Origin of the sequence: Flagellimonas taeanensis (genome assembly GCF_003584105.1) — a bacterium.
Lineage (GTDB): Bacteria > Bacteroidota > Bacteroidia > Flavobacteriales > Flavobacteriaceae > Flagellimonas > Flagellimonas taeanensis.
In genome coordinates this window covers 1-115,343 of sequence record NZ_QXFO01000005.1, presented here as the reverse complement: position 1 = coordinate 115,343, position 115,343 = coordinate 1, and the positions used below count along the sequence as shown (strand labels likewise).

General features: G+C 46.3%; 121 protein-coding genes and 1 tRNA gene (1 of these 122 running past the window's edge). 65 read left to right on the top strand and 57 right to left on the bottom strand.

The features are described from left to right. Nucleotides 1-929 carry the 5' portion of an aspartyl protease family protein gene (locus tag D2V93_RS00620; protein WP_119617968.1) on the bottom strand. Its footprint begins 412 nt before the window's first position, so 929 of the gene's 1,341 nt are visible here — the first part of the coding sequence; the start codon lies at nt 927-929; its stop codon lies off the left edge, out of view. Nucleotides 930-1,076: 147 nt separating this feature from the next. On the opposite strand from D2V93_RS00620, the gene D2V93_RS00615 reads away from it, so the two are divergent. The 9 genes from D2V93_RS00615 to D2V93_RS00575 all read left to right on the top strand — a co-directional run bounded on the left by D2V93_RS00615 (nt 1,077) and on the right by D2V93_RS00575 (nt 9,871). Next, a complete protein-coding gene (locus D2V93_RS00615; protein WP_119617967.1) occupies nt 1,077-2,270 on the top strand; it encodes a pyridoxal phosphate-dependent aminotransferase in 1,194 nt (397 codons plus the stop codon). Continuing rightward, nucleotides 2,267-3,283, top strand: a complete 1,017-nt coding sequence (murB, locus tag D2V93_RS00610; protein ID WP_119617966.1) for a UDP-N-acetylmuramate dehydrogenase — start codon at nt 2,267-2,269, stop codon at nt 3,281-3,283. Before D2V93_RS00615 ends, murB begins: the two co-directional genes overlap by 4 nt. A 201-nt stretch (nt 3,284-3,484) precedes the next feature. Then, nucleotides 3,485-4,051 carry an RNA polymerase sigma factor gene (locus D2V93_RS00605; protein WP_072879524.1) on the top strand — a complete coding sequence of 189 codons (567 nt, stop codon included), beginning with the start codon at nt 3,485-3,487 and terminating at the stop codon, nt 4,049-4,051. Further along, nucleotides 4,048-4,806 carry an anti-sigma factor gene (locus D2V93_RS00600; protein ID WP_072879522.1) on the top strand — a complete coding sequence of 253 codons (759 nt, stop codon included), beginning with the start codon at nt 4,048-4,050 and terminating at the stop codon, nt 4,804-4,806. The genes D2V93_RS00605 and D2V93_RS00600 overlap by 4 nt, the downstream gene beginning before the upstream one ends. A gap of 57 nt (nt 4,807-4,863) precedes the next feature. Then, the gene (locus tag D2V93_RS00595) at nt 4,864-5,073 is read left to right on the top strand and encodes a membrane or secreted protein (RefSeq protein WP_119617965.1); all 210 of its coding nucleotides are present in this window, start codon (nt 4,864-4,866) and stop codon (nt 5,071-5,073) included. Nucleotides 5,074-5,109: 36 nt separating this feature from the next. After that, nucleotides 5,110-5,670 (top strand): RNA polymerase sigma factor, encoded by a 561-nt coding sequence (locus D2V93_RS00590; protein ID WP_072879518.1) that lies wholly within the window; start codon nt 5,110-5,112, stop codon nt 5,668-5,670. 62 nt (nt 5,671-5,732) lie between these two features. After that, complete coding sequence (gene lipA, locus D2V93_RS00585) at nt 5,733-6,608, top strand: lipoyl synthase (protein ID WP_072879516.1); 876 nt, start codon at nt 5,733-5,735, stop codon at nt 6,606-6,608. 24 nt (nt 6,609-6,632) lie between these two features. Then, nucleotides 6,633-7,643, top strand: coding sequence for a type I glyceraldehyde-3-phosphate dehydrogenase (gap, locus tag D2V93_RS00580; RefSeq protein WP_119617964.1), 1,011 nt, complete (start codon nt 6,633-6,635; stop codon nt 7,641-7,643). Nucleotides 7,644-7,699: 56 nt separating this feature from the next. Beyond that, on the top strand, nt 7,700-9,871 hold the full coding sequence (locus D2V93_RS00575) for a hybrid sensor histidine kinase/response regulator (RefSeq protein WP_245978023.1): 2,172 nt from the start codon (nt 7,700-7,702) through the stop codon (nt 9,869-9,871). Here the strand turns inward: D2V93_RS00575 and lpxK are convergent. After that, nucleotides 9,868-10,866, bottom strand: coding sequence for a tetraacyldisaccharide 4'-kinase (gene lpxK, locus D2V93_RS00570; RefSeq protein WP_119617962.1), 999 nt, complete (start codon nt 10,864-10,866; stop codon nt 9,868-9,870). The two genes, D2V93_RS00575 and lpxK, sit on opposite strands and share 4 nt — an antisense overlap. Before the next feature lie 47 nt (nt 10,867-10,913). Here lpxK and D2V93_RS00565 point away from each other — a divergent pair, with 47 nt between their 5' ends. Then, entirely contained in the window at nt 10,914-12,008 is a 1,095-nt protein-coding gene (locus D2V93_RS00565; RefSeq protein ID WP_119617961.1) for a Nif3-like dinuclear metal center hexameric protein, read from the top strand. Between the two features lie 5 nt (nt 12,009-12,013). Continuing rightward, nucleotides 12,014-12,793, top strand: coding sequence for a zinc ribbon domain-containing protein (locus D2V93_RS00560; protein WP_072879508.1), 780 nt, complete (start codon nt 12,014-12,016; stop codon nt 12,791-12,793). A 65-nt stretch (nt 12,794-12,858) separates the two neighbouring features. Here D2V93_RS00560 and D2V93_RS00555 read toward each other — a convergent pair whose 3' ends face one another. From D2V93_RS00555 to D2V93_RS00535, 5 genes are all read right to left on the bottom strand, one after another. Beyond that, on the bottom strand, nt 12,859-14,208 hold the full coding sequence (locus tag D2V93_RS00555) for an FAD-dependent oxidoreductase (protein WP_119617960.1): 1,350 nt from the start codon (nt 14,206-14,208) through the stop codon (nt 12,859-12,861). A gap of 280 nt (nt 14,209-14,488) precedes the next feature. Next, nucleotides 14,489-15,037 carry a ClpP family protease gene (locus tag D2V93_RS00550; RefSeq protein WP_119617959.1) on the bottom strand — a complete coding sequence of 183 codons (549 nt, stop codon included), beginning with the start codon at nt 15,035-15,037 and terminating at the stop codon, nt 14,489-14,491. A gap of 75 nt (nt 15,038-15,112) precedes the next feature. Beyond that, on the bottom strand, nt 15,113-15,940 hold the full coding sequence (locus tag D2V93_RS00545) for a mechanosensitive ion channel family protein (RefSeq protein WP_119617958.1): 828 nt from the start codon (nt 15,938-15,940) through the stop codon (nt 15,113-15,115). A 37-nt stretch (nt 15,941-15,977) separates the two neighbouring features. Further along, on the bottom strand, nt 15,978-16,166 hold the full coding sequence (locus D2V93_RS00540; protein WP_072879488.1) for a hypothetical protein: 189 nt from the start codon (nt 16,164-16,166) through the stop codon (nt 15,978-15,980). Continuing rightward, nucleotides 16,167-16,739 carry an RNA polymerase sigma factor gene (locus tag D2V93_RS00535; RefSeq protein WP_245978021.1) on the bottom strand — a complete coding sequence of 191 codons (573 nt, stop codon included), beginning with the start codon at nt 16,737-16,739 and terminating at the stop codon, nt 16,167-16,169. A gap of 142 nt (nt 16,740-16,881) precedes the next feature. Between D2V93_RS00535 and D2V93_RS00530 the strand changes: the two genes are divergently transcribed. From D2V93_RS00530 to D2V93_RS00490, 9 genes are all read left to right on the top strand, one after another. Next, nucleotides 16,882-17,562: a hypothetical protein gene (locus D2V93_RS00530; protein ID WP_119617956.1), complete on the top strand. Its 681-nt coding sequence runs from the start codon at nt 16,882-16,884 to the stop codon at nt 17,560-17,562. A 115-nt stretch (nt 17,563-17,677) separates the two neighbouring features. Then, nucleotides 17,678-18,157, top strand: a complete 480-nt coding sequence (locus D2V93_RS00525; protein WP_119617955.1) for a hypothetical protein — start codon at nt 17,678-17,680, stop codon at nt 18,155-18,157. Nucleotides 18,158-18,221: 64 nt separating this feature from the next. Beyond that, complete coding sequence (locus D2V93_RS00520; RefSeq protein ID WP_119617954.1) at nt 18,222-18,692, top strand: cupin domain-containing protein; 471 nt, start codon at nt 18,222-18,224, stop codon at nt 18,690-18,692. 211 nt (nt 18,693-18,903) lie between these two features. Further along, nucleotides 18,904-19,662 (top strand): DJ-1/PfpI family protein, encoded by a 759-nt coding sequence (locus tag D2V93_RS00515; RefSeq protein ID WP_119617953.1) that lies wholly within the window; start codon nt 18,904-18,906, stop codon nt 19,660-19,662. A 137-nt stretch (nt 19,663-19,799) separates the two neighbouring features. Further along, nucleotides 19,800-20,141 carry a YciI family protein gene (locus D2V93_RS00510; protein WP_119617952.1) on the top strand — a complete coding sequence of 114 codons (342 nt, stop codon included), beginning with the start codon at nt 19,800-19,802 and terminating at the stop codon, nt 20,139-20,141. 35 nt (nt 20,142-20,176) lie between these two features. Beyond that, a complete protein-coding gene (locus D2V93_RS00505) occupies nt 20,177-21,403 on the top strand; it encodes an RNA polymerase sigma factor (RefSeq protein ID WP_119617951.1) in 1,227 nt (408 codons plus the stop codon). A 49-nt stretch (nt 21,404-21,452) separates the two neighbouring features. After that, the gene (locus D2V93_RS00500) at nt 21,453-21,866 is read left to right on the top strand and encodes an MFS transporter (protein ID WP_147377328.1); all 414 of its coding nucleotides are present in this window, start codon (nt 21,453-21,455) and stop codon (nt 21,864-21,866) included. Between the two features lie 69 nt (nt 21,867-21,935). Continuing rightward, nucleotides 21,936-22,589, top strand: coding sequence for a two-component regulator propeller domain-containing protein (locus D2V93_RS00495; RefSeq protein ID WP_119617949.1), 654 nt, complete (start codon nt 21,936-21,938; stop codon nt 22,587-22,589). Between the two features lie 8 nt (nt 22,590-22,597). Next, complete coding sequence (locus D2V93_RS00490; RefSeq protein ID WP_119617948.1) at nt 22,598-23,503, top strand: cation diffusion facilitator family transporter; 906 nt, start codon at nt 22,598-22,600, stop codon at nt 23,501-23,503. Between the two features lie 26 nt (nt 23,504-23,529). Here D2V93_RS00490 and D2V93_RS00485 read toward each other — a convergent pair whose 3' ends face one another. From D2V93_RS00485 to D2V93_RS00475, 3 genes are read right to left on the bottom strand one after another with little or no spacing between them, the layout of a single operon-like run. Next, entirely contained in the window at nt 23,530-24,678 is a 1,149-nt protein-coding gene (locus D2V93_RS00485; protein WP_119617947.1) for an MFS transporter, read from the bottom strand. A gap of 44 nt (nt 24,679-24,722) precedes the next feature. Then, complete coding sequence (kynU, locus tag D2V93_RS00480) at nt 24,723-25,991, bottom strand: kynureninase (protein ID WP_119617946.1); 1,269 nt, start codon at nt 25,989-25,991, stop codon at nt 24,723-24,725. A 56-nt stretch (nt 25,992-26,047) separates the two neighbouring features. After that, nucleotides 26,048-26,533, bottom strand: coding sequence for a GNAT family N-acetyltransferase (locus tag D2V93_RS00475; protein ID WP_245978019.1), 486 nt, complete (start codon nt 26,531-26,533; stop codon nt 26,048-26,050). A 42-nt stretch (nt 26,534-26,575) separates the two neighbouring features. Between D2V93_RS00475 and D2V93_RS00470 the strand changes: the two genes are divergently transcribed. Then, nucleotides 26,576-27,217 carry an O-methyltransferase gene (locus D2V93_RS00470; RefSeq protein WP_119617945.1) on the top strand — a complete coding sequence of 214 codons (642 nt, stop codon included), beginning with the start codon at nt 26,576-26,578 and terminating at the stop codon, nt 27,215-27,217. Here the strand turns inward: D2V93_RS00470 and D2V93_RS00465 are convergent. The 6 genes from D2V93_RS00465 to D2V93_RS00440 form a co-directional block, all read right to left on the bottom strand. Next, nucleotides 27,183-27,755, bottom strand: coding sequence for a phosphatase PAP2 family protein (locus tag D2V93_RS00465; RefSeq protein WP_072879437.1), 573 nt, complete (start codon nt 27,753-27,755; stop codon nt 27,183-27,185). The genes D2V93_RS00470 and D2V93_RS00465 overlap by 35 nt on opposite strands. Nucleotides 27,756-27,758: 3 nt before the next feature. Beyond that, nucleotides 27,759-28,037, bottom strand: coding sequence for a Sec-independent protein translocase subunit TatA/TatB (locus D2V93_RS00460; RefSeq protein ID WP_072879436.1), 279 nt, complete (start codon nt 28,035-28,037; stop codon nt 27,759-27,761). A gap of 80 nt (nt 28,038-28,117) precedes the next feature. Continuing rightward, nucleotides 28,118-30,433, bottom strand: a complete 2,316-nt coding sequence (locus tag D2V93_RS00455; protein WP_072879435.1) for a M1 family metallopeptidase — start codon at nt 30,431-30,433, stop codon at nt 28,118-28,120. A 60-nt stretch (nt 30,434-30,493) separates the two neighbouring features. Next, nucleotides 30,494-31,012: a DUF6702 family protein gene (locus D2V93_RS00450; RefSeq protein ID WP_119617944.1), complete on the bottom strand. Its 519-nt coding sequence runs from the start codon at nt 31,010-31,012 to the stop codon at nt 30,494-30,496. 337 nt (nt 31,013-31,349) lie between these two features. Beyond that, complete coding sequence (locus tag D2V93_RS00445) at nt 31,350-32,159, bottom strand: carboxypeptidase-like regulatory domain-containing protein (RefSeq protein WP_119617943.1); 810 nt, start codon at nt 32,157-32,159, stop codon at nt 31,350-31,352. After that, complete coding sequence (locus D2V93_RS00440) at nt 32,156-32,896, bottom strand: carboxypeptidase-like regulatory domain-containing protein (protein WP_119617942.1); 741 nt, start codon at nt 32,894-32,896, stop codon at nt 32,156-32,158. The genes D2V93_RS00445 and D2V93_RS00440 overlap by 4 nt, the downstream gene beginning before the upstream one ends. Before the next feature lie 482 nt (nt 32,897-33,378). Between D2V93_RS00440 and D2V93_RS00435 the strand changes: the two genes are divergently transcribed. The 5 genes from D2V93_RS00435 to D2V93_RS18925 all read left to right on the top strand — a co-directional run bounded on the left by D2V93_RS00435 (nt 33,379) and on the right by D2V93_RS18925 (nt 38,278). Beyond that, nucleotides 33,379-34,671, top strand: coding sequence for a hypothetical protein (locus tag D2V93_RS00435; protein ID WP_147377327.1), 1,293 nt, complete (start codon nt 33,379-33,381; stop codon nt 34,669-34,671). A gap of 2 nt (nt 34,672-34,673) precedes the next feature. Beyond that, the gene (locus D2V93_RS00430; RefSeq protein WP_119617940.1) at nt 34,674-35,849 is read left to right on the top strand and encodes a gliding motility-associated C-terminal domain-containing protein; all 1,176 of its coding nucleotides are present in this window, start codon (nt 34,674-34,676) and stop codon (nt 35,847-35,849) included. A 461-nt stretch (nt 35,850-36,310) separates the two neighbouring features. After that, on the top strand, nt 36,311-37,045 hold the full coding sequence (locus D2V93_RS00425) for a M15 family metallopeptidase (RefSeq protein WP_119617939.1): 735 nt from the start codon (nt 36,311-36,313) through the stop codon (nt 37,043-37,045). A 178-nt stretch (nt 37,046-37,223) separates the two neighbouring features. Beyond that, nucleotides 37,224-37,988 carry a M48 family metalloprotease gene (locus D2V93_RS00420; protein WP_072878666.1) on the top strand — a complete coding sequence of 255 codons (765 nt, stop codon included), beginning with the start codon at nt 37,224-37,226 and terminating at the stop codon, nt 37,986-37,988. A gap of 122 nt (nt 37,989-38,110) precedes the next feature. After that, on the top strand, nt 38,111-38,278 hold the full coding sequence (locus tag D2V93_RS18925) for a DUF6747 family protein (RefSeq protein WP_313777786.1): 168 nt from the start codon (nt 38,111-38,113) through the stop codon (nt 38,276-38,278). Between the two features lie 109 nt (nt 38,279-38,387). Here D2V93_RS18925 and D2V93_RS00415 read toward each other — a convergent pair whose 3' ends face one another. Beyond that, entirely contained in the window at nt 38,388-38,768 is a 381-nt protein-coding gene (locus D2V93_RS00415; RefSeq protein WP_119617938.1) for an ankyrin repeat domain-containing protein, read from the bottom strand. A 370-nt stretch (nt 38,769-39,138) separates the two neighbouring features. Between D2V93_RS00415 and gpmI the strand changes: the two genes are divergently transcribed. Genes gpmI through D2V93_RS00395 form a run of 4 tightly spaced genes read left to right on the top strand, consistent with a single transcriptional unit; the run spans nt 39,139 to nt 42,725 of the window. Then, nucleotides 39,139-40,656 (top strand): 2,3-bisphosphoglycerate-independent phosphoglycerate mutase, encoded by a 1,518-nt coding sequence (gpmI, locus tag D2V93_RS00410; protein WP_119617937.1) that lies wholly within the window; start codon nt 39,139-39,141, stop codon nt 40,654-40,656. 44 nt (nt 40,657-40,700) lie between these two features. After that, nucleotides 40,701-41,519, top strand: a complete 819-nt coding sequence (gene map / locus D2V93_RS00405) for a type I methionyl aminopeptidase (RefSeq protein ID WP_072878660.1) — start codon at nt 40,701-40,703, stop codon at nt 41,517-41,519. 40 nt (nt 41,520-41,559) lie between these two features. Continuing rightward, nucleotides 41,560-41,934, top strand: a complete 375-nt coding sequence (locus D2V93_RS00400; protein WP_072878658.1) for a GxxExxY protein — start codon at nt 41,560-41,562, stop codon at nt 41,932-41,934. 26 nt (nt 41,935-41,960) lie between these two features. Next, a complete protein-coding gene (locus D2V93_RS00395; protein ID WP_119617936.1) occupies nt 41,961-42,725 on the top strand; it encodes a class I SAM-dependent methyltransferase in 765 nt (254 codons plus the stop codon). Here D2V93_RS00395 and D2V93_RS00390 read toward each other — a convergent pair whose 3' ends face one another. From D2V93_RS00390 to D2V93_RS00355, 8 genes are all read right to left on the bottom strand, one after another. Beyond that, nucleotides 42,726-43,727, bottom strand: a complete 1,002-nt coding sequence (locus D2V93_RS00390; protein WP_119617935.1) for an FAD:protein FMN transferase — start codon at nt 43,725-43,727, stop codon at nt 42,726-42,728. Between the two features lie 3 nt (nt 43,728-43,730). Beyond that, on the bottom strand, nt 43,731-44,090 hold the full coding sequence (locus D2V93_RS00385; RefSeq protein ID WP_119617934.1) for a Na(+)-translocating NADH-quinone reductase subunit F: 360 nt from the start codon (nt 44,088-44,090) through the stop codon (nt 43,731-43,733). Between the two features lie 115 nt (nt 44,091-44,205). Then, nucleotides 44,206-45,516, bottom strand: a complete 1,311-nt coding sequence (gene nqrF / locus D2V93_RS00380) for an NADH:ubiquinone reductase (Na(+)-transporting) subunit F (protein ID WP_072878645.1) — start codon at nt 45,514-45,516, stop codon at nt 44,206-44,208. Nucleotides 45,517-45,518: 2 nt separating this feature from the next. After that, complete coding sequence (nqrE, locus tag D2V93_RS00375; protein ID WP_072878643.1) at nt 45,519-46,262, bottom strand: NADH:ubiquinone reductase (Na(+)-transporting) subunit E; 744 nt, start codon at nt 46,260-46,262, stop codon at nt 45,519-45,521. Between the two features lie 11 nt (nt 46,263-46,273). After that, nucleotides 46,274-46,921 (bottom strand): NADH:ubiquinone reductase (Na(+)-transporting) subunit D, encoded by a 648-nt coding sequence (locus D2V93_RS00370; protein ID WP_119617933.1) that lies wholly within the window; start codon nt 46,919-46,921, stop codon nt 46,274-46,276. Between the two features lies 1 nt (nt 46,922). Continuing rightward, entirely contained in the window at nt 46,923-47,672 is a 750-nt protein-coding gene (locus D2V93_RS00365; RefSeq protein WP_072878639.1) for a Na(+)-translocating NADH-quinone reductase subunit C, read from the bottom strand. Nucleotides 47,673-47,677: 5 nt separating this feature from the next. Then, complete coding sequence (locus D2V93_RS00360) at nt 47,678-48,934, bottom strand: NADH:ubiquinone reductase (Na(+)-transporting) subunit B (protein WP_072878638.1); 1,257 nt, start codon at nt 48,932-48,934, stop codon at nt 47,678-47,680. Nucleotide 48,935: 1 nt separating this feature from the next. Further along, entirely contained in the window at nt 48,936-50,288 is a 1,353-nt protein-coding gene (locus D2V93_RS00355) for a Na(+)-translocating NADH-quinone reductase subunit A (RefSeq protein WP_119617932.1), read from the bottom strand. A gap of 151 nt (nt 50,289-50,439) precedes the next feature. Here D2V93_RS00355 and D2V93_RS00350 point away from each other — a divergent pair, with 151 nt between their 5' ends. The 6 genes from D2V93_RS00350 (at nt 50,440) to D2V93_RS18860 (ending at nt 56,169) form a co-directional block, all read left to right on the top strand. Then, nucleotides 50,440-51,684 carry a type IX secretion system plug protein gene (locus tag D2V93_RS00350; protein ID WP_119617931.1) on the top strand — a complete coding sequence of 415 codons (1,245 nt, stop codon included), beginning with the start codon at nt 50,440-50,442 and terminating at the stop codon, nt 51,682-51,684. A gap of 36 nt (nt 51,685-51,720) precedes the next feature. Beyond that, nucleotides 51,721-52,971, top strand: a complete 1,251-nt coding sequence (locus D2V93_RS00345; RefSeq protein ID WP_119617930.1) for a DUF3667 domain-containing protein — start codon at nt 51,721-51,723, stop codon at nt 52,969-52,971. Nucleotides 52,972-52,974: 3 nt separating this feature from the next. After that, a complete protein-coding gene (gene apaG / locus D2V93_RS00340; RefSeq protein ID WP_072878630.1) occupies nt 52,975-53,361 on the top strand; it encodes a Co2+/Mg2+ efflux protein ApaG in 387 nt (128 codons plus the stop codon). Between the two features lie 87 nt (nt 53,362-53,448). Further along, complete coding sequence (gene pruA / locus D2V93_RS00335) at nt 53,449-55,077, top strand: L-glutamate gamma-semialdehyde dehydrogenase (RefSeq protein ID WP_072878628.1); 1,629 nt, start codon at nt 53,449-53,451, stop codon at nt 55,075-55,077. A gap of 79 nt (nt 55,078-55,156) precedes the next feature. Further along, nucleotides 55,157-55,921: a creatininase family protein gene (locus tag D2V93_RS00330; RefSeq protein ID WP_119617929.1), complete on the top strand. Its 765-nt coding sequence runs from the start codon at nt 55,157-55,159 to the stop codon at nt 55,919-55,921. A gap of 125 nt (nt 55,922-56,046) precedes the next feature. Continuing rightward, nucleotides 56,047-56,169, top strand: coding sequence for a hypothetical protein (locus tag D2V93_RS18860; RefSeq protein ID WP_256621041.1), 123 nt, complete (start codon nt 56,047-56,049; stop codon nt 56,167-56,169). Here D2V93_RS18860 and rsmG read toward each other — a convergent pair. Beyond that, nucleotides 56,166-56,807 (bottom strand): 16S rRNA (guanine(527)-N(7))-methyltransferase RsmG, encoded by a 642-nt coding sequence (gene rsmG, locus D2V93_RS00325; RefSeq protein WP_119617928.1) that lies wholly within the window; start codon nt 56,805-56,807, stop codon nt 56,166-56,168. The two genes, D2V93_RS18860 and rsmG, sit on opposite strands and share 4 nt — an antisense overlap. A 115-nt stretch (nt 56,808-56,922) precedes the next feature. Between rsmG and D2V93_RS00320 the strand changes: the two genes are divergently transcribed. Beyond that, complete coding sequence (locus D2V93_RS00320; protein WP_119618012.1) at nt 56,923-58,026, top strand: fatty acid desaturase family protein; 1,104 nt, start codon at nt 56,923-56,925, stop codon at nt 58,024-58,026. Nucleotides 58,027-58,041: 15 nt separating this feature from the next. Then, entirely contained in the window at nt 58,042-59,229 is a 1,188-nt protein-coding gene (locus D2V93_RS00315; protein ID WP_072878620.1) for a pyridoxal phosphate-dependent aminotransferase, read from the top strand. 149 nt (nt 59,230-59,378) lie between these two features. Here D2V93_RS00315 and D2V93_RS00310 read toward each other — a convergent pair whose 3' ends face one another. Beyond that, on the bottom strand, nt 59,379-60,869 hold the full coding sequence (locus D2V93_RS00310) for a TrkH family potassium uptake protein (protein WP_119617927.1): 1,491 nt from the start codon (nt 60,867-60,869) through the stop codon (nt 59,379-59,381). Further along, nucleotides 60,869-62,218, bottom strand: coding sequence for a Trk system potassium transporter TrkA (gene trkA / locus D2V93_RS00305; protein ID WP_072878616.1), 1,350 nt, complete (start codon nt 62,216-62,218; stop codon nt 60,869-60,871). The genes D2V93_RS00310 and trkA overlap by 1 nt, the downstream gene beginning before the upstream one ends. Nucleotides 62,219-62,402: 184 nt before the next feature. Here trkA and ubiE point away from each other — a divergent pair, with 184 nt between their 5' ends. Further along, the gene (gene ubiE / locus D2V93_RS00300; RefSeq protein ID WP_119618011.1) at nt 62,403-63,131 is read left to right on the top strand and encodes a bifunctional demethylmenaquinone methyltransferase/2-methoxy-6-polyprenyl-1,4-benzoquinol methylase UbiE; all 729 of its coding nucleotides are present in this window, start codon (nt 62,403-62,405) and stop codon (nt 63,129-63,131) included. Nucleotides 63,132-63,135: 4 nt separating this feature from the next. Further along, on the top strand, nt 63,136-63,834 hold the full coding sequence (gene porT / locus D2V93_RS00295; RefSeq protein WP_108424393.1) for a type IX secretion/gliding motility protein PorT/SprT: 699 nt from the start codon (nt 63,136-63,138) through the stop codon (nt 63,832-63,834). A 61-nt stretch (nt 63,835-63,895) separates the two neighbouring features. Here the strand turns inward: porT and D2V93_RS00290 are convergent, their stop codons facing one another. Next, nucleotides 63,896-64,612, bottom strand: a complete 717-nt coding sequence (locus D2V93_RS00290; RefSeq protein WP_119617926.1) for a TrmH family RNA methyltransferase — start codon at nt 64,610-64,612, stop codon at nt 63,896-63,898. A gap of 24 nt (nt 64,613-64,636) precedes the next feature. On the opposite strand from D2V93_RS00290, the gene tamL reads away from it, so the two are divergent. From tamL to D2V93_RS00235, 11 genes are all read left to right on the top strand, one after another. Then, the gene (gene tamL / locus D2V93_RS00285; protein ID WP_119617925.1) at nt 64,637-67,225 is read left to right on the top strand and encodes a translocation and assembly module lipoprotein TamL; all 2,589 of its coding nucleotides are present in this window, start codon (nt 64,637-64,639) and stop codon (nt 67,223-67,225) included. Nucleotides 67,226-67,279: 54 nt separating this feature from the next. Further along, a complete protein-coding gene (gene fbaA, locus D2V93_RS00280) occupies nt 67,280-68,347 on the top strand; it encodes a class II fructose-bisphosphate aldolase (RefSeq protein WP_072878589.1) in 1,068 nt (355 codons plus the stop codon). 24 nt (nt 68,348-68,371) lie between these two features. Continuing rightward, nucleotides 68,372-69,232, top strand: coding sequence for an acetyl-CoA carboxylase, carboxyltransferase subunit beta (gene accD, locus D2V93_RS00275; protein ID WP_119617924.1), 861 nt, complete (start codon nt 68,372-68,374; stop codon nt 69,230-69,232). A 108-nt stretch (nt 69,233-69,340) separates the two neighbouring features. Beyond that, nucleotides 69,341-69,610 carry a 30S ribosomal protein S15 gene (gene rpsO, locus D2V93_RS00270; protein ID WP_072878584.1) on the top strand — a complete coding sequence of 90 codons (270 nt, stop codon included), beginning with the start codon at nt 69,341-69,343 and terminating at the stop codon, nt 69,608-69,610. A gap of 2 nt (nt 69,611-69,612) precedes the next feature. Continuing rightward, nucleotides 69,613-69,810: a hypothetical protein gene (locus tag D2V93_RS00265; RefSeq protein WP_072878582.1), complete on the top strand. Its 198-nt coding sequence runs from the start codon at nt 69,613-69,615 to the stop codon at nt 69,808-69,810. Between the two features lie 20 nt (nt 69,811-69,830). Then, entirely contained in the window at nt 69,831-72,080 is a 2,250-nt protein-coding gene (locus D2V93_RS00260) for a polyribonucleotide nucleotidyltransferase (protein ID WP_119617923.1), read from the top strand. 167 nt (nt 72,081-72,247) lie between these two features. Further along, nucleotides 72,248-73,111: a sigma-70 family RNA polymerase sigma factor gene (locus tag D2V93_RS00255; protein WP_072878578.1), complete on the top strand. Its 864-nt coding sequence runs from the start codon at nt 72,248-72,250 to the stop codon at nt 73,109-73,111. A 187-nt stretch (nt 73,112-73,298) separates the two neighbouring features. Then, nucleotides 73,299-73,958 carry a ribulose-phosphate 3-epimerase gene (rpe, locus tag D2V93_RS00250; protein WP_119617922.1) on the top strand — a complete coding sequence of 220 codons (660 nt, stop codon included), beginning with the start codon at nt 73,299-73,301 and terminating at the stop codon, nt 73,956-73,958. After that, a complete protein-coding gene (locus D2V93_RS00245; protein WP_119617921.1) occupies nt 73,958-74,932 on the top strand; it encodes a YpdA family putative bacillithiol disulfide reductase in 975 nt (324 codons plus the stop codon). Before rpe ends, D2V93_RS00245 begins: the two co-directional genes overlap by 1 nt. Before the next feature lie 150 nt (nt 74,933-75,082). Further along, nucleotides 75,083-75,460, top strand: coding sequence for a nuclear transport factor 2 family protein (locus D2V93_RS00240; RefSeq protein WP_119617920.1), 378 nt, complete (start codon nt 75,083-75,085; stop codon nt 75,458-75,460). Between the two features lie 83 nt (nt 75,461-75,543). Then, nucleotides 75,544-75,912, top strand: coding sequence for a DMT family protein (locus D2V93_RS00235; protein ID WP_072878572.1), 369 nt, complete (start codon nt 75,544-75,546; stop codon nt 75,910-75,912). A 14-nt stretch (nt 75,913-75,926) separates the two neighbouring features. Here D2V93_RS00235 and D2V93_RS00230 read toward each other — a convergent pair whose 3' ends face one another. The 5 genes from D2V93_RS00230 to D2V93_RS00210 all read right to left on the bottom strand — a co-directional run bounded on the left by D2V93_RS00230 (nt 75,927) and on the right by D2V93_RS00210 (nt 79,354). Continuing rightward, nucleotides 75,927-76,970 carry an ATP-grasp domain-containing protein gene (locus D2V93_RS00230; protein ID WP_119617919.1) on the bottom strand — a complete coding sequence of 348 codons (1,044 nt, stop codon included), beginning with the start codon at nt 76,968-76,970 and terminating at the stop codon, nt 75,927-75,929. Between the two features lie 3 nt (nt 76,971-76,973). Continuing rightward, entirely contained in the window at nt 76,974-77,693 is a 720-nt protein-coding gene (locus D2V93_RS00225) for an NRDE family protein (protein ID WP_119617918.1), read from the bottom strand. After that, nucleotides 77,681-78,166: a DinB family protein gene (locus D2V93_RS00220; RefSeq protein WP_119617917.1), complete on the bottom strand. Its 486-nt coding sequence runs from the start codon at nt 78,164-78,166 to the stop codon at nt 77,681-77,683. Before D2V93_RS00220 ends, D2V93_RS00225 begins: the two co-directional genes overlap by 13 nt. Before the next feature lie 2 nt (nt 78,167-78,168). Continuing rightward, on the bottom strand, nt 78,169-78,822 hold the full coding sequence (locus tag D2V93_RS00215) for a LysE family transporter (RefSeq protein WP_119617916.1): 654 nt from the start codon (nt 78,820-78,822) through the stop codon (nt 78,169-78,171). An 85-nt stretch (nt 78,823-78,907) separates the two neighbouring features. Then, complete coding sequence (locus D2V93_RS00210; RefSeq protein ID WP_119617915.1) at nt 78,908-79,354, bottom strand: YHS domain-containing (seleno)protein; 447 nt, start codon at nt 79,352-79,354, stop codon at nt 78,908-78,910. A 307-nt stretch (nt 79,355-79,661) separates the two neighbouring features. Here D2V93_RS00210 and D2V93_RS00205 point away from each other — a divergent pair, with 307 nt between their 5' ends. The 3 genes from D2V93_RS00205 (at nt 79,662) to D2V93_RS00195 (ending at nt 81,980) form a co-directional block, all read left to right on the top strand. Then, a complete protein-coding gene (locus D2V93_RS00205) occupies nt 79,662-80,207 on the top strand; it encodes a hypothetical protein (protein WP_147377326.1) in 546 nt (181 codons plus the stop codon). Nucleotides 80,208-80,452: 245 nt separating this feature from the next. After that, nucleotides 80,453-81,211 carry a collagen-like protein gene (locus tag D2V93_RS18735; RefSeq protein WP_220473607.1) on the top strand — a complete coding sequence of 253 codons (759 nt, stop codon included), beginning with the start codon at nt 80,453-80,455 and terminating at the stop codon, nt 81,209-81,211. 145 nt (nt 81,212-81,356) lie between these two features. Further along, nucleotides 81,357-81,980: a collagen-like protein gene (locus tag D2V93_RS00195; protein WP_119617913.1), complete on the top strand. Its 624-nt coding sequence runs from the start codon at nt 81,357-81,359 to the stop codon at nt 81,978-81,980. Nucleotides 81,981-82,212: 232 nt separating this feature from the next. On the opposite strand, the gene D2V93_RS00190 is transcribed toward D2V93_RS00195, so the two are convergent. The 15 genes from D2V93_RS00190 to mraZ form a co-directional block, all read right to left on the bottom strand. Further along, a tRNA-Arg gene (locus D2V93_RS00190) sits at nt 82,213-82,286 on the bottom strand. A 31-nt stretch (nt 82,287-82,317) separates the two neighbouring features. Then, nucleotides 82,318-82,770 (bottom strand): GatB/YqeY domain-containing protein, encoded by a 453-nt coding sequence (locus D2V93_RS00185; RefSeq protein WP_119618010.1) that lies wholly within the window; start codon nt 82,768-82,770, stop codon nt 82,318-82,320. A gap of 102 nt (nt 82,771-82,872) precedes the next feature. Beyond that, nucleotides 82,873-84,855 carry a cell division protein FtsZ gene (gene ftsZ, locus D2V93_RS00180; protein ID WP_119617912.1) on the bottom strand — a complete coding sequence of 661 codons (1,983 nt, stop codon included), beginning with the start codon at nt 84,853-84,855 and terminating at the stop codon, nt 82,873-82,875. 27 nt (nt 84,856-84,882) lie between these two features. Then, complete coding sequence (gene ftsA / locus D2V93_RS00175; protein ID WP_072878553.1) at nt 84,883-86,214, bottom strand: cell division protein FtsA; 1,332 nt, start codon at nt 86,212-86,214, stop codon at nt 84,883-84,885. A gap of 3 nt (nt 86,215-86,217) precedes the next feature. Then, a complete protein-coding gene (locus D2V93_RS00170) occupies nt 86,218-86,937 on the bottom strand; it encodes a cell division protein FtsQ/DivIB (protein ID WP_119617911.1) in 720 nt (239 codons plus the stop codon). Beyond that, nucleotides 86,927-88,276 carry a UDP-N-acetylmuramate--L-alanine ligase gene (gene murC / locus D2V93_RS00165; RefSeq protein WP_119617910.1) on the bottom strand — a complete coding sequence of 450 codons (1,350 nt, stop codon included), beginning with the start codon at nt 88,274-88,276 and terminating at the stop codon, nt 86,927-86,929. Before murC ends, D2V93_RS00170 begins: the two co-directional genes overlap by 11 nt. After that, nucleotides 88,273-89,361: an undecaprenyldiphospho-muramoylpentapeptide beta-N-acetylglucosaminyltransferase gene (gene murG / locus D2V93_RS00160; protein WP_119617909.1), complete on the bottom strand. Its 1,089-nt coding sequence runs from the start codon at nt 89,359-89,361 to the stop codon at nt 88,273-88,275. Before murG ends, murC begins: the two co-directional genes overlap by 4 nt. Then, nucleotides 89,348-90,553 carry an FtsW/RodA/SpoVE family cell cycle protein gene (locus D2V93_RS00155; protein ID WP_119617908.1) on the bottom strand — a complete coding sequence of 402 codons (1,206 nt, stop codon included), beginning with the start codon at nt 90,551-90,553 and terminating at the stop codon, nt 89,348-89,350. Before D2V93_RS00155 ends, murG begins: the two co-directional genes overlap by 14 nt. Before the next feature lie 3 nt (nt 90,554-90,556). After that, nucleotides 90,557-91,891: a UDP-N-acetylmuramoyl-L-alanine--D-glutamate ligase gene (gene murD, locus D2V93_RS00150; protein ID WP_119617907.1), complete on the bottom strand. Its 1,335-nt coding sequence runs from the start codon at nt 91,889-91,891 to the stop codon at nt 90,557-90,559. After that, nucleotides 91,892-93,112, bottom strand: a complete 1,221-nt coding sequence (mraY, locus tag D2V93_RS00145; RefSeq protein ID WP_119617906.1) for a phospho-N-acetylmuramoyl-pentapeptide-transferase — start codon at nt 93,110-93,112, stop codon at nt 91,892-91,894. Between the two features lie 84 nt (nt 93,113-93,196). After that, nucleotides 93,197-94,660, bottom strand: coding sequence for a UDP-N-acetylmuramoyl-L-alanyl-D-glutamate--2,6-diaminopimelate ligase (locus tag D2V93_RS00140; RefSeq protein WP_119617905.1), 1,464 nt, complete (start codon nt 94,658-94,660; stop codon nt 93,197-93,199). Then, nucleotides 94,657-96,666: a penicillin-binding protein gene (locus tag D2V93_RS00135; RefSeq protein WP_119617904.1), complete on the bottom strand. Its 2,010-nt coding sequence runs from the start codon at nt 96,664-96,666 to the stop codon at nt 94,657-94,659. Before D2V93_RS00135 ends, D2V93_RS00140 begins: the two co-directional genes overlap by 4 nt. Then, nucleotides 96,666-96,983, bottom strand: coding sequence for an FtsL-like putative cell division protein (locus D2V93_RS00130; RefSeq protein WP_072878527.1), 318 nt, complete (start codon nt 96,981-96,983; stop codon nt 96,666-96,668). Before D2V93_RS00130 ends, D2V93_RS00135 begins: the two co-directional genes overlap by 1 nt. A 5-nt stretch (nt 96,984-96,988) precedes the next feature. Further along, nucleotides 96,989-97,891 (bottom strand): 16S rRNA (cytosine(1402)-N(4))-methyltransferase RsmH, encoded by a 903-nt coding sequence (gene rsmH / locus D2V93_RS00125; RefSeq protein ID WP_119617903.1) that lies wholly within the window; start codon nt 97,889-97,891, stop codon nt 96,989-96,991. Continuing rightward, entirely contained in the window at nt 97,884-98,339 is a 456-nt protein-coding gene (gene mraZ / locus D2V93_RS00120; protein ID WP_072878523.1) for a division/cell wall cluster transcriptional repressor MraZ, read from the bottom strand. The genes rsmH and mraZ overlap by 8 nt, the downstream gene beginning before the upstream one ends. 266 nt (nt 98,340-98,605) lie before the next feature. Between mraZ and D2V93_RS00115 the strand changes: the two genes are divergently transcribed. The 5 genes from D2V93_RS00115 to D2V93_RS00095 all read left to right on the top strand — a co-directional run bounded on the left by D2V93_RS00115 (nt 98,606) and on the right by D2V93_RS00095 (nt 102,646). Continuing rightward, nucleotides 98,606-99,370, top strand: a complete 765-nt coding sequence (locus tag D2V93_RS00115; RefSeq protein ID WP_119617902.1) for an alpha/beta fold hydrolase — start codon at nt 98,606-98,608, stop codon at nt 99,368-99,370. A 107-nt stretch (nt 99,371-99,477) separates the two neighbouring features. Further along, on the top strand, nt 99,478-100,089 hold the full coding sequence (gene yihA, locus D2V93_RS00110; RefSeq protein WP_072878516.1) for a ribosome biogenesis GTP-binding protein YihA/YsxC: 612 nt from the start codon (nt 99,478-99,480) through the stop codon (nt 100,087-100,089). Nucleotides 100,090-100,151: 62 nt separating this feature from the next. Further along, nucleotides 100,152-101,018: an AraC family transcriptional regulator gene (locus D2V93_RS00105; RefSeq protein ID WP_119617901.1), complete on the top strand. Its 867-nt coding sequence runs from the start codon at nt 100,152-100,154 to the stop codon at nt 101,016-101,018. Nucleotides 101,019-101,107: 89 nt separating this feature from the next. Continuing rightward, nucleotides 101,108-101,836 carry a pirin family protein gene (locus tag D2V93_RS00100; RefSeq protein ID WP_119617900.1) on the top strand — a complete coding sequence of 243 codons (729 nt, stop codon included), beginning with the start codon at nt 101,108-101,110 and terminating at the stop codon, nt 101,834-101,836. A gap of 249 nt (nt 101,837-102,085) precedes the next feature. Then, nucleotides 102,086-102,646, top strand: a complete 561-nt coding sequence (locus D2V93_RS00095; RefSeq protein WP_147377324.1) for a hypothetical protein — start codon at nt 102,086-102,088, stop codon at nt 102,644-102,646. Between the two features lie 16 nt (nt 102,647-102,662). Here D2V93_RS00095 and gldC read toward each other — a convergent pair whose 3' ends face one another. Next, a complete protein-coding gene (gene gldC / locus D2V93_RS00090) occupies nt 102,663-102,998 on the bottom strand; it encodes a gliding motility protein GldC (RefSeq protein ID WP_072878508.1) in 336 nt (111 codons plus the stop codon). Next, entirely contained in the window at nt 102,999-103,988 is a 990-nt protein-coding gene (gene gldB, locus D2V93_RS00085; protein WP_182849909.1) for a gliding motility lipoprotein GldB, read from the bottom strand. A 66-nt stretch (nt 103,989-104,054) separates the two neighbouring features. On the opposite strand from gldB, the gene nadE reads away from it, so the two are divergent. Both nadE and D2V93_RS00075 read left to right on the top strand, forming a co-directional pair. Continuing rightward, a complete protein-coding gene (gene nadE / locus D2V93_RS00080) occupies nt 104,055-104,843 on the top strand; it encodes an NAD(+) synthase (RefSeq protein ID WP_072878506.1) in 789 nt (262 codons plus the stop codon). A gap of 160 nt (nt 104,844-105,003) precedes the next feature. Beyond that, on the top strand, nt 105,004-105,633 hold the full coding sequence (locus D2V93_RS00075) for a response regulator (RefSeq protein WP_072878504.1): 630 nt from the start codon (nt 105,004-105,006) through the stop codon (nt 105,631-105,633). Nucleotides 105,634-105,700: 67 nt separating this feature from the next. On the opposite strand, the gene dnaG is transcribed toward D2V93_RS00075, so the two are convergent. Further along, nucleotides 105,701-107,674 (bottom strand): DNA primase, encoded by a 1,974-nt coding sequence (dnaG, locus tag D2V93_RS00070; RefSeq protein WP_119618009.1) that lies wholly within the window; start codon nt 107,672-107,674, stop codon nt 105,701-105,703. Between the two features lie 218 nt (nt 107,675-107,892). On the opposite strand from dnaG, the gene D2V93_RS00065 reads away from it, so the two are divergent. Further along, nucleotides 107,893-109,653, top strand: coding sequence for a Xaa-Pro dipeptidyl-peptidase (locus D2V93_RS00065; RefSeq protein WP_245978030.1), 1,761 nt, complete (start codon nt 107,893-107,895; stop codon nt 109,651-109,653). 58 nt (nt 109,654-109,711) lie between these two features. After that, entirely contained in the window at nt 109,712-110,020 is a 309-nt protein-coding gene (locus D2V93_RS00060; RefSeq protein WP_119617896.1) for a phosphoribosylpyrophosphate synthetase, read from the top strand. A 2-nt stretch (nt 110,021-110,022) separates the two neighbouring features. Here D2V93_RS00060 and D2V93_RS00055 read toward each other — a convergent pair whose 3' ends face one another. Then, the gene (locus D2V93_RS00055) at nt 110,023-110,691 is read right to left on the bottom strand and encodes a 2OG-Fe(II) oxygenase (RefSeq protein WP_245978015.1); all 669 of its coding nucleotides are present in this window, start codon (nt 110,689-110,691) and stop codon (nt 110,023-110,025) included. 82 nt (nt 110,692-110,773) lie between these two features. Between D2V93_RS00055 and D2V93_RS00050 the strand changes: the two genes are divergently transcribed. Together D2V93_RS00050 and D2V93_RS00045 are read left to right on the top strand one after the other, a co-directional pair. Next, on the top strand, nt 110,774-111,124 hold the full coding sequence (locus D2V93_RS00050; RefSeq protein WP_119617895.1) for a 7(1) septoil knot domain-containing protein: 351 nt from the start codon (nt 110,774-110,776) through the stop codon (nt 111,122-111,124). Between the two features lie 36 nt (nt 111,125-111,160). Beyond that, a complete protein-coding gene (locus D2V93_RS00045; protein WP_072878497.1) occupies nt 111,161-111,403 on the top strand; it encodes a zinc-ribbon domain-containing protein in 243 nt (80 codons plus the stop codon). A 167-nt stretch (nt 111,404-111,570) separates the two neighbouring features. Here the strand turns inward: D2V93_RS00045 and D2V93_RS00040 are convergent, their stop codons facing one another. The 4 genes from D2V93_RS00040 to D2V93_RS00025 all read right to left on the bottom strand — a co-directional run bounded on the left by D2V93_RS00040 (nt 111,571) and on the right by D2V93_RS00025 (nt 115,134). Beyond that, nucleotides 111,571-112,641 (bottom strand): coiled-coil domain-containing protein, encoded by a 1,071-nt coding sequence (locus D2V93_RS00040; RefSeq protein ID WP_119618007.1) that lies wholly within the window; start codon nt 112,639-112,641, stop codon nt 111,571-111,573. 87 nt (nt 112,642-112,728) lie between these two features. Continuing rightward, nucleotides 112,729-113,469: a hypothetical protein gene (locus D2V93_RS00035; protein ID WP_119617894.1), complete on the bottom strand. Its 741-nt coding sequence runs from the start codon at nt 113,467-113,469 to the stop codon at nt 112,729-112,731. Between the two features lie 10 nt (nt 113,470-113,479). Continuing rightward, nucleotides 113,480-114,049, bottom strand: coding sequence for an RNA polymerase sigma factor (locus D2V93_RS00030; protein WP_119617893.1), 570 nt, complete (start codon nt 114,047-114,049; stop codon nt 113,480-113,482). Nucleotides 114,050-114,159: 110 nt separating this feature from the next. Beyond that, entirely contained in the window at nt 114,160-115,134 is a 975-nt protein-coding gene (locus tag D2V93_RS00025; protein WP_119618006.1) for a polyprenyl synthetase family protein, read from the bottom strand. Nucleotides 115,135-115,343 lie beyond the last annotated feature (209 nt).

Genomic DNA, 115,343 nt, shown 5'->3' with positions numbered 1-115,343 from the left:
TTTTTTAGGGTGACCAATCCGCGAGTATAATCAAAGATAATGTTGAACCGTTTTAGGATTTCCCCTCCCACACTGCCATTACGGTCGCCCAGATTTTCCAATGCGGCAAAGGATTCCCAATACGGAAAGGCCACTTTGGCTTCCTTCAATTCAAACCCTCCTATTTTGACCCCATTTATTTTGCTCCGTTTTCCAAAAATATCCCCGCTGAGTCCCCTACCCAGATGATCCTCATAGTTTTTTTCCGGTATATCCAGTCCCTTCTCTGGTTCTTGGAACAGCCACAGGGCATCACTACTACCTGTGTCCACGAGCAGTTTGACGGGAATATTGGCCGTGTCCTTCATCAGTACCGTTCCTTCCATATAGGCCTTGTTGCCCTGAATGATAATGGGAAGTGTCTGTGAATTCTTTTTTTCTTTGTGTTTGTACAGCTGAGGGTTGTGGAGTTTTATGGTGCGCGAACCATAATTCACCTCCATGATAAAATCCTTGAAGAGGTCATAGCCCATTATTCCATGGACCGGTATCCCCAAAGAGGTGGAAAAATTGATTTCCCTGTCCAATACCACATAAAGGTCTTGAGAAAAATTCCGCACATCCCCAAGTCGAAAGATGTTGGATTTTGAACTAAGTGCTTTCATAGGTTCCCCAGTCCCAAGGCCTCTGATGGTGACTTCGGACACATTGTTGATGGGTATGGAATCGGATTGGGAAAGGTTGAACAGGATAGGTTTGCTGACCCCAGAGTCCAAAATGAAGGTAAGCTCGGCCCCATTGATCTCCACAGGGATGATGATGAGATTGTTGATCAGCTCAAACTTGATTTTCTCGAACTTTTGTCCTTTGGGCAAGAAATATCCCTGCGCCAAAACCAACAAGGGCACCATCACAAGAAACACAAAAAAAGCAAGTTTTTTTCCCAACATTCTTAATTCTAGTCGATTGTACATATTAAATATACAAAATAAGACGATTCGTTTACCTTATTTTAACATTTTGGACAACAGATAAATAAACCTGCAATGTGTTGTTTTCAAATGCTGGTTTTCCCATTTTTGCCTAAAATTTAGCACATGCCAAGTATCTCCGAAAAAGGAAGGCAAATGCCTGCCTCCCCGATCCGAAAATTGGTCCCCTATGCCGAAGCTGCAAAGAAGAGAGGGATCCACGTCATCCACCTGAATATAGGTCAACCTGACATCAAGACCCCGAAAGTGGCTTTGGATGCTGTCCGGAACCATAAAATTGAGGTTTTGGCCTACAGCATGACCGAAGGTTCGGAAACCTATCGGGAAAAGATAGCGGCCTATTATGAAAAAAAGGACATCCGCGTCACCGCCAAGGACATTATCGTGACCACGGGAGGCTCGGAAGCCCTTTCCTTTGCCATGGGAACCATCATGGATGCCGAGGACGAGATCATCATCCCGGAACCCTTTTATGCCAACTACAATGGTTTTGCCACTGCAGCAGGAGTAAAGGTGGTGCCCATTGCCTCTTCCATCGATACCAATTTTGCCCTCCCCCCCATCGCTGAATTCGAAAAACTCATCACCCCACAGACGAAGGCCATCCTGATCTGTAATCCAGGGAACCCTACAGGATACCTTTATAGTAAGGAAGAAATAGAACAACTGGCCACCTTGGTGAAGAAGCACGACCTTTTCCTTATTGCGGACGAGGTCTATCGCGAGTTCACCTATGAAGGAAGACAACACTATTCCATTTTGCAGGTCAATGGCCTAGAAGAACACGCCATTGTGGTGGATTCCGTTTCCAAAAGGTACAGCATGTGCGGGGCACGCATCGGATGTATCGTTTCCAAGAACAGGGAAGTCATCCAGACCGCATTGAAATTTGCCCAAGCGAGGTTGTCCCCCCCTACTTTTGCCCAGATAGCCAGCGAGGCCGCATTGGAAACCCCCCAAGACTACTTTGATGATGTCATTGAAGAATATGTTTCCCGTAGAAACGTACTCATCTCCGAGCTCCAACAATTGGAAGGTGTAAAAGTGGCCGTGCCGCAAGGCGCTTTTTATTGTGTGGTGGAATTGCCCATTGCCGATGCCGATGATTTTGCGCAGTGGTTGTTGGAAAAATTTGAACTGGACGGAAACACGGTCATGGTAGCCCCGGCAGCAGGCTTTTACGCCACTCCCGGATTGGGAAAAAACCAGATCAGGATTGCCTATGTCCTGAAAAAAGAGCAACTTGTAAAGGCCGTCCACATTTTGGGCAGGGCCTTAAAGGAGTACAACACCAAGTGACCATACAGGAGAACATATCCCTCAAGAGCTACAATACCTTTGGTATTGATGTAAAGGCACGCTTTTTTGTGGAGATAACCGGATTGGCACAGCTACAAAAGGTACTGGAGCTGACGGCATATCCCAAAAGGTTCATCATCAGTGGAGGAAGCAATATGTTGCTCACCAAGGACATTGATGCCCTTGTGATGCACATCGCCCTGAAGGGCATCTCCATCACCGAAGAAAATGGGGAAACCGTTGAAATCAAGGCCATGGCCGGTGAAAATTGGCACAATCTGGTCATGTGGAGCTTGGACAGGGGGTATGGCGGGCTGGAAAATCTATCCCTTATCCCTGGCAATGTGGGGACTGCACCCATACAGAACATTGGCGCTTATGGTGTGGAACTGAAAGACATCTTTGTAAGCTGCACCGCAATGGATGTGGAAACCGGTGAATTGGTCGCTTTCGATAAGGAAAATTGTGAATTTGGGTACAGGGATTCCATTTTTAAGAACGGGGCCAAGAACAAATACATTATCACCTCCGTAAACCTCAGATTGACCAAAAAAGACCACGTGCTGCACACAGGTTATGGCGCCATTGAGGAAGAGCTCAAGAACAATGGCATCGTGTACCCCACTATCAGGGACATTTCCAATGCAGTGATAGCCATTCGACAAAGCAAATTGCCCGACCCCAAGGAACTGGGCAACAGCGGTAGTTTTTTCAAAAACCCCGTGATCTCGAAAAAAAAGTTCGACAAGTTCATCAAGTCACATCCCAAAGCCCCTTTTTATGAACTGGATGATGATCAGTACAAAATACCGGCAGGATGGCTCATAGAGCAGAGCGGGTTCAAGGGAAAGCGTTTCGGGGATGCCGGGGTGCATGAAAAACAGGCCCTTGTGTTGGTGAATTATGGAAACGCCACCGGGAAAGAAATCCTGCAACTGGCCGAGAACATACAAAAGGAAGTACAGAAAAACTTTGGGATAAACATCCATCCCGAAGTGAACATCATAAAATAACCCCCGCATTGAAACCAATAACGGGGGTTATACCAAACCAAACTAACCAAAATTGTATATATCGTATAGGGTTTTTACCCCTTTTTCTTGCTCAATCCAACGCTAACAAGTAATGCTTTTTCTACCTTAGCGTTGTAGTATGTACGATATAAATCCTATTTTAGATTTTTTGTCCCAAAAAAAATACCCAAAGCATCGTAAATGAGCACATTGATTGAGAAACACATTGTTTCACTACTGGCAGAAAAGGATGATAGGGCCATTGCCCTACTGTATGAAAACTATGGGGATACGCTTTATGGGGTGGCCCACAAAGTGGTCAAGGACGATGATCTTGCCCAAGATGTGCTCCAAGAAAGTTTCATCAAAATCTGGAAAAAAGCCGACTCTTACGATGCCTCAAAAGCCAAGCTGTTCACTTGGTTGTTCCGCATTACCAGGAACACGGCCATCGACAAACTGCGAAGTGTGAACAATAAAGCGAGCAAGGAAGTCCAAATCGACGTTTCAGACGTATATAATCTTGGAGTGAGTGGCATTAGCCCCGAGCATCTGGACATCCAAGAAAACTTGGATAAGATAGAACCCAAGTACAGAATAGTTTTGGAAGCCCTATTTTTTGAGGGAATGACGCAACAAGAGGCAAGTGAGGAACTGGATATCCCCTTGGGCACCATCAAATCCAGACTGAAAATCGGACTTAGGGAACTTGGAAAGATCTACGGCACAACAATGGCCTTGCTCATCGTTTTAAATCTATTGTCATGAAAGAAAAAGTTAAAATATTTCTAGAATCCGACTCACTGGAAAAATACCTATTGGGACACACTTCAAAAGAAGAATCCCAACAAGTGGAAAGGTACATCGCCATGTATCCCGAAGTGAGGGAAACCTATGATGAGCTCCAGAAAAATCTGGAAACCTTTGCAAAAATGTATGCAAGGAAAACCCCTGAGGGCCTTAAGGAAATCATCTTGAGCAGTGCCCGTAAGGAAAGAATGGTCAGCAGAAGCTTCTTCAGGTATGCCATTGCCGCCAGCGTGGCAATAATGGTCTTTGCGGGAGCATCCCTGTTCTTCTGGAACCAGAACAAAAACCTTCAAGAGGAAAATGCCCTGGTCACCAACAAGATCAAATACTTGGAGGACGACATGAAGAACCAACTGGAAGACATGAGAAACCAGTTTATCGTCCTCAACAACCCCGATACCAAGAAATATCAGGTCAATGGTAAAAAAGAGGGCAAGGAACTCAAGGCCATCGCCTATATCAACCCGGTAAAGAAACTTTCTTACATCAATGTGAGCAATGTTCCCCAGCTACCTGAGAACAAATGCTTCCAGATGTGGGCCGAGGTGAACGGGGAACTGGTGAACTTGGGGGTGATCAAGCAGTTCAATGAAAAGGACAAGCTCCTTGCACTTCCTTATGCCGACAAGGCCATAGGCTATATCACCATTGAGCCAGAAGGCGGGAACACTTCGCCCACCGTGGAGAACATCGTTGCCAACATCACATATTGATAGCCCAAAGCAACCCTTTTATTCAGGTATTTTGTACCTTTGCATAAAAGTTGGATTATGAAGTTAGCACTATTGACCATTGGTCTGCTGGCACTTGCATTCGCTGGGATAGCCATCAAGATTTGGGGCAAAAAAGACGGGAAGTTCGCAGGCACCTGTGCCAGCGAAAGCCCTTTTCTCAATAAAGAAGGTGAGGCTTGTGGATTTTGCGGGAAAATGCCCGACGAACAGGAATGTAAAAGAGACTCAGTACCCGGATTGCAATAATCCCATCAATATAATATTCTAGGCAAAGCCATATTTTTGGAAAAAACCGACGATTCCATCAAAAACATTATAAAGAAGGCAAAGGAAGGAAACCAAATTGCCTTCAGCACACTCTTGGATACGTTTTGGAACGATGTGTACGGTTTTCAATTGCTCCGCACCAAAAATGAGAACGATGCGGAGGACATCACCATTCGCACTTTTTCCCGCGCATTCGACAAAATAGACACCTACGATGATGCCTACGAATTCAAGACTTGGCTCATCGCCATCTCCAAAAACCTGCATGTGGACCTCATCCGGAAGCGGAAAAGAAGCCTTTTGGACGAAATGGAATCCCAAGGGGATGCCGTAAAAAAAGTTCTTGACGAAACCCCCACGGTGGAGGACCGCTTGATCACGGAACAGAACCTTGCCGATTTGCTGTTGGACATCAAAAAATTGAAGCCCCACTACCAAGAGGTCATCAACCTTCGCTATTTCAACGAATTGAGCTATGCCGCCATTGCCAAGGAACTCAACGAACCGGTAAACAATGTCAAGGTAAAATTGCTCCGCGCCAAAAAACTCCTGGCCGAGATCATCAAAAAAAAGTGAGCCGTTCCAACGACTCCATTTTCCTTCCCAGTTTCGTATCTTTGTAAATCAAATTTCTTTGTATGAGCACAAGTGTTGCGGAAAACGTACAGCCTCCCAAAGGAAAGCCCAAATGGCTCAGGGTAAAGCTTCCCACGGGAAAAAAATATACCCAGCTCAGGGGGCTTGTGGACAAGTACGACCTCCACACCATATGCACCTCCGGGAGTTGCCCCAATATGGGCGAATGCTGGGGAGAGGGCACGGCCACCTTTATGATTTTGGGCAACATCTGTACCCGCTCCTGTGGATTTTGCGGGGTGAAGACGGGAAGACCGGAAAGCGTGGACTGGGCAGAACCCGAAAAAGTGGCGCGGTCCATCAAGATCATGAACATCAAACATGCCGTGCTTACCTCTGTGGACAGGGACGACCTAAAAGATATGGGATCCATCATCTGGGCAGAGACCGTAAAAGCGGTACGAAGGATGAACCCGGAAACCACTTTGGAAACATTGATTCCTGATTTTCAGGGAATTGAATCCCACTTGGACCGAATACTCGAAGTGGCTCCAGAGGTCATTTCGCACAACATGGAAACTGTGAAGCGACTCACCCGTGAAGTACGTATACAGGCTAAATATGAAAGAAGCCTCGAGGTATTGAACTACCTGAAAAAGAACGGGGCCAATCGCACCAAATCGGGTATTATGCTGGGCTTGGGGGAAGAGGAACATGAAGTGATCACCACCATGGAAGACCTCAGAAGAGCGGATGTGGACGTGGTCACCATTGGCCAATATTTGCAGCCCTCCAAAAAACACCTGCCCGTAAAACAGTTCATCCTGCCCGAGCAGTTTAAAAAATATGAGGAAATTGGACTGGAAATGGGCTTCAGACATGTGGAGAGCGGGGCTTTGGTCCGCTCATCCTACAAAGCGCACAAGCACATTCACTAGTCCTTAACCTTCCCCTATCCCATCATGAAAATCATCAGAATAGGTATTAACGGCTTTGGACGTATCGGCAGGACCCTTTTCAGGCTCCTCGAAAAACACCCGAACATTCAGGTGGTGGCCATCAACGACCTTGCCGATGCCAAAACCTTGGCCCATTTGCTGAAATACGACAGCATACATGGCACCTTCGATGCGGATATCCGTTCAGAGGGCAACTCCATCATCGCAAATGGCCGACAGGTACAGGTATTGAACCAAAACCACCCCAAAGAAATAGACTGGAAGAGCCTTGAAGTGGACCTCGTTGTGGAAGCGACCGGAAAATTCAAGAAAAGGGAGCAATTACAGCATCACTTGACCAATGGGGCCAAAAAAGTGATCCTTTCCGTACCCCCAGAAGACGACTCCATCAAAATGGTAGTGTTAGGAGTGAATGAATCACACATAGAGGCAGAAGACCACATCATCTCCAATGCCTCCTGTACTACCAACAATGCCGCCCCCATGATCAAGGTCATCAACGAACTATGTGGGATAGAACAGGCCTATATCACCACGATACATTCCTTTACCTCGGACCAAAACCTCCACGATGCCCCGCACCGGGACCTCAGAAGGGCCAGGGCAGCATCGCAATCCATCATCCCTACGACCACCGGAGCAGCAAAGGCACTGACGGGTATTTTCCCCGAACTGTCCAATGTCATCGGTGGATGCGGCATAAGAATACCCGTTCCCAATGGTTCACTTACCGATATCACCTTTAATGTGAAAAGGGAAACATCCATTGCCGAAATAAATGCTACCTTTAAGGACTATGCCGAAAATGAGTTAAAAAACATACTGCATTACACCGAAGACCCCATTGTTTCCATCGACATAAACAATAGTTATCATTCTTGTACGTTTGATTCATTGATGACCTCCGTGATAGGCAAAATGGTAAAGATTATCGGATGGTATGACAATGAAACTGGATATTGCTCCAGAATTATCGATTTAATAGCTTTGCTTATAAAGAAAGACTACGTTTGACCTCAGGTTTGCAACACAAATGGATGGGCGTAAAAACGCTTCTTATATTGTGCATTATGATATGCACGCAAGCATCTTTTGGTCAAAACGATACCAGCTCCACCAGTAAGATACAGTCCATTTTCGATAAGTTCATGGACTATAGGCACCAGAACAAAGTGGACAAGGCACTGGAAACCCTTGACGAGGCCGCCAATATTGCGGAAAGCAATGAAGATGCCAAATTACTGCTCGACATTTACCACCAATATTCACGCTTGTTCCTCGAAGAAGGTGATAGGGAAACCGCCCTTTTTTATTGGGACCGGGCCAATATCCTCCTCCGGGACATTTCCTATTCCTACGGGCAGGCCTTCCACCTCTATTTGGAAGCTGCACTACGTTTTGATGAAGGGAACAATTTCCAGTCCCTGAAATTGCTTGAAGAATCCAGAAAGCTCAGTAACAACAGGAACCTTGGCAACAACATACTTCTTTTGGAGGCGTACATCTACACCAACATCACCAACTATGAGAACGCCATCAAAAACCTGAACGCATTGATCGTCAACTCAGACGATAAGGAACGGGCCTACCTCGCCACCAAGGCCAATCTCCAATTGGCCAACATCAGTATCATCCTCAACGATCTGGACGAAGGCATTATCCACTCGAAGGCCACCTTGGAACTGGCCGAGAAACACGGGTTTTCCAAGGAAGTAAAAAACGCCTATGAGCAATTGTCCATCATCTATGAAAAAACAGGGCGCTACGATGAATCCCTGTTCTACAACAAGAAACTGGAACGCATAAAGGACTCCATTTTCAACATAGAAAAAGCCAAACTGGATATTGCCACCGCCGACAAGATCCGTTTTGAACACCAAATGATCGAACTGAACAAGCTACAGGCCAAAAATGAGGAACTGAGCGAATCCAAGAACCGTTCGGAAATCACCGCTATTTTGACATCGGCGTTTTTGACCATTATCTCCCTATTGGCCGTGTCCCTTTTCAGGAACAACCAGATCAAATTGAAGACGAACGATCTTCTGTACACCAAAAACAAAGAACTGGAGTTGGCCAGGGACGCCGCAGTTTCCGCCATGGAGGCCAAAACCAATTTCTTGTCCACCGTGACCCATGAACTCCGAACGCCACTCTATGCCGTGACCGGACTCACCCACCTGCTTTTGGAAGAAAACCCTTCGGAGCACCAAAAAGAACATTTGAAGTCGTTGAAATTCTCTGGGGAATACCTATTGAACTTCATCAATGACATCCTGCAGATCAACAAAATCGATGCCGACAAGTTGGAGCCTCTGAGCATAGAATTCAAATTGAACAAAGTGCTCACGGATGTTGTGGACTCACTCCAACAGAATGCCAACGAGAAAAAGACCAAGTTGATCCTGGATTATGACCCCAACATACCGACACAGCTTCTTGGAGACCCCATAAAACTTTCCCAGATATTCATGAACTTGGTGGGCAATGCCCTAAAATTTACCAAAAATGGCAAGGTAGAGGTCATCGCCAAACTGCTCAGAAAGGAAGAGGACCAAGTGAAACTGTATTTTGAGGTGAGGGACAACGGTATCGGGATTTCCGATGAACAGCAACAGCACATTTTTGACAGCTTTGAACAGGGATCCATCCAGATCAACCGCGAGTATGGGGGCACTGGTCTCGGCCTCACCATCGTTAAAAGTCTTTTGGGTCTATTTGGCAGTACCATCCATCTGGAAAGTGAACTGGGACATGGTAGCTCCTTCTTCTTTGAAATGGACCTAAAATGTGACAGCAAGGCCTTGGACGAACTGGCCTTTGAACTGAATCCGGAAGAATTTGATTTCAGCGGGCTACATGTTTTGGTTGTTGAGGACAACAAGATCAACCAGGTCATCACCAAAAAAATGCTCAACAAAAAAGAGATCAGCTGCGATATCGCCAACAATGGGAACGAGGCCATCGATTTGGCCAAGACCAACACCTACGATGCCATTTTGATGGACATCCACATGCCCGGCATAAGTGGTGAGGAAGCCACGCGTCAGATCAGAAAATTCAACCAGGACATCCCCATCATAGCCCTGACCGCCATTTCTTTGGATGACAGCTTGGAGAGTTTCTATCAAGCAGGCTGCAACGATGTGGTGACCAAACCTTTCAAGCCAGAGGTCTTCTACCAGAAAATCGGTGAGAACATCTTCAAGAGCAAAATGCAAGGGTCCATCCGCTCTATCTAAACCACATTTTTGACCATCTTTTCCAGTATGGCCCTATCCTTGGCATCAAAACTGTGGGCAATCTGCACATAAAAGAGATTTTTCAATCTACCTTCGAGCCTCACAAAATCTTTCTCCGTGGTCAATACCACTTCATGGTCTTTGAACTGTTGGATTTCTTTATCCGTGAAATGATGATGGTCCCCATACTCAAAATGTTCGAACTGGATTCCCATAGAGTTCAAATGCGTCACCAAAGGTTGTGGGGATGCTATTCCAGTGACCAAGGCGACCTGTTTCCCCTTCAGTTCCAACAATTCCATCCTTTGTTGCCCCCCATCGGTCACCTCGTTGTGGTATTCCAAAGTGGCAAAAAGCACTTTCTGATTGGCATTGGCCCTCAACCTCTTTGCAATTTGCTCCCGTTCGGCACTGGATAGACTGGCCGGACATTTGGTCACAATGATCACATCTGCCCTCTGGGCCTCTTTTTTGGCATCCCTCAAATTTCCTGTGGGCAAATACCAATCATCCACAAAGAGCGCACTGTGCATGGTAAGAAGGATGGAAAACGCAGGTTTCACCCGCCTGTGTTGAAAAGCATCGTCCAAGATGATCACTTCGGGTCTTACGTACTCTTCCAGTTGGGCTATGCCGTTTCGCCTGTCCGCATCCACAGCAACGGCCACTTCCGGAAACTTCTTTTTTAATTGATAGGGTTCATCCCCAAGGTCCAAAACCCCTGTGTGTGGTGTGGCCAATAAAAATCCTTCGGACTTTCTTTTGTATCCCCTGCTCAACACGGCCACCCTTTGGCCCTGTAGCATACGGATCAGATATTCCGTCATCGGGGTCTTGCCCGTGCCCCCAACACTCAGGTTGCCTACACAAATAGTGGGCGTTCCATAGGAAATGGAAGTAAATACCCCTACATCGTAGAGTGCATTTCTTAGGTGGACCACCAAGGCATAGATCAGGGAAAACGGGAATGCTATTTTACGGAGCAATTGCTGCATTGAACGAAAATATAATATTTTATCTTTAGGCGATTAAGAATTTTAAAATGACCGTACAGGACATCACAAAAATACTGGAAGAGCTCGCTCCCTTGGCACATGCCGAGGATTTTGACAACGTGGGACTATTGGTGGGAAACCCGAACATGCCCGTGAAGGGCGTGTTGGTGACGCTGGATACCCTTGAAAATGTAGTGGACGAAGCCATCGAGAAGCAATACAACATGATCGTGAGCTTCCACCCCATCATCTTCAGTGGCCTCAAAAAACTTACCGGGAGTACCTATGTGGAACGAGTGGTGATGAAGGCCGTTACCCACAACATCGCCATCTACAGCATGCACACTGCCCTGGACAATAGCATTATGGGGGTCAATGCGAAAATCTGCGAGGTTTTGGACATCAAACATCCTAAGATCCTCATTCCTAGAAAAGGTGCCATAAAAAAACTGACCACCTATGCCCCTTTGAAAGATGCCGAAAAGGTGAAAGATGCGCTTTTTGCCGTTGGGGCAGGTGAAATCGGCAAATACAGTAACTGCAGCTATAGTCTCGAGGGCACCGGGAGCTTCAAAGCGGGCAGCAATGCCAATCCTGCTGTGGGAAAAATTGGGGAGGTACATTTTGAAAAGGAAACGCAGATCAATGTGATCTATACTTTTGAAAAGGAAAAGAAAATATTGGAGGCCCTTTTTGAGGCCCATCCTTATGAAGAAGTGGCCCATGAAGTGGTCACCTTGGAAAACACCAACCAAGACATGGGCATGGGCATGGTAGGCACTTTGGAACATGAGATGAACGAAAGGGATTTTTTACTATTGGTCAAAGAGCGGATGGGGGCTTCTGTGGTGAGGCACACCCGGCTGTTGGGCAAAAAGGTCAGGAAAGTGGCCGTTCTGGGGGGCAGTGGTGCCTTTGCCATAGCTGCGGCAAAGCGTGCCGGGGCCGATGTTTTCATTACGGCCGACATTAAATACCACCAGTTTTTTGAAGCCGAGGACCAAATCGTCATCGCCGATATTGGGCACTTTGAAACTGAGCAGTTTACAAAAGATTTATTGGTTGATCATCTTACAAAAAAAATTCCTAATTTTGCAGTCGCTTTATCAGAGAGTATTACGAATCCCATCAAGTATCTATAAATTATATGGCGAACAAGAAAGAAAGCACCGTGGAGGAAAAATTGAGAGCTCTGTACGATTTGCAGCTTATCGATTCCAGGGTTGATGAAATACGCAACATAAGGGGCGAACTGCCTTTGGAAGTACAGGATTTGGAGGATGAGGTCCATGGCCTTAGGACTAGGTTGGACAAGTTGAAGACCGATCTTGAGACCATCAATTTTGAGATCACTGCCAAGAAAAACCTTATCGATGAGTCCAAAACACTTATCAAAAAATACAACGAGCAGCAAAAGAACGTCAGGAACAGCCGTGAGTTCAATTCGTTGACCAAGGAAGTGGAGTTCCAAGAACTGGAGATCCAACTGGCCGAAAAGAACATCAAGGAGTTCAAGGCGCAGATTGAGCAGAAAAAAGAGGTGATTGCCCAAACCAAGGACAAACTGACCGAGCGTGAGGGACACCTAAAGCATAAAAAAGGGGAATTGGACGCTATTTTGGCCGAAACCGAAAAAGAGGAAAAAGCCCTTTTGAAAAAATCAGAGGAATACGAGGACAAGATCGAGGACAGATTGGTACAAGCCTATAAAAGGATACGCCACAATGTGAAAAACGGTCTTGCTGTAGTTGCTGTGGAGCGTGGAGCCTCAGGAGGTTCTTTCTTCACCATCCCCCCACAAGTACAGGTAGAGATCGCTTCCCGCAAGAAGATCATCACCGATGAGCACAGTGGTAGGATTTTGGTCGACCCGCTTTTGGCCGAGGAAGAACAGGAAAAAATGCAAGAACTTTTCGCTAAGTTTTAATTGCATTCCACCAGATAAAAAAAAGCCACCCTTTGGGTGGCTTTTTTGTTGGTTTCTGTTTTGCTTTATTCCTCCCCCAGCAGTTCCAATATCTTGTCCTCCACTTCCTGGGAGTCCCATTTTTCTTCGATAAGGGACATTCCCATCACCTCCTTCATGATCTTTTCCTGCTGGTCCCCAATGGCCAATGCCTCCGCATAAGGTCTTTCGGAAAAAGTGACCCTACTATAGACCGGCACCCACTTCTCGGGATGTTTTGCCGCAAAATGCTTCTCTATCTTTTTTTGCAATAGAAATTTGGGGTCGGCCGTTTTACTGCTCATTTCCACAAAATTTCTGTAACTCAGCTCCGCAATCGCATCTGCATTGGGCTTGCGCTCTTTTTGATAGGTTGAAAAAATGGTATCCCAATCGTCCCCGTGGGATTCCATCAACTTATCGAGCCTATAAATGTCCTCAAAGCCAGCGTTCATGCCCTGTCCGTAAAAGGGTACAATCGCATGCGCGGAATCCCCGACCAGGGCCACTTTGTTCCAATAGGTCCACGGATAGCACTTCATGGTGACCATGGCACTTGTAGGGTTGTTGAAGAAATCCTTGGTCAGGTTCTCGATATCTTTTTGCACATTGGGGAAATATTCCTTGAAAAATACGCGGGCATCGTCTTCCGTTGCAATGCTCTCGAAAGACACTTTCCCTTCAAAAGGTAAAAAGAGGGTACAGGTGAAGCTGCCATCCACATTGGGCATGGCGATGAGCATAAACTGGCCTCTTGGCCATATGTGGAAGGAGTTTTTGTCCAATTTGTGGGTGCCGTCCTCATTGGCTGGAATGGTCAGTTCCTTATAGCCCACATCAATAAAATCTTGGGAATAATCGAACCTGCTCTGGCGCTGCATCTTATGCCTGACCCTTGAAAAGGCGCCATCGCATCCAAACACGAGGTCATACTGATATTCCTTCCATTCCCCTTTTTCGGATTCGCCCGTATATAGTCGTGCCGTGGGAAGGTCAATGTCCCATACTTTTTCATTGAAGCGGAACTCGGTACCTTCCTCTTCCGCCAAATCGATCATGCGCTTGTTCAGGATCCCTCGGGAAATGGACCAAATGGCCTCCCCTTCCTTACCATATTTCTGAAAATACACCGGCTTGTCGTTCACGTGCATGGCACGCTTGTCCAAAGGAATCGCTATTTCCTTGATTTTTGCCTCAAGACCTACTTGTTCCAAGGAGCGCCATCCCCTATTGCTCATGGCCAGGTTGATGGATCGACCCGAAAATTTGATGGTCCTGATATCGGGTCTCCTGTCAAAAACCGTGACGGAGTGTCCTTTTTTTCGAAGATAAATTGCCAAGAGCGAGCCCACCAATCCGGAACCGATGATGGCGATATTTTTGGGAGTCTGTGCCATAAATGCCCAACTGGGCCAATTCTAGTTAAGCTTCAAAAATACGGATTTTTCATTTGCGTTCCCTGCAACTTATGGCTTTATACAATTCTTGTCCAAGCCTATGAAAGGTTGATGGAATCCACCACGGCCATGTTTAAGAATTTTTAACATTCCTTGGAAATCCCTTTGCTCGGAGACCACCGTATATATAACAAATATCCCGCTTCGGCGTCCATATATATGAAAAAAGTCCTTCTCAAAAATTTGCGAAGGACTTTTTCCCTTTTAGTATTTATGGATTCTATTTCAAAATCTGATCCACAATGCCGTACTCAACAGATTCTTCGGCGCCCAGCCAGTAATCACGGTCAAAATCTTTCATGACCTTTTCAAACGACTGCCCACAGTTATCCGCCAAGATCCGGGCTCCCAGTTCCTTGGTCTTGATAATTTCCTTGGCCTGTATCTCGATGTTAGAGGCCTGTCCCCTTGCACCGCCACTGGGTTGGTGGATCATCACACGTGCGTGGGGCTGGATAAACCTTCTCCCCTTTTCGCCCACGGACAAAAGAATGGACCCCATGGAGGCAGCGAGTCCGCTACAAACGGTGGAAACCGGGCTTTTGATCTGCTTGATGGTGTCATAAATGGCAAAGCCCGAGGTCACATAACCTCCTGGGCTGTTGATGATCAATTGGATCTCCTTATGGTTTTGAAGATCCAAATAGAGCAAACGGTCTATGACGTGCTTGGCAGAATCATCATCCACTTGGCCCCATAAAAATATCTTGCGCTCATCGAGCAACTTCTCTTGGATCAATTCTTGAACCTTTCCTTTTTTTGAACTCATTTTTTAATTGTTGTGAACCTCAAAAATAATCAAATTCCAAGGAAATCTCGCCACAGGTTTGCCACAATGGTCGGTTTAGGAGCGTATCTCCACTTTTTGGGACACCACATCCTTTATCGGGATGACGAATTTACCCCTTTCTGTGACCAAAGTGAGGCTATTGTTGTCTATGGATTCTATGGTGCCCTCATCATCCCCGATCACAATGATGTCCCCTACCGCATAGGTTTTTCGGGTATAGAAAGACCTCAGGATATCCGCAATGATCTCCCTGGAACCAAGACCGACCCCCAGCGCAAAGGCCAAAAGGAAGGACCCCATGATCATGGTAATATTATTGGTGATGATGGTGGTGTCCACCCCCGCTTGGTTGAGTGCGGTGACGGACATAAAGATGACAATGACGTAGAACAATAGGTTGCTCACCAAGTGACTGCCTCCGAACTCCAGGGAATCGAACAGCCGCTTTACGGTATTCTTGACAAAGTTCCCAATGTAGAACCCGATCATGAGCAAGGCAAGTGCACTGAAGAAACGGGGCAGGTAATGCAACAGGTTACCAATCTCGACCGATATGATATGCCAATTGAGGATATCTGCGACCACGATCAAAAACACCAAGATCAAGAGCCATTTGACAAAGCCGAGGACAATCTTGGCCACATCGATCTTAAAATCACCTTTGCTTGTGAGCCCCATACCATTTATCCTATCATTAAGAAGGTTCACCTTGGCCAGTCTCAAGATCCTTCCCAACAGGAACAGGACTATTTTAATGACCAGCCATCCCAGTAGCATGATTACAATGGCCCCAATGATCTTGGGAAAAACCAATGCTATTTCCTTGCCCATGGCCGATAAGGAATCAAACGTAATGTTCGTCCAATTGTTGATTGTTTCCATAGTTGTTGTTTGTTTATATAGTGTTGTTGTTAGGTTCTCAGTTCTCTCCCAGTGTTCTAAAAAGTTTTCGCAAGGCACTTCCCAAATTGATGGAAAACAAAGAGGCCATGTCCATGATCAGCTTTGCGGCCGCTATGTCGTTCATTACCTTCTTTTTCATACCGGGTGGGGCCTCCCTTAGCGAGGCCTCCAACTCTTTGAACGGGTTTTTGTGTTGCTTTGCCATCTATTCCTGGGTATTGTAGATTTCCAATAATCTTTCCTTAGCTCTCTTCAACCGCATTTTCACGGCGCTCTCCCCTATATCCATCAACTCCACCATATCCTTTATGCTGGCACCGTCCTGATATTTCAAGAGCAATATGGACTTATCCTCGGCAGTGATCAACTCCAGGGCTTTTTTGAGTCTGTCCGCCTTCATTTCATATAAGCTTTCATCGGGAACATCTTCCGTAAGCTTATATTCCGTTTCTTCAACCTGTACGGATAGATCACGCATTTTCCGCTGCTTGTTCCGGTTGACATAGTTGACGCAAAAGTTATAGGTAAAAGAATAGAGCCATGTGGAAAACTTGGATTTTCCCTTGAACGTCCTCAGTTTAATGAAAAGTTGTAGAAAAACATCCTGGGTCAAATCCTCGGCTTCATCATCGGATTTTGCAAATCCATAGCATTTGTTGTACACCATCTTGGCATAACGATCGTACAACTTCTCGAACAATAAGGGATCATTGCTCGCAACAATCTGTTCCACTAATTCCTCATCCGACAGATGGGCATAAAGATCTTCTGCTTCCAAAAACGTTTTGTCGGGGTTACTTATGACGATTAGAAACAGTTTTTTAAAAAAAGTCACTCCGGGGTCGATTTAATTTGTGCCATCCTTCAAAAAGGGGCGCAAAAATAGGGGAATTTCAGGTATATTTGGTTAAAAACCAGATATGAAGACTGTTTACCTCGTTGGAATGTGCTCCCTGATCCTTTTGATAGGCTGCAAAACCGAAACCAAAAAAACGGAAGAGACTGTGGAACCTGAAAAAACCGTCCCCGAACTGGTGGCGGATGCGCATGGTTTCCAAAACTGGAAATCGGTGAAGGAGATCACCTTTACCTTCAATGTGGACAGGGATTCCATGCACTTTGAGCGCAGTTGGGCCTGGAGACCCAAACTGAACGAAGTGACCGCCATTTCCGGGCCGGACACCTTGGTCTACAATAAGGGGAGCATGGATTCCATTGCCTATAAGACCAATAGTGGGTTCATCAACGACCGGTACTGGCTTTTGGCCCCCTTCAACCTGATGTGGGATGCCAAAAACTATACTTATGAGCACACTCCCGAGGCCACTGCGCCCATAAGCGGGGAGCAGATGCAAAAACTGACCATTGTGTACAAGAACGAGGGCGGCTATACCCCGGGCGATGCCTATGACCTTTATTTTAAGGACGATCATATCATCCGGGAATGGGCGTATAGAAAATCCAACCAAGAGGAGCCCAATCTGGTCTCCACGTGGGAAGATTACGTGACTATTGAAGGACTGGAGCTGGCACAGCAGCACAACCGCCCCGAAGGTGGCACGAAATTGTACTTTTCCGGACTATCGGTCAGTATGGAATAGGCGTTTTGTTTTTGGGCCAACAGCGTCCAAACTATTTTTTAAGTTCCCCAAAAAACATAACGGATGACCCAATACATCCATATAAACAAGTTGTGCGTCGTACTGACTCAACCAGATGAAAATTGAATTTGACTACATATTAAAAGAAAACGGTTGGGCAATTGGAATGCTTAAATCAAGAGATTTTTCGACTGAATTTAATGCCTCATATCTTCACGATACTTTGAATTCGATAATCAATGCAATAATCGGACTTTTGACCGACCGAAAAAGGGTCGCGATTCCCTTCTATGACGAACCTGGAGAACACCAATTAGTGATTGAAAAAATTGATTCCAACAAAGTTTCGATTGAATTAAAATGGTATGAGGATTACGCAACTGAATATGTGATTGATACGGATAAATATGTATCACTGTTTAAAGGTGAAACAACTTTAAAAGGTTTCTTCTCTAACGCATTTGATTCAATAAAAAGAATATTAGACGAAAACGGAATTGAAGGATATAAAGAAAAGTGGAGGCACGAATTCCCAATTTCTGACTATAAAAAACTGACTGAATTAAAAACTACTGCCAATAATGGCTATTCGTAATTGCCTGTACGCAAGGATTGAAATCCAATTAATTGAGTAAAACAACAACTCTAAAAGATATCCGATGAAAAAAATAATTTTCTTTCTGTTTATTTCCGTATCCGTATTCTCCCAAAATTCAGCATATCAAGTCCACTCCTATCTGACAGAGGGCACAAAAGCGCCGAACACCCATTACATAGGGGAAGCTTGGTTGAATGCCATTATTCACGATGACAGCGAATTGGGCTATAACATCACAAAAGCAACCTTTAAGGCCAACTCCACTTTGGACTGGCACAAACATAGTTCTGCCCAGGTATTGATCATTGTAGAGGGAAATGCTTATTATCAGGAGAAGGGAAATGAGCCTGTAATCCTGAAAAAAGGGGATGTGATCAAATGTGGAAAAGATATCGAACACTGGCATTCCTCCACCAAATTTAGTGATGTAACGTATTTGGCTTTATATAGCGGAGAACAACCCACCACGTGGACTGAGGTTGTGACGCAAGAATACTATGACGGGGTGGCCGAAAAACTAAAAAATGATTGAACTTCAACAAAGTTCAACGGCAAGTCCTTTGAATTAAAATACTGGCGAACAATCACGGCTACAATTCATTGTAACCGTATTTCCCTTCAAAAATCCTGCAATGAACTATCTTTGATATCAAGCGGACACTATTCATTCTTCCAAATAGGTTCGAAAGAACTCAACACAAAGAATTTAACCACAACAAAAAGCGTAAAATCCGCACAAAAAAATGAGAAGATTTGGAATTTTAGCACCCCTTGTTATTGCTGTGATGGTATCGAGTTGTAATTCCGATAAGGCCAATACAAAAACCGAGGTCCAGGAACCAAAGGAGTTGGCCTCCGACACCCTTACCAAACATTTGAAGTCCTTTGACCCCAATCTGCCCACCATTGGCCTATTGATGTACAATGGAGTGCTCCAAAGCGAAGTAGTGGCCACATCCGATGTATTTGCCAAACCTATGGAGGATGGAACCCAAATCTTCAATGTCGTCACCATTGCCGAGACCAAAAACCCCATCACCACTGAAGAAGGGCTGAGACTTGTCCCTGATTATACATTTGAGAACGCCCCAAAACTGAAAGTACTGTTCGTGCCCAGTGCCTATGACATGTATGCCCAGGTCCACAACGATAAGATCGTAAATTTCATCAGTAAAAAGAACAAAGAAACCGAATATATGGTCAGCAATTGTGCCGGGGCACAGCTCATAGGGGCATCTGGGATTGCAGACGGGCATAAGATCGTTACCTGGATCGGTGGTGGTGAGCAGCTCCAAAAAGACTACCCCAACCTGAAAGTCGAGGATGACAGCTTGGTCACTTATGTGAAGGATGGCAAATTTCTGTCCTCCAACGGCAATTTGGCCAGCTACATATCCGCATTGGAACTCCTCGAAATCATGACGAGCCCAGAACACCGAAAGTTTGTGGAGAGCTACCTTTATCTTGACCGACTTCAAAATTGGGGCAAACCAGCGCCGTGAACATTGGCCAAGAAAACGAAACCATGACCAAAAAGCACCTCTCAAAAAAATAATTGAAAAAAAATGTCCACTTTGATCCATCCCGATTGTCATTGAAATATAAGACGAAGATTCATTAACCCTAAAAATCCAAAACAATGAAAGAGTTCATTCTTATTTTCAGGCACGAAAATGCAAACGGCAAGGTTTCCCCAGAGCAAATGCAGCAATGGATGAAGCAACAAATGGAATGGGTGGACAGCATTGCCGCCCAAAACAAATTTATTGGCGGTACTGGACTGCTCTTTGATGATGCCAAAGTGGTAGACCACAACAAGATGGTCACCAATGGCCCGTTCGGGGACATCAAGGAAACCCTGGGCGGATACATTACCGTTAGAGCGGAATCGGCGGACGAAGCTGCGGAGTTTGCGAAAGGAGCACCCGTTTTGCAAGGCGAGGGCAACACTGTGGAGGTACGGCAGATCATATCACATTAAAATGTAAAGCAAAGCCCCATAAATGGGGTTTTTTTATGGGCAAAACTGATATCATACCAAACCTGTTCAGGTCGGAATACGGGAAGATCGTGACCGTACTTTCCCGCTATTTTGGTATTGAACATATCGAAATTGCCGAAGACCTCACCAGCGAAACCTTTTTGATGGCCGTCGAAACCTGGCCCTACAAAGGCATTCCCGAAAATCCCACAGCTTGGCTATACACCGTGGCAAAGAACAAGGCCAAAAACCACCTCAACAGGAACAAGACATTCCGGGACAAAATCTTGAACGAGCTGAAAACAGGTGAAAAACCATGGGATAGATTGGAAATAGACCTATCCCACAAAAGCATCACCGACAGCCAATTGCAAATGCTCTTCACTATCTGTCACCCTTCCATTTCCCAAAAATCCCAGATCAGTTTGGCGTTGAGGGTATTGTGCGGGTTTGGGATTGACGAAATCGCCGATGCCTTTTTGACCACCAAAGAAACCATTACCAAACGACTGCAACGGGCAAAGGAAAAATTGCGTTTGGAGAACATCCGGATGGCCCTCCCGGATGATGGTCAACTACAAATGAGATTGGACACCGTTCTGCGGGCCATGTACCTGCTGTTCAGTGAAGGCTATTATTCCGAGAGCAACAATTCCCTGATACGAAAGGAACTGTGTCTGGAAGCCATGAATTTGGTGTACCTCCTACTTCAAAATGACCTTACGAACAACCATTCGAGCAATTCACTGATGTCCCTGATGTGTTTTCACGCCTCCCGATTGGACGCAAGACTATCGGAAAAGGGAGAAATCATTTTGTATCAGGACCAAGATGCGAGTCTTTGGGACAAAACGCTCATTGAAAAAGGGTTTCACTACCTACAGCAGGCCTCCAAATGGGAAGTGGTCTCCAAATATTACCTTGAGGCAAGCATAGCTTACTGGCATACCGTCAAACAAGACCACAAGGAAAAATGGGAGAGCATCTTAAAACTGTATGACCAACTCCTTACGATAGATACTACACCCGTTGGGGCCATGAACAGACTGATGGCACTGGCAAAAGTGAAAGGAAATGAACAGGCCCTGAAAGAAGCCGAGAAATTGAATTTGGAGGACAATCACTTTTTTTACGTACTTGTGAGTGAACTACATAGAGAGACGGATAGGGAAAAAGCACTATCTGCATTGAACAAGGCGTTGGAGCTTTGCAAGACCGAACCGGAGAAAATATTGATCAAGAGCAAAATCCAAAAGATGTAGGCGACACAGAAAAAGCCGAACACATAACTCCACTTCAAGAGGACCAGCCATGGAACAACGACTAAAAGCACTAAAAACAATCCACATCGGACAAATATTGGGAATAGCATTGGCTTACTTTTTTCTGGGAGACCTTGGATCCAGGGATTTTTTAAAAATACCCGAAACCGATGCCACCACCTTCCTTTATGTATTGATCCCCATGGCCGCCATTTTTGTGGGACAGCTCATGTATAGGCAACAATTGCAAAAGGTGGATACCAAGTTGCCCTTGGAAGAAAAATTGGCAACCTACCAAACCGCACTCATTATTCGATGGGCACTGATAGAAGGGGCCGCATTTTTGATTCTTTTTCTGAAACCAGAGCTTGTGGCACTAGGCCTCTTGCTCATCCTTTACCTGATTTTACTTAGACCTTCCGAAGATGGCATGAAAAGGGACTTTCAAGCGTTTGGCAAATAAAGACTGAAAAAACACTAACTTGAAGATGGTTATGTGTGACCATTCATCCAATCAAAAAACAGCTCCCAAATGAAATACGGCTTACTCTTTATGCTGGCCTGCGTATGGGTTTCCTGCAACTCCCCTAAAACAAAAGCCGAAACTGCTGAAATGGAAACCAAGGCCGATCAGGAGGATGGCCTTCAGATTGGAGATTATGTCGTTGAGACCTTCCAAGATTCCAAGGACAACCTCTGGTTGGGCAGGGATGACTATGGGGCGAGCAAATTTGATGGAACTATTTTTGCCCACTTCACCATCAATGAGGGTCTGAATTCCAACAACGTCCAATCCATTGTTGAAGACAAAGAAGGAATTATTTGGATTGGAACAAGAGTGGCCGAAAAGGACAACACAGATGTCAACAAACGGTTGGGAAAAGGCGGATTGAACAAATATGATGGTGAAAAGTTCATCCATTTTCCCGAAATTGAAGGACTGAACAACAGTGATGTCTTTACCCTGTACAAGGACAACGCTGACCAAATATGGATCAGCACAACGAGCAATGGGGTCTATGCATTTGAAAACAATAAATTTGTGCACTACGATGTTCCCAAATCGACCATGAGCTTTTTGAAGGACAAGGCCGAGAACCTATGTCTGGGCTGTGCAGGAGGGCTATACCGAATCCATCCAAACGGCGAACTAGGGAACATTCGGACAAACGGACCTTGGAAGTAAAAAACGGAATGAACAACGAACATACCGCAATTCGAACCACCTATTTCAGCATCATTGGAAATACCAGTTTGGCATTGATCAAAGGGCTGGCCGGATTCTTTGGAAATTCCTATGCGCTGATCGCAGATGCCATCGAGTCCACAACGGACATCTTCTCTTCCCTCCTTGTGCTGTTCGGACTCAAATATGCCAAACGGCCAGCGGACGAAAACCACCCCTACGGACATGGAAAAATAGAACCCCTGATCACCTTCTTGGTGGTTGCCTTTCTTGTCACCTCGGCGACGGTGATAGCCTACGAGAGCATCCAAAACATCCGGACCCCCCACAAAATCCCTAAACCTTGGACATTGCTCGTACTTGGCGGCATCATTCTGTGGAAGGAAATCTCATTCCGGATCGTCATAAAGAAGAGCAAGGAAACCAACAGTTCCTCCCTAAAGGCGGATGCCTGGCACCACCGAAGTGACGCCATAACCTCGGTAATGGCCTTTATCGGGATTTCGATTGCACTCCTGTTTGGCAAGGGGTATGAAACGGCAGACGACTGGGCGGCCCTTTTGGCGTCAGCCTTTATTCTCTACAACAGCTATCTGATTTTTAGACCTGCCCTAGGGGAAATCATGGACGAGCACCTATATGATGATCTTTTGGAAGAGATCAGGGAAGAATCCATCAAGGTCAAAGGTGTTGTCGGGACGGAAAAATGTTTTATCCGAAAAGCCGGAATGAAATACCATGTGGACCTGCATGCCATTGTGGATGCAGAGATTTCTGTAAAGGAAGGTCACTACATTGCCCATCAGCTCAAAGACCATTTGAGAAAAGAAATCCCCAATTTGGGACATGTTTTGATCCATATTGAACCGGACACCTGTACGGTAGAGGCCCCATCAGCCGATGGCAAAAATTAATTTAGCTTGCTACATATTTATGCCAATCATTTTCGCTTCTTACCGAGAAAAAAGGTGATTCCCATAACCAATAGGGCCATACACAACAACAGCATAAAACTATACTTCAACGAAGCACTTTCTGCAATGAACCCGAGAATGACAGGCCCCAACAAAAAACCAATATAACCCGACCCTGCAATAAAGGCAACTCCTTGGGAAGAGTCCACTCCCTTTACATTACCGCCTATTCGGAACAATTCGGGGACAATGACCGAAAATCCAAGGCCATTGAAAGCAAACCCAATAATGGACAATGTGGTGTGCTGCGTCAGTACCAACAAATAGCCCAAAGCGGCTATAAAGGCACCTAGCCCCACAATTTTTATGGGTCCAATTTTAGAACTGATCCCATCCCCAAGAAATCGGCCCAAGGTCATGGTTGTGGAAAATGCCAAGAATCCCATGCCAATCAGCATCTCGGGGGCCATGGTCATTTCTTTAAGGTAAAGCCCGCTCCAGTCAATAATGGCACCTTCGCTCCCAAAAGAAACAAAACCTATGATCCCCAACAGCAGCAAAGGCTTGAAAAGTTTAAGACTAAACGGTTCTTTCTCCACGGGAGCTGCAACGATGTGGATGTAATGTTTTCTAAAATAGAGGTTGAGGATAAACACCAGCACCACCGTAATGCCCATGTGCAGCACAGGGCTCCCAATAACAGGAATCAGAAAACTGCCCAATCCCACCAAAATACCACCCAGACTGAAAAAGCCGTGGGCCGCCGACATGAAATTTTGCTTGTCCTCTTTTTCGATCTCCGTGACCAAGGTGTTTATCGCAATATCAATAAAACCATTGCCCGCCCCAAATAGGTACAGTGCCGCCATCAACAAGTAATAATTGGGGGCCATGAGCGGCAACATGGCCGTAGCGGTAACCCCTACAACACCGATCCAAGAAGCCCTGCCCACACCAATTCGGTTGATGAGCTTGGATGCCATTGGAATAATGGTAAACACGCCAAGGGACAGACAAAACAAAGCAATTCCCAAGTCCGCTTTATCTATGCCCAACTTCTCTTTTACGGTGGGGATGTATATGGCCCAGGTACCAAACCAGATATTGATGCTGGTAAAAACCCATGCTGCTCCAAAATACCTTGGATTGGACAGAATCAATTTTAGGGACTTCATAAAGATAATCGGTTGGTTGGGTTCATATAAAGAGTGGTCAATGCTTATTTGTTCAGTATGCCTTGTTTCAAAATCTGCCCAAAACGGTACATATCTTCATAGGAGCAATAGAAGGGAGCCGGGGCCAAGCGTATCACATTGGGTTCCCGCCAATCGGTGATCACCCCCTGCTTCATCAAGTAATCAAACAAGGCCCTGCCCTCACCATGCAGAAACACGGAAAGTTGACAGCCCCTTTCTGCTGGGGTGATGATCTCAAAAGTGCTGTCCACCTGCTTGTCTATCTCATGGAGAATAAATTCCAGATAGGCCACGATGATTCGTTGTTTTTCGATCAAGGCATCCATCCCCACCTCATCGAACAGTTCCAAAGAGGCCAAATAGGGGGCCAATGACAGTATGGGCGGATTGCTCAACTGCCAAGCATCGGCAGAAGCAATGGGGTCGAACTCAGGCTTCATCAAAAAGCGGGTCTCCTTTTTGTTTCCCCACCATCCCTCAAAACGAGGGATATCTTCCTTGTCCAAATGTCGTTCATGGACAAAAATACCCGAGGCATTCCCAGGACCGCTGTTCATATATTTGTAGCTGCACCAAGCGGCAAAGTCCGCGCCCCAATCGTGCAACTGTAGCTTCACATTACCTACAGCATGTGCCAAATCCCAGCCCACAAAGGCTCCAGCGGCCTTTCCCGCTGCGGTGATGGCCTGCATGTCCAGCACTTGCCCGTTGTAGTAATTCACCCCACCCATCAGTACCAAAGCGAGTTCATCACCCACCTCATTGATCTTTGCAACGATGTCCTCCGTTCGCCAAGCATGTTCCCCATCCCTTTTCTTCACCTCAATGATGGCTTCCTTGGGGTCCCATCCATGGAAACGGGCCTGGCTTTGCAACATGTACTGGTCCGACGGAAAGGCCTTCTCCTCACAGATGATCTTGAACCGTTTTGCGGTCGGCCTATAGAAGGAAGCCATCAAAAGGTGCAGGTTCACGGTAAGCGTATTCATCACTGAAACCTCCTTGGGCCGTGCACCTACCACTTTTGCCAATCCTTTCGCCAATCGTTCATGATAGTCCCACCAAGGTTTTTCGGCATAAAAATGACCTTCCACCGCCAGTTCCCTCCAATCTTTCATCACCTCATCCACATACGCTTGGGTGCGCTTGGGCTGTAAACCGAGGGAATTTCCGGTGAAATAGATGACATCCCTGCCATTTACCTGCGGAAAGTGGAACCCTTGTCTGTATTTGGAAAGCTGGTCCGCTGCATCAAGTTGCTGTGCGAATTCCAGCGTATTTTGGAATGTCATGTGTTTTTGCTTTGCTTCAAAAATACGATTTGTGGGATTAAATCTGGCTTGGGAAGTCACTCCAACCGCATTTCGATGATATGTTTTTTAAATCCTACTTTTTCATAGGCCTTGATGGCAGGAAGATTATCGCTATAAACGGTCAACCGTATTTCCTTGAACCCTTTTTGGACCGACCACTGCTTCAATTCATCCACAATTTTCGCATTGATGCCCAACCCTCGGTATTCTGGGTCGGTGTACATGAACCCCAAATAGGCATACCAATCGTGGTCCAGATAGTGCCTCGCCTTCTTTGGGATGGCATAGCCGGACGCCACAAGCTTTCCATCAGCTTCGGCCACGACCACATGGGCTTCGGTATCCTGTACCATCTGGGCCAGGTCATAATAGCTTACGTGGCCTTCCTTGATGGTGACATCGAATGGGCGTTCCGCCCTAATGATCTCTTGTTCAAATTGCAGCAGTGTGGGCAGATCTTCCAAGGTGCCCCTCCTTATATGTATCGTTTTTGACATCATCTTCCAAATTCGTGAATCCATGTCGAATGTACTTCTTTTCCCTATTTTTGCGAAAACTTGACCATGCATTTCCTCTCCCCTTTGTTGGAAAGTTATATTGCCGACCATTCGGAACCGGAACCCGAACTGTTGCGGGAACTGACCCGCGAAACCCACCTCAAAGTAGTACAGCCCCGAATGATCACAGGGCATTTTCAGGGAAGGGTACTCAGTATGCTGTCCAAGATCATCGCCCCAAAATATATTTTGGAAATCGGGACCTACACGGGATATTCGGCGCTCTGCTTGGCCGAAGGATTGGAAAAAGGGGGGCAATTGCACACCATTGAGGTGAACGAAGAGCTACGACTGATCCAGCGGAAGTATTTTGACAGGAGCGGGTATGGTCCACAAATCATCCAACATACGGGCGATGCACTGAACTTGGTACCACAACTGGAACAGACTTTTGACTTGGTCTTTATTGATGCACAAAAGGTAAACTATGATGCCTATTTTGAGGCCGTGATCCAAAAAACAAGACCGGGCAGTGTCATTCTCTCCGACAATGTGCTATGGTCTGGCAAGGTGGTGGAACCCATTGAAAAATCCGACAAGGCCACTGCGGCCCTTCTGGCCTATAACCAAAAGCTCAAGGATGACCCGAGGGTAGAAACGGTATTATTGCCCATCAGGGATGGACTGACGCTGAGTAGGGTGTTATAAAGCGTTTGTATAGCGCATGGAACAGCCAACCGGACAGTAGGCCCACCACCGTTCCTACAATGATATCAATGGGAAAGTGGACACCGACGTAAATGCGGCTCATGGTAAAAAGAATGGGCCAAATGAAGAAAAGGAGGGCCCACTTCAGCTTTGCCCGCAAAAAAAGGTACATCAACATGGCAATGGAAAAGGAACTGGAGGCGTGCCCCGAGAAAAAGCTATAGTCTGTCGGGGTCTTCAATATCCGGATCAGGGTGTTGATCTCCTCCGTGTTATTAGGCCGTAACCGTGCCACTGAAATTTTGGTGAAATGGGTAATGGCAGTGACAAAAATTACCAATCCCAATACCGTCAAGAATTTATAAAGGGCATCCTTTTTGGGAAATTTCATATAGAGTAACACCAAAAAAAGAACGAAAAGGGGTGTCCATGTGGCAATATGGGTCACCGTGGACCAAAAAGCATCATATTTTTCAATGCCCAAACTGTTGAGATAGACAAAAGTATCCCGATCCCATTGGAGCAATTTTTCAAGCATGGATTATTTGGAGCTTCTTTTGATGGAGCCGGTCACTTCGTCCACATTCTTTTTCACCTCGTTCAGCTCATTGCGGATATCCTTGGTGAAATCGGTATCGATGCCCTGTTTTTCGGCACTTTTCTGAATCTCACGTTTGATATCGTCCGTGGCATCCCGCAACTGGCGCATTCCCTTGCCAAGTCCCTTGGCTATACTTGGAATTTTGTCGGCACCAAAGACCATCACCACTATGAATAGGATGAAAAATATCTCCGCACCGCTTATGAATAGAAAATACATACAACAAATATAATGAGAACTTGGTAGGAAAATAAAAAAAGCCCCGTGAAATCACGGGGCCCTAAATAGTTAAATTTTCGCTATTTTTCTCCTTTAATACTCTCCTTGAACTTATCAAAGTCTGACTTCTCGTCTTTCTTGGGCCAGGAGTTGTTGGTGGTATCGATATCGGCGGTTTCCAGTTTGGGGTCCACCACGATGCCCACCAATTCTTTCTGTGAAGCAACGACCCTTTTGACTTCGGCGTCGTTCTTTCTCCAGATTTCTGGAGGATAGGTCACATTTTCCTTGCTGCCATCGGCATAGGTATATTCCACGATCAATGGCATGGGAACACCTCCCGGCTTGTCAAAAGTGATCTCATAGAAATATTTGGGTTCCTTCACTTGAGACCTTTCGGCCTCGGTCATGTTGTCCATCATAAACTCCTTCAAGTTCTGTGAAGTCTCTGTTGGGGATTTTCCCTTCAGCTCAGGCATATAGTCCTCGCTATCCTCTTCTGCCAAGTACACCAATGGGGGAAGGTCGGCCTCGGTAAGATTCCTATCGGCCATATATTTCTCCATTTCTTTGGTAGGTTTGTTGGTCACATAGTATTTTTTGACCCCTTTGACCCCTATGTCCACATAATCAGTGGTGTAGAACCAAGCTCTCCAGAACCAATCCAAGTCCACTGCGGATGCGTCTTCCATGGTACGGAAGAAATCCTCAGGAGTGGGGTGCTTGAACATCCAACGTTGTGCGTAAGTCTTGAAGGCATGATCGAACAATTCCTTGCCCATTACCGTTTCCCTCAAGATGTTCAGTGCAGTAGCTGGTTTGGCATAAGCATTGGGTCCCAATTGGTACACGTTCTCGGGGTTGGACATGATGGGGGAGATAAAGTTTTGGTCACCACTCATGTAGGGCACAATGGCAGCTGGTTCACCCCTTTGGGATGGATATTTTCCGTTCGGGGCAATGATGTCCGGGTAGGTTTTTCCAAAATCCTGCTCTGCCAAGTACTGCATGAAGGTATCAAGACCCTCATCCATCCATCCCCACTGACGCTCGTCGGAGTTGACGATCATAGGGAAGAAGTTGTGTCCCACTTCGTGGATAATCACACTGATCATACCGTATTTCACCCTATCGGAATAGGTACCGTCCTCATTGGGGCGTCCATAGTTCCAGCAGATCATGGGGTATTCCATCCCTTGGTTCTTGGCATGTACGGAAATTGCCTTGTGGTAAGGGTAGTCAAACGTATGTTTTGAATAGGTCTGCAGGGTCTGAACCACGGCCTTGGTGGACATGTCTTCCCACAATGGGTTTCCTTCCTTGGGGTACATGGAAACGGCCATAACGTCCTTTCCGCCTATTTTGACGGCCTGCATGTCCCAAATGAACTTGCGCGAAGAGGCAAAGGCATAGTCCCTGACATTGGTCGCCTTGAACTTCCATGTTTTTTTATCCGTGGAAAAACCTTTTTCCGCAGCTTCCACTTCTTCTTGGGTCACAATGATCACCGGTTTGTCATACGACTTGGTGGCTTCCTTGTAACGTTTCATCATTTCTTTGGAGAACACATCCTCCCTGTTCTGCAATACCCCGGTGCCATCCAAAATATGGTCAGCAGGCACGGTGATGCTCACATCGTAGTTTCCAAAAGGCAGGGCAAACTCGCCACTTCCCCAAAACTGATGGTTTTGCCATCCTTCCACATCGCTATAGACTGCCATCCTAGGGAAGAACTGTGCGATCACATAAGCACGATTACCGTCCTTGGGGAAGTACTCATATCCAGAACGGGCCCTGTTTACGGTGTGATCGGGAATATTGTACCACCACTTGATGGAAAAGGAAATCTTCTCCCCGCTTTTAAGGGCTTGGGGAATGTTTACCCGCATCATGGTCTGGTTGATGGTGTAGGACAATGGCTTACCACTGGCATCCTTCACCCACTCGATGTTGAACCCTCCATCGAAAGGCTCACTGATATAGGTTTCGGTAAAATTGCCCGCAGTGTAGGCAATGTTCACACCATTACCGTCCCTCAATGGGGATTTGGAGTCTTTGGCACGTACGTTTTGATCCAACTGTACCCAAAGGAACTCCAGGTTGTCCGGTGAATTGTTGTGATAGGTGATGGTCTCCTCACCATAGAGTTTGGCATTTTTGTCGTCCAGTTCCACGTTCATGACATAATCTGCCTGTTGCTGGTAGTAGTCTGGTCCCGGAGCGCCCGAAGCCGAGCGATAGGTGTTGGGAGTGGAGAACTCCTCGTACAATTGTTTGAACCTACTTTGGTTGTAGTGTCCTGGCTCCCGTTCTTTTTTTGCCTCTCCTTCCTGCGCCATGGCCATGGCACCAAAAAGAAAGAGCAGGGATGCTACGTAATGTTTGATTCTGTTCATTTTCAATTTGATTTTATGAGGGTGAAAAATAACGCATTTTAACCAATTGTTAACAAAGCGTTATAAGTTTAACATTCCTTTATTATTGCTCTTCATCAGCACGAAACTCTTTTTGTTCCCCTTCCATTTCACATGGACCACGTTCTTCTGTTCGTCAAACAGGTCGGTGAGCACTTCGTTCTCCACAGTCATGGTCGTGATAGAGGATAGCTTTACTTTCGGAATTTCCAGATAGCAAATGACCACATCGTTATCGTACCGCTTTCCCAAGAAGTTGTATTGGGCCGCTTCCCCGTTGAATAGGACCAGAAATTTGGCCCGTAGGTACTTTTCAATGTATTCATCGGCCACCTTGGCCTCGTCCGGGGTGGCCAACTTGGCCTTGATGCCATAGCGTTCGGCCAAAAGGGCATCCAAGTCGTCTATAAAAATACGGGAAGTGATCTGAAACGCATCCTCCTCCTCGGCATAGACCATGTTGGTGACGCTCACATAGAATTTATGTGCGGTGGTGAAGGACAAAAAAAGGGCCATTGCCAAAGGCGAGACCAATACTTTTGCAATTTTCCGCTTCATCATGGTATATCTGACGTTATTATTAGGGCAATGTTACAGTTTTATAGGGTTATCTGCAATTTGTTTGCCAAAACAACTTTTTCAAGACATAAGAAACCAGACCAAGTACTATATGTCAGCTTATTACTTTGTTACTGAGTTATTGGTTATTGTGCTTGGTATTGGATGCTCGAGGTCAGTTCTTGGCTCTTGCTTCCTTTGTTTTTCGTCCATTTTCTCTGTTCTAGAACTTGGACTTGAATTTTTCGCCCCTTCGACTACGCTCAGGGTGACAGCTATGGTTGGCAATTCGACATCAGATATCCGACTTCTGACTCCCGGCTTCCAACACCACAAAACTTCAGTCCAAATTGTTGTTCTTACGGTAAGCACGGCTCTTCTCCACCATGAAGTCCCAAATTTTCAACTTGTCGTGGGTATCGACTGTTTGCTGGAACGTCTCGTCCACCTCACAGAAATACATAAAGTCGTCCAATTTTTCCATAGGAATCTTCAAGGTCATCACAAACAGGGAATCCACATAAAAATCCTGTACGCGTTGGGTCCTAGCGTAGGTATTGTCCACTTTCACCCGGTTCTTCAACATTTTGGTACGTCCGCTGATGGCATTGATGATGGGATTGAGCGACATTCCACCCCCTGCTCCGCCAACACCGCCGCCTGCCGTCATGGTCATGGACGATGCTTCCCGAAGCAACCGTTCACTTTGGGTCAGGGGCTTTACGTTTGCATTGGGCAGACCCAGGGCCGATGCACTCACATCCTTTTCCAAGGTCAGTTTGTCCAAGTCTTGGCTCAAGTCCCCCGAAAGGTTATAGGGTCGTACCACCACTTCTTTCAGCTCGTTGACGAACTCTTCCATGGGCACTTCCACAAAACTGGTTTTGTACAGCACTTCGGTCACGGGTACTATTTTTCTCTGGTAATGGACCGCTGAGAAGACCAACGTGTCGCCCAATTGCACATTGATGGTAAAGTTGCCATCCATGTCGGTGATCACCGCCTGCTCCAAGCTGATGTTCTGGACCACCACCCCTACCACATCCTTATCGGCACTGGTGACCCTTCCCCTCAATGCTTTCACAGGCCCATCCTGGGCGGTGGCAAAAAAGCCCACGAAGCACAGCAAAGGAAGAAAAAAATGCTTCATTCCTCATTCAAGGTTTCCAAATACTCCTTGCTCTGTGTGACCAGAAAATCAATCAGTTGGAACTCGTTATCCTTTCTGAGAAGGGTCTGGGAGGGTATCTTATCATCACAATAGAGCAAAAAGGCATCTATCTTGTCCTGCGGAAGTTTCAGGTCCACCACAAAAAACTCATCGTCATACACATGCCTGAGCACCTCGCTCACTTTTAGTGGCTCCCTTTCCTGACCATCCACTTCGCGGGATTTGAAAAGGGCCTTGAAGATGTTTACAAAATTGAGGCCGTTCTGCATGCCCCGAACGGTTTGCGATTCCGCGACGTTCACCACCTCGGTGCCCCTGTCTATTTCGTAGTCGAACTGCTTAAAATCCTCGTTCTTTACCCGAAGAAAGCCCTCTTGGTTCTCGGGGGTCACGATCACTTCGTCCAGTTCGGTCACCTTTTCGGTCACCTCCACCACCAATCGGTTGTTCTGTAAGATCTCCGGGGTGATCTTCACCACCATCAATTGGTAGTTCACCGCCGTGAACACCACTTGATCGTCCACTTTCACCGCAATAGTGAACTCCCCATCATCGTTGGTGATGGTGGCCTCGCCCGAGGTAGAGTTGATCACGTTCTCATTGGGCACATTGGTGTTTCGGTACAGTACCTTTCCACGGAGCAATTGGCGATCGTCCTGTGCCAGCGATGTAGCAGAGAACAGAAAGGAGAACACGACCAAAAGAATATTTTTCATTGTTTGTATTTTAGATTGATGCCCTTTTGGGGCCTAAACCGAGGCTTGTCATCAAAGATACGGCAAAATCAGCCGTCCAAAAGTGGCCCGACCACCCCTAAAATGACAATTGTGCCGACAGCTCTTTGCCATAACACCTCAAGCACAAGTTAAAGAAAACCCTTGAAGCCCATATAAAAAAATGTAGGGGTTCTAAACTTTTGTTAATTATACGTCCAGTGGGCAGGCAGTAGATTGCAGTAGGCGGTACGCAGCTTAGCAGTCTTGGCTATGGTTTCTTGGTTTCAAGTGTAAGGCTTGGAGTTTGCTGTCTCTTGTTTCATGTTTCTCATCCCTTGTCTCTCGTCTTTTGCCCCACCCACAACCCGCAACCCGAACTCCGTTCACCCCTGAACTTCGCATTTGGACGGGAAATGGTCAAAAAATAATGATATAAGATTAGTTTTGTGGATTACGTTAGCGAATCCTCAAATACTAACACTGTGAAAACGTACATTAGCTACTTGGTCATTGCCCTACTGATGACCCATACTCTGACCGCACAGGTCAAGATTGGCGACAATCCACAAAACCTCAACAATTCCTCTGTACTGGAATTGGAAAGTACCTCGCGTGTGCTCGTCATCACGCGGGTAAATGACCTCCAAATGAATGCCATTTCCCCCTTGCGCGGTGCGTTGGTCTATAATACCGACCACGACTGCCTACACTACTATACGGGAACGGAGTGGGTCAACATTTGTGAGGAACTGGACAATTCCTTTACGGTGAGCACCCGGGCGGACCATATGCGGCCGATCAACCCCAATGCATTGGACAATACCGTGGTGATCACGGAAACGCCCAACCCGGACGGCAGTATCAACTATAATTTTGAGGTGGGCATCATCAACGGGGCCAATATTGCCCCTTCGGCAGTGAACGGGGACAAAATCCAAAACGGTTCCGTGGGCAGCCAAGATTTGGCCCCTCGATCCGTAGGACTCTCCCATTTGCAAGATGGAGGTGCCAATGGCGACCTTTTCCAATGGAATGGCAGCGCATGGACCCTGATCAACGAAGCGGATATCAGCATCACCGAATCTCAGGATCTCGCCGACGTCATTGCTGTAGACCCCAGTGCAGGAAACCAGCAAATTAAAGATTTGCAAAACCCAACCGCAGCACAAGATGCCGCAACGAAGGCCTATGTGGACACCGAGATAACCAACAATGCCGCCAATGGGTCGGAGACCATCCTCAACAATGGAACCGACATCAATATCACCGGAAACGGAACCGCCGCCACTCCATATGTCATCAACAGTACATTTACCGAGGCACAGAACCTTGCCGATGTGATAGCCATTGACCCAAGTGCGGGCAACAGTGCCATCACCGATGTCCTGGACCCGACCGACCCTCAGGATGCCGCAACGAAGGCCTATGTGGATGGTATAACTGTCACCGAAGGTGAAGGAATCACAGTAACCCCCTCCGGCCAAGAATTTAATGTGACGGTTACCAATCCTGTTATTGCTATGGGAAAAATCATATCAGGAGCTCTTGGAACAAATTTTGGAATTAACAATTTTGCTAATAACACAGGTGGTTCTTATGAAATTATTTTAAGCACAACACCGTCAGATTTTATAGTGCAATTAACTACTTCTAGTAATCTTGGAGCAAGATCAATTCAAGTAACTAATCAAACTGCAAACTCATTTGAGGTACAAATTTATGAAGGCACCTCTCTTTCAGACTCTGATTGGCATTTCACTGTAATAGCATTTTAATCTTGAAACCCCTCCACCTCATAGCATTCCTATTGTTCGCCCATTTTGCAGTGGCGCAAAGCGCCCTGCACCATGCCGGCAACATGCGGGTACATTTTGGCGGTTCCAACAGTGGCCTGGGCCTGCACACCAACTTTACCAACAATGCCCCCTTTGAGCAGAACGAAGGCTTGGTGGGCTTCTATGGCAACAGTTCCATTCAGGTAAGGGGCAACACCATCCCCACGTTCAGGGATGTGGAGTTTATGGCCACTAGCGAAATCTTTTTGCATATTCCCGTACAGGTGCAAAACAATGCCAACTTTATTGAGGGCAACGTGAACACCCCTACCGATGATCAGACGGTCTACCTCAACTTTATGGAGCATGGTTTTTCCGCCAGCGAGAACGACGACTCCAAGGTCACCGGCTTTGCCGCCGTGAACAACCGCGACTTTTTTCGGTTTCCCGTTGGGGATCATCACCAACTCCGGACCTTGACGATGGAATCGGAGGGCAGTACGCCCCTGGCCGTATGTGCCTATTTTTTCGAGGACCCTTCCACACCCCTGTCCGTTCCGGGCGCTTTTGATGTGGAGGAAAAGGTAAGGGACATCGGCACCGTCACCAATCGGGAATTTTGGATCTTTCAGAGCGATGTACCCGCTAAAGCGACCATCAGCTGGAACACCCGAAGTGCTTTGGGCCTGATTCCCAATGCTACTTTGGAGGCGATAATCGTGGTGGGCTGGAGCAAGTCTTCCAACCAATGGGTCATCATCGGTAATTCCGCCATCAGCGGTGATGTGACCGAGGGTTTTGTGACCTCGGAAACCTTTGTGCCCAGTGATTATGCGGCCATTACCTTTGGCACCATTCCTTTGCCCACGGACACTTTTGCGGTGAACAACCCTACCTTGGGCAACTATTTCCTCAGTCCCAACGGCGATGGCGTGAACGATTTTCTGGTCATTGACAATATGGACGAGTCGCCCAACAACAGCCTGCGTATCTTTAACCGATTGGGCCAAAAGGTTTTTGAAAAAATCAACTACACCAACGAGTTCAGAGGTGATTCCAACACCGGGAGCTTCGTCATGAGCCAGGACGTTGGCCTTCCCGAAGGAATCTATTATTACCTGGTCACCCTGGACGACCTCAACCTGCAATACACCGGCTTCCTCTTCCTGGATCGCTGATTTCCAAAGAACCCATTCCACAGCTAGGGCAATCTATTATGGGTTGTGGTTGGAATTTGTCAGTTCGAGTGATTTTTGATGGTTGAGCGAAGTCGAAACCAATGAAAAATTGTATCGAGAACCACAACTTCAAGCCGAATATCCCGTCCTATATATGGATAAATTTTGATCTCTTTTTGGCTCCATTGACAGATTATTGCGATTTTTACGTTGTTTGATGGGAGGAGGTTCTATGGTCCATGAACAACGGCCACACTGAGCTGGCACCCTGAGCGTAGTCGAAGTAAGTCGAAGGAGTAGAAAACCCAAGTCCAACTTCAGGTTCAAGAAATGAGAAAACAGAACCACGAAAAATGACGAAAGACAAAAGAAACAAGAGTAGAGAACTGATCTCATGCATCCAGCACAACAAACATTGACCCAATAGCTAAATAACCGAACAACGGCATAACGTATCTACGATGAAAAGAAGGACTTTTTTAAAAACCACCTCCGTATCGGGCCTGGCCTGTGCCCTGCCCCCATTTTTTCCTTTTCCGACCAATGACGAATACACCACCGAAGAGCTCATGGGAAAGGCCAAGGTGGAACTTTTCGGAGAAGGCATCAACCTGAGGAAAGCGGCACACGATTCCTTTTTGGAGATGAAAAAGGCCGCCTATTCAGCCGGGTTCGACATCAAGATCGTTTCCAGTTTCAGGGATTTTTACCGACAGGAGGGCATTTGGGAGCGTAAATACCTTAGCTATACCGAGGACGAGCGACTGTCCCCCCTAAAGGCCATCGACAAGATCATTGAATATTCCACCATCCCCGGCACCAGCAGACATCACTGGGGTACCGACATCGACATCATAGATGGTTATCCCAAAGCATCGGGAGATGTGCTGGTCCCCAGAAAATTTGAAAACGGGGGACCTTACGAGGGGCTAAAGCTATGGTTGGACGAGAACTCGGAAAAGTTCGGGTTTTATCTGGTCTATACCAATGACCCCAGACGAAGGGGCTTCAAATATGAGCCTTGGCACTATAGCTATGCGCCCATTTCCATTCCCATGCTCACCGCATACCGCAGGTTGAATGTTATGAAACTGTTGCTCCAGGAAGAGTTTCTGGGCATTGAGCACTTCACGGCCGGGTTTGTACGGACCTATGTCCAAGACCATATTTTGGACATCAACCCAAAACTTTTGTAGCCATTGCGCATTTTGATTAAAATTTGTCAGTTCGAGTGATTTTTGATGGTTGAGTGAAGTCGAAACCAATGAAAATCGTATCGAGAACTAGAATTTCAAGCCAAAGAATCTTCAAAATGCACTGCACATTTTTATAGCCCTTTTTTCGTATCTTCAACTACCGCTAAACACGAACACCATGAGAAGAGGGAGTTGGAGGATCCGAATCTTGGTTGGCCTTGCCATTGTGGCCTTTGCCTTTATCCGTCGCTGTAGCAACCAAGAAGAAAACCCCTATACCGGGAGGGTCCAGAACATTGACATGACCACGGAACAGGAAATTGCCATTGGGCTGCAGAGCGCACCCGAAATGGCGCAACAGCACGGAGGGCTATATCCCGATGAGCGTTTGCAGAACCTCGTGGACAAGGTGGGCAACCGGCTTGTCCAGAACAGCATTGCCAAGGAGACTCCATATAGATATGATTTCCATTTGCTGGCAGACGACCGCACCATTAATGCCTTTGCCCTTCCGGGCGGGCAAATTTTCATCACTTATGCCCTGTTCTCCCAACTCAACGAGGCCCAATTGGCCGGCGTACTGGGGCACGAGATAGGTCATGTGATCGGCAGGCACTCTGCGGAACGTATTGCCGAGAGCGGATTTTGGCAGACATTGGCCACTGGCGCATCCGTGGGTGGCGATATGGGAAGTGTGGTGAGTGGTATTGGACAGAACACCTTGTTGAAAAATGGGCGTGGCGACGAACTGGAGAGCGATGACCTTGGCGTGCTGTTCATGATTGAATCTGGATATGACCCCCATGAAATGATCCAGGTGATGGAAATTTTAAAATCGGCAGCAGGGCCCAATCGGGTCCCCGAGTTTCAGAGCACCCACCCCGACCCGGAAAATAGAATCGAAAAGATCAAGGAAGCCATAGCCAAATATTCAGGTCGATAGAATCGACACGTTCATCGAGAAAAGGACACAAGTCATTAGATTTCACTATCTTTGAGGTAACCCCAAATCCTACAACATGCATTTGCTTACCCATTTGTGCTATCTAAACGAGAGAACACATTATGGGAACACTATTACACTTTAAGCACCTCTATTTTGAGGCATTTGACGATTGTAAACCAAGCTTTGTGGTACTTTTTTTGAAAGGGTACTCCATCTTTTGTGCGGTTATGCTGTTCATGGCGGTATATGCATTTTTGTACAGGGCTTTTACAGGCTTTGAATTCTGAGCCAAAACATACTCTTTTGCAAGAACACTAAACTAGGTAAAATGAGGCAAAAAAAGGCCCATCCTTAAGGATGGGCCTTTTTGTTTGGACGAATAAACTCTTTTTTCTTTTACATAGCGGTTTCCAAAAGAGCCAGTACATCAGTGGCATTGGACAACTCGGCATGTTTCTTTACCGAATAGCCCTTGTCACAGCGCTGTTTTAGGTTGGCTCCATTGTCAATGAGCACCTGCAGTACCTCTGCCTTGTTGTACCGTGCTGCATAATGCACAGGGGCCATGCCCAAGGATTTTTGGTTCACATCCTCTCCAAGTTCAATAAGTTTTTTCACGGTCTCAACGTCGCCCTGCATCACAGCCTTGCAAAAGCTGCTGAGTTCTGGAACTGTTGTGGTAAGGTTCGGATTTTCATTGGAAGGAAGTTCGTTGGCGGAAACGCCGGTCACTGCTAGCATGCACAATGCAGCTACTGCAAAAATTGCTTTTTTCATGATGATTGTTTTTTGATTAATGAATTATAACTTCTGTAAAAATAGACTCCCCTAGAAGCAAGATGTTACACGATTAACACTTAAATAACTAAATTTTAACAACCTTTCAATTTTAACATAAAATAATTAACAATTTCGCAATCAGAAAATTAGGGAAACCCTAGGGCATCCAAGCAGATCATTTTATTTTTGTGGATTGTCCTGATTTTATCAGAAACAAAACTTTCGTCAACCTGAACTTGTTTCAGGTTCTCATTGAATTACTGATTTTCTATGCTATGGGATTCCGAAATAAATTCGGAATGACACGTAAAAGAGATCATTACTTATAACGGATATTCAATATTTTTGAAAACATAATTTCCATCACATGAACAAGAAGGTCATTTTAATGATATTGGACGGTTGGGGGAAATCCCCAGACCCCAAAGTTTCCGCCATAGCACAGGCAAACACCCCATTTGTGGACTCACTCTATACCCAATACCCCAATGCGGACCTGCTCACCGATGGTATGAACGTTGGTCTGCCCGAAGGACAAATGGGCAATAGCGAAGTGGGACATATGAACTTGGGCGCAGGCAGGATCGTGTACCAAGACCTGGCCAAGATCAACAAGGCCGTGAAGGAGGATACCCTGAAAAACGAAAAAGTGATCCAGGAGGCCTTTGCTTTTGCCAAAGGCAACAACAAAGCGGTACATTTTCTTGGCCTGGTGAGCGATGGAGGCGTACACAGCCACATAGACCACCTAAAAGCACTGATCAAGGCCGCCGATGAAAGCGGTGTCAAGAATGCATTCGTTCATGCCTTCACCGATGGCAGGGACGTTGACCCCAAAAGCGGGAAAGGTTTTTTGGTCGATCTGGTCAACTTCTGTTCAGATAAAAGCACCAAACTAGCAACGGTCATCGGAAGGTACTACGCCATGGACCGGGACAAACGATGGGAACGGGTAAAACTGGCCTATGATGTAGTGGTGAACGCCGAAGGAGAAAAGATACAGGACATCGGCAAGGCCATGCAGGAAAGTTATGACGAAGGGGTCACCGACGAGTTCATCAAACCCTTGGTGCTAACAGATGCCAATGCAGAGCCTTTGGCCAAAGTCCAACCAGGGGACGTAATCATCTTCTTCAACTTCAGGACCGACCGTGGCAGGGAGCTTACCCAGGCATTGAGCCAACAGGATTTCCATGAGCAGAACATGCACAAAATGGACCTGTATTATGTCACCATGACCAACTATGACGAATCCTTCAAAGGGGTCAAAGTCATCTATGACAAGGACAACATCAAGGAAACCTTGGGAGAAGTACTCTCCAAAAATGGAAAAAAACAGATCCGGATTGCGGAAACGGAGAAATACCCACACGTGACCTTTTTCTTCAACGGCGGACGCGAGGAACCCTTTAAAGGGGAACAACGCATCCTCTGTCCATCACCAAAGGTGGCCACCTACGACCTCCAACCGGAAATGAGTGCCTACGAGATACGCGATGCCATCATCCCTGAACTCCAAAAAGGTGAGGTGGACTTTGTCTGCCTTAATTTTGCCAACCCCGACATGGTGGGCCACACCGGAGTCATGTCAGCGGCCATCAAGGCCTGTGAAACGGTAGATGAATGTGCCAAGGATGTCATTACCGCAGGATTGGAAAATGGATATACCTCCATTGTCATTGCCGATCATGGCAACTGTGACACCATGGTGAATCCGGATGGCAGCCCCAACACGGCCCACACCACCAACCCGGTACCTTTGATCTTGGTGGACAAGGAACTGAAGCAGATAAAAAGTGGTGTTCTAGGGGACATTGCCCCGACCATCCTAAAACTGATGGGAGTGGCACAGCCTGAAGCGATGACACAAAAACCACTCGTTTAGACAAAGATGGGCAAATTCCATAGAATCAATTTATCTTTGCAGCTATGATTCAAGTCAAGACAGCAGAGCAAATCGAATTGATGCGTGAAAGTGCCTTAGTGGTCTCCAGGACCTTGGGCATGTTGGCCAAGGAAATCAAACCGGGGGCCAATCCCTTGCATCTGGATAAAATGGCCGAAGAATTCATCAGGGAACAAGGGGCAGTTCCTGGATTTTTGGGCATGTACGATTTTCCCAATACCCTGAACTGGAGCCCCAATGCCCAAGTGGTACACGGCATTCCAAACAATGACCCCTTGAAGGAAGGCGATATTGTATCCGTGGATTGCGGTGCACTCAAAAATGGTTATTACGGGGACCATGCCTACACTTTTGAGGTGGGCGAAGTGGCCGAGGAGACCAGAAAGCTACTGCGGGTGACCAAGGAGTCTCTATATATCGGTATTCGGGAATTCAAGGAAGGGAACCGAGTGGGCGATGTGGGCTACGCCATCCAAAAGTACTGTGAGGACCATGGCTATGGTGTGGTACGCGAACTGGTGGGCCACGGCTTGGGAAGAGAACTCCATGAAGATCCCCAAATGCCCAACTATGGAAAAAGGGGGCGTGGGAAAAAATTCGTCAATGGTACGGTGGTCGCCATAGAACCCATGATCAACATGGGAACAAGGCGCATCAAACAGCTGAAGGACGGATGGACCATTCTCACCGCGGACGGCAAGCCCAGTGCACACTTTGAACACGATGTGGCTTTGGTCGACGGAAAACCGGAACTACTTTCCACCTATCAATACATCTATGATGCCCTGGGCATCACCAGTGATGAAGAGGATGAATTCCGGAGCAAAAAATTGGTACTTTAGTGTAAAGAATTGACACTAATTTCACCAATTACTCCAATAAATGTCCCAAATCATTTATAAACACGAGTCCTACTTTGTCATTGGTCTATGTATGAATGTCCATAATGAACTTGGCAAGGGATTCAGTGAAGCTGTTTATGGCGATGCTCTTGAAATTGAGCTCAAGTCCAACGGAGTCCCTTTTCAAAGAGAGGTCAAATTCAATATTGAGTATAAGGGCAAAACACTGAAGCATCAATATTATGCCGATTTTATAGTGGATGACAAAATTATTCTGGAATTAAAGGCCATAGAAAAAATATCCAGTGGCCATATCAAGCAAACCATGAATTACTTGGCTGCATCCCAAATGAAGCTGGGCTTGATTGTGAATTTTGGCGAGGATCAACTTACGTATAAGAGAGTTTTACTTTAAGTCATTCGTGTAAATTTGTGTAATTCGTGTCAAAAATTTTTAAATACCTTCTCAATCTTATTCCAAGACCCCTTCTAATTAGATTGAGTTATTGGGTACGCCCCTTGATCGCTCTTTCCCTAAAGGGAAAAAACTTTACCGACCCCATTGATGGCAGAACTTTCAGGAGCTTCCTTCCTTACGGCTATGAAAATCCGCGGGAAAATGTACTCTCTCCTTCCACGCTCTCCTTGGAAAGGCACCGCCTGCTTTGGCTTTATCTCAAAAACGAAACGGATTTCTTCACCAAAACGCACCAAGTTTTGCACTTTGCCCCTGAACAGGCCTTTTACAAAAGGTTCAGAAGGCTGAAAAACATCGAATATACCACGACCGACCTCAATTCGCCTTTGGCGGATGTGAAAGCGGACATCTGCAACCTGCCCTTTGCCGACCATAGTTTTGATGTGATCCTTTGTAACCATGTATTGGAGCATATCCCCAACGATACCAAAGCGATGCAGGAACTCTTTCGGGTGATGAAACCGGGAGGGTGGGGCATTTTCCAGATTCCGCAGGACCTAAAACGGGAAAGGACCTTTGAGGACGACACCATCACCGATAAAAAGGAGCGGGCCAAAATCTTTGGACAATACGACCATGTGCGTATTTACGGAAGGGACTATTTTGACAAACTCCGCAGCGTGGGATTCACAGTCGAGGAAGTGGATTACACTTCCGTTCTTCCAAAGGAAGCCGTGGAACGGTACCGATTGGCCAAAGGGGAGATCATTCCTTTGGTGCGGAAATGATCATTGTGCAACCAACGTTTTGAACCCGGGAGTCATATATTCGTTGGTATTTCCCTCTTCATCCAAATAAATGATGTAAGCTTCCAATTCTCCGTGGTCCCCAAGAATCTTTTGGGACTCTTCCAAATCCATGGCCATAAAGGTCGTGGCAAAGGCATCGGCCAACGCACAGGTGTTCGCAACGACGCTGGTAGCCAATACATTGGAACTTTTGGTGTATCCCGTTTTGGGGTTGATGGTGTGCACATATTTCTTTCCCGTTTCAGGGTCCACCCTGAATTTTCGGTAGTTGCCCGAAGAGGCCATGGCCCTATCCTTAAGGGAAACTATCTGCTTGAGTTGGCGGCCCTCCTCGACTTGCGGGTCGTCTATGCCCACGGTCCATTGTTTTTCAGAAACCAGGTTGGTTCCTTTTGCCAGTACTTCTCCCCCCACTTCCACCAGATAGTTCTTTATGCCCTTGGCATCCAACATGGCCCCCAATCGGTCTATGGCATAGCCTTTGGCCACGGCATTAAAGTCAAAACGGATGGCAGGATGTGCCTTAAATATGGTATTGTCCTTATTGATGGCCACTTTGTCCCATCCCACATAAGCCAAGAGGCTATCTACCCGCAGGCTGTCCAGTTCTAGCTGTTCTCCGGGACCAAACCCCCACGCATTGGCCAAAACGCCCACAGTGGGGTCAAAATAGCCGTTTGAGGCCTTGTGTACCTTGTTCGAAATCTCAAAAACTTCCCTGAACATTTCATCCACAACAATGGTGGAGTCTCCTGCATTGATCTTGGAGATGTCCGATGTGGGAATGTAGGTGGACATAGATTGGTTCACCACTTGGAAAACAGAATCGATCTCTTGTTGGTAGTCCAATTCACTATCTGAAATATAAATGATGGAATACGTAGTGCCCAGTGCATTGCCCCAATTTTGGTTTTTGGTCCATTGCCCTTTCGTGCAGCATAAAAACAATAGGGACACCCCTAAAATGAATGTCTTTTTCATGGTCTATATCTCAATCAATCCTTGGTAGTCCACAATATACTCTTCATCCAGATACAACGGTAGCCCCCTGTCCTCAGCATTGGAAAGTCCTACCCCGGCATAAAAGGTCTTTGCTTCGAATTTCAGGGCATGGTCCTTCACGATCTGCATCAATTCAGCATCATATTCCCTTGGGTCCAGCGGAAACTCCACATTGCGCACCACGATAAAGTGCAGCAATTTTTCCTTGAGGCATACGTATTGGGGATTCTTTTTCAATTTACTGTTGATGGCCATAAACTCAAAGCCATCGGCCTCCAGTTCCCGTCCCACTATGTTCATGGCCAGGTTGTGCAGTTCCTGTTCTGTCAATTCTCTTCCCATAAGTAACAAAAAACCGATGCTTTGGGCATCGGTCGGTTTTTATATATTCCCCTCGTTGACCGCCCCGAAACCAATTTCGGGGCAAGTGTTTGAGGTCAAGTTTTCAACTTTTGGTCTATCCTCCAAAGTCATCGAACCTGATATTCTCATCTGGAATACCAAAATCCTGGCCCATTTTCTCTACCGCCTTGTTCATCAAGGGTGGTCCACAGAAATAGAGCTCAATATCTTCGGGAGTCTCATGGTGATTCAAATAATTTTCGATAACACAATTGTGGATGAACCCAACAAAACCATCACCTGCCTCATCATTGATGTCTTTCTTTACTTTCCAGTTGTCCTCTTCCAAAGGCTCGGAAAGTGCCATGTAGAACTTAAAGTTCGGAAATTCATTTTCCAATTTCTTGAAGTGGTCAATATAGAACAACTCCCTCTTGGAACGTCCACCATACCAATAGGTCACTTTTCTATTAGTCCGTAGAGTCTTGAACAGATGGTACAAATGTGAACGCATCGGCGCCATTCCGGCCCCACCACCAACATAGAGCATTTCGGCTTCGGATTCGTTGATGAAGAACTCACCGAACGGACCTGAAATCACCACGGGGTCGCCTGGCTTCAACCCAAAGATATAAGAGGAAGCGATTCCGGGGTTGACATCCATCCACCCATTTTTGGACCGGTCCCATGGCGGTGTCGCGATACGTACGTTCAACATGATTTCCCTTCCTTCGGCAGGGTAAGAGGCCATGGAATAGGCCCGCTCCACAGTTTCCGGATTCTTCATGACCAAGGGCCATAGATTGAACTTGTCCCATTCATTCTTGAACTTGTCCGGGGTTTCATGTTCCTCTGGGTGGGCCGTAATATCGATATCCGAATATTTCACCTCACATGGGGGTATCTCGATCTGGATGTAGCCCCCTGCCTTATAGTTCATTTCTTCGGGAATCTCCACCACAAACTCCTTGATGAAAGAGGCCACATTATAGTTCCTGACCACTTTGGCATTCCATTTTTTGATTCCAAAGACCTCTTCAGGAATGGTAATCTCCATATCCTGTTTTACCTTCACCTGACAGGCCAATCTCGCCCCGTGTTGCAATTCCTTTTTCGAGAAATGGGGGGTTTCGGTAGGCAATGCCTCACCTCCGCCCGATAGCACATGGCATTCACATTGGATACAGGTTCCACCCCCTCCACAAGCGGAAGGCAGGAATATTTTTTGGTTCCCCAAGGTGGAAAGAAGCGAACTTCCTGACCCTACCTCTATCTTTTTCTCACCGTTGATGGTGATGGTAACAGGACCTGAAGGGGACAATTTTTCTTTTGTAAAAAGCAACAATGCCACCAACAACAACAACAAAACCAAAAAGGCTACTACGGTAATCAGAATGGTACCTCCGGTACTTGCGGCTAAAATCATCTTTACTTGTTTATAACTTCGTTATAGGAGACTGTTTTTTCTTCGTCCTCCAGTTCCTTTTTGATCTCTTTTTCTTCTTTGGCCTCCACGGTAGTGGTCGCAGTAGGCTCTTCAGGCGGTTCATTGTCACCTGTGAGCATTCCTCCAAAACTCTGGAAACCAATACCCATCAACCCCGTAATGATAAAGGTAATCCCTAGGCCACGCAATGGTGCGGGCACATTGGAATATCTGATTTTTTCACGAATGGCAGCAATGGCCAAAATGGCCAAGAACCATCCTATCCCTGAGCTCACCCCATAATTCAGTGCCAATCCCAAGTTCGGGATCTCACGGGCCTGCATGAACAGGGAACCTCCCAAAATGGCACAGTTCACAGCGATCAGGGGCAAGAAAATACCCAATGAGTTGTATAGGGAAGGTGAAAATTTTTCGACCACAATCTCCACCAATTGCACCATGGTGGCAATAGTGGCGATGAAAAGGATGAACGAAAGGAAGCTGAGGTTGTAATCGGCATACTCAGGCCCTAACCAAACCAAGGCCCCATCCTTCAGTAAATATTGGTCCAGCAACCAGTTGAGCGGCACGGTAACACCCAAAACGAATATTACGGCGGCCCCCAAGCCTACGGCAGTGGACACTTTCTTGGACACGGCCAAATAGGAACACATTCCCAAAAAAACCGCGAACACCATGTTGTCTATGAAGATCGACTTGAAAAAAAGTTCTAAATGCTCTATCATGTTTCCTCAGTTTATGCTTCTTCTATTAATGACCTGTTTCTGGAACGTTGTACCCAGATGATGATGCCCACTACGATCAATGCAGCCGGCGGGATGATCATGAAACCATTGTTCTCGTACCCGATGGAATATAGGCCCGTCTTTGTCACGGGATCTCCAAGTACCTTGAACCCAAACAGGGTCCCAGAACCCAAAAGTTCCCTGAAAAATCCGACAATGACCAGTATGATACCGTATCCTGCCGCGTTTCCTATACCATCCAAGAAAGATTTCCATGGCCCGTTACCCAAGGCAAAGGCCTCAAAACGCCCCATGATGATACAGTTGGTGATGATAAGCCCCACAAAGACCGATAGGGTCTTGCTGAGCTCGTAGGCAAAGGCTTTGAGCACTTGGTCCACAATGATCACCAAGGTGGCCACAACCACCAATTGCACAATGATCCTGATTTTTGACGGGATAATGTTACGCATCAATGAGATGACCACATTCCCCATGGCAAGGACAAACATTACGGATATTGCCATTACCACGGAAGCCTTGAGCTCGGCGGTAATTGCCAAAGCGGAGCAGATACCCAATACTTGAATGGTGATAGGGTTGTTGTCCGCCAAGGGATCCAATATCAGATTCGCATCTTTTTTTGATAGTAGCGCCATATTACTTGGTTCTAATAGTTTCTAAATAAGGTTTGTAAAGCTTCAGGCTTTCTTTGATCATGGCGGTCACTCCATTTCCTGTAATGGTGGCCCCTGCCAAAGCATCCACTTGGTTGTCCTCTTTGTCGTTGTTCAAAGGATCGTTGTTTCCTTTGGCAACTGCCACACCTACGTAGCTGTTCCCATCCAAAACGGTTTCCCCTTCAAAATCGTCCATAAAGAAGCGCTGCTTGATATTGGCTCCCAATCCGGGGGTCTCCCCTCTATGGTCAAAGTATACTCCTTGCACCTTCATGTTCGAGTCCACGGACATAAAGCCCCAGATAGCATCCCAAAGTCCTTTGCCGTACATAGGAATGATGTAATATTCCTTACCATCCTTTTCCCCGACAAGCAAGGGCAGTTCGGCACTTTGCCCGTTTTTCACCTTGGCGAGCTCCTTCTGGACATCGATCAAGTAGGCGTTATCTTTTTCCTTTGCTTCGGAACCTACCACGACCAATTGTTTTTTGATATACTTGGCAAATTCGGCTTCCACTTCGGTAGTAGGAATGAAATCAACGCTGCCCTCTCCTTCATTGTTATTGACACCCATGGCATACAGGATGTTCTGCTGCTTTTCAAAACGCACGTTCTCGTCGATCTTTGGTTTAAGACCCGATGCGAAGAAAGCTAGGACAGAACCCACAATGACTACCATGATTACCGCAAAAATTACGGTATAGCTATTTTTTTCTGTGTTGATGGCCATAATACTTAAGCTGTTTCCGTTTTTAATGAATCAACCTCATCCGAAGTTTTTGGATATATGGTGGCTGTCTTCAACCGTTTCAATCTCTTTTTGATGTTGCCCCGTACCACATAGTGGTCAATGGTCGGCGCGAACACGTTCATCAGCAATATCGCCAAGAAAACACCTTCGGGATATCCTGGATTGAACACCCTGATCATTACGGACAGGAGCCCAATGAAGAATCCATAGAACCATTTGCCCCTATTGGTCTGCGATCCGGTCACGGGATCCGTGGCCATGAACACGATACCAAAGGCCAATCCGCCTACCAGCAGGTGTTTCCAGAATTCAAAGCTCATCAATGTGTAGAACTTGCTGTATTCGGGCAACCAACCTGCTTCCACGACACCATTGAAGATCAATCCCATGGTCAAAGCCCCGATGACGGCACTTACCATGATACGCCATGATGCTATTTTTGAAAAAATCAGGAACAAGGCACCTAAAAGGATCAACAACTTGGAGGTTTCCCCAACAGACCCAGGAATGAATCCATAGAACATATCCGAAAGGGTATAGCTAATTTCCGAAGCGTTTCCTTGTGCCAAGAAGCCCAATACGGTCTCCCCGGAAATGGCATCCGCCGTACCGGCCCTATCCACGGCTCCGTGTACCCAAACCTTATCCCCACTCATCCATGTTGGATAGGCAAAGAACAAAAAGGCACGAATGGTCAATGCCGGGTTGAGGATGTTCATCCCCGTACCCCCGAACACTTCTTTTCCAATCACTACACCGAATGCTACGGCAATCGCCAACATCCAAAGTGGGGTGTCAACGGGTACGATCAATGGCACCAACATTCCGGTCACCAAATACCCTTCTTCCACTTCGTGACCTTTGATCACGGCAAACAAGAATTCAATGGCAAGACCCACACCGTAGGACACGATCACCAAAGGAAGTACGGTGACCAATCCCAACCAGAAGTTGTCCCATGTCAAGAAATGCTCAAAAAGGTCAAAATTTTCAGGAAATCCGTTGATGGCCGAGTAATGCTGATATCCCGCATTGAACATACCGAACAACAAACAGGGCACCAAGGCCATGATCACGGTGTTCATGGTACGCTTCAAATCGTCGGCCGCCCGAACGTGTCCGCCACTGTGCGTGGTCTCGTTCGGTGTATAAAGAAAGGTATGCAGGGCGTTGAAGGCTGGCGCCATCTTTTTTCCCTGATACTTTAACTTAAGCTGATGTAATTTTTCTTTCATGCCCATATTATCCAAGTTCTTTTTGCAACAAATCCAAGCCTTCCCTGATTATTTGTTGGTGCGGTTGTTTTGATATGCAGATAAATTCGGTCAACGAGAAATCCTCGGGAGCCACTTCATAAAGTCCCAATTGTTCCATCTCGTCCAAATCCTTCACCATACAGGCCTTTAGCAGCTGAAGAGGATAAATATCCATAGGAAATACCTCTTCGTACTGGCCTGTTACCACAAAAGCCCTATGCTCACCATTGGTATTGGTGTTCAGGTCATATTTCTTTTTGGGCTGTAACCAAGAGAACGTCAAGGCCCTAGTGGTCGAAACTTTATTGAAAATCGGCTTGTTCCATCCAAACAGGTCATAATCATCACCCTCTGGTATAGCGGTAACCGTGTTGTTATAGAATCCCAAATGGCCTTCAGTATGGGTCTTTTTGCCAGTCAACACATCCCCATTGATCAACCTGAACCTATCCTCCTTCACCCCACTGGCATACAAAAAGGTGGAAATTTCGGCACCAATCTTGGTCGTGTAGTATTTAGGGGATTTGATGATGGACCCTGCAAGGGCAATGGTCCTTTCCGCATTGAACTTCCCTGTCAAGAGCAGTTCACCCAGAATCAACAAATCCTGGGGGGATATGGTCCATACCACCTCTCCTTTGTTGACGGGGTCGATCTGGTTGATCTGTGTACCCACCAACCCAGATGGATGGGGCCCTGACACCTTGTGTATCTCAATCCCTTTGATATCCATGAAAGGAGACCTATTGGACCTTCCCACGGACACGTGTATCTTCCCAGGCGTCAACTTGCCCAAGGCAGTGACCGCCACCTGGAGTTCCTGCTCCTTGTCCTTCAGCACATAATCCACATCGGCCGCCAAAGGAGCCGTTGCATAGGCTGAGATAAAGATGGCCTTAGGGGTCACGTCCGGATCGGCAATGACATCGTAGGGGCGCTGCTTTATGAACGGCCAACCGCCACACTGCAATAAAAAGCTCTTGATGGCAGGAGCTTCGGCAGTGTCCAGATCGGGCACTTTGTTGACCACATAATCCTGCGTTTTGTCCGCAAGGATCTTAAGGGTTAAAATCTTTCTCCTTGCACCACGTACAATCTCCACCAATTCACCGCTCACAGGGGAAACAAAGTGCATTTCTTCTTTGTTCTTGTTGTAAAAGAGGGGTTCGCCCGCTTTCACTTCTTCCCCTTGTTTCAACAACATTTTTGGAGTGATTCCGTGGAAATCATCTAGGTTTAGGGCATAAACGTTACTAGTAACGGCTTTGGAAGTAGTCTGCTCTGCTGCCCCGACGAGGTTGATATCCAACCCCTTTCGAATCCGGATGTCTTTAGACATATTGTTGTAGACCTTTTGTTATCAAAATCGGTCGCAAATTTAGTACTTAAAGGATTGTTTTCATAATAATTGTCCATAAAAATGGGATTATATCGAGCTAAATTCCCCAGACCCACTTTTTGTTTAACTTTACCCAAAATTATGGCCCTAAATGCGCTTTTTGATCAAACTATTTTTCCTGCTTTTTTTTGTGCACGGCATTTTTGCCCAAGTGCAGGACGAGGTAAACCCTCCCGAGAACATCAAGACCATCATTTTCAAGGGTCCCACCGAGGATCAGTTCCCGGTTGTACAATTGGGGGAATCCATGACCTTGGAGTTTGATGATCTTACTGCAAGCGAACAGGACTATTATTACACGATCATACACTGCGATTACGATTGGACACCATCCCAATTGTTGAAATCACAATACCTGTCGGGTGCCGACAACCAACGTATCATCGACTACGAAAATAGTTACACAACGTTACAGCCCTACTCCAACTACCGACTGACCATTCCAAACGAGAATGTGGACCTCAAGGTCACGGGCAATTATGTGCTCCAAATCCACAACAGCTATGGGGACCTCCAATTTTCCAGAAGGTTCGTGGTGTACCGCGATGTCGTTACGGTCGCTGGCATGGTCAAACGCTCGAGGGACTTCAACTTTTTGAACGAAAAACAAGTGGTGCAGTTTACCATCAACACGGGAGGCTTTCCGGTGGTGAACCCCAAAAACGAAATAAAGGTGGCCATTCTCCAAAACCATTTTTGGCCCACGGCCCTCTTCAACATAAAGCCCCAGTTTACCATCGGCACGGAACTGGTCTATAAATATGATAAGGAAACCGCTTTCTTTGGGGGCAATGAATTCCTGAATTTTGACACGAAGGACCTTCGCTCCCCCACCTTTGCCATATCAAGGATAGAAATGGGACAGGTCTATAACCACTACCTGTTCACCAACGAATATCGCTATGATAGACCTTACACATACTTCCCTGACATCAATGGCGATTTTGTGGTACGCACCTTGCAGGGCGAGGATGTTTCCAGGGAGGCTGAATATTCCAAGGTACACTTTAGCCTGCCTTACTCCGCCCAAATTGGACTGGACAACGTCTATGTGACGGGGAAGTTCAACAACTACGCCCTAGAGGAGGAAAATAAAATGACCTACAACGACGAAAGTGGCAAGTTTGAACTGACATTGATGATGAAACAGGGTTTTTACAATTTCAGGTATGAGGTGGAACGCCAGGACGGCACTGTGGAACCCAACTTTGTGGGCGGCAATTTCCACTTTACCGAAAACAATTATTTGATTTTGGTCTATTACAGGGATTTTGGCGACATGTATGACAGTATAATAGGTATAGGCTCTGTCAATTCCGCAACTATCAGCAATTAATTATCTTTAGTCCCATAACCCAACCACAAACCACGCATGGAAAAAAAAGGCAGTTTGATCAGCAAAGGCCGGTACGAACTCAGGTTCCGGGGCGTTGAATGCCTGAACTGTGGCCATCCATTGGACATGAGCGACAGGTACTGCCCTAGTTGCTCACAGGCCAACAGCACCAAAAAATTGACCCTGAAGGACTTTTTTGACGAGTTCATGTCCAGCCTGTTCAATTATGATTCCAAGCTGTTCAAAACACTTTCCACACTGCTGTTGAGGCCTGGGAACATCACAAGGGACTACATCAATGGAAAAAGGGTCACCTACACCAACCCCTTTCGTTTTTTATTGAGCTTGGCCTTCATCTATTTTTTGATGTTCACCTTCGACAATCAATTTTCAGACCTCGACAAGGCCGCCAAATCTTTCGACGGGAACATTACAGGGGGTTCTCCCGTTTCCTATAATGTAAAATCAGGCGACGTCGCGGTGGACAGTGTAAAGTTGAAACAACAGGCCGAGAACGTATTGAAATCCCTCGATTCCATGGAACAGTCCAACTCCAATTTCACTTTTGGGCTGAAAAAGTTCGATTCGATACGGAACTCCGACCCCGAAGTAGCACGCTCTTTCAGTATGTTGGATTCGCTTTCCCATTTGAACAACCAAAAACCAAAGGTGAACAAGGATTCGTTGATGGAGGCAAACCCTTCCTATTATTTTGACAGCATCAGCAAGGGAAAGGGCATGGATGCCTTTTCGGACAAAGTGGAGTTTTTTGTGCACATGATCAAAAAGGACACCTTGTTCTCCTTTGACCAAGCCAAAGAGAAGTACACTATTGAAAGTACCATCTCCAACAAAATGGCCTTCAATTCCTCCAATAATTTTTTGACCATCTTACAGCGGCCGAGCATCTTCCTGAAGAATACCATATCCAAGCTGCCGTTCGTCGTTTTCTTCTTCATGCCGCTGTTCACCGTCTTCATTTGGCTGGTGTACATCAGAAAAAAATACACCTACACCGATCATCTTATTTTTAGTTTCCACAATCAGTCATTGTTGTTTATCTTGCTCATCCTTAGCCTGCTGATCGACATGGCTTTCAATATATCGAGTGCATGGTTTTTTGTATTGGTTTTCAGTATTTATCTGTACAAAGCAATGCGCCGGTTTTATGGACAGGGAAGGTTTAAAACTATTGTGAAATATCTCTTTCTGAACACTACATTCATGATATTGGCATTCTTCATGGCGTTGTTGTTGTTCACAGGAAGCGTTTTTATCTATAACTAACATATGTTCACTCAAGTCACCAAAGGGATAAAGGTATCTGTGCAGACCAGTTTTGAGGGTACTTTCTTCAAAAACTATAGGATGCACTATGCTTTCGGGTACACCATTACCATAGAGAACCTAAGCAAGGACACGGTGCAGCTCACCGCAAGGCACTGGGACATTTTTGATGCCCTAAAGGACCTCGAAACGGTGGATGGCGAGGGCGTGATCGGCAGGAAACCCGTCATAAAACCCGGAAAATCCCACACCTATAGCTCAGGTTGCTTGTTGGCATCGCCCATTGGGGCCATGAAGGGCCACTACCACATGGTGAATTTTACCAATGCCGAAGAGTTTGAAGTGGACATCCCCACATTCAAGTTCGCTGCCCCTTTCGCCATAAACTAGGCACCACTTCCTTTCCAAATCGATTTTGCTTTTAGTAACTTTGTTGCCACTGTGTAATAAATATTCTAACAAAAATTAAAAGCAAACATGGGAAAAGGATTTTTTCAAGTTCCAACCGCAATCAACGAGCCGGTAAAAAGTTACGCCCCGGGCAGTCCGGAGCGCGAAGAAGTATTAAAACAGTACGAGGCCTATTACAATGGAAAGGTTGATGTTCCTCTTTATATTGGCAGTGAAGAGATCAAGACCGGAAACACCAGACCCATATCACCTCCACACGAGCACAAGCATATTGTGGGCCACTATCATTTGGCCGAAAAAAAGCATGTGGAACAAGCCATCTCCAACTGCCTGGAAGCCAGAAAGGCTTGGGCAGACCTTACTTGGGAGCAGCGTGCCGCCATCTTCCTGAAGGCTGCCGAACTCATCGCAGGCCCCTACCGTGCCAAGATGAACGCCTCGACCATGCTGGCCCAATCAAAGAACATCTATCAGGCCGAAATTGATTCCGCTTGTGAAATCGTGGACTTCTTGAGGTTCAATGTGGAATACATGTCACAGATCTATTCCGAGCAGCCCGAATCCTCCGAAGGGGTTTGGAACCGTGTGGAATATAGGCCTCTGGAAGGTTTTGTCTATGCCATTACCCCGTTCAACTTTACCGCCATTGCCGGAAACCTTCCGGCCAGTGCCGCAATGATGGGCAACGTAGTGGTTTGGAAGCCCAGCGACAGCCAAGTGTTTTCCGCCAAGGTCATCGTTGACGTATTCAAGGAAGCAGGATTGCCCGATGGGGTCATCAATGTGATCTATGGCGATCCCGTGATGATTTCCGATACCTTGTTGGCCAGTCCTGATTTTGCGGGGATACACTTTACAGGATCCACCCATGTCTTCAAGGAGCTTTGGAAACAGATCGGGAACAACATCCATACCTATAAAACATACCCTAGGATTGTTGGTGAGACCGGAGGAAAGGACTTTATCATAGCCCACCCTACCGCCAAGCCCCAACAAGTGGCCACGGCCATTACCCGCGGTGCCTTTGAGTTCCAAGGACAGAAATGTAGTGCTGCCTCCAGGGTCTATCTGCCCAAATCCACTGCAAACGAGATCTTGGATTTGGTGAAGGCGGATGTGGCGTCTTTCAACAAACCGGGCACTCCGGCCGATATGAGCAATTTTATCACCGCGGTGATCCATGAGGGCTCTTTTGACAAATTGGCCAAATACATTGATCAGGCCAAGGCCGACAAGGATGCCGAAATCATTGTAGGTGGCGGGTACGACAAATCTGTGGGATACTTTGTGGAGCCCACCGTTATTTTGACCACCAATCCAAAGTATGAGACCATGTACACCGAGTTGTTCGGCCCAGTGGTCACCGTGTATATTTATGAGGACAAGGATTGGAGCAAAACATTGGAGCTGGTGGACGGCACATCCGAGTATGGGTTGACCGGGGCCGTGTTGGCCAAAGATCGCTACGCAATCGACGAGGCCACCAGGGCATTGCAGAACGCTGCCGGTAACTTCTACATCAATGACAAGCCCACTGGGGCCGTTGTGGGCCAACAGCCATTTGGCGGTGCAAGGGCATCTGGGACCAACGACAAGGCCGGTTCCATGCAGAACTTGCTTCGTTGGGTTTCCCCTAGGTTGATCAAGGAGACCTTTGTGACCCCTGAAAATTATCGTTACCCATTTTTGGGATAGATTAAAAGCTTATTCATTAAATTCATGGCCATTATTCCAAAAGAATAGTGGCCTTTTTTCATCCTCTAAACGCAACAAAATGCCCAGACCCTATATTTTGGCCGAGACCAATTGGAAACATTTGAAAGACGAATCCTTTGATTTGGTCGTCCTCCCTTGGGGTGCCACTGAAGCCCATAACTATCACCTGCCGTATGCCACGGACACCATTGAAGGCACGGCAATCGCCGAAGAATCCGCACGATTGGCTTGGGACCAAGGTTGCAAGGTTGTAGTGTTGCCCACTATTCCATTTGGAGTAAATACGGGGCAATCCGATATCTATCTGGATATGAATCTGAACCCCAGCACCCAATTTGCCATTTTGAAGGATATATTGACCGTTTTGGACAGACAAGGAATCCATAAATTCATGATCCTCAACAGTCATGGCGGCAACAATTGGGAAGCACTGGTACGGGAATTGGGACTGCTCTTCCCCAAAATGTTCATCTGTGTGACCAATTGGTTCAAAATAGTGGGAAAAAAGGACATCTTTGAAAATCCCGGTGACCATGCCGATGAAATGGAAACCAGTCTCATTCTTCATTTGACGCCAGAATTAGTACTCCCCAAAGAAGATTGGGGGGATGGAAAAGAATTCAAAAATAAGATCAAAGCCTTTTCCGAAGGATGGGCCTGGACGGAGCGACCATGGTCCAAGATCAGTGCGGATACAGGTGTTGGTGATCCATCCAAAGCAACAGCAGAAAAGGGAAAGTTGTTTTTTGAGGCCGTTTGCTCAAAAATGGCAAAACTGTTCGTCGATATTGCCGATGCGGACACGGAAAACCTATATGAATGATAGCCCAATGAGCGTTATTCCACTATAAAACATCAACTTATCCATAATTTAAATGTAAAATTAACGTTAAGTAATTGTTATCCAAATGTAACTTTATTAACTTAACACCTTTAAATCATTTAGATATGAAAGAACGAATCAATGCATGGGGAAATTTGATGATCAAGAAATACGACCGTTTTTGGCAATATGCCAAGGACTATTCAAGAAAGTGCAAACGGGTCTATGAACGGATGTACAGCATCTAGTGACTTCCCTTGAATTTTTGTGGTAGATAGACCACCTTCTTGGTCTCAAAAAAATCCTCTTCAAAATACTCCTTCAAATCAAAGGTTTGAATGGTGGTATAATCCTTTAGCTCCTCAGTAAGGTCTCCGCCTTTGAGGTAAAGTATGCCATTTTTTCGCTCGTGCGATGAATCCTTTTTGATCTTGCCCTTCGTCCAATGCACAAAAGTGGGCATTGCGGCCACGGCCCTACTTACGATAAAATCATATTGGCCGGGCAGATCTTCGACCCTGGTGTGGATAGCAGTAACGTTCTGGAGTTTCAGCCCATCCACCACTTCCTGCACCACTTTCACCTTTTTCCCGATAGCATCCACCAAAGTGAACTCCACATTGGGAAATAAAATGGCCAGCGGAATCCCAGGAAATCCTCCCCCGGTCCCTACATCCAATATCTGACTGCCCTCATTGAAGGTCTGGATACGTGCAATACCCAAAGAATGGAGTACATGGCGAAGGTACAGCTCGTCAATGTCTTTCCGGGAAACCACATTGATCTTGGTGTTCCAGTCCTTGTACAAAAATTCCAACTCCTTGAAATGCTCCTTTTGTAAATCGGTGAGCGTCGTAAAATATTTGAAAACCAGGTCCGCATTCATATCCCAACTGTTAATTTCAACAAAATTAATACTTTTAAAGACCTTAACACCGTTCTAACAGGTAGTTGTTGATCTTATACGGTCAATAATGGTTACCTTTGTAAAAATTTTTTTTATGGATAAGAATACCGTCCGGTTTTCAAGAAAGGATTCAGCACAGTTTTTTAGGACACTGAACAAAAGAGTGAACGAATACTTCAATGAAAATGATCTCAAAAAAACCGGAAACTGGAAACTTCACCTCAAGACCATAGTGATGTTTGCCGTTTTTTTGACACCCTACTTTTTAATGTTGACCTTGAACCTGCCTTTTTGGGGCTATCTTTTACTTTCCATCACCATGGGAGTGGGCATGGCCGGTGTGGGCATGAACGTAATGCACGATGGCAACCACGGCTCCTATTCCAACAAGAAATGGGTGAACAAGCTGATGGGAAGCAGCATCTATATCTTGGCGGGCAATGTGTACAACTGGCAAGTACAGCATAACGTCCTCCATCACACCTACACCAACATCCATGAACACGATGAGGATATGGAAGCGGGTAGGATCCTAAGGTTCTCCAAGCATGCAGAATGGAGGAAACACCATAAGTTCCAACATTACTATTCTATCCTGCTGTATGGATTATTGACCTTCAATTGGGCCATCACCACGGATTTCCAGCAGATGTACCGCTATATGAAGCGCAAACTAAGCTACGGCAAACTTCCAAACCCCGTGATCAACTGGAGCACACTGGTCATTACCAAAGTAATCTACATCACTATTTGGATTGTCCTTCCATTGATTTTTGCCGATATTGCTTGGTGGCAAGTGCTTCTTGGGTTTTTCATCATGCACTATGTGGCCGGTGTTATCCTGAGTGTGGTATTCCAATTGGCACACATTGTGGACCATGCGGACACCCCTCTCCCCGATGAGGAGGGCAATATGAAGAACACCTGGGCCATCCACCAACTGTTCACCACTGTAAATTTTGGCACAAAGAACAAGATAGTGAATTGGTTCACGGGAGGATTGAACCATCAAGTGGAGCATCACATATTCCCGAACATCAGCCATATCCACTACACAAAAATTTCCAAAATTGTGAAACAGACGGCCAAGGAGTTTAATTTACCCTACAACGAATATAAAACTACCAGAAAAGCTATAATTTCGCACTTCAAACATTTGAAGGAACTGGGCAAAAACCCGTCACTTCAATACCAGTAAAAACTAGCATATCACATGAGCAACCATCTATCTGACAGGATCCAGAACATGTCCACGTCAGCAACTTTGGCCATGGCGGCCAAGGCCAGGGAGTTACGAAATGAAGGCAAGGATATCATAGGGTTGAGCTTGGGAGAGCCCGACTTCAATATCCCCGATTTCATAAAAGAGGCGGCTAAACAGGCCATTGATGAAAATTATAGCAGCTACACCCCAGTGGATGGGTATCCCGAGCTAAAGAAGGCCATCACCCTCAAATTCAAAAGGGACAATGGACTGGACTACGGACCCAACCAGATCGTGGTTTCCACAGGGGCAAAACAATCCCTCTACAATGTGGCCATGGTAGTATTGAACCCAGGCGACGAGGTGATCCTACCTGCCCCCTATTGGGTAAGCTACAGCGATATCGTGAAATTGGCAGAAGGTGTCCCCGTTGAAGTACCGACAGGGATCGAGACCGATTTCAAAATGACCCCACAGCAATTGGAGGCTGCCATTACCCCAAAGACCCGTATGTTTTGGTTCAGCTCCCCTTGTAACCCCAGTGGTTCAGTGTACAGCAAAGCTGAGTTGGAAGGTTTGGCCGAGGTCTTGAAAAAATACCCGGACATCTATGTGGTCTCCGATGAAATTTACGAACACATCAATTTCACCAAAGGAGGACACGTAAGCATTGCCGGAATCGATGGAATGTATGACAGAACAGTGACCGTGAACGGTGTTTCCAAAGCCTTTGCGATGACCGGATGGCGAATTGGATATATTGGAGCCCCAGAATGGATTGCCAAGGGCTGCAACAAACTTCAGGGACAGGTGACCAGCGGGGCCAATTCCATTGCGCAACGTGCCGTGATCACCGCTTTGGAAGCGCCAGTGAGCAAAATCCAGTACATGATCGACGAGTTCCACAAGAGAAGAGATCTTGTCCTCGAATTGTTGGGTGAAATCGATGGGTTCAAACTCAATGTACCCGAAGGTGCTTTCTATGTGTTCCCCGATATTTCCGCATTCTTCGGAAAAACATTGAAAGGGACCACCATCAACAGTGCCGAGGATTTTGCATTGTATCTGTTGGAACACGCCAATGTGGCCACGGTAACGGGTGAAGCATTCGGAAACCCCAACTGCATCCGTATTTCCTATGCAGCTTCAGAAAAAGAATTAAGGGAAGCCATTGCCCGTATCAAGGCCGTGGTGTAATTATAGGGATTCATGCTGAACTCGGTTCAGCATCCCATCCTTTTGGAAACATTGAAATCAAATCCTGAAAACCGGTCCAGGAGAACAAAAATTTCAATCAAAGCTATTCTTAGCACAAAAACCTCTTGACAACCTCAAGAGGTTTTTTATTACGTCTTTTTCCAGAAATATGGGGTAAGAACAATGAGTACGGTGAACAATTCGAGACGTCCCAACAACATCAAAAAGCCGCACCACCATTTTCCTGCCGGGGGAAGGCTGTTGTAATTGCTCACAGGGTTCAGTTCGCCAAACGCAGGACCCACATTGCCCAACGAAGAGGCGGCACCCCCAACAGCGGAGATAAAGTCAAGGCCCAAGAATCCGAGCACCAAGGAGCCTATGATGAAAAGCAACATGTACAGCACAAAGAAGGCGATCACATTGTACACGATATGCTCGGTCACTGTCTTTTCATTGTAACGGACAGGAATGATCGCATTGGGGTGCAGGGTCCGTTTGAACTCCAAAATACCATTTTTGATGATGATCAGGTGGCGCATCACCTTGATGCCCCCTGCCGTAGATCCTGCCGAGCCTCCCAGGAACATCAACCCAAAAAAGAAAACGGTCAAAAAAGGTGTCCATGCCGTAAAATCAGCAGACACAAAACCTGTTGTCGTGATGACCGAGACCACTTGAAAAAGGGCATGCCTAAAGGCACTTTCCGCCTCGCCCCACACCATGGGATGGTATTCAGAAACGCCAATATCTGCTTTGAAATAGACACCCAATGCAGCCAAAACACTAAAAATCAATATAAACCATAGGTAATACTTGAATTCCTCGTCCCGGAGTACTCGTTGCACTTTTCCGGTCAAGGCGAAATAGCTGAGGACGAAATTGCTCCCTGCCAAGAACATAAAAAGAATGGTGATGTACTGTATGATGGGTTGGTGGTTCCAGTAGGCCAAACTTGCATTTTTGGTGGAAAACCCACCCGTGGACATGGTCGCCAAAGAATGGTTGATCGCATCAAAAAAGGTCATCCCTGCCAGCTTCAGCAACAAGGTCTCCAATACGGTATAACCGAAATAGATAAGCCAAAGTCGTTTGGCCGTGTCCGTTATCCTAGGGTGCAATTTGTCCCCACCAGGACCAGGGGCCTCTGCCGCGAACAACTGCATGCCCCCTATACCCAACAATGGCAATATGGCAATGGCCAGCACAATGATCCCCATTCCGCCGATCCAATGGGTAAGGCTCCGCCAAAGCAAAATTCCCTCGGGGAGTACTTCAATATCGTCCAAAATGGAGGCACCTGTTGTGGTGTAGCCGGAAATGGTCTCAAAAAAGGCATCGGTTATGGAAGGAATGGACCCCGAAAAAAGATAGGGCAACATCCCTGAAATGGACATCACGATCCATCCGAAGGTCACCACAATATAGCCTTCTTTTCGCTTGACCTCCTTTTTATGCCCTCGGGTATAAAACATGGCCATGATCCCAAAAAGCATCGTGACAATGGCAGCAAGGGAAATGTCCAGAGTGGCACCATCCTTATATATGGCACTGGTAAAAGCGGCCAAAAGCATGAAAGAGCCGTTACAAAGGAGCAAAAGCCCCATAATGTGGATAATGATTCGTGTATTGAGCCTCATTATAGGAACAGCTTTTCTATCTTGGGAATGGCCTTGGGTAGGCAACAGACCACCACTTTGTCCCCTTGGGCTATCCTAAAATCGCCCAGGGCAATGATGCCCTCTCCATTCCGAATTACCCCTCCTATGCTCGCCTCGCGTGGAAAGTTCAGTTCTTTGATGATCTCTCCGTTTACCAATGAGGTAGCTTTTACCTCAAACTCCAATATTTCCGCATTGAGGTTGTTGAGGCGGGTCAATGCCAACACTTCGCCTTTTCGAATGTATCGGAATATGCTATTGGCGGCCAACAGTTTTTTATTGATGAGCGTATCCACACCAATGGAATGCGACAACTGGAAATAATCCATGTTCTCCACCAAGGCGATGGTCTTTTTTATCTTTTTGTTCTTGGCCACAAGACAGGACATGATGTTGGTCTCCGAATTTCCTGTGACGGCTATGAAGGCATCCATAGACTCGAGGCTCTCCTCTTCCAAAAGCTCCACATTCCTCCCATCCCCGTTGATGACCAGCGCATGGGGAAGTTCATCGGCAATATCGAACGCTTTTTCTTTGTTCTTCTCTATCAGTTTGACATTGAATTTTTTACTGCATAGGTCCCGTGCGGTCTTGAAACCGACCTTGCTCCCACCAAGGATCATCACGTTCTTGATCTCTTGCTTCTGCATCCCTGTGAGTTTGTACAATTCCTCCACCCCTTTGTCCGAAGTGATGAAATAGACCTGATCCCCTTCCTTGAACACAGTATCCCCACGTGGAATGAGGGTGAATTGGGTACCCATACGCTGCAAAGCAATGGGCATAAAATGCAATTCCGGGAAAATACGGGCAGCCTCCTTGACCATTTTGCCCACAAAGGGTGCGGTCTTGGGCAGGATCACGCCGAACATGGTCAACAGACCTCCTTCAAATTCGTAGGTATCGTTAAAAGCCGATTGGTTCAGCATCAACTGTATTTCCATAGCGGCAAGCCGTTCCGGGGAGATGAGCTCATCGATCCCCAACTCTTCAAACTTTAGGATATCCCGATTGTCCATAAATTCCGTGTTGGATATCCGGGCCATGGTCCTTTTACAACCTAGTTGTTTTGCCAATAGGCAAAGGGTGAGGTTCGTGGTTTCGGAGGCCGTGACCCCGATCACCAAATCCGAACCATCCACATCGGCATCCTGCAACACCTGAATGGAAGTGGCATCCCCCTTCAGGACGCGTATGTCCAAATGGTTGTCCGCGTAGGACAGCTTCTCCTTGTCCGTGTCGATCAAAGTAATATCTTGGGCTTCATAGGACAATAGTTTTGCCAAATGAAAGCCTACCTCACCAGCTCCAGCAATAATGATCTTCATTGATTAGAATAAGAGTGTTTCCAAATAATTTCAACTTGTACGCCACAAAATGGTGATCGAAGTCTAAATGACATACTATTAACATAATACGGAAAAGGTTCCGCTATTCCTCGGCAAAATTACACAAATATTTTTGTCTTCCTCCCAGATGCCTAAGTTGTATATTTGCCAGCAAATGGAAGCCATGTCAGAAAAAGTGACCCCCTATAAAGAATCCGGTCTGGGAAAAAAGGAGCAAGTAAGGCAAATGTTCGATAACATTTCCGAAGATTATGATGGACTCAACAGGGTGATTTCATTTGGCACCGATATCAAATGGCGCAAGCGCATTGTCTCCTATTTAAGGGAAAAATCCCCAAAGACCATTCTGGACATTGCAACCGGGACAGGCGACCTTGCCATAGCCTTGGCCCCAACAGGTGCCGAGAAAATCATTGGTCTGGACCTCTCCCCCGGGATGCTGGAAGTGGGAAAGGAAAAGGTTTCGAGAAAAAAACTACAGGATACCATTGAAATGGTAGTGGGCGATAGCGAGAACCTTCCTTTTGAGGACAATTCCTTTGATGCCGTGACGGTGGCCTTCGGGGTCCGGAACTTTGAAAACCTCGAAAAAGGACTGGAAGAAATACGAAGGGTCCTGAAAAAAGGGGGAAATCTGGTGATCTTGGAGACCTCGGTCCCTACCAAGACCCCGTTCAAGCAAGGATACCGCATCTATACCAAATACATTATGCCTACCATTGGCAAGATCTTTTCCAAAGACCGTTCGGCCTACACTTATCTGAGCGAATCGGCCTCGGTTTTCCCACATGGGGAGGCCTTCAACAATATTTTGGCCAAAATTGGGTTTATAGGAATAGAGAACAAACCCCAGACATTGGGAGTAGCCTCCATCTATGTCGCCACAAAATAGTTTGATGAAAAATGTCCTTATCCTGTTTGGACTGCTGATCCTCGCAAGTCCAAAATCCAACGCGCAATTTGGGGAAGACCCCATTCTCAACCTTCAGAACGAGGACAAGAGATTTTTGAACTGGGGGTATTATCTGGGTTTTAACCAATATGACTTTCAGTTCGAGTACAAGGACGATGTGGGCCGAGATGTCTTGGTCGACAAGAGTTTTGGGTTCAATGTGGGTTTGATCGGTGAGCTGCGCATCAACGAATTTTTGGACGCCCGCTTTGAGCCAGGACTTCTTTATACCGCACGTACCCTAGGTTTCCCTGGTTTCACCAGCCAGGCCGATGCCATCCGCGAAGTACGCTCTACCTACATTCGGTTTCCTCTTTTACTCAAGGCCAGTACCAAAAGGATCGGCAATTGGAAACCCTTTATCGTAGGCGGTGTCTACACATCGATGAACCTTGGGAGCAAAGAAGATAGTTTGGACGACAACAGCAGTGGTGAGTTCCGTATGAAGAAGAACGTCTATGGGTACGAATTGGGTTTCGGCATCGATTTTTACACGGAATATTTCAAGTTTTCACCCTCCATCAGGGGCGTTTTTGCCCTTACGGACGAACTTGTCCCCGACAACGACCCCAACAGTCCATGGACGGGCAACATCAATGCCATGCGAACGCGGGGCATCTTTATCAATTTCACCTTTGAATAAACTAAATCATTGAATATTTAGACTTCTGTAAGTCCAAGAATCCAACCATCTAAAAATCCAACTACCTCCTTATTTCGTTGAGAAGAATCGCCGTAGCCGTGGCCACATTCAAGCTTTCGGCGGTCTCTGCCCCAAACTGCGGAATGGAAATCCGCTCCGTGACCCATGCACCCACCTCATCGGAAATGCCATTGGCCTCATTGCCCATCACCAAAATGCCTTTGGCAGGAAGCTCTCTTCCATACACCGGTTCGCCATCCATAAAAGCACCAAAAATGGGTTGTTCGGCATTTTTCAAAAATTCGGGGAGAGGTGCATAAACTATGTTTACCCTTGCTATGGACCCCATAGTGGCCTGCAGCACCTTTGGGTTATAACAATCCACAGTGTCCATGGAGCAGACCAATTCCCGAATCCCGAACCAATCGCACAACCGTATGATGGTCCCCAGATTGCCCGGATCGCGCACGGCATCCAAGGCCACCACCCAATCCGACACTTCTGTTTTCAGGGGCTTGGGCATATAAAAAACCCCCAATACCCCATTGGGCTGCTTCAAACTGCTCATCTGTTTGAGAATGGCTCCAGAAACAAGTTCCGTTTCTCCCAATCCACTCCCTTTCCATGTCCCATCAACAAAAATCTTCAATGGCTCCACACCCGCTTGTAACAACTCTTTCACTAACTTTTCCCCTTCCACTACGAATAGGGCGTGTTGAGTTCGGTACTTTTTTTGCTTTAGGTTTACAACTAGTTTAATTTGGTTTTTTGTAACCATCTAAATCGTGTATTTTTGGCGTCTATGAGGGGTTCTTTAGGTCTAATGGGCAACTGGGCAAAAATAGGACTATTGTTGCTTATGTTGAGTACGATGGGTTGCAATACGCTCAAAAAGGTGGGGGAAGATGAATTATTGCTTACCAAGAACTCCATTTATGTCAACGAGGAAAAAGTCTCCACGAGTGAAATCAAGGGCCTGATCTCCCAAAAACCCAACAGCAGTGTCCTCGGCTATCCCCTTCGCCTGAACCTGTACAACCTTGCCAAGGAAAATCCTGATTCTTCATTCCAAGACTGGTTGCACAGAAAGGAAAAAAGGGAAAAACGCCTGAACAATCTCCTTTCCCAAAAGCAGGTGAGCCGATTGCAGGAATCCTTCATCGTAAAAGGTGCCAGTGAATTTCTGGAACGGGTAGGCGAGCCACCCGTGGTAATCGACACTTCGCTTACCCGAAAGTCCGTCGAGCGGTTGGAGGCCTACTACAACAGTAAAGGGTATTTCAACAACAATGGTTCCTACGAGATCGTGGAGGGCAAAAGAAAGAAAAGGGCCGAAGTGGAATACAACATCAACCTGAACAAACCCTACATCATCGATACCGTTCAGAAAAACATCACTTCGCCAGAGCTGGACTCCATCTACACTCTCTCTGCCAGACGGAGTTTCGTAAAGCAAGGCGAACAGTTCGACCTGGACAATTTCACTTTGGAGCGGGAACGGCTGACCACCCTTTTCAGGAATTCGGGAGTCTATAACTTTCAAGAAAGTTCCATCAACTATGATATTTTAAGGGACACCATAAAAAATGCCGATGACCAACTCATGGATGTCCAACTGAACATCAAAAAATTCAGGAGCACCACGGACAGTTCCGATACCAATGCACCCTATAGGATAGCCCGCCTCAAAAAAATCAACATCTATGCGGATTACGCCATAAACGGTGACTCGGATTCCCTAAAAACACTGGAATACGACAATTACACCATCCATTACCATGACAAGCTCAGGTACAGGCCCAAGGCGCTCACCGATGCCATTTTCTTTCAAAAGGACAGTATCTATAGGGATTTGGACCGGATAAGGACGTACAGGCAGATCACCAACCTGAACACCTTTAAATATCCCAACATAGAGTTCATTGCAGATTCCACCCAAACGGAATTGATCTCCAATATCTATTTGGCGGCGAAGCCCAAATTTTCGTTGAACCTGAATTTTGACGTCACCCATTCCAATATCCAACAGGTGGGAACAGCTTTCAGTACGTCGGTGATCACCCGTAATGTATTCGGGGGGGCGGAGACCTTGAACATTTCGGCAAGGGGATCTATCGGGCTTTTAAGCGATGCGTCGCTCTCCAACGAGACCTTCACTTCGGAACTTGGTGGGGACATCAACATTACCTTTCCCAGAATCTGGTTCCCTTTCAATACGGAAAGTATAATTCCCGGCTACATGCTGCCCCAGAGCAGGTTATTGGCGGGTACCAACTTCCAGCGGAACATAGGATTGGACAAGCAGTCGCTCAATTCCATACTATCCTACAACTGGTCGCCCACGGATAGGCTCAAGAACAATATTGAACTATTGAACGTCGAATTTGTGCGCAATGTGAACCCGGACAACTTTTATAACGTGTACCGGAACACTTTTTCAAACCTCGACAACATTGCGGACGATTTTCAAAACGACCCCCAATTTGCATCGTTCTATGAAACAGTGGACAATACCACTGATTCACTCCGTCTGAACATACCCGAAGGTGCCAACGAATTTGTCCGGGCAGTGCTCAACAACGAGGTTCCTGTCACCGAGGACCAATTGGACGAGGTGAACAGCATTGCGGAACGAAGAAGACGATTGACGGACAACAACCTCATTTTTGCCAGTAACTTCACCCATACCAAGAACAGCAAATCGGGCATCAACGACAATGATTTTTACCAATACCGTATAAAATTGGAAAGTGCAGGGAATGTCCTCTCGCTCATGTCAAATATTGTCCCCTACAATAAAAATGACAATGGACAGCTTTTGGTGTTCGGGGTTCCTTTTTCCCAATACATCAAGTCAGAACTCGACTACATACGACATTGGGAAATAGGTGATTCACAGGTGATCGCATTCAGGAGCTTCTTCGGAATGGCCGTACCCTACGGAAATTCGGACAACATCCCCTTTGTGAGGAGTTATTTTGCTGGGGGTTCCAACGACAACAGAGCTTGGAACGCCTACGAACTGGGACCCGGAAAGACGAGCAACATCAACGATTTCAATGAGGCCAACCTGAAACTGGCCTTCAATGTAGAATACCGCTTCCCCATAGCAGGGGACGTAAAAGGGGCCCTTTTTGCAGATGCAGGGAACATCTGGAACGTTTTTGACAACGAAAGCAACCCCGATGCCATATTCCAGGGAATTTCCTCTTTGGGCGACATTGCCCTTGGTACAGGTCTGGGACTCCGATATGACTTCACTTACTTTGTATTCCGGTTGGATGTCGGGTTCAAGACCTACAATCCTGCAAGAGTGGGAGCCGATCGTTGGTTCAATGAATACAACATCAGGAATGCGGTCCTCAATATCGGGATCAATTATCCTTTCTAGAGGAAATAATTTATTACTTTTGTTCCCTATTTTAACTCGAAACCATCTAAAACTATGTCCCATAATATTAAACCGGGCGTTGCTACCGGTGATGAAGTTCAGGCAATTTTCAAACATGCAAAGGAAAACGGCTACGCATTACCAGCCGTAAACGTAATTGGATCTGATACGATCAATGCGGTGATGGAGACCGCCGCAACACTGAACTCTCCGGTCATCATTCAGTTTTCCAATGGAGGAGCACAGTTCAATGCCGGTAAGGGACTTTCCAATGATGGCCAAAAAGCGGCCATACTTGGGGGAATAGCAGGTGCCAAGCACGTACACCAATTGGCGGAAGCCTATGGGGCAACGGTGATTCTCCACACCGACCACTGTGCCAAAAAATTGTTGCCCTGGATCGATGGGCTTTTGGATGCCAGCGAAGAACATTTCAAGGCCACAGGGAAACCTTTGTACAGTTCTCACATGATCGATCTTTCCGAAGAACCTTTGGAAGAGAACATCGAACTCTGTAAGGAATACTTGAAGCGAATGAGCAAAATGGACATGACCTTGGAAATCGAATTGGGTATCACCGGCGGCGAAGAAGACGGGGTGGACAATTCCGATGTTGACGATTCCAAACTCTATACCCAGCCCGAAGAAGTGGCCTATGCCTATGAAGAACTTTCAAAAATCAGCCATAGGTTCACCATAGCAGCTGCTTTCGGTAACGTTCACGGGGTCTACAAGCCCGGAAACGTAAAGCTGACCCCAAAAATTCTGAGAAACTCCCAAGAATACATTTCAGAAAAATATGGTGTGGAACATAACCATATCGATTTTGTTTTTCATGGAGGATCAGGTTCCACTTTGGAAGAGATCAGGGAAGCTATCGGATACGGTGTCATTAAAATGAACATCGACACTGACCTTCAATATGCCTTTTTGGAAGGTGTGAGGGATTATGTACAGAACAAATCCGCCTATCTTCAGGCACAGATCGGGAATCCCGAAGGGGATGACCAACCCAATAAAAAATACTACGACCCAAGGGTTTGGTTGAGGGAAGGTGAAAAAACCTTCATTGCCCGCCTCAAGAAAGCTTTTGAAGACCTGAACAACGTGAACACGCTATAGGTCATCTAACTAAATATTGATTACATGTCGTCTTGGTTTAAAAGAAAGGAAAAAGGAATACAGACCTTAACAGAGGAAAAAAAGGACACCCCAAAGGGACTATGGTATAAATCCCCCACAGGTAAAATTGTTGAATCTGAAGACCTTGCCAAAAATTTCTATGTAAGTCCCGAGGATGACTACCACGTTAGGATCGGCAGCAAAGAATATTTCGAGATTCTTTTTGATGACAACAAGTTCAAGGAACTGGATGCCAACCTAAGATCCAAAGACCCCTTGAAATTTGTAGACACCAAAAAATATTCCGAACGCCTGAAGGCCGCGGAGCAAAAGACCGGTCTGAAAGATGCCGTGAGGAGTGCCGTGGGCAAGTCGATGGGAAAGGAACTCGTGGTTTCCTGTATGGATTTCGCCTTTATCGGGGGCTCCATGGGCAGCGTGGTTGGGGAAAAGATCTCCCGCGCCATTGATGTGGCCATGAAGAAAAAGATTCCGTTCCTGATGATTTCCAAATCCGGGGGTGCCCGTATGATGGAAGCTGCGCTTTCCCTTATGCAGTTGGCAAAGACATCCGCCAAATTGGCCCAGTTGGCCGAGGCGAAGATACCTTACATCTCCTTGTGCACAGATCCCACTACGGGTGGGACCACCGCATCTTATGCGATGCTAGGGGACATCAACATCTCCGAGCCCGGTGCCTTGATCGGATTTGCAGGACCAAGGGTCGTCAAGGATACCACAGGAAAAGACCTTCCGGATGGTTTCCAGACCGCAGAATTTCTCAAGGAACATGGATTTTTGGATTTCATCACCCATCGCAGGGACTTGAAAAAGAACATCAACCTGTATATTGATTTGATCACCAATCAACCCATCAGGTCGTAAAAGGGGCCATTTGCCTCCCATTAAAATTTCATAGTCCAAAAAAAGAACTATCTTTGCGCGCTGATCGAAGGTCGATCGATACATAAAAATCATTTAAATAATATTGGAATGTATTTAACCAAAGAAGTAAAAGCCGACATTTTCAAGAAACACGGCGGCTCTGAGAGCAACACCGGTTCTACGGAAGGGCAGATTGCACTGTTCACACACCGTATTAACCACTTGACAGGACACCTTAAAAGGAACCACAAGGATTATAACACCGAGCGTTCCTTGGTAAGACTGGTAGGTAAAAGACGTAGTCTTTTGGACTATCTGAAGAAAAAAGATATTGAAAAGTACCGTACCCTTATCAAAGAGTTGGGTATCAGAAAATAAAAATGGAAGGGGAGGCCTTGGCTTCCCCTTTTTATTTTATTGGATTTGTTCCAATTTTAAAAAGTCCCGGTCCAAAAATCGGGCAAACACAAAAAGCTGCTTATAGTTTTTCATTGGTCAGTGCCCTTGGCACACAACAACAACACAACCCGATCGCCCGGACGGCGGTAGACCAAATGTTTAACGACCCAGATCATTAGGATCGGGTAAGATTATTTGTATGATTCCAAAAACTTTTAAAGAGGTCATTGACCTTGGTGACGGTAGGGAGATTTCCATCGAAACCGGAAAATTGGCAAAACAGGCCCATGGTTCTGTAGTTGTCCAATCAGGCAAATGTATGTTACTATGTACAGTTGTCTCCAATTATCAAGCTTCGGATGTGGACTTTTTGCCACTTACCGTAGATTATCGTGAAAAATTTGCCGCTGCGGGACGCTATCCAGGTGGTTTCTTCAAGCGTGAAGCAAGGCCCAGCGATGGCGAAGTGCTCACCATGAGATTAGTGGACAGGGTATTGCGCCCATTGTTCCCCAAAGATTACCACTCAGAGACCCAGGTCATGATCCAATTGATGTCCCACGACGAAGATGTCATGCCGGATGCCATGGCAGGATTGGCCGCCTCTGCAGCCATCCAATTATCCGACATTCCTTTTGAGTGCCCCATTTCTGAGGTTCGTGTAGGTCGGGTGAACGGTGAGTTCGTTATCAACCCTACCATGGCACAATTGAAGGAGTCCGACATCGACATGGTGATCGGTGCTTCCGAAGATTCCGTGATGATGGTGGAAGGTGAGATGGGTGAAATTTCCGAAGAGGAAATGGTAGAGGCCATCAAATTTGCCCATGAAGCCATTAAGGTACAGTGTGCCGCACAGGTCAGATTGGCCGAAGCCGTTGGTAAAAAAGAAACCAGAGAGTACGAACAGGCCGTTGAAGACGAAGCACTTCAGAAGAAAATCCATGACATGGCCTATGACAAGGTCTATCAAGTAGCCAAAGCAGGTTCTTCCAAAAAAGAACGCAGTGAGGCCTTTGCCAATATCAAGGAAGAGATCAAGGCCGCTTTTTCCGAAGAAGAACTTGAAGAATTTGGTGGCTTGGTCTCCAAATACTACCATAAAGCCGAAAAAGAAGCCGTCAGGAACCTTACTTTGGAAGAAGGCCTTCGTTTGGATGGAAGGAAAACGACCGACATCCGCCCCATTTGGTGCGAAGTGGATTATTTGCCCTCCGTTCACGGTTCATCCATCTTTACCAGAGGGGAAACACAGGCATTGGCAACGGTGACCTTGGGAACTTCCAGGGAAGCCAACCAAATAGACATGCCTTCCTTCGAAGGTGAGGAGACATTCTACCTGCACTATAACTTCCCTCCTTTCTCAACAGGAGAGGCAAGACCTATACGCGGCACTTCCAGAAGAGAGGTCGGACACGGTAACTTGGCACAACGCGCACTTAAAGGAATGATCCCAGCAGATTGTCCTTATACCGTTCGTGTGGTTTCCGAAGTATTGGAATCCAACGGTTCCTCTTCCATGGCTACCGTTTGTTCGGGCACCATGGCCTTGATGGATGCCGGTATACAATTGAAAAAACCCGTTTCCGGTATCGCCATGGGATTGATCACGGATACTGAAAGTGGCAAGTATGCCGTTCTTTCGGATATCTTGGGCGATGAGGACCACTTGGGCGACATGGACTTTAAAGTTACAGGTACCGCAGATGGTATCACTGCCTGCCAAATGGACATTAAAGTAAAGGGACTTTCCTATGAAATCTTGGTAAAGGCATTGATGCAGGCCAAGGATGGAAGGTTGCATATCTTGGAAAAATTGATCGACACGATCGCAGCCCCAAGACCAGAGGTGAAACCTTACGCTCCAAAAATCATTACCCGAATCATTCCTGGTGAGTTCATCGGTGCACTGATCGGAAAAGGTGGAGAAGTCATCCAAGATCTTCAAAAGAGATCCAAGACCACGATTGTCATCAACGAAGATCCAGATACCGAAGAAGGTATCGTGGAAATTTTGGGTACCGACCAAGATGGCATCGATATGGTGTTGGCCAAAATAGACTCGTTGATGTTCAAGCCTGAAGTGGGCAGCGTTTACGAAGTGAAGGTTATCAAGATGTTGGAATTTGGCGCCGTGGTGGAATATACCGAGGCTCCTGGTAACGAAGTATTGCTCCACGTGTCCGAATTGGCTTGGGAGCGTACCGAAAATGTTTCCGACGTAGTCAACATGGGAGATGTCTTTGACGTGAAATACCTAGGTATCGACCCAAGGACCAAAAAGGAAAAAGTGTCCAGAAAGGCACTGTTGCCCAAACCGGAAGGCTATAAAGAAAGACCTCCAAGAGATGATCGTGGTGGTGACCGAAGAGGTGGCGACCGTGACCGAAGAGGTGGTGACCGTGACCGCAGAGGTGGCGATCGTGACAGAAAGCCCAGAAGGGACTAAGTCAACTTTCATATTATAAGAGAAACCCTGGGAAACATTCCCGGGGTTTTTTCGTTTTTAGAAAACTTTTAGAAAGAAAATCCGCCAAAATGTAACTTTTTAAATTTTTCAACGTATAACCTAATGAGCCTCTGCTCACAAACTTAATTTGAAGGGAAAATTTTTAGATGAGACAGTTAAAGATTACAAAACAGGTTACCAATAGGGAAACCGCTTCGTTGGACAAATATTTGCAGGAAATCGGCAAGGTGGATCTGATCACCGCCGATGAGGAAGTGGAGCTGGCACAACGGATAAAGGCGGGAGACCAGGTAGCCCTGGAAAAATTGACCAAAGCCAACCTCAGGTTCGTCGTTTCCGTGGCCAAACAGTACCAAAACCAAGGACTCACCCTTCCCGATTTGATCAATGAAGGGAACTTGGGATTGATCAAGGCCGCTCAACGTTTTGACGAGACCCGAGGATTTAAATTTATTTCCTATGCCGTTTGGTGGATCCGTCAGTCCATTCTTCAAGCCTTGGCGGAACAATCCAGGATTGTGCGCTTGCCCTTGAACAAAATCGGCTCCATCAACAAGATCAACAAGACCTTTGCTTTCTTGGAACAGGCCCACGAGCGTACCCCATCTGCCGAGGAAATTGCCAAAGAATTGGACATGACCGTGGAAGATGTGAAGCAATCCCTGAAAAATTCGGGCCGCCACGTATCCATGGATGCCCCTTTGATCGATGGTGAGGATTCCAATCTGTATGACGTATTGCGAAGTGGGGAGTCCCCTAACCCGGACAAGGAGCTTTTGCATGAATCCTTGCGCACGGAGATCGAGCGTGCACTGGAGACCTTGACCCCGAGAGAGGCCGATGTTATCAGGCTTTACTTCGGTTTGGCCGGACAACATTCCATGACCTTGGAAGAAATCGGCGAGACTTTTGACCTGACCAGGGAAAGGGTCCGACAGATCAAAGAGAAGGCCATCAGAAGGCTAAAACACACCTCCAGAAGTAAGATTTTAAAGACATATCTGGGATAAAGTGCTAAAAAAACACAATAAATTACAGTTAAACATACCTTAAATTGTTTTTTTGGCAGGAAAGTTGTAATTTGTGTACCTACAACAGTTAATCATGACTGTTCGTTTTTTGATTGATGAATAAACTCCGGCTGATTACCGGAGTTTTTTCATTTATAGGAAGCTTGTAATTGGCTAACTTTGTACCATGGACAAGACAATAATCGCCCCCTCGTTACTAGCCTCTGATTTTGCCAATCTGCAACGCGATATCGAAATGGTCAACCAAAGTGAGGCCGATTGGTTCCATTTGGACATCATGGACGGGATGTTCGTTCCCAATATTTCCTTCGGGATGCCTGTGGTGGAAGCCATTGCCAAGCATGCCAAAAAACCATTGGACACCCATTTGATGATCATGGACCCCGATCGGTATATCAAAGCCTTCGCGGAATTGGGCGTGGACCATCTGACCGTGCACTATGAAGTTTGTCCCCATCTGCACAGGACTTTGCAGGCCATAAAGGCAGAGGGTATGAAGGCCGGTGTGGCCATCAACCCACATACGTCCATCAACTTGTTGGAAGATACCATCCAAGATATCGACATTGTAATCGTGATGAGTGTAAACCCCGGTTTTGGTGGGCAATCGTTCATTGAGAACACCTATCAAAAGGTGAAAGACCTGAAAAAACTGATCCAACGAAAAAATGCAAATACCCTGATCGAGATAGATGGGGGCGTCAACGCGGCCAACGCCAAGAAACTGGTGGAACACGGTGCCGATGTTTTGGTAGCCGGCAGTTTTGTGTTCAAAAGCAAAAATCCGACAGAAACCATCAAAGATCTAAAAGAAAGGACGTTATAATGCAGGAGTTTGATGTTGTAATCATTGGGGGCGGCCCCATCGGCATTGCCTGTGGGCTGGAAGCCAAAAAAAGAGGCCTCAGCTATATCATCATTGAAAAAGGACCCATTGTCAACTCACTGTTCAACTATCCCATCAATATGCAGTTTTTTTCCTCTTCGGAAAAACTGGAAATAGATGGCATCCCCTTTATCAGCAAGGAGGCCAAGCCCAAGCGCAACGAAGCCTTGGAATACTACCGAAGGATCGTGACCTCCAACCAACTGGACATCCACCTGTTTGAAAAGGTCATCACCGTGGAAAAAGAAAATGATATTTTCCAGGTCAATACCGACAAAGATCAATACAAGGCAAAAAATGTGGTTGTGGCCACTGGCTTCTATGACTTGCCCAATCGCATAAACGTGCCGGGCGAGGATTTGCCGAAAGTATCCCATTATTACAAAGACCCCCATTTTTATGCCAGTCAGAAATTGGCCGTGATCGGGGCCAGCAACTCGGCCATCGATGCCGCTTTGGAATGTTGGCGAAAGGGCGCGGAGGTCTCTTTGATCATCCGTGGGCCAGAGGTAGGCCCAAGGGTAAAATATTGGGTGCGCCCCGACATCATCAACCGAATCGAGGAAGGCAGTATCAAAGCCTATTACAACAGTACGGTGAAAGAGATCGCCCCAAGGGAAATCATCATTGACACCCCAGAGGGCGAGACTTCACTGGAAAACGATTTCGTGCTCGCATTGACGGGCTATATGCCCAACTTCACCTTTTTGGAAAGGCTGGGCATTGCTCTTTCCGACGATGAAAAGCGGCTTCCTTCCTATGACCCCGAGACCATGGAGACCAATGTGCCCGGACTGTTCTTGGCCGGAGTGATCTGTGGTGGGATGGAAACCCATAAATGGTTTATCGAAAACTCCCGTATCCACGCCCCCATCATCATGGACGCCATCACGCACAAGGAAGCATCTGTGTAATAGTTCAATCCATCTGACAATACGTCCGCATTGATCAAGTTTCTCCAAAGGAAAAGCCTCCGGCATTACCCGAAATGAACCATAGCGTGCAAAACTGTATTCGTTTTGCATTTTTATCTTTGTTGATGTTCAACCCCAAAAGTTTTGGATATGACCAAGATCATCATAGCATCCGATTGCGGAAATTCACCGAAAAGGGAATTCCTAAAAAAACTGAACATTGCCTTTGCGAAAGGGGATGTGGCCTTCCTGGACGCCTGCGTGACCGATAGTATCCGCTGGGAAATTATTGGGGACAAGACCTTGGAAGGAAAGGAAACCTTCCTGAAGGAGTTGGACACGATGAAAGTGTCCATTGCCTCAGAACTTGTCCTTCACAAAATTCTGACCCATGGAAAGGAAGGAGCTGTGAACGGCACCCTTAAAATGCATGATGGGAAAAAATATGCCTTTTCGGACTTCTATGAATTCAGCAGTGGCAGAGACGCCAAAGTAAAATCCATCATCTCCTATGTCATCAAAATTTGATGCCTGTACAGTTTTAGGGTGTTCAAAAATCAAGGCGATGGCTTACTTTAGCACCAGTAACCCCATCAACTTTGATTATATCTATGAAAGCACTTGCTACCATTGGACTATTGATCTTGAGCAATACCTTCATGGTGGTTGCCTGGTACGGCCACCTCAAATTCCACGAATGGAAATGGTTCAACAAACTGGGCCTGATCTCCATTGTACTCATCAGTTGGGGAATTGCCCTTTTTGAATACATGTTCCAAGTGCCCGCTAACAAGATCGGGTTTCGGGAAAACGGGGGACCGTTCAGTCTCATTCAATTGAAGGTAATCCAGGAAGTCATCACTTTGGTGGTCTTTGCCATCTTTACCCTAGTGGTCTTCAAGACCGAGACCTTTAGGGCAAACCACATTATTTCCTTTATTTTTCTGGTCTTGGCGGTCTATTTTATGTTCAAAAAGTAAACGCGGTATCCAGTTCAAATGGTCTTGAGCTGAGCCTGCAACACTTTGTTGGCCTTGAGCATGGCCCTTCCATCCCTAAAACTCAAATAGGAATGTCCATTTTGGTGGTTGAGCATGCTCACCTCGCACATCAAGCCCCAATGCCGCGTAATCTCCCGCCATGCAAACCATAGGGAATGTTTGGGGTCATAAATGTGGGTAGCCTCCCCCCCTGCCCCATTGATCTCAATGGCACAGAAATTCTTCCCTTCGCACAACTCCTCAAACGTATTATAGAGCACATCCAACCTACCGTAATGAAAATCTTCCATGGGAATGCAAACCTCATTTATGGTCTTGGTGAGTGCATCGTTCAATTTATGGCTGATGTCCACAAACTTGGCGCCCCTCGTGTGGCTTCCGTAGGGGACCAGGATATATTCCTCCCCTTCTCCCAAAATAGTGTGGAGCCGCTCTCCCAACTTCTTTTGGAGTATATGCAATTGCAGGTGGCTTCTCGGATTTTTCTTGATGAGTTCCAAGATGGTGCTTTTTCCGTCCCCAATAACGGAAAGAAATTCTTTGGACACAATTCCTGTGATCTTCCCATGGGTCTCCCCTGGCCTTCGTACATAAAAAATACCGACTTCATTTCCGTAGGGAATCAGTTCCTGGACCAGATAGTGGGAAGGGGTTTTCCGAACATAGTCCCTGAACTGCTCCTCATCATGTATTTTTTCCACCCCAAAGGATTTCATCCCAATGTCAGGTTTGGCAATAAAGGGAAAGGATATGCCTGAAGTCCGTATTCGCCCTAGGGCTACATTGGGCGCCTCATCCTTGGTAATGAAGACTGTGTTGGGGATGTACTGACGGGGTATCAGTCCATAGATCGACATTTTGGATTCCATGGCCATTCCTCCATTTTTCATGCTGGGATTGGCGGCATTGAAAAAGAAAAAGGAACCTGCCTTTAGGGAATAGAAGAGCCAAACCGGGAACAGTGGATAATAAATGGCCCATAACGGCCAATATTCCCAATGGGTGAGTTTATGCCACTTCAATTTTAGGGAGGTCATTCTTTACACAGTGAGTTGGTTCGGTGAAAGGGAGACTTCGAATGCCTTATCGTTCAGTAGGTCGATGTGCTTCAAGAGGCCCTGCCCTTCATGCTCCAATATGGTCTGGGTCACACTGAAGGTCTTCAACCCGGTTTCACGGTCAATGATAAACCCGTTCTCAAAATCCTCATGGTTGTTGGTATGAAAATCAACTACATCCGAAGCCTCAATGGGATGGGTTCTTTTCATAAATCCATCGAACAACGAAGCTCGGCGCCCGATGACGGCATCATCATACAAGGTAACAGATGACCAGATATGGCTTTTGGACTTGTCCAAGGGCCTAAAATATTTTTGTCCGCCATCCCACCTGAATTCCAATAAATGGGCATGGAACAACACAAGAGTGAAGGGTTCAATGTTATAGAGATCGATTTCCGAGAGCATGGTCAGTGGGGCTTCGCTACCAATGATGTCCAAAAGGACCAAACCACGGCTTTTTGCATAGTTACCATTGGAGCTGTGTTTCACAAAGGCCCCGTTCAGCAGAACCGCTATGGCGCCGTTGTCGTTGAGGGCGAACCAAGTGCCCCCGGCCTTGGGATCCTTGGGAAAGAGTACTTTCACGGAACCTAAGGTTTCTTCTTTGGGTTCATGGGCCAGTGGTCGGGAGATGTGCTCATCCCTGTTGGATGTGATAATGTACTTATCCCCCGAAGGTACAAAACTTACTGTGCACATGCCTTTCTATATTGTATGGTGGACGGCGCCACTCCGAAAGATTCCGGAAGCTGCTTTTCCGTAAAATGTTGGATACCTACTTTGATGAGCGCATGGTGGTGGATGGTATGCTCTAGATTGTACATCACTTCCCTGTGGTAATTGGATTCCAAACAGACATCCTCACCTCCCAGTTCATAATTGACCTTGATGGGCTTGTTGGGGCGTTCCAACCGGTCCTGGATCCAACTGAGCTGCTCAATGGCAAAGGGAAGTTCTTCGGCCAATTTCAGGTTGCGCTCCCGTCGATCATAGGAAACATCGGCGGTCTCATAACCATTTATCAAACAAAGGTACAGCTCAATGATATGGCGGGTATGCTGGCCGATACTGGAGTTGGAGAGTACACTACATGACTGTGCATAACAATCCTTTGGCAATTCCAAAAGGATGTGTTTAAACTGCTCAAGGGTATCCAAAGAAGATTTGAACATACTTACTCAATTTTATGATGAATTCGTTTTTTGATGAAAATGAACATAAGGTAGAAAGAAAATCCAAGGTACAACAACCCCATCATCAGATTTGTGATGGTATGATAACGGTCGTAGTTGGCAAAAATGAACTTGCCGGCCAGAATAAAAATTCCCAAACCGACGAGGGTTCCCAAACCTATGCCCAGTATATAAAATACATAATGACTGTTCGATCTCTGCAAAATCCCTTTGCGGTCCAATACTTGGTTCCAGGTCATCCAAAAAGGGAACTGCAAGGGGTTCAGCGCGCTCAGCAACAGCCCCAACACAAAGGTCGATCCAATCTGAGGGAAAAAATCCGTCTTGGAATCGGTCACCGTAACGCTGTCCATTTCCAAAAAACTGGACAAGGACAAATAGAGCAAAAAAACAATGCCGAGGGGAAGGATATACTTCAGGGCCCTTTCCCCCAAATGTAACCTTTCATTCCCGTAGAGGGTGATCCTGACCACCGAGAGTTCTACCAAAACCACAGCCATGGCAAACCAAATTGCCGAGACCAGACCCTGTGAAGCCGCAATGTCAAAAGCAGTAAGATTGAGCGTCCCGAAGGGCAAAGCCCCAACGAAGCTGATCAGCAAACCATAAAAACAGACTTTTGCGTAATTGGGCATATAGAGATTAGTTGTTAATGGAGCTCCAAAACGTATGCACAGAACAGGAACAACCTGCACATTAGACTTGGATTTCTTCGGAATGTTACGGATTCTTGATCTTTTTCCAGTTCTCGTCCGCCTTGGTTTTCAGGACATTTGGAGATTCTTTGAGCCATAAGTCCAAGGTATTGGTATTACCAGCGTTGTAGAACAGGTAAAGTTTCCCCTGCCTGATCTCAAAAGTTTCCGGGTCCACCCTTACCTTTTTTCCAGACACGGCCACAGCATAGGCACAATATCCTCCATACTCAGGTAGATATCTTGTAGGTTCAGCCATGAATTTTTCCATATTGGATTGGCTTTCGAACTTATATTTCACCCCATCATATTCAGTTGTATACTCCTTGAGCCCTTCATGGGCCTTACCTGAAAAATAGGAAACCACATCATATCCATTAGCGGCATAGCCCTTATGAACGTTATAGTCAACACTCTGTGCATGGGCAAAAAAACTGATGGTCAAAAAGAGGGCAAGAAGCGCTTTTTTCATATGTACTTGTATTTACGTTTCATTTGACCAACATGGGAAATCCAGTGGTCTGGACTGGGTTAGTCAGAAGGTCTTTTTATTCCTTTCACCGATTTATGATAAAATCCAAACCGATCGACCACACTTCCAGGCTTTGGCCATCATCAAAAAGCACTCTTTTCTCCTTCAAAAATTATTTACACTTCTTCAAACCGCTCATCCGTCAACCCAAAATGGCTATCCATCAATTGTCCCAAAATTCCTCGAAGCCATTTGCTAATTTGAATATCGAAAGCTTGGTTACTGACTAATAAGTAACATTCAATTTATGAAAACAACACTCTTGAATATATCAAAAATGTCCCTTCTTCTTTTCTTGGGACTTGGCACCATCTTGATTTCCTGTTCAGGTGAAGATGGCAAAGATGGAATCGACGGCGAAATGGGACCTGCTGGTCAAGATGGAAATGCCAACGTGATCGTTTCCGATTGGATGCCCTTTGTCTGGAGCCATACCAATGAGGTGGATTACGCTTGGATGGACATTCCTGTTGAAAACATTTTGGATTTCGCTGAAAGTGGAGGGGTTGTGATGGTGTATTTAAGGATCGATTATGGTGGTACAACTGTTCGGGCACTCCCAATGTACTCCAACTATCAGAGCTACGAGTTTGCTTATGGCAAATTTGGTACAAGTTTTACAGGTATCAGAGTGTTTGTGACCCATTCCAATCTTGACATTGTGGAAAACGACCCAGCCACACGTATACGCTATGTACTGATACCCGCCAACATCGCTCAGACCAGCGGCATAACCAATCAAATACCAAAGGAGTTTGACGAGATTGCCAATTTACTCGGGTTGGAGCAATAGGTTTCCATGAAATTATTGTTCAACATTTTTTAAAACAAAGGTGCGGTTTTACCTTCCCAAAATCACTTCCGCTTCTTCAAACCGCCCATCCGTCAACCCAAAACGGCCATCCGTCAATTGTCTGAAAATTACTTGAAACCACTTTCTAATTTTGGTCTTTACATGAATTTAATCCGAATCCCAGCACTGATATTTTTAAACCATTCTTACCAATTTTATATATACACCCTACATCAATTCATTATATGAAAAAAACACTTTTACATCTATCAAAAATATCCATCCTCCTTCTGTTGGGGTTAGGCATGATCATCGTTTCCTGTTCTGGCGAAGATGGCACAGATGGAATCAATGGAGAAATGGGAGTCCAAGGAGCACAAGGTCCACAAGGGGAACCAGGAACGCAAGGAGCACAGGGGGAACCGGGGACACAAGGCGAACAAGGACCTCAGGGAGAGCAAGGAGAACAAGGACCCCAAGGGGAGCAAGGACCTCAGGGTGAGCAGGGAGCACAAGGCGAACCCGGTCAAGATGGACTGGACGGACAGAATGGCCAAGATGGGAACGCCAATGTCATCGTTTCCGATTGGATGTACATCGTTTGGGACAATGCAGATAACAATGTTCCTCCTACTTGGGGAGAAATGATCATCGAAGAAATTCCTGGCATCAATGACATTAATGTATTCATAGACACAGGAGGAGTCGTTCTTTTTTATTTGAGACGTGATATCGGCTTGGCCACCTTTACAACACCACTTCCACATCAAGATGGTTCGGAACGCATCTTTTCATATGCTGTGACCTCTACCGATCCCAATCTTTTTGTGCCCGGATTGGTCATAAGAGGTGAATCGATCAATGTTTCCTCTATGGAAAACAGCGATAACTATTTGATAAAGTATGTGATTGTCCCTGCCAACATTGCACAAGCCAGTGATCTGGTCAACAATATGCCCGAAAGTTTTAGTGAGGCTGCAACTTTACTTGGATTGCAACAATAAGTTTTTGTCCAGATAAAAATACTGCATATCTGTGTTTGAAATCAGCCCATTACACTTCCGTTTTGCTGGTGAACAGACAACACCGAAATAAACCCCACTCATACCAACATCATATACATTTTTACTAATCCATTTTATTTATTTTATGAAAACAACACTTTTAAATCTATCAAAATTGACCCTTCTCCTTTTCTTGGGGATGGGTATTGTCTTGGTTTCCTGCTCTGGCGAAGATGGCAAGGACGGCCTCAACGGCGAAATGGGAATTCAGGGAGAGCAAGGAGCTCAAGGAGTGCAAGGACCCCAAGGAGAACAGGGCCAAGATGGGAACGCCAATGTCATCGTTTCCGATTGGATGCAAATTGCTTGGGACAATGTAGACAACAATGTTCCTCCTACTTTTGGACAAATGTTCATTGAAGAAATACCCGGGATAGCAGACATTGAAGCCTTTTTGGAAACCGGTGGCGTAATCCTGGTTTATCTAAAGCGTGATTATGGTTTGGGCACTTTTACTTTATTACTCCCATATCAAGATGGTTCCGATCATATCTATACCTATACCGCAACCGCTACAGACCCCAATATTTTACCACCTGGGTTGGTGATAGTCGGTGAAGCAAACGATGTGAGCAACTTTGAAAATAACGATGCGTATTTGATAAAATACGTGATAGTTCCCGCCAACGTTGCCCAGGCCAGTGATTTGGTCAACAAAATGCCTGAAAACTTTGGTGAGGCTGCTACTTTGCTCGGATTGGACCAATAAGCCTTAATTCAATATTCATTCACGCCCGACAGACGTTCCCATACCATACCTTCTTTGTCTGTCGGGTTATTTTTTTAGGCCATTATAACAAAAGCAGGCAATGATGCCTGCTTTTGTTTTTGTGACCTAGATAAGGATTGTATATCCCTGAACGTTCCATCATGAAAATCAAAAAGCCCCACTTACAAATTCAAGTTAACTTGATTTGACGTGAAGCCTTTTGATTTATCTGTGACCCAGGGAGGATTCGAACCCCCAACCCTCAGAGCCGAAATCTGATATTCTATCCAGTTGAACTACTGGGCCATTCCACTCCCAAAAATACAGGAGTTTATTTTTATACGCTCAATTTTGCCTTTACAATGCTGGAAATAGTCTTTCCATCGGCCTGACCTGCCAATTCCTTGGATACGATGCCCATCACCTTGCCCATATCCTGCATCCCCGAAGCACCAACGGATTCTATGGTTTTGAGCACCACTTTTTCAACCTCTTCCTCGGACAATTGTTCGGGTAAGAATTTCTCGATCACCGCCACCTGTGCAAGCTCTGGTCCGGCCAAATCTTCCCTTCCTTGTTGTTGGAAGATAGCCGCACTGTCCTTTCGTTGTTTTACCAATTTCTGGATCAGTTTCACTTCTTCCTCCTCCGAAAGTTCTGCACCGGCACCTGTTTCCGTCTTTGCCAACAAAATGGCCGACTTGATGGCACGCAATGATTCCAAGGCAACAGTATCTTTTGCCTTCATGGCCACCTTCATTTCTGTCATTACCTTTTCCTGCAAACCCATTTCCATCTATTTTGGGCTGCGAAGATAAAAAATAAACCCGAAAGTATCTCAACTTTCGGGTTCATGCTTCCATTTAAAAAATGGATGTCAATTTAAACACTACTAATCAACATTATCGTGCAAAAATGAGTTGTTGGAACGCAACTGTAGATCATCGTTGCTATCCTCGCTCAATGTGGTCCTGGAAACCTTCTGCTCCTTTGGAACATCGTTCAGATCTACCCCTTGGCGCTTGTATGCTGGCTGTTTCTCGATTTCGTCTATACTGTTCCTGTTGTTCTGGAATTTATAGTTGAAATTTTTCAGTTTTCTCCTGCGCTCGTCCGCCCTATCCTTTAGAAGATCGCTGATGGAACTGTTGAAAGGGTCCAAGCTGTCCGTGGTCTCCTCTTTTTGATTGGCGGCCTCGACTTTCAAGGTCTTTTTCTCAAAGACAAGTTCATTTTCCACCAATTTGGGCTCATGGGTCTCGGCCATGGACTTGGCACCGGTCAGTTTGGTCTCCAATTCCATATACTCTTCCAAATTGTAGCGGGTCTCCCCCTGCTTTTTGTATTCCAAAACAGGTTTTACCTCCACATATTCATTCACCCTCACATCCCCAATGCCATCATCCAAATTGAAGGTGACCGTGTGTTCCCTTTCATCCTCTTCCTCCTCTACTTCATTGTGGAGGGGCATGTCAAAACTCAAGGTAAATTGGTCTTCCTGTGACTTGGGAGTAACCACTTCAGGCTCCACTACTTCTATATTGTTGATGATATTCTTGGCTTCTATGATGATAAAGTCGTCTTCCACATATTCAGGGACCACTTCTTCATAAAATACATTGAAATTCCTGATATAGCTTGTGGTGGGCACCAAATCGGGTTCTTGCATCTTGGCCTTGGGCACACTACGCTCCTCCACTTCCTCTTCTTTCATTTCCAAAGTGTGCTTCACCACGGTGGGTTCTGGTTCAGGTTCCACAATGGGAGCCTTTTCCACCCTCATTTCCCGTACCGCCGTGGCCTCAGGGGTCAAATCTTGTTGCGCGGTCTGCTCGTCCTCCAACGTATAGAATACCTTCTTGGATTCCGTGTTTACTATGTTGTCCTGCTGGTCCACATTGAAGCCAGTGGCGATCACGGTCACGGCAATGGCCTCTCCGAGATTCTCGTCCTCACCCACACCCATGATGATATTGGCACCGTGTCCGGCCTCTATCTGGATATGATCATTGATCTCCCCAATCTCATCGATGGTAATCTCCTGGGAACCGGAAACAATCAGCAACAGTACATTTTTGGCCCCATTGATCTTGTTGTCGTTCAGCAATGGCGAATCCAACGCTTTCATGATGGCCTCTGTGGCCCTAGCTGAACCTGACGCCACGGCAGAACCCATAATGGCCGTTCCACTGTTGGAAAGCACCGTCTTGGCATCCCTAAGGTCAATGTTCTGTGTATAGTGGTGTGTGATGACTTCTGCGATACCCCTTGCCGCAGTGGCCAACACTTCGTCTGCCTTTGAGAAGCCAGCCTTAAACCCAAGATTGCCGTATACTTCACGAAGTTTGTTGTTATTGATCACGATGAGCGAATCCACATTCGCCCGTAATTTTTCTATCCCCAACTGTGCTTGCTTGTTACGCATGGCCCCTTCAAACTGGAAAGGGATGGTAACGATGCCCACGGTCAGAATGTCCAATTCCTTGGCCAGTTTGGCAAGAATGGGCGCGGCCCCGGTACCGGTTCCTCCTCCCATACCTGCTGTGATGAAGGCCATTTTGGTATTATGTCCCAACATGCCCTTGATCTCTTCCATGCTTTCAAGGGCGGCCTGCTCCCCAACATCGGGGTTGGCCCCTGCCCCTAGACCTTCGGTGAGGGAGACCCCTAACTGGATCTTGTTGGGCACAGAGCTGTTCTGTAAGGCTTGGGCATCGGTGTTGCAGATCACGAAATCCACTCCATTGATCCCTGCCTGGAACATGTGGTTGATGGCATTGCTACCGCCGCCGCCTACTCCTATTACCTTTATTACGTTGCTCTTGTTCTTGGGCAAATCAAAAGCGATGTTGTCAAATTCAGTGTTCTTGCTCATGACAGTTGTGTTTCGTTAATGGGGTTATTATTCTGCGTTGTCCAAAAAGTCCTTCAGCTTCTCGGACCACTTGTCAAAAATGGATTTTCTTTCCTTGTGCGAGGTCAAGGTGGCCTCTGCCCCAACATGCTCCTGCTCCACCAGCACCTTTTCCTCTTTTTGCACTTCTTCCTGTTGATCTACCACCTTGCCCATTGTTTTGGACTCCAGGGCGTTCATCAACAATCCTACCGCCGTTGCGTACAACGGACTGGCAATTTCCTCGTCGGAATCGCCAGCTAAATGTTCGTTGGGATAACCGATCCGGGTATCCATCCCGGTAATATACTCCACCAATTGTTTCAAGTGTTTCAATTGGCTTCCCCCACCGGTCAATACGATTCCAGCGATCAATTTTTTCTTTTGGTCCTCATGACCATAGTTTTTGATCTCCACATAGACCTGCTCTATGATTTCCACCACTCTTGCATGGATGATCTTGGAGAGGTTCTTCAAGGTGATTTCCTTGGGCTCCCTTCCCCTTAGACCAGGAATGGAGACAATCTCGTTGTCCTTGTTCTCGCCCGGCCATGCGGAACCGAACTTGATCTTCAACAGTTCGGCCTGTTTTTCAATGATGGAACAGCCTTCTTTGATATCTTCGGTGATCACGTTGCCACCAAATGGGATAACGGAGGTATGGCGGATGATCCCATCCTTGAAAATGGCAAGGTCCGTGGTTCCACCACCTATGTCGATAAGGGCAACGCCCGCTTCTTTTTCTTCCTGGCTCAGAACCGCTTCGGCAGAAGCCAAGGGCTCCAAGGTGATGTTGCCTAGGTCCAGCCCGGCACTCTTGATGCACCTTCCAATGTTTTTGATGGATGACACCTGACCGACCACTACATGGAAATTGGCCTCCAAACGGCCACCGTACATTCCTTTGGGTTCCTTTATCTCGGACTGGCCGTCCACTTTGTACTCTTGTGGTAGTACATGGATGATCTCCTCACCGGGAAGCATGACCAATTTGTAGACTTGGTTGCAAAGCCTGTCCAGATCGTCATTGTTGATGACTTCCTCGGAATTAGGCCTGGTGATGTAGTCACTGTGTTGCAGGCTCCGTATGTGCTGTCCGGCAATGCCAACGACAACCGAGCCTATTTTTAGACCAGAGTTCAGTTCTGCCTGCTCCACTGCTTGTTGAATGGAGGAGATGGTCTGGGTGATGTTGTTCACCACCCCTCTGTGCACGCCCAGACTTTTGGACTTGCCCATGCCCAGAACCTCAATTTTTCCATACTCGTTCTCCCTACCAATGATCGCTACGATCTTGGTGGTTCCAATATCCAACCCAACTGAATAATTACCCTGTTCCATATCTTATATTTTGGTGCAAACCACTTGATTGTTGAACTCCAAACTCACTATTACATAATCTTCCAAGGAATTGTCCTTGGCCGCCTTAGCATAGAAAGCCATGAAATTCTTGAACTTTGTATTTAGATTGTCCACTCCCCCCAAATTCACCACAAAGTTCTCCATGCGGAATTTGAGTTGATAGTTTCCTTCATCTTCAATGTGTATCCCGATGACATTTTTCCTGAGAAAATCATCTTCGTTGATATAGTTGAGGATCACATATGCGTCCTCGAGGGTCCTGCCCGTAATTTTACCCGTGATGATGGGCACCCTTGCCGAATGTTGCTTGGACAATGGCATACGCTCTCCCAAATCATCCAAATAAAATTTGGAGACCCCTTCTACTCTTCCAATCGGTTTACGCTGAACAATCTTTGAGATAAGTTCCCCGTTTACAGTAAGATAGACTTGGGCATTTTTCACCATATCGTTGGACAGAATTACCTCCTCTATGGTATTCAAAACTAATTGTTCTTTGGCCCTATTTTTTACGGGGCCGTAATTTTGTATTAACAATTTATTAACCGCATCCTCAGTCAAGTACAAGTTGTTGTCGCCCACAAATTTAACCGAGATATCGTCTATCTTCCTCTTTTTGCTCCGCTGATCGGCAAAACCGTAAAGTGCAATTACGGCCACCGACAGAAAAGCCAATTTGATGTAATTCCAATTAACCCGCATAAGCCAATTCTTTTTTTATTTTGGGCACTTCAAGCCCTATGTCCCCTGCCCCAAGAGCCACTAAAACCCCTGTTTTACAGTTACTTACTTCTTTTATCAATTCCGCTTTGGGAACTAGTTTTTTATTCGGGTTATCTATTTTCCCCAACAGCCAAGTCGATGTGATGCCCTCCATAGGTTCTTCCCTTGCCGGGTAGATGTCCAAGAGGATGATCTCATCGAACTGGGAAAGACTTTGGGCAAAATCGTCCGCAAAATCCTTGGTCCTTGAAAACAGATGGGGCTGAAAGATCGCCGTCACCTTTTCCCCGGGGTGCATCTCTCGTATGGCCTGGTGCACCGCATCAATTTCAGCGGGATGGTGCGCGTAGTCATCGATAAAGACAAAATCCTTTTCCTTGATCTGGTACGAAAATCTACGCTGTACGCCCTTGAACGTAGCCAAAGCTTCGGCAAGGCGGTGGGGTGGGCAACCCGTTTGCACCGCCATCGCAAAAGCAGCTAATCCATTGAGCAAATTGTGCCTTCCAGGCTTGCCAAAACGAACCTGTTTCAGCACCTCGGAAGGCGTAACGAGATCAAATACGTAGGTTCCATGTTCAATGTCAATATGTTCAATACAAAAGTCGGAGCCATCTTCTATGCCAAAGGTGGTGCCCTCCATGGGCAATCCTTTTCGCACGAACAGTTTCCCACCAGGTTTTATCTTTCCTACAAAATCCCGAAAGGACTGAAGCAATTCTTCATGGGTGCCATAAATGTCCAAGTGGTCGGCATCCATACTTGTGATACAGGCCACCGTGGGAGACAACCTCAAAAAGGAACGGTCGAACTCATCGGCCTCCACCACGGAATATTCAGTACCCTCCAACACAAAATTGCTGTTGAAATCTTCCGATATCCCTCCCAAAAATGCAGTGAAGGGAAGCCCACACTCCTTGAGCAGGTGCGCCAAGATGCATGAGGTGGTCGTTTTTCCATGTGTGCCGGCTACGGCCAAGCAATAGGAGTCTTTGGTGATGATACCCAACACCTCCGAACGCTTCTTGATCTCGAAACCGTTCGCTTTATAAAAATTGAGCTCACCATGGGATGAGGGGACCGCAGGGGTATAGACCACCAAGGTACCCGGCTGCTTGAACGTGTCCGGCACCGAAGCGATATCATCTTCAAAATGAACCTGGATTCCCTTTTCCTGAAGGCCATCGGTAATAGGCGTTGAGGTCTTGTCGTACCCGGCAACCGGTTTTCCGATAAAATCGAAATAACGGGCCAAAGCGGACATCCCTATGCCTCCTATACCAATAAAATAGACGCTATGTATATCCTTCAGGTTCACTTCAGCAATTTTTCAATTTCATCCACTATATGTTCCGTGGCCTTGGGCATGGCCAATTTCTTGATGTTCATTCCCAGACGTTCCTGCATGTCATTGGAAGCCATCAATTCCGTAAACTTTTTTTCAAATTCGGCATCCAGTTCACTTTCCCTCAACATGATGGCAGCTTCCTTGGACACCAGGGCATTTGCATTTTGGGTCTGATGGTCTTCGGCCACATTGGGCGATGGGATAAAGATTACCGGTTTTCCCACCAGGCACAGCTCCGAAACCGAACCCGCCCCGGCCCTCGAAATGATCACATCCGCAGCAGCATAGGCCAAGTCCATACGATTGACGAAGGCCAATACCTTTACCGAATCCGAATCGTATGCTTTGTAGTCCTCCACATAGAGCTTGCCACACTGCCAAAGCACTTGCAGGCCCTGTCTTTCAAAAAAATTCAACTCTTTCCCCACCAATTGGTTGATGCGTCTGGCACCCAGACTGCCTCCCAAGATCAGGAGGGTCTTCTTGCCCGCATTCAAGCCAAAGAAACCAAGGGCCTCTTCCTTGCCCGATTCCTGGGTCACCAAATCCATGCGGACGGGATTGCCCGTCTTCACGACTTTTTCCTTGGGAAAAAACCGCTCCATCCCATCATAGGCCACACATATTTTCTGAGCTTTGCTGGCCAATAGTTTGTTCGTAATGCCCGCAAAGGAATTCTGCTCCTGAAGCACACAGGGAATGCCCGCACCGGCCGCCATCCTTAACAATGGTCCGCTGGCAAAGCCTCCCGTGCCTATGGCCACATGGGGCTTGAACTGCTTCACTATCTTTCTGGCTTCCAACAAACTACTTATCACTTTAAAGGGAAACATGAGATTTTTCAATGTCAGTTTCCGTTGTATTCCACTTATCCACAAGCCCTTGATCTCATAACCGGCCTGTGGCACTTTTTCCATCTCCATTTTATCCTTGGCCCCCACGAACAGGAACTTGGCATCTGGATGCCTTTTCTTCAGCTCGTTGGCTATGGCCACTGCGGGATAGATATGTCCTCCCGTTCCTCCCCCTGAAAGTATGAACCTATAACTGCCCACTCAATACTTCTAAAGGGTTGGTCTCATCTATGTCATAGGATTGCTCCTCCAAATTCTCTGTCTTATTGCTCGCACTCAGTACGATGCCTATCGCCAAGCAGGTCATCCATATGGAAGTACCTCCCATGCTGATCAGCGGCAATGGCTGGCCCGTTACCGGAAACAACTGCACCACCACGGCCATGTTGATGAATGCCTGGAACACAATGGGCAGCCCGACCCCGATCACCAACAGTTTTGAAAATACTGTTTTGGCCGAGTGTGCCACCACCACGATCCGGAATAACAACAACAGGTAAAAAAACAGCAAGGCTCCCCCACCCAACAATCCATATTCTTCAATAATGATCGCAAAGATGAAATCCGAGGTACTTTGCGACAACATATTTTTCATGACGCTCTTTCCGGCCCCTTTGCCCACTACGCCCCCTTCGGCGATGGCTATCTGGGCCAGTGTGAGCTGGTGCAGGTCATCCTTGTCCGCCTCTTCTGGATGGATAAAGGTCTCTATCCTGGATTTCCATGTGCCCGCTCTATTTGGCAACACTTCGGGTGCCTTGAAAAGGACGAACATGAACATACCGCCCAAAACGATTCCCGTGCCCACCATGGCAAACAGATATTTTAGCGGATATCCACCCAAAAAGCACAGCACCAACACCATAAAACAGATGATGGCCGCCGTTGAAAAGTTTTCGGGCAAAATGAGCATCACCACCAAGGCCGTCGGAAGCCAAAGTGGTAAAATACTTTCCTTAAAAGTGATCTTTACATCCTTGATCTTGGTCAGATACCGAGCAATCCATATCATCAACACAACCGATGCCAAGGTGGATGTCTGAAAATTGACCCCCACTAAAGGAATCTTGATCCAACGGTTTGCCGTGACCCCACCAATGCGGGTTTCCACCGTCAAAGTATAGGCCAGCAAAATCAACACAATGGGCAGCGCAATGATGGAAAGCCCCTTAAAATAATGGGTAGGAATCTTATGGATGGCATAAATGATCCCAAAGCCCAAGAACAGGAGCACGGCATGTTTCACCAAGTGTCCGAATGTGGTCCCGTCATCGTTCACAAACACCAAATTGGTACTTGCACTATAGACAGGCAAAAATGAGAAAAGGGCCAAAAGGGCCACTACGCCCCAGATGGCTTTATCACCTTTCAGATTTTTGACTATGGCCAACACGTTCTACAAATTTTTAATTGCTGCTTTAAATTGGTCTCCCCTATCCTCGTAGTTCTTGAAAAGGTCAAAACTGGCACAGGCCGGCGACAAAAGGACGGCATCGCCCCGTTCCGCCACCTTGTAGGCCACTTTGACCGCTTCCTCCATGGAATAGGTCTCCACCATAAGGTCTATCACATTACCAAAAGACTCTTTCAACTTGGTATTGTCCACGCCCAAACAGATAATGGCCTTCACCTTTTCCCTTACCAAGGGCATCAACTCCGCATAGTCGTTTCCTTTGTCCACTCCGCCCGCTATCCAAACAATGGGCTTTTTAATACCATCCAGCGCATAGAATGTGGCGTTGACATTGGTCGCCTTGGAATCGTTGATGTACTCCACATGATTGATCTTCAACACCTTTTCCAGCCTATGCGGCACTCCCTGAAAGGACTGGATGCTCTGGCGAATGGTCTCTTTCCTGACCTTCACCAAGAGGGCGGCCATGCTTGCGGCCATAGTGTTCTTTACGTTGTGCTGCCCTTCCAAGGCCAAAATATCTGTACTCATTTCCAAGGTTTTATGTTCTAATTTTATTTTTATCGTTTCATCCTCCAACCAGGCTCCTTCCTCCAATTTTCTTTTGACCGAAAAAGGGACCAATTTGGATTGAACAGGGTTCTTCTTTAACCAACTTTCCATGACTTCATCATCGGCATCATAGATCAGGTAGTCATTTTCGTCCTGGTTCATGGCGATGCGGAACTTGGAGGCGATATAGTTTTCAAATTGATACTCATATCGGTCCAAATGGTCCGGGGTGATGTTGGTGATCACGGCAATGTGCGGTTTGAAATCCACTATGCCATCCAACTGAAAGCTGCTGATCTCCAACACATACTGATCAAAATCTTGCTCCGCTACCATTTTGGCAAAGCTGTCACCGATGTTTCCGGCCATTCCCACGTTTAAACCTCCATTTTTTAAAAGGTGGTAGGTGAGCATGGTCGTGGTGGTCTTGCCGTTGCTTCCTGTGATTCCAATAAGGGTCGCATCGGTATATTTTGATGCAAACTCTATTTCCGAAATGACAGGAATACCCTTGGCAACGAGTGCTTTGACCAATGGCACCTTATCGGGAATACCCGGGCTTTTCATCACCACATCGGCATTCAAAATCTTGGCCTCCGTGTGGTCGCCAGACTCCCATTCAATCTCAAAATGTTCAAGAACTTCTCTGTATTTCTCTTTGATTTCCCCTTTGTCCGAGACAAAGACTTCAAATCCTTTCTTCTTCCCCAAAATGGCGGTTCCCACACCACTTTCTCCTCCTCCAAGTATCACCAAGCGATCCATCTATCGAATTTTTAGTGTGACGATGCTGATGACCGCCAATAAAATCCCTATGATCCAGAACCGTGTCACTATTTTGCTCTCGTGATATAATTTCTTTTGATAATGGTGGTGCAGAGGAGCCATCAGAAATATCCGTTTCCCTTCACCATATTTCTTTTTGGTATGCTTGAAATACCCCACCTGCAACATCACCGACAGTGACTCGGCAAAGAAGATCCCGCACAATACGGGAATCAGCAATTCCTTCCTCACCATAATGGCTATCACCGCAATGACCCCACCAATGGTAAGGCTTCCCGTATCGCCCATAAATACTTGGGCGGGATAGGTATTGTACCATAGAAATCCGACCAACGCACCTACAAAGGCCGCAATGAACACTACCAATTCCCCTACTCTGGGCAGATAGAAAATGTCCAGATAGTTTGAAAACTGGATGTTGCCCGAAACCCATGCAAAGATTCCCAAAGTGAGCACAATGATGGCGGACGAACCTGCTGCAAGACCATCAATACCATCGGTCAGGTTGGCCCCATTGGAAACTGCAGTGACGATCAAAATGACCACTGGGATGAAAATGAGCCACGCATAGTCTTCGATCCCTTCGCCCATCCATGAAATAAAGTCGGCATAATCCAACTCATTGTTCTTAAAGAATGGCACATTCGTACGGACCGCCTTGGTCTCTTCCCCAAAAACCTTTTCCACTTTGAAATTTTCGGTAATGGTGGTGGTATCTTTCTCTTTGATGGTCACCATAGGGTGAAAATAGAGCGTGATGCCCACGATCAGCCCGAGACCTACTTGCCCCATGACCTTGAATCTTCCCTTCAGGCCCTTTTTGTCCTTTTTGAATATCTTGATGTAATCGTCCACAAATCCGATGATCCCCATCCATATGGTGGTGACTATCAATAGAATCACATAGATGTTCTTGATATCAGCAAACAAGAGCACAGGTAGCAAGGTCGAGATGATGATGATGATGCCCCCCATGGTGGGTGTTCCCGCTTTTTGCTGTTGGCCTTCCAAACCTAGGTCACGAACAGTCTCACCAATTTGCTTTTTCTGTAAAAACAGGATAATTCGTTTTCCATATACCATTGCTATCAGAAGAGACAACATCACGGCCATGGCCGCCCTAAAGGTCAGGAACCGAAAAAGTCCCGCGCCCGGCAGTTGGTATTGTTTCTCCAAAAATTCGAACAAGTAGTATAACATATTCAGATATAAGACTTAAGATCTAAGACGCAAGACAGAAGGTGCTTCAAATGAATGTTCCTTTTTCTTGTTTCTTTCATTCAATTACTTATTTAGGCTCGCCAGAGCTTCTTTCACTTCTTTAAAATCATCAAAATCCACCCGCACACCGTTGGTTTCCTGATAGGTTTCATGGCCTTTTCCCGCCACCAGAATGATATCATTGGCCAAGGCCAACTTGCAAGCCGCCTTTATGGCCTGCTTTCTGTTCTCAATGGACAATACTTTTTTGGTGTTCTGGGCCTCCACTCCCTTTTCCATTTCCTCAATGATGGTTGCCGGGGGCTCTGTCCTGGGGTTATCGGATGTGAATATGGCCTGGTCGCTCATTTCGGAAGCGATATGACCCATAACCGGACGCTTAGACTTATCGCGGTCACCACCACACCCCACTACGGTGATGACCTTTTCATTTCCAGTCCTCAATGCATTGATGGTGATCAATACATTTTTTAGTGCGTCCGGCGTATGGGCATAATCGACTATTGCCGTTATTTTTTCTTTTGATATATAGTATTGGAACCTGCCATCCACCGTCTCCAGTTCGCTCATTAACCTCAGGGTCTCCATTTTTTCCAGCCCCAAAAGATCCGCCACGGCATAGATGGCCAACATATTATAGGCGTTGAAATCCCCTATAAGCCTGGACCATAGTTCATTGTCATCCAATTTCAACAGCTGTCCATTGAACTGCCTTTCCAATATCTGGGCCCTGTAATCGGCATATGATTTCAGTGCATAGGTGTATTTTTTGGCCTTGGTGTTCTGCAACATCACCAAACCATTTTTGTCATCGATGTTGACCAACGCAAAAGCCGTCTTGGGCAAACTATCGAAGAGTTTTTTCTTGGTATCGCGGTATTCTGCAAAGGTTTTGTGATAATCCAAATGATCATGGGATAGATTGGTAAAGACCGCCCCTGCAAAATACAGACCTTCCGATCTTTTTTGATGGATGCCGTGCGAGCTCACCTCCATGAAACAACATTCCACTCCTTCTGCACTCATCTTTGCCAGATAATCATTAATGGCCATGACATCTGGGGTAGTGTGGCTCGCAGGATATTCCTTATCTCCTACCATCACTTTTATGGTGGAAAGAAGGCCCGCTTTGTAACCCGCTTTCTTGTAAAGGTTATAGAGCAACGTGGCTACCGTAGTCTTTCCATTGGTGCCTGTAATCCCGACCAGTTTTAGATTTTTTGACGGGTTTCCATAAAAATTGGAAGCCATAATGGCCAAGGCACTGTTGCAATCCGGCACCTTCAAATAGGTAATGCCATTGATCAACAATTCCGGTAGTTCTTCACATACCACAGCTTTGGCACCAGAGTCCACCGCTTTTTGGATGTACTTGTGCCCATCGGTGATGGTACCCCGAACAGCTACGAACACATCGTCCATCTCCACTTTTCTCGAATCGAAATGGATATGGTTCACCATGACATGGGTATCCCCGCTCACCGCACTAAGGCTCACACCATATAATATGTCCTTCAACAACTTCATGAAAGCTCCAGTACTATTTTTTTTACTTTTTTAATGTCCGTTCCTTGATCTATGGACTGCTTCTTCACTTTTCCATTTCCGTGCACCTCTACTTCGAGCCCTAAATTTTCGAGTAGGGAGACTGCATCCATTCCACTCATTCCCTTTACGTTGGGCACGATCCCAAATTTTTTCTGGGCCATGGCATAGTATTGTTCGTATGCTTTGTCCAGATCAGGATCATCATATTCCTTGGTCTCCACTTCGTCCACCAAAGGAGAGATGGCATGTATCTTTTGTGCCATGGACTTAAAGACAGGCCCTGACACATCAGCTCCATAATACCCCTCGCTCTTATCCGGTTCATGGATGATCACGATGCAGGAATACTTGGGGTTGTCCGCTGGAAAATACCCAACAAAAGATGAGATATAGGCCAGCTTGTCCGGATCTTTTTCCACGTAATTCTTCTGGGCCGTCCCTGTTTTGCCTGCCATGGAAAAGTTCTTGGAGTACAGCCCGTGCCCAGTGCCGTATTTTTTCTCCACCACATCCTTCATAAGCTGCCTTACCTTGTCCACGGTTTCCTTGGAGCAGATGGACGGGTTCAGCACTTCCTTATCAAATCGTTTCACCACTTTGCTGCCTTCCCTTACCTCTTTGATCAGTCTGGGCTTTACCAACTCCCCATCGTTGGCAATGGCGTTGTAAAAGGCCAAGGTCTGCATAGGAGTCAACGACACTTCGTAGCCGTGGGACATCCATCCGAGGGATATCCCCGACCAACCCTTGTCTCCTGGATATCGGATTACGGGATCTCCTTCACCAATGATGGGCAGGTCCAATTTTTTGTGCAGCCCCATGTTCATCAAACGGTTCACGAACTTGGCTGGCTGATCCTTATAATTTTCATTGATGATCTTGGCAAAAGCGGTGTTCGAGGAAACCGCAAAGGCCCTCGCTGTGGAAATCTTCCCATATCCGCCCCACTTGGAATCCTTTACCACGCCATCGTATATCCTGTACCTTCCTTTTTCCGTGTCGATGACCGTGCTGGTATCCACCACTTTATCTTCCAAAGCGGCCACCAGGGACATCAATTTAAAAGTGGAGCCCGGCTCGTGCGATTCTCCTATGGCATAGTTCAGTTTTTCGTAGTATTTCCCATCAGAGGTGCGACCCAGATTGGAAATGGCTTTCACCTCCCCGGTCTTGGTCTCCATAACCACCACGCAACCGTGGTCTGCCTTATATTTTTCCAACTGTGCCAAAAGTTCATGATGGGCAATGTCCTGTATGTTCACATCAATGGTGGACACCACGTCCAATCCATCCTGCGGCTCCACAATATTGTCCAAACCCACGGGTTTCCATTGGCCCTTGGCTATTTTTTGTTTCAAACGCTTTCCTTCCCTGCCCCTCAGATAAGTCTCCCCGAAGGCACCATCCAAACCTACACGGGTGTAGTACCCGTTTTCATCCACTTTTTCATAACCAATGCTCCTGGCCGCCATATTGCCCAAAGGGTATTCCCTCACCACACGATGGGTTTCGATGAATCCACCTTTATATGGACCTAGGTTAAAAAGAGGGAACTGTTTGATGCGGACATAACTCAGATAGTCCACGTTACGGGCCACCAGTTCGTACCTGCTCCCATTGGCCCTGGCCTTTCTGAACAGTTGCCTGTAATAGGAAGAAGGTCTATTGAAAAGGATTCCCAACGAATCGGACAGAGCAGCGACATGATTTTGAAAATTCGTTTCGGACACTGTCTGGGCATCGAACCTAATTTCATATTTGGGCACGGATGCGGCCAATAAGCTACCATCCTCGGAATACAGATTGCCCCTATTGGGTTCTATGGTAAACATTTTTTCGGTCTTGCTCAGGGCAAGTTCCTTGTACTTTTCACCTTCCACCATCTGGATATCCACCAGCTTCACCACCACGGCAATGGCCATGACCAGAAGTCCACCTGCGACCAGGTAGAGCCTATTCATGATATTTTTTTCGGTGATTGCCACTATTCCGCTGATTTTACCACTATTTTCTTCGGTGGGTTTTCCGAAGGAACAAGTCCCTTGTCCGCCACTTCTTTTCGCAAAGTGGACTCCAACTTGAGTTGCTGTACATTGGACCTTCCTTGAAAAAACTCGCTTTTCAATTTTCTCACCTCCTCGTTCAAGTCGGCTATTTCCATTACTTTTTTATCGGCATTATGACTACTGGAGATCATCAATGCGGCCAAGAAAGAGGCATACAACAAAAACATCCAGTTCTTGGGAGCATCCCCGCTCACCAAAAACTTTCCTTTTAATATGTCCAGCAATCCTTTTCTCATTTTTTCTATATGCGTTCCGCAATGCGGAGTTTTGCACTTCTTGCCCTATTGTTCCGGGCCACTTCTTCTGCGGATGGCACAATGAGCCCTCCCACTTTTTTCAAGGGAACATCGATGTTCCCATAAAAATCTTTTTCAGGTTCGCCCTCAAACCGTCCGTCGCGTATGAAACGCTTCACCAAACGATCTTCCAGGGAGTGGTAACTGATCATGCTCAATCGACCACCTTTTTCCAGAACTTCCGGCACTTGGAGCAAAAACTCCTTCAGCACCTCTATCTCTTGGTTGACCTCTATCCGAATGGCCTGATAGATCTGGGCCAAAATTTTGTTCTCCTTCATCTTGGGCAAAAACTTGCCCAAGGTCTGTTTCAATTCTTCCGTGGTTTTGATCGGATTGACTCCCCTTGCCTCCACAATGGCCTTGGCCATGGCGTTTGCATTTCGCAGTTCCCCATATTGGAACAGTACCGAGGCCAGATCTTCTTGGGGGTAGGAGTTGATCACCTCATAGGCCGACAGGGCATTGCCCTTGTTCATACGCATGTCCAGATCCGCATTGAACCGAGTGGAGAAACCACGGGTCGCTTCATCGAACTGATGGGAGGAAACCCCGAAATCCGCCAAGATTCCATCGACTTTCCGAATACCATAGAACTTTAGATATTGCTTGAGGTAGCGAAAATTCTGGTTGATCAATTGGAACCTGTCATCATGCAGCGCATTTTGCAGGGCATCCTCATCTTGATCAAATGCGAACAGCTTTCCGCCCTCGCCCAATCGTTTCAATATTTCACTGGAGTGCCCTCCACCACCAAAGGTGACATCCACATACACCCCATCTTTCTTTATGTCCAATCCGTCCACCGACTCTTGCAACAGTACCGGATTGTGATATGCATTACTCATCGTCATCAAAGATCTCTTCGGCCAAATCCGCATAATCCTTCTCCCCTTCGGCCAAGACTTTTTCATACTTGTCCTTGTCCCAGATCTCAATTTTGTCAAAGACCGCATTGAGCACCACTTCCTTGTCGATCCCCGCAAAATCCACCAGGTTCTTGGGTATCTGCAACCTACCGGAATCCCCGTCGATGGCGACTTCCTTCATCCCGGCCACAAAGTTTCTCACAAAGGCGTCGTATTTCCTGTTGATCTTGCTCTTTTTCATCACCTTTTGCATCAGCGCATCGAACTCCTGTTTGGGATACAGTTCCAGACACTGCTGAAAGACCGACCTCTTGATAATGAACCCTTCTTTCAGGACAGGCAATAGCTGATTCTTCAAAGAAATGGGCAACAATACCCTTCCTTTTGAATCCGCTTTGCAATCATGCTGTCCTATGATATGGGTCACTAGAAATCAATTGGTTACTTAATACAACTCAAATATATAGATTTTATTTCCACATTTCTCCACTTAGTACCACTTTTGTTAATAAATTCACCACTTTTAACCCAAAAACAAATTTTTGAACCTAGAAAATGTTCCCTTTGAACAGGCCCGTCCACTTCCCTGATCTTGGGGAAACCGAAAAAACTTGTTCCCGATGTACCAAAAACCTGAATTCTTTGTAACATGAAATGCCTATATTTGCGCCTCTTACTACCAACTGACTATTAATGGAAGAGCATTTAATTGAGGATGGCAAATACAGATATATAGAAAAGGGCGAGGGAACCCCCATGATCATCCTTCATGGACTTATGGGCGGACTGAGCAATTTTCAGGGCGTATCTGACTATTTTCCCTCCAAGGGCTACAAGGTCTTGATTCCCGAGCTCCCCATTTACGACATGCCCATACTGAAGACTACGGTAAAGAACTTCGCCAAGTTTTTGGAGGGCTTCATTGAGGCCAAAGGATTGAAGGAAGTTATCCTTTTGGGCAATTCCCTTGGTGGGCACATTGGTCTCCTCCACACCAAAATGTTCCCAGATATGGTAAAAGCACTCGTCATTACCGGTAGCTCCGGACTCTATGAAAGCGCCATGGGGGACGGATATCCCAAGCGCGGTGATTATGAGTTCATCAAGAAAAAGGCCCAAGATGTCTTTTACGATCCCGAAGTTGCAACCAAGGAAATCGTGGACGAGGTGTTTGCCACAGTGAACGATAGGATGAAGTTGGTAAAGACCCTTGCCATTGCCAAAAGTGCCATTCGCCACAACATGTCCAAGGACCTGCCACACATGAATACCCCCACGTGCATCATTTGGGGCGAGAACGATACGGTGACCCCTCCCAACGTGGCCAAGGAGTTCCACGAACTTTTGCCCGATTCCGACCTGTACTGGATCGAGAAATGCGGCCATGCCCCCATGATGGAGCACCCCGAGGACTTTAACCGTATCCTTGAAGCTTGGTTGAAAAAGCGTGATTTTTAATTGTTAAGACCTAACAAACAGGAGCCAAGGGACAAGACCGAAATCAGCAAATAGGTTCCTTGTCCGTAATTCTTGTATCTTGTTTGCCATATTTTATTCCGATACGCATGAAGATTTCTTCCGCCGAATTTATAATGAGCAACTCCAATGTGGCCAAATGCCCCAATGAACCATTACCGGAGTATGCCTTCATTGGGCGATCCAATGTGGGAAAATCGTCCCTCATCAATATGCTCGTGGACAGAAAGGGATTGGCCAAGACCTCTGGCAGACCGGGCAAAACCCAACTCATCAACCATTTTAAGATCAACAACAACTGGTTTTTGGTGGATTTGCCAGGTTATGGCTATGCAAGGGTTTCCAAAAAGGACAAAAACACCTTTCAGAAATACATCACGGAATATTTTCAAAAACGGAAGCAATTAGTCTGCGGCTTTGTCTTAGTGGATATCCGTCACGACCCACAACCCATTGACCTTGAGTTCATGGAATGGTTGGGCACCAATCAGATTCCGTTTGCCATCATCTTTACCAAAGCGGACAAGCTCAAGCCCGGCACCATTGAAAAACAAGCTGAGGCCTATCTACAGAAATTAAGGGAAGGTGCATGGGAGGAAGCTCCCCCACATTTTACCACCTCGTCCAGTAACCGGATGGGCAAGGATGAACTTTTGGAGTTCATAGATGGCATCAACCAACAATTTTTCTCCAAACAATGATGCCTGCATAAATCCAAAGGATTTATTTTTTTAATGCGTATTTTCCATACAATTTTGGGACCATGGATGTAGTGAAGACTTACCATAATGTGAACAAGGCTGATGGTTCGCTCAGTTTTGGCATTTCCAAGATGGAGGATATCCACAAAAAGAGGAACGGCCTGCCCGATGAACCCCACCGACATGATTATTATACCATTCTTGTGGTCAAAAAGGGAAAGGGTGTCCATTTGGTCGATTTCAAGACGCATCCCGTTACCGGAAACCAGGTTTTTTTCATCAGTCCCGGGCAGGTCCATCAACTCAAGGAAGAAACGAGCTCCTTTGGCTATTCCATTGTTTTCTCCGCACAGTTCTTGGCCATGAACCACATTTTGGTGGACTTCATCGACGACATCAACCTGTTCAATGATTTTGGTAACACCCCGCCCCTGATGGTCAGTGAACCGGAAATGGACCGAATCCTTTCCTACGCTTCGGAAATGGAATTTTATTACCAGTCCCACGACACCTATAAGTTTGAGGCCATCGGTGCACTGCTCAAATTGCTTTTAATCGCTTGTCACAACCTGTGTTCTTTGAACCAACTGGATTCCCAAACCATGGAGGTCGGCGCTGTCCTGGTCCGCAACTTCAAACAACTAGTGAACGAAAAGTTCAAGAATTGGCACCATGCCTCAGCCTATGCCGATGCGCTGCACATCACCCCCGACCACTTGAACCGAGTAGTGAAATCCCTCACCGGGAAGACCTCCAAGGAACACATCCAAAGCAGGATTACCATAGCCGCCAAACGATTGCTGTATTTTTCGGCCCTGTCCCAGAAAGAAATCGCCTTTGAACTTGGTTTTTCGGAGCCGGCCAACTTCAGCGCATTCTTCAAATCGTGTACGGGCGTTTCACCGAGCAAGTTCAAAGAATTGGCCTGATATCGGATTTTCATAAGTCCCTCCCGTGTTTTCATATCCCCAAAACCTCTTGCTTGCCCGACCTTTGTAGGGAACAAAAAATAAGACATATGAAGACCGTATTGCACAAAGCAGATACCAGAGGGCATGCCGACCATGGCTGGCTCAACAGTTACCATACATTCAGTTTCGCAGCCTATCAAAATCCAGAACGGATGCATTTTGGGGTACTCCGTGTACTAAATGATGACCAAGTGGCACCGGGGAAGGGATTTGGTTCCCACCCCCATGACAATATGGAGATCATTTCCATTCCTTTGGAAGGGGATTTGGAGCACAAGGACAGCATGGGCAATGTGACCACCATAAAAGAAGGGGACGTGCAGGTGATGAGTGCCGGCACGGGCATCTTTCACAGTGAATACAATAAGAATGATGACAAGCAGGTGAAGTTCCTACAAATCTGGGTGTTCCCCAACAAACGAAATGTGGAGCCCCGTTATGACCAGATTTCCATAAGGGACATTGAGAAAAAGAATGCTTTTTACCAAGTACTCTCCCCAAACCCCGATGATGAAGGTGTGTGGGTACACCAAGATGCCTGGTTCCATTTGGGCAAGTTTGAAGCTGGCGCCATGGACATCTATACTATCAAGAAAGAAGGAAATGGGGTCTATGTCTTTGTACTGGAAGGAACAGTGGACATCAATGGACAGCAACTTGAAAAACGGGATGGTTTTGGACTTTGGGAAACGGACTCCTTCGACCTGAAGTCCCATACGGACAGTAGGGTGCTGCTCATGGAAGTACCGATGGGCCTTGGCAGCATTGGACGTTGATTTTTCAAGTGAAACCATAAAACAAAAGCCCCGGTCGGGGCTTTTTTGTTGGCCAAAACCTTCATCCATCAATTGAAAACGGGCATTGGTCAATTCAACAGTCTGGCTTTGTCCCCATTTCCTTTTCTTTGGATATCAGAAACATGAGTGATGAGCCGGTCTGCCCGAAATATACTTTACCACTTTGCCGTCTTCGTTTCCATAATGGCAAACACCCAATGCTCGTCCATCCATCCCAAAATGAGCAAGATGAATCCAACTGCCAAAGAAATCATCCATCTTGGAAAGAAACACATTGTACAAATGGCCAAGACCCTCATCATGGAGAATAGTGGCGAAAAAGTACCTGATAGTTATGACGCCCGAGTGTTCGCCAATGACAGTTCGGTGATAGTCCTATTTGACCTGCCCATCCATTTTGCGGCCAAGAACACGGCCTTTTATTATGGTGCCACCGTTGATGCGATCTCGAAAACCTTTGGCTATACCCCCATCATAAACACGGAGGCCCAAATAGATGCTTTCAAGCACTTCCCTTTTTACGAACCGTCCAAACAGGACATGAAAACCATTGAATTTGTATTGGGCGGGACCACTTCGTTCAGAAAACATAGGGAATTGCTGAATGCAAGGAATGAAGGTATCACCATTATTGAAACCGATACCTTTTATACGGTTCAGGTCCTATCGCAATCGCTAAGCAGCCAATACAACGTGGATAAACGGACGGGAATTGCTTCGGAACATCGGCACCGACACATCAAAACCGAATCACTTTCTGAACGGGGTTATGTGGAGATCATAAAATGACCTACTTATTCTGGAATTATTTTTTCAACTCCAGTTTTTCGGCAAAATAATCGCAGAAATCCCTCATGGTGGCCGTCATTTTATCGTCCTGTGTGGCCTTCATGAAGGTATCGGTCATGGTCACCAGGGTCTGATGGAAGAAAATCTTCATCTCGTCCACCGGCATATCCTTGGTCCAAAGGTCTATTTTAAGGGATTCCTTGTTCTTGCTGTCCCAAACGGACAACATCATGGCCTTTGCATCTTCCTCTTGCACACCACCGTCCTGAGCAGACCATTTCAATTCTTCAGGGACCCTGTTCTCATCAAGTCCCACTGTCAATTTTATTTCAGAAGTATGTACTACCGCCATCTACTTTCTTGGTTTATAGTTTGATTCTTTTAAGATTTCATCCGCCGGCATATCCAAAAGCTGTCGGAGGCCCACCTCATTTTTTCCCATAAAGGCCCTAACAATTTGCCAACCTACAAATCTGCCCAACCTTCCCGGTGATTCATTGTCCAGTTCCAGTCCAAATTTGGAAAACGGTGCGGGATCCAAAAACTTTCGGTCCAGTTGGGAGTCCGTACTGTAGAGCAGGTCCCGCTCCACAAAATACTTCCACATTTCTTCCTCGTTCGCTATGGCCCAGTCCATTTCTTCTTGGGTATAGCCTATTTTTTGGGCATCCGTGATATTGGGAATCAACCTGTCCTTTATATAAAGTTCCTTGCCGTAATGCACCATCCTCGAGAGAAAGGTCCGGTTTCTAGGATAGGTCAGCACTCTTTTGGAAAAAGCACTGGCCACATCGGAAACCAGAAATTGCTTATCCAATCCTGTCGATATATATCGCTGTATGCCGCCATAAAAACGATGGTCCGGGCCCAAATAATTGTCCAACCCTATCAACAGAAGGGTATCCGTCAATATGATGCGGTCCTCATACCGCACATCCGAAGTGAGCGTGACCACCTTGGGCACTTCAAACTCCGGGAAATAATATTTGATGTGCTGAAAAAGGGACTCCAACTCCCCGGCTTCCTCCTCAAAATCCCCGAAGGTCTTTTCCACCTCTTCGGAAAGTTCAATCTGAAGGGTATCGGACAATTTTGCCTTCCAAATGCTGTCGGGAAATTGCTCCGGAAAGAGATAGGGATATTTTTTCTTCAACTGGGGAATACCCTCCGGGGTCGCCTGTGCAAACTCACGGTCAAAACGGGAAATATGAAGTTCAATAGGAACCTTGGCAATCTCCTGCTCCATCTTGTCTGTTTGTTTACAGGAGAAAAGGGAAAGAAAAATCCATAAAACCGAACACAAAGGTGCCTGTTTTACAAAGTATTTGAACAACCTCTTCATTTTTATGGGCGTAGGGTTTAAATTTACAGGGAACAAAGGTAATTTATTGAAAACAAAAAGTAAGATATGCAAACAGAAAAGGTAATAGCCCATATTGTGGATTGGTTGAAAGCTTACGCGACCAATGCCAAATGCAAAGGTTTTGTAATCGGGGTGTCGGGAGGAATCGATTCCGCTGTCACTTCAACACTTTGCGCCAAGACCGGGCTGGACCTCTTGTGTTTGGAGATGCCGATACACCAAGGTCAGAGCCAGGTCACACGTGCCGATCGACATATCGATTGGCTGATGGAAAATTTTCAGAACGTGTCCAGGCAGCCTGTGGACCTCACACCCGTGTTCGATAGTCTTGTCGCCGCTTTTCCAAAAGTGCAGAACGAAGAGGAGCGCTTGATGTCCCTTGCCAATACCAGGGCCCGATTGCGGATGACCACGCTCTACTATTTTGCCGCCCTGAAGGGATATTTGGTAGCAGGAACTGGCAATAAAGTGGAGGATTTCGGAGTCGGTTTCTATACCAAATACGGAGATGGCGGCGTGGACCTTAGCCCTATAGCAGACTTGGTAAAGACCGAAGTGTATGAACTCGGAAGGGTATTGGGCGTCAACCAGGATATTATGGAAGCTGCACCCACCGATGGCCTTTGGGGAGACAGTAGAACCGATGAAGACCAGATAGGGGCATCGTACCCAGAATTGGAATGGGCGATGAAAATGGATGAGGCCGGAAAGACAATTAAAGATTTCTCTGACAGGGAAAAGGAAGTATTCTCTATATATAAAAAGTACAATACTGCAAACAAACATAAGATGGTTCCTATCCCCATTTGTGAGGTTCCAGAGCAGTTGAAATGACCTTTTGACCCAAAAATCCCAGTTTAAAACGAAAAAAACCATAGAAAAACTACGGTTTTAAGAAAAAAAATACAAATTTGCATCGTCAAATTGTTATCTTGCCAGCTATACCGTGCAGGTAATCAGACACTAGCTAAACAATAAATTAAACTCAAACCGAATGATAAAGGTATTGATTGCTGACAACCATCCTGTAGTAAGGCTTGGTATTAAACAGGTGCTTGAATCTAGCTCAGATATTGAAATCATTGCAGACGTCTCCACTACATCAGAACTTTTTGAAACATTGGGAAAAATGACTCCGGACGTGGTCATTTTGGAAATGGATATCCCAGAAATCAACGGAATTGCCACTCTGAGAAAAATGAAGTTGGAATTCCCGAACATCAAAACTTTAATGTATAGCGGTCAATCGGAAGATGTGTATGCACTGAGCACCATCCGAGCGGGAGCTTATGGCTATCTATCCAAAACCGCCGACCTGGATTACATTATTTCTGCAGTAAGAAAAGTGAGTGACGGCAATATGTTCATTACCAATGAACTGGCCCAACGCCTTGCCTTTGACGAAGGCACCCAAAAACCACGAAGGTTCTTCAGAAAACTGTCCTCAAGGGAAGTTGAGGTACTAAAACTTCTGGCCAGTGGAAAAAGAAACAAGGAAGTCGCGGAAGGACTCAACTTGAACGAAAAAACAGTGAGTACCTACAAGGCCCGTTTGATGAAAAAATTGAATGTGGACAATTTGGTGGACCTGTTACAACAGGCGAAAGCCTTGGAATTGTATTGAAAATACCCAACCAAACCAACTAAAGTAAGTCCCGGACAGTTTCTACTTTCCGGGATTTTTTATGCCATCACGAAAGCACCCGGTTCAGTTTTGCATTCAATAACTTGTTCAATTGCAAGTAATTGACTATCTCTTCTAAAATTTCCGTATGGTCCCCATTGCTCTCTTGCGTCTTTTCCTGTAGTTTCTGGATACGGTTCTTGATCAGATTGCACCTTAGGGTAAGAATGGTCTCTCCGACCAACTGGGCCACACCCAACTTTTTCTGCTTGGGGTAGATTTCACGGCGTTCCCAATCGTGCAGGACATATTGCTCTTCTTCCATTAAGATAGAAGATACCTCTGGCACCACATCCTGATCTAGTTCGGCCAAAAAAGTGTTCAACGAAAATTCCTCATTCTCATTGAGGTTTTCTATCAATTTGTAATAAATGGTCTTAAACTGTCCGTTGGTGAGCTCAATCTCATCCTCCTGAAGGTCTAAAAATACCTTTTCATACACCTTAGCCTCAACGATTTCCGGTTCCAGGACCAATTCTCCTGACTCATTTTCCTTGAGTACCAGGTCTTCAAACTCCTGTTTTTGGTTTCCATACAGCAACAGCACTTCAATGATCTTCCGCTCCAGTTCATATTGCACATCCACCTTCTCCACCACAGCGTCGTTTTTAACGACATTAAAGACTTTCTGCTCCTCCTTGATCTTCTTGGAGGCATCTACCATGCCTTTTTTATCGATCTGCGCCAAAGTGTTGTACAGCACTTCCTCCGAAATCTGCATGATCTTGGCACATTCCTGAATATAGATCTCCTTTTGTATCCGATCAGGTATCTTGCTGATGCTGTTCACGATATCCCTTACCGTATCCGCTCGCTTGATGGGATCATTGGCTGCCTCCTTGGCCAGCAAAGACGTCTTGAACTGGATAAAATCTTTGGCATTCTCCTCCAAATAGAGCACCAGGTCCTCGTACGTATTGTTCTTGGCAAAACTATCGGGGTCTTCGCCTTCGGGGAAGGTACACACCTTCACGTTCATTCCCTGCTCCAAAATCAGGTCGATACCACGGAGCGAGGCACGCAATCCGGCCGCATCCCCATCAAAAAGCACCGTAATGTTCTTGGTGAGCCTGTTGATCAACCGTATCTGTTCCGAGGTCAGGGCCGTACCACTGGAAGAGACCACGTTCTCGACACCCTTCTGGTACATCTGAATGACATCGGTATAGCCTTCCACCAAATAGCAGTTGTCTTCCTTGGCAATGGCCTGTTTGGCAAAATAGATCCCATAGAGCACTTTGCTCTTGTGGTAGATATCGCTTTCGGGCGAATTGAGGTATTTGGCCGCCTTTTTATCGTTGCCCAAAATCCTTCCGCCGAAGCCCAACACCCGTCCGCTCATGGAATGGATGGGAAACATGACCCTTCCCTTGAAACGGTCAAACCGTTTGATCTCCCCGCCTGTTTGTTCCTTGACAATCGTGAGCCCGGTCTTTTCCAAAAACTCCAATTGGTACCCTTGGTCCAGAGCGGTTTGTGTGTAGGCCTCCCACTCGTCCAAGCTATATCCGAGCCCAAATTTTTTGATAGTCCCATCAGTAAAACCACGCTCTTTGAAATAGGTAAGACCAATAGCCTTTCCGGAGCCCGACTCCCAGAGAGTCTGCGCAAAATATTTTTGTGCATGTTCGGAGACAAGGTACATGCTTTCCCGCTCGTTCGCCTGTTCCTTTTCCTCGCTGGTCTGCTCGGTCTCCTCTATTTCAATATTGTACTTTTTGGCCAGGTATTTGATCGCTTCGGGGTAAGTAAAATGCTCGTGCTCCATCAAAAAGGCCACCACATTACCCCCTTTTCCACTGCTGAAATCCTTCCAGATCTGCTTGACGGGGGACACCATGAAACTTGGGGTGCGTTCGTCCGTAAAAGGGCTGAGTCCCTTAAAATTGGAGCCCGATTTCTTCAGCTGCACAAAATCCCCGATCACCTCCTCCAATCGGGCGGTCTCATATACTTGGTCTATGGTGGCTTTTGAAATCAAGGACGATGTTTTATAGCTGTTAAAGGTAAATAAAAACAAAGATTTGGTGAATCTGGTACCAACATTCCCCTCCAAGATTTCTTATCTTAGAAGTCCATTACTCTTTATCCGTTTGGGATATTAAAAAATACAGGGGAAATATGACACATAAAAGATTACAGAAGTTAGCCGTTTTGACCATTTGTTCATTAGGAATAGCCTTCAATGCACATTCCCAAATGGCCGAGAAAGCCGCACCGATCTTTGAAAATGGGGAAGCCCAAGTGGTCGATGCTTTTTCCGACCCCAGCAAATGGATACGCCACGATCTTTGGGTGGAAACCGAGTTTGATTCCGATGGGGATGGAAAATTGGATCGGATGCATGTGGATGTGACCCGTCCAGAGCAGACCGAGACCGAAGGCCTGAAACTTCCCGTCGTCTATGAATCCAGCCCCTACTATGCCGGCACTGCCGGGTTGGGCGATGGCATTTTCTGGGATGTAAGGCACGAACTTGGTGAAGCCGGAAAACCCCGAAAACACCCAGAAGTGACCCGGATAGGCGAACGGCCCATCATATCCAACTCCCAAATAAATACATGGGTCCCACGGGGATATGTCGTGGTCCATTCCTCTTCACCTGGCACTGGACTTTCCGATGGGGCACCGACCGTTGGTGGCGACAATGAGTCCTTGGCACCCAAAGCCGTTATCGACTGGCTTTGTGGCAGGGCAAAAGGATATACTGAGCGAAACGGCAACACCGAAGTAAAGGCCTATTGGTCCACGGGCAAGGTGGGCATGACCGGCACTTCGTACAATGGCACCCTGCCCTTGGCCGCTGCCACAACGGGCGTGGAAGGACTGGAGGCCATCATCCCCATCGCCCCCAACACCTCCTACTACCATTACTACCGTTCCAATGGACTCGTACGCTCGCCCGGCGGGTATTTGGGAGAGGACATTGACGTACTCTACGATTTTATCCACAGTGGTGATGAATCCAAAAGAGCCAGGAACAACAAAGTAGTCCGCGACACGGAGATGAAGAACGGGCAGGACCGTATCACTGGGGATTACAACGATTTTTGGGCCGGACGGGACTACCTCAACGATATGGGCCCCATGAAGGCTGCCCTATTGATGTCGCATGGGTTCAACGACTGGAACGTGATGCCCGAACACAGCTACCGCATTTATGACAAGGCTAGGGAGAAAGGATTGCCGGTTCAGATCTATTACCATCAAAATGGACACGGTGGCCCACCTCCCATTTCCATGATGAACCGCTGGTTCACCAAATACCTACACGGCATTGACAATGGGGTGGAAAACGACCCGAAAGCCTGGATTGTTCGGGAAGATGACAAAGTGGAAAACCCGACATCCTATGAGGACTACCCCAATCCGAAAGCTACCGAGACCACCTTGTTTTTGACCAAAGGGGCACCGGAAAAAGGACAGCTCTCCACCTCCAAACCACAAAAACAGGGAACGGAGACGTTGGTGGACAATTATTCCTTTTCGGGGTCCAGCTTGGCACAGGCCGAGATAACCAACCATAGGTTGATCTATGTAACCCCCCCCCTTTCCGAGGATGTGCACATTTCGGGCATCCCAAAAATCAAGATAAGACTGGCCAGTAGCAAGCCGGCTGCCAATCTCTCCGTTTGGTTGGTTTCCCTGCCTTGGACCGAGCGGCGCAACACCAAGATCACGGACAACATTATTACCCGGGGATGGGCGGATCCCCAGAATCACAAATCCCTTACCGAAAGTGGGCCATTGGTGCCGAACAAATTCTATGAAATGGAATTTGGGTTGATGCCGGATGACCAGATCATCCCCAAAGGACAACAGATCGGATTGATGATTTTCTCCAGTGACAAGGAATTCACCCTATGGCCCGAGCCGGGCACGGAACTGACCGTGGACTTGGACGGAACGCAGCTCGTTCTTCCTGTAGTGGGAGGAAAAATCCCCGTCACAAATCCTTAAATGGAAGAAAAATCGAATTTTTTATCCAATGAAGTAGAAACAAAATAATAGAAGACCCATGGACAGACATAATTTTGACACGCTTTCCGAAGCCATAAACACCTTGACCCAAGAAGGGTATGAGGAAGATTTTGAAGCTGGGGACAACTGCATCAAAGCACTATATTCCAAAAAGGAATATCAGCCCGACGCACTAAAAATTGTCAACAGCTACCGATTTGAGGGAATGACCAACCCTGAAGACCAAGCCACCGTGTTCACCATTGAGGCCTCTGACGGCACCAAGGGCACTCTAGTGATGTCCTACAGTGCGGAACACAACCAAAATGAAGAGCTTATCAAAAAAATTCCGATGGCAAGAAGCTAGGCTCATCCAAAAAACTGGCCCAAGGCAGAAGGCTGGTAGAGCAGCCATCCCGTTAGGCTGAACCTACTTTTGTGCGCTTGGAGCACCGCATGTGGCACTTCCGCACTTTTGAACATCACGCACCGAGCGGCCAAAGGGTCTACCAAAAAACTGGAACCGTCCTTTTCAAAGATTTCCAGTTCCCCACCGTCCCCGCTTTGCCAACCCTCATTAAGATAAATCACCACAGAGATCATCCGGTTGTTCCTGCGCTCAAACTGGTCCAAATGTTTATCGTAATGCCCACCCGAAGGGTAATGCGCCAAATGGAACTCATATCCAGAAAGACTGAGGTAGCAATATCGGTTGAACATCTGCATGGTTTCATCCACCAATCCCCAATAAGTCTTCAGGTGACTGTCCCTTTCCCGATCCAGCCAATAGGTGAAATCGCCCCTGATCTTGCTGTTAACCTGCTTTTCGGTATCGGCACCTATCCCCGCCTCATTGAACTTGGGCAGCATGTCCAGAAAAAAAGACCTGATCTCGGCATAGAGTTCATCCCGAAGAAAATGGTCAATGATCACGTAATCCTTACTGGAGAGGTCATCCATCCAAGACAACCAATCCTCCAAACTGTGGTAGGTTTCCAATGGTTCAAAATGTGTGCGAATGTAGAGAATATTCAACAATGAACCGCTGTTTTTCTTATTTTGGACATGCTCAACCTATACCAATATATCATGGCACCAATTTTGTCCCAATCATTTCATTATGAAAAACATACTCCCTATTCTTATCCTGACCCTCCTTTCTCCTGCCCTTTCGGCGCAACGTGTCTTTGAAGTGGATGCCGACTATAAGGCCGATTATTTGATTTTTGAGGTAGATAGCGAATACAAAGCCGACCTCCTTGTCCATAAAGTGGACCGGGAATACAAGGCGAAATACAATAAGGGCCTATGGTTTTTTACGGACAGTGATTACAAGGCAGATTTTGAGGTGTTCTTTGTAGATCGAGAATACAAGGCAGATCTTACGGTGTTCTTTGTGGACCGGGATCATAAAGCGGGATGGAGGAACGATGCCAAAAGACTGGCACTCGAATTCCCGATCCTGGAATGATCCCAAGGCTGTATCTTTGCATACAAATCGAAACATATGATTCTTTTCTTCGGAACCAGGCCTGGAAAAAAAGAGACCAAAACCTTGAAAAATGTCAACTGTCCGCACTGCCACCAAAAGGATACATTGACAGCAGTTTCCCAGCCCAATCATGCCCATTTGTTCTGGATACCCATTTTTACCCTCAATACTATCCGCCATGCGGAATGTTCTCACTGCAAACGGGTCTATTACAAGGAAGAGTTTACGCCTGAGATGGAACGGGCCCTATCGTCCTAACAAAAAAAGGTCTAAAAAGTGTCATTTTGAGCTGTCACCCTGAGCGCAGTCGAAGGGACAGTCGAAGAATCTCGTTCAACCAATTATCGAAGAGTTGAACTTTAATAAGATTCTTCATTTCATTCAGAATGACACTTTTTAGACCTTTACATTCAACATTGTTTCGGTCATATATCGAACCGAAGGCCCAAGGAAATATTGTTCTGTTTGATATCTGCATCCTGAAAAATGGGGTTCAGGTCGTACTTGACGTATAGCAACACCCCATCAAATCCCATATAGCCGCTTACTCCATAGATCAGGTCGCTGGTATTGTAGTCCCTCTTGAGCTTGTCCTTGACATCCTCCCCATCCCTACTATACTTGAGTTTTTGACGGGTTCCCAAATTGAAACCTCCATATCCTCCCAGACCTACCCTGAACTGATCTCGAATGGAATATCGGATGGTGCGTTCCGTTTTTCGAAACCGGGAAGGGCCAAATTCAAAATGTACCGGGAAGACCAAGTTGTCCATTCGCAGTTTGGATTTGTCCAAGTCGTATTCGAACTCCTCCAAAACAGTCTGATCGCCATTTTTGACAAAAATCTGGTTGTCCTTTGGTTTCAGACCGTTGAACTGGAATGAAAACCCATAGTTGAGCCGCAGCCAGTTCGAATTTTCAAAAACACGGGTGCGCCACTGCCAACCCATTTCAAAAAATCGGCTCCCACCGATTTTGTACGGGGAATCGTCCAATGATTGCCCCTCAATCAGGGCATTATTGAGACCTATGGCCATGACAAAGTCAGAGTAGGTCCGTCTGTCGTATTTGATGTCCTTTTTCCATCTGTTCGAATTGAACCAGATTGCAGGTTTTCCATCGATCATGATGCCGATGTGGGTCCGGTCGTTATCCAAGGTATCCAGTTCGGACAAGGTAAGCACCTGCCCTTCGTTGCGCTCCAAAAGGGAGATCCTGTTGTCCACAATGGCAACCCTTTCTTCAATGTTCATGGCCCTACGTTTGGCCACTTCCTCTTTTAGCACCTTTGCTTCGGCTTCGGAAATATCTCCCCGTTCCAAACGCCTATTGATGTCCTTCACCTCTACTTTGAGAGCTTCTTTTTCCTGTTCCACGATACGCTCCCTTTCGATTTTCAGGGCCTTGATTTCCTTTTCATAGTCTTCCTGCCCCAAGATTTGGTGGGAAACCAAGAGAAATACCAGTGTTGCCAAATAAAATGTAATTGTTTTCATGATTGTTTCTGGATTATAGCCTTCCTTGTCCCTGCCCAAACAGCTTGGGCAGGAATAGAAAGGTATTTTGATTGATGAATAAAAATTTTAATTGTTTCGGTCGGCCACGGCAGTACGCAGTTTGAAATATCCCTCCTTGAGCGCATCGAATATTTGGTCCCTGAACGACTCGTCCAGTTCCTCCTCTACTTCGGCGAGCAAGGTCATGGCATCCACAGACCCGTTTTTAGGGAACAATTTGTCGGCCATGATCTGTTTCTGGGCCTCCCTGAGCAATGAATCCACCTCAGCATCCGAGACCCCCCTGTTCAAACCTTCCATATGCTGTACCTGGGCCACCACTTCTTCCACTTTCTGCGTGATCAATGCATCCGACTCTTTGATCAGCTTGTCCCGTTCCAACTGTTTTGTTTCCTCTTGGGCCAATACCGGTTGCGAAATCGGGAGCTCGTCGGTAAAACCCTTTGGGTTTTCTTCGGGCATCGGTTCCAGACCGTTGTTGACCACCTTGGTCTCCTCTTGTACCGGAAGGGTTTTGGTAAGCTCCTGTCGAGGGGATTGGGTTTCGTTTTTCTTTTCCATATCGATTTGATCCACTTTTTCTTCCACGACTTGGATTTCCGGGATGGTTTTCCCTTTGTTCACAAACAATAGGGACAGCAGCAAAATGCCCACAAAACTTGCGGCCATGGCATACACTTGCCATTTTTTGCCTTTCTTCTTGGGTGCGGCATCCAATTGCGACGCAATTTTGTCCCAGGCCCCGGGTGAAGGAGTTATGGTACGCTCCTCCAGCTTTTCCTTGATATGCTTTTCCAATTTATCCATATCCTATGCTTTACTTGCCCAACCTTGTTTTGGGCGACATTCCTTTTAAAGTCAAATTTTCCTGAAGCATCTTTCTCGCCTTGAACAGCTGCGATTTGGAGGTCCCTTCCGAGATTTCCAGCATTTCGGCTATCTCTTGGTGGCCATACCCCTCTATGGCATGGAGCAGGAAAACAGTTTTGTACCCTTCTGGGAGTGAATCGATAAGCTGCTGCACGTATTCCACATCCAACAATCCATCACCACTGACCGTTTCTTTGGGCTGGGCATCAAACACTTCATCGTCATAGACCACAAACTGCTTTTTCCGCAGATGGGAAATGCTCTCCCTCACCATAATGGCTCTGATCCACCCCTCAAAACTTCCCTTGTGCGCAAATGTGTCCAGGTTTTTGAACACCTTGATGAAACCATTGATCATGACGTCCTCCGCAAAATGCTGGTCCTTGATGTACTGTCTGCACACGCCCAACATTTTTGGCGCATACTTCCCATACAGTACCTTTTGGGCCTGCTGGTCACCTTTCACAGCCTTTTTTATCAATTGGCCTTCATTGTTATATAGCGAAATGATCTTCAAAAGTTTGGTTTCAAAAAGCGGTTCTATTTAGATAGACGGATAATGTACAATAGGAGTTGCCTGAAAAAATAAATTTTTTCATTAAAAACTGAAAATCAATTATTTATATTTTATTTTTTTCGATCAACCACATAGTTGACCATCAGTGTGAGGGCACTTTTGTATTCGGAATCGGGGTAATTGTCCAAGATGGCAAGGGCCTCGTCCTTAAATTCCAACATTTTGGACACGGCATATTCCAACCCGCCCATTTCCTTCACATAGGCGATGACCTCCTTTACCCTTTTCTTGTTCTTGTTGTGGTTTTTGATGGAATTGATCAGCCATTTTTTTCTTTCCTTGTCGCTTTGGTTCAAAACATAGATCAAGGGAAGGGTCATCTTCTGCTCTTTGATGTCGATGCCCGTGGGCTTTCCGATCTGTTCGGCACCATAGTCAAAAAGGTCATCCTTTATCTGGAAGGCCATGCCACAGAGTTCCCCAAACTTTCTAAAGGTCTCCACCTCTTCGGAATCGGGCCGGACGGAACAGGCGCCCATGCTGCAACAGGCCGCAATGAGGGTCGCTGTTTTTTGGCGGATAATATCATAATATACCTCTTCGGTAATGTCGAGGAGACGAGCCTTCTCAATCTGCAACAACTCACCTTCGCTCATATCCCGAACGGCATTGGAAATGATATGGAGCAAATCGTAGTCCTTGCTTTCCAAGGAGACCAATAGGCCTTTCGAAAAAAGAAAATCACCCACCAAAACGGCAATTTTATTCTTCCAAAGGGCATTGATGGAAAAAAATCCCCTTCGTTTGTTGCTGTCGTCCACCACATCGTCATGGACCAGGCTGGCCGTGTGGATCAATTCGATGATTGAAGCCCCGGTATAGGTCCTTTCGTTCACCTTGCCATTCAATAATTTAGCGGTAAGGAAAACGAACATGGGCCGCATCTGTTTGCCCTTTCTGTTGACAATATAGTAGGTGATCCTATTGAACAATGCCACTTTGGACGACATGGATTTAAGGAATTTTTCCTCAAAAAGTTCCATTTCATCCTCTATGGGCTCCCTGATCTGAGATACTATTTTCAACAACAGTTTGGTGCGTTTGATTTTGAAGCCTTAAAAGTAGGGAAAATGAAAGAGTTGGTATAAAGATGCGCAAAGATTTAAGCTCGAGGGGCGAAAGTATCGATGATTTGAGGGGTTTCAGGGTTGAGGGTTGAGGGTTGAGGGTTGAGGGTTAAGGGTTAAGGGTTAAGGGTTAAGGGTTAAGGGTTAAGGGTTAAGGGTTAAGGGTT

Bases quoted from the DNA above. Each gene is read 5' to 3' on its own strand.
- D2V93_RS00615 (WP_119617967.1), top strand. From the start codon at position 1,077: ATGCCAAGTATCTCCGAAAAAGGAAGGCAAATGCCTGCCTCCCCGATC.
- D2V93_RS00605 (WP_072879524.1), top strand. From the start codon at position 3,485: ATGAGCACATTGATTGAGAAACACATTGTTTCACTACTGGCAGAAAAG.
- D2V93_RS00600 (WP_072879522.1), top strand. From the start codon at position 4,048: ATGAAAGAAAAAGTTAAAATATTTCTAGAATCCGACTCACTGGAAAAA.
- D2V93_RS00595 (WP_119617965.1), top strand. From the start codon at position 4,864: ATGAAGTTAGCACTATTGACCATTGGTCTGCTGGCACTTGCATTCGCT.
- lipA (WP_072879516.1), top strand. From the start codon at position 5,733: ATGAGCACAAGTGTTGCGGAAAACGTACAGCCTCCCAAAGGAAAGCCC.
- gap (WP_119617964.1), top strand. From the start codon at position 6,633: ATGAAAATCATCAGAATAGGTATTAACGGCTTTGGACGTATCGGCAGG.
- D2V93_RS00575 (WP_245978023.1), top strand. From the start codon at position 7,700: ATGATATGCACGCAAGCATCTTTTGGTCAAAACGATACCAGCTCCACC.
- lpxK (WP_119617962.1), bottom strand. From the start codon at position 10,866: ATGCAGCAATTGCTCCGTAAAATAGCATTCCCGTTTTCCCTGATCTAT.
- D2V93_RS00565 (WP_119617961.1), top strand. From the start codon at position 10,914: ATGACCGTACAGGACATCACAAAAATACTGGAAGAGCTCGCTCCCTTG.
- D2V93_RS00560 (WP_072879508.1), top strand. From the start codon at position 12,014: ATGGCGAACAAGAAAGAAAGCACCGTGGAGGAAAAATTGAGAGCTCTG.
- D2V93_RS00555 (WP_119617960.1), bottom strand. From the start codon at position 14,208: ATGGCACAGACTCCCAAAAATATCGCCATCATCGGTTCCGGATTGGTG.
- D2V93_RS00550 (WP_119617959.1), bottom strand. From the start codon at position 15,037: ATGAGTTCAAAAAAAGGAAAGGTTCAAGAATTGATCCAAGAGAAGTTG.
- D2V93_RS00545 (WP_119617958.1), bottom strand. From the start codon at position 15,940: ATGGAAACAATCAACAATTGGACGAACATTACGTTTGATTCCTTATCG.
- D2V93_RS00540 (WP_072879488.1), bottom strand. From the start codon at position 16,166: ATGGCAAAGCAACACAAAAACCCGTTCAAAGAGTTGGAGGCCTCGCTA.
- D2V93_RS00530 (WP_119617956.1), top strand. From the start codon at position 16,882: ATGAAGACTGTTTACCTCGTTGGAATGTGCTCCCTGATCCTTTTGATA.
- D2V93_RS00525 (WP_119617955.1), top strand. From the start codon at position 17,678: ATGAAAATTGAATTTGACTACATATTAAAAGAAAACGGTTGGGCAATT.
- D2V93_RS00520 (WP_119617954.1), top strand. From the start codon at position 18,222: ATGAAAAAAATAATTTTCTTTCTGTTTATTTCCGTATCCGTATTCTCC.
- D2V93_RS00515 (WP_119617953.1), top strand. From the start codon at position 18,904: ATGAGAAGATTTGGAATTTTAGCACCCCTTGTTATTGCTGTGATGGTA.
- D2V93_RS00510 (WP_119617952.1), top strand. From the start codon at position 19,800: ATGAAAGAGTTCATTCTTATTTTCAGGCACGAAAATGCAAACGGCAAG.
- D2V93_RS00505 (WP_119617951.1), top strand. From the start codon at position 20,177: ATGGGCAAAACTGATATCATACCAAACCTGTTCAGGTCGGAATACGGG.
- D2V93_RS00500 (WP_147377328.1), top strand. From the start codon at position 21,453: ATGGAACAACGACTAAAAGCACTAAAAACAATCCACATCGGACAAATA.
- D2V93_RS00495 (WP_119617949.1), top strand. From the start codon at position 21,936: ATGAAATACGGCTTACTCTTTATGCTGGCCTGCGTATGGGTTTCCTGC.
- D2V93_RS00490 (WP_119617948.1), top strand. From the start codon at position 22,598: ATGAACAACGAACATACCGCAATTCGAACCACCTATTTCAGCATCATT.
- D2V93_RS00485 (WP_119617947.1), bottom strand. From the start codon at position 24,678: ATGAAGTCCCTAAAATTGATTCTGTCCAATCCAAGGTATTTTGGAGCA.
- kynU (WP_119617946.1), bottom strand. From the start codon at position 25,991: ATGACATTCCAAAATACGCTGGAATTCGCACAGCAACTTGATGCAGCG.
- D2V93_RS00475 (WP_245978019.1), bottom strand. From the start codon at position 26,533: ATGGATTCACGAATTTGGAAGATGATGTCAAAAACGATACATATAAGG.
- D2V93_RS00470 (WP_119617945.1), top strand. From the start codon at position 26,576: ATGCATTTCCTCTCCCCTTTGTTGGAAAGTTATATTGCCGACCATTCG.
- D2V93_RS00465 (WP_072879437.1), bottom strand. From the start codon at position 27,755: ATGCTTGAAAAATTGCTCCAATGGGATCGGGATACTTTTGTCTATCTC.
- D2V93_RS00460 (WP_072879436.1), bottom strand. From the start codon at position 28,037: ATGTATTTTCTATTCATAAGCGGTGCGGAGATATTTTTCATCCTATTC.
- D2V93_RS00455 (WP_072879435.1), bottom strand. From the start codon at position 30,433: ATGAACAGAATCAAACATTACGTAGCATCCCTGCTCTTTCTTTTTGGT.
- D2V93_RS00450 (WP_119617944.1), bottom strand. From the start codon at position 31,012: ATGATGAAGCGGAAAATTGCAAAAGTATTGGTCTCGCCTTTGGCAATG.
- D2V93_RS00445 (WP_119617943.1), bottom strand. From the start codon at position 32,159: ATGAAGCATTTTTTTCTTCCTTTGCTGTGCTTCGTGGGCTTTTTTGCC.
- D2V93_RS00440 (WP_119617942.1), bottom strand. From the start codon at position 32,896: ATGAAAAATATTCTTTTGGTCGTGTTCTCCTTTCTGTTCTCTGCTACA.
- D2V93_RS00425 (WP_119617939.1), top strand. From the start codon at position 36,311: ATGAAAAGAAGGACTTTTTTAAAAACCACCTCCGTATCGGGCCTGGCC.
- D2V93_RS00420 (WP_072878666.1), top strand. From the start codon at position 37,224: ATGAGAAGAGGGAGTTGGAGGATCCGAATCTTGGTTGGCCTTGCCATT.
- D2V93_RS18925 (WP_313777786.1), top strand. From the start codon at position 38,111: ATGGGAACACTATTACACTTTAAGCACCTCTATTTTGAGGCATTTGAC.
- D2V93_RS00415 (WP_119617938.1), bottom strand. From the start codon at position 38,768: ATGAAAAAAGCAATTTTTGCAGTAGCTGCATTGTGCATGCTAGCAGTG.
- gpmI (WP_119617937.1), top strand. From the start codon at position 39,139: ATGAACAAGAAGGTCATTTTAATGATATTGGACGGTTGGGGGAAATCC.
- map (WP_072878660.1), top strand. From the start codon at position 40,701: ATGATTCAAGTCAAGACAGCAGAGCAAATCGAATTGATGCGTGAAAGT.
- D2V93_RS00400 (WP_072878658.1), top strand. From the start codon at position 41,560: ATGTCCCAAATCATTTATAAACACGAGTCCTACTTTGTCATTGGTCTA.
- D2V93_RS00390 (WP_119617935.1), bottom strand. From the start codon at position 43,727: ATGAAAAAGACATTCATTTTAGGGGTGTCCCTATTGTTTTTATGCTGC.
- D2V93_RS00385 (WP_119617934.1), bottom strand. From the start codon at position 44,090: ATGGGAAGAGAATTGACAGAACAGGAACTGCACAACCTGGCCATGAAC.
- nqrF (WP_072878645.1), bottom strand. From the start codon at position 45,516: ATGATTTTAGCCGCAAGTACCGGAGGTACCATTCTGATTACCGTAGTA.
- nqrE (WP_072878643.1), bottom strand. From the start codon at position 46,262: ATGATAGAGCATTTAGAACTTTTTTTCAAGTCGATCTTCATAGACAAC.
- D2V93_RS00370 (WP_119617933.1), bottom strand. From the start codon at position 46,921: ATGGCGCTACTATCAAAAAAAGATGCGAATCTGATATTGGATCCCTTG.
- D2V93_RS00365 (WP_072878639.1), bottom strand. From the start codon at position 47,672: ATGGCCATCAACACAGAAAAAAATAGCTATACCGTAATTTTTGCGGTA.
- D2V93_RS00360 (WP_072878638.1), bottom strand. From the start codon at position 48,934: ATGGGCATGAAAGAAAAATTACATCAGCTTAAGTTAAAGTATCAGGGA.
- D2V93_RS00355 (WP_119617932.1), bottom strand. From the start codon at position 50,288: ATGTCTAAAGACATCCGGATTCGAAAGGGGTTGGATATCAACCTCGTC.
- D2V93_RS00350 (WP_119617931.1), top strand. From the start codon at position 50,440: ATGCGCTTTTTGATCAAACTATTTTTCCTGCTTTTTTTTGTGCACGGC.
- D2V93_RS00345 (WP_119617930.1), top strand. From the start codon at position 51,721: ATGGAAAAAAAAGGCAGTTTGATCAGCAAAGGCCGGTACGAACTCAGG.
- apaG (WP_072878630.1), top strand. From the start codon at position 52,975: ATGTTCACTCAAGTCACCAAAGGGATAAAGGTATCTGTGCAGACCAGT.
- pruA (WP_072878628.1), top strand. From the start codon at position 53,449: ATGGGAAAAGGATTTTTTCAAGTTCCAACCGCAATCAACGAGCCGGTA.
- D2V93_RS00330 (WP_119617929.1), top strand. From the start codon at position 55,157: ATGCCCAGACCCTATATTTTGGCCGAGACCAATTGGAAACATTTGAAA.
- D2V93_RS18860 (WP_256621041.1), top strand. From the start codon at position 56,047: ATGAAAGAACGAATCAATGCATGGGGAAATTTGATGATCAAGAAATAC.
- rsmG (WP_119617928.1), bottom strand. From the start codon at position 56,807: ATGAATGCGGACCTGGTTTTCAAATATTTTACGACGCTCACCGATTTA.
- D2V93_RS00320 (WP_119618012.1), top strand. From the start codon at position 56,923: ATGGATAAGAATACCGTCCGGTTTTCAAGAAAGGATTCAGCACAGTTT.
- D2V93_RS00315 (WP_072878620.1), top strand. From the start codon at position 58,042: ATGAGCAACCATCTATCTGACAGGATCCAGAACATGTCCACGTCAGCA.
- D2V93_RS00310 (WP_119617927.1), bottom strand. From the start codon at position 60,869: ATGAGGCTCAATACACGAATCATTATCCACATTATGGGGCTTTTGCTC.
- trkA (WP_072878616.1), bottom strand. From the start codon at position 62,218: ATGAAGATCATTATTGCTGGAGCTGGTGAGGTAGGCTTTCATTTGGCA.
- ubiE (WP_119618011.1), top strand. From the start codon at position 62,403: ATGTCAGAAAAAGTGACCCCCTATAAAGAATCCGGTCTGGGAAAAAAG.
- porT (WP_108424393.1), top strand. From the start codon at position 63,136: ATGAAAAATGTCCTTATCCTGTTTGGACTGCTGATCCTCGCAAGTCCA.
- D2V93_RS00290 (WP_119617926.1), bottom strand. From the start codon at position 64,612: ATGGTTACAAAAAACCAAATTAAACTAGTTGTAAACCTAAAGCAAAAA.
- tamL (WP_119617925.1), top strand. From the start codon at position 64,637: ATGAGGGGTTCTTTAGGTCTAATGGGCAACTGGGCAAAAATAGGACTA.
- fbaA (WP_072878589.1), top strand. From the start codon at position 67,280: ATGTCCCATAATATTAAACCGGGCGTTGCTACCGGTGATGAAGTTCAG.
- accD (WP_119617924.1), top strand. From the start codon at position 68,372: ATGTCGTCTTGGTTTAAAAGAAAGGAAAAAGGAATACAGACCTTAACA.
- rpsO (WP_072878584.1), top strand. From the start codon at position 69,341: ATGTATTTAACCAAAGAAGTAAAAGCCGACATTTTCAAGAAACACGGC.
- D2V93_RS00265 (WP_072878582.1), top strand. From the start codon at position 69,613: ATGGAAGGGGAGGCCTTGGCTTCCCCTTTTTATTTTATTGGATTTGTT.
- D2V93_RS00260 (WP_119617923.1), top strand. From the start codon at position 69,831: ATGATTCCAAAAACTTTTAAAGAGGTCATTGACCTTGGTGACGGTAGG.
- D2V93_RS00255 (WP_072878578.1), top strand. From the start codon at position 72,248: ATGAGACAGTTAAAGATTACAAAACAGGTTACCAATAGGGAAACCGCT.
- rpe (WP_119617922.1), top strand. From the start codon at position 73,299: ATGGACAAGACAATAATCGCCCCCTCGTTACTAGCCTCTGATTTTGCC.
- D2V93_RS00245 (WP_119617921.1), top strand. From the start codon at position 73,958: ATGCAGGAGTTTGATGTTGTAATCATTGGGGGCGGCCCCATCGGCATT.
- D2V93_RS00240 (WP_119617920.1), top strand. From the start codon at position 75,083: ATGACCAAGATCATCATAGCATCCGATTGCGGAAATTCACCGAAAAGG.
- D2V93_RS00235 (WP_072878572.1), top strand. From the start codon at position 75,544: ATGAAAGCACTTGCTACCATTGGACTATTGATCTTGAGCAATACCTTC.
- D2V93_RS00230 (WP_119617919.1), bottom strand. From the start codon at position 76,970: ATGACCTCCCTAAAATTGAAGTGGCATAAACTCACCCATTGGGAATAT.
- D2V93_RS00225 (WP_119617918.1), bottom strand. From the start codon at position 77,693: ATGTGCACAGTAAGTTTTGTACCTTCGGGGGATAAGTACATTATCACA.
- D2V93_RS00220 (WP_119617917.1), bottom strand. From the start codon at position 78,166: ATGTTCAAATCTTCTTTGGATACCCTTGAGCAGTTTAAACACATCCTT.
- D2V93_RS00215 (WP_119617916.1), bottom strand. From the start codon at position 78,822: ATGCCCAATTACGCAAAAGTCTGTTTTTATGGTTTGCTGATCAGCTTC.
- D2V93_RS00210 (WP_119617915.1), bottom strand. From the start codon at position 79,354: ATGAAAAAAGCGCTTCTTGCCCTCTTTTTGACCATCAGTTTTTTTGCC.
- D2V93_RS00205 (WP_147377326.1), top strand. From the start codon at position 79,662: ATGAAAACAACACTCTTGAATATATCAAAAATGTCCCTTCTTCTTTTC.
- D2V93_RS18735 (WP_220473607.1), top strand. From the start codon at position 80,453: ATGAAAAAAACACTTTTACATCTATCAAAAATATCCATCCTCCTTCTG.
- D2V93_RS00195 (WP_119617913.1), top strand. From the start codon at position 81,357: ATGAAAACAACACTTTTAAATCTATCAAAATTGACCCTTCTCCTTTTC.
- D2V93_RS00185 (WP_119618010.1), bottom strand. From the start codon at position 82,770: ATGGGTTTGCAGGAAAAGGTAATGACAGAAATGAAGGTGGCCATGAAG.
- ftsZ (WP_119617912.1), bottom strand. From the start codon at position 84,855: ATGAGCAAGAACACTGAATTTGACAACATCGCTTTTGATTTGCCCAAG.
- ftsA (WP_072878553.1), bottom strand. From the start codon at position 86,214: ATGGAACAGGGTAATTATTCAGTTGGGTTGGATATTGGAACCACCAAG.
- D2V93_RS00170 (WP_119617911.1), bottom strand. From the start codon at position 86,937: ATGCGGGTTAATTGGAATTACATCAAATTGGCTTTTCTGTCGGTGGCC.
- murD (WP_119617907.1), bottom strand. From the start codon at position 91,891: ATGGATCGCTTGGTGATACTTGGAGGAGGAGAAAGTGGTGTGGGAACC.
- mraY (WP_119617906.1), bottom strand. From the start codon at position 93,112: ATGTTATACTACTTGTTCGAATTTTTGGAGAAACAATACCAACTGCCG.
- D2V93_RS00140 (WP_119617905.1), bottom strand. From the start codon at position 94,660: ATGAAGTTGTTGAAGGACATATTATATGGTGTGAGCCTTAGTGCGGTG.
- D2V93_RS00130 (WP_072878527.1), bottom strand. From the start codon at position 96,983: ATGAGAAAAGGATTGCTGGACATATTAAAAGGAAAGTTTTTGGTGAGC.
- rsmH (WP_119617903.1), bottom strand. From the start codon at position 97,891: ATGAGTAATGCATATCACAATCCGGTACTGTTGCAAGAGTCGGTGGAC.
- D2V93_RS00115 (WP_119617902.1), top strand. From the start codon at position 98,606: ATGGAAGAGCATTTAATTGAGGATGGCAAATACAGATATATAGAAAAG.
- yihA (WP_072878516.1), top strand. From the start codon at position 99,478: ATGAAGATTTCTTCCGCCGAATTTATAATGAGCAACTCCAATGTGGCC.
- D2V93_RS00105 (WP_119617901.1), top strand. From the start codon at position 100,152: ATGGATGTAGTGAAGACTTACCATAATGTGAACAAGGCTGATGGTTCG.
- D2V93_RS00100 (WP_119617900.1), top strand. From the start codon at position 101,108: ATGAAGACCGTATTGCACAAAGCAGATACCAGAGGGCATGCCGACCAT.
- D2V93_RS00095 (WP_147377324.1), top strand. From the start codon at position 102,086: ATGAATCCAACTGCCAAAGAAATCATCCATCTTGGAAAGAAACACATT.
- gldC (WP_072878508.1), bottom strand. From the start codon at position 102,998: ATGGCGGTAGTACATACTTCTGAAATAAAATTGACAGTGGGACTTGAT.
- gldB (WP_182849909.1), bottom strand. From the start codon at position 103,988: ATGAAGAGGTTGTTCAAATACTTTGTAAAACAGGCACCTTTGTGTTCG.
- nadE (WP_072878506.1), top strand. From the start codon at position 104,055: ATGCAAACAGAAAAGGTAATAGCCCATATTGTGGATTGGTTGAAAGCT.
- D2V93_RS00075 (WP_072878504.1), top strand. From the start codon at position 105,004: ATGATAAAGGTATTGATTGCTGACAACCATCCTGTAGTAAGGCTTGGT.
- D2V93_RS00065 (WP_245978030.1), top strand. From the start codon at position 107,893: ATGGCCGAGAAAGCCGCACCGATCTTTGAAAATGGGGAAGCCCAAGTG.
- D2V93_RS00060 (WP_119617896.1), top strand. From the start codon at position 109,712: ATGGACAGACATAATTTTGACACGCTTTCCGAAGCCATAAACACCTTG.
- D2V93_RS00050 (WP_119617895.1), top strand. From the start codon at position 110,774: ATGAAAAACATACTCCCTATTCTTATCCTGACCCTCCTTTCTCCTGCC.
- D2V93_RS00045 (WP_072878497.1), top strand. From the start codon at position 111,161: ATGATTCTTTTCTTCGGAACCAGGCCTGGAAAAAAAGAGACCAAAACC.
- D2V93_RS00040 (WP_119618007.1), bottom strand. From the start codon at position 112,641: ATGAAAACAATTACATTTTATTTGGCAACACTGGTATTTCTCTTGGTT.
- D2V93_RS00035 (WP_119617894.1), bottom strand. From the start codon at position 113,469: ATGGATAAATTGGAAAAGCATATCAAGGAAAAGCTGGAGGAGCGTACC.